Annotated in this window: 100 protein-coding genes and 3 tRNA genes (2 of these 103 running past the window's edge); 52 read left to right on the plus strand and 51 right to left on the minus strand. The window is 62.6% G+C overall.

What is annotated here, in order from left to right; genetic code table 11:
* The 3 genes from MAFF_RS26240 to MAFF_RS26250 form a co-directional block, all read right to left on the minus strand.
* Nucleotides 1–834, minus strand: the 5' portion of a protein-coding gene (locus MAFF_RS26240) for a PfkB family carbohydrate kinase (protein WP_010914040.1). It extends 369 nt beyond the left edge of the window; 834 of the gene's 1,203 nt are visible here — the first part of the coding sequence; its start codon is at nt 832–834; its stop codon lies off the left edge, out of view.
* Nucleotides 834–974: a hypothetical protein gene (locus MAFF_RS39365; RefSeq protein ID WP_157866085.1), complete on the minus strand. Its 141-nt coding sequence runs from the start codon at nt 972–974 to the stop codon at nt 834–836. The genes MAFF_RS26240 and MAFF_RS39365 overlap by 1 nt, the downstream gene beginning before the upstream one ends.
* A 161-nt stretch (nt 975–1,135) precedes the next feature.
* Nucleotides 1,136–1,960: a hypothetical protein gene (locus MAFF_RS26250; protein ID WP_044549243.1), complete on the minus strand. Its 825-nt coding sequence runs from the start codon at nt 1,958–1,960 to the stop codon at nt 1,136–1,138.
* Between the two features lie 18 nt (nt 1,961–1,978).
* Here MAFF_RS26250 and MAFF_RS26255 point away from each other — a divergent pair, with 18 nt between their 5' ends.
* From MAFF_RS26255 to MAFF_RS26265, 4 genes are all read left to right on the plus strand, one after another.
* Nucleotides 1,979–2,314 carry a hypothetical protein gene (locus MAFF_RS26255; RefSeq protein WP_044549245.1) on the plus strand — a complete coding sequence of 112 codons (336 nt, stop codon included), beginning with the start codon at nt 1,979–1,981 and terminating at the stop codon, nt 2,312–2,314.
* Between the two features lie 211 nt (nt 2,315–2,525).
* Entirely contained in the window at nt 2,526–3,932 is a 1,407-nt protein-coding gene (locus MAFF_RS26260) for a hypothetical protein (RefSeq protein ID WP_010914042.1), read from the plus strand.
* 77 nt (nt 3,933–4,009) lie between these two features.
* Nucleotides 4,010–4,177, plus strand: coding sequence for a hypothetical protein (locus MAFF_RS39370; RefSeq protein WP_155914955.1), 168 nt, complete (start codon nt 4,010–4,012; stop codon nt 4,175–4,177).
* A gap of 3 nt (nt 4,178–4,180) precedes the next feature.
* Entirely contained in the window at nt 4,181–5,611 is a 1,431-nt protein-coding gene (locus tag MAFF_RS26265; protein ID WP_010914043.1) for a deoxyguanosinetriphosphate triphosphohydrolase family protein, read from the plus strand.
* A 429-nt stretch (nt 5,612–6,040) separates the two neighbouring features.
* Here the strand turns inward: MAFF_RS26265 and MAFF_RS26270 are convergent, their stop codons facing one another.
* The 5 genes from MAFF_RS26270 to MAFF_RS26290 all read right to left on the minus strand — a co-directional run bounded on the left by MAFF_RS26270 (nt 6,041) and on the right by MAFF_RS26290 (nt 11,291).
* Nucleotides 6,041–7,234, minus strand: coding sequence for an IS91 family transposase (locus MAFF_RS26270; RefSeq protein ID WP_010914044.1), 1,194 nt, complete (start codon nt 7,232–7,234; stop codon nt 6,041–6,043).
* Nucleotides 7,235–7,236: 2 nt separating this feature from the next.
* On the minus strand, nt 7,237–8,145 hold the full coding sequence (locus MAFF_RS26275; protein ID WP_010914045.1) for a tyrosine-type recombinase/integrase: 909 nt from the start codon (nt 8,143–8,145) through the stop codon (nt 7,237–7,239).
* Nucleotides 8,146–8,502: 357 nt separating this feature from the next.
* A complete protein-coding gene (locus tag MAFF_RS26280; protein WP_044551361.1) occupies nt 8,503–9,813 on the minus strand; it encodes a tyrosine-type recombinase/integrase in 1,311 nt (436 codons plus the stop codon).
* A gap of 212 nt (nt 9,814–10,025) precedes the next feature.
* A tRNA-Phe gene (locus MAFF_RS26285) sits at nt 10,026–10,101 on the minus strand.
* Nucleotides 10,102–10,418: 317 nt separating this feature from the next.
* Nucleotides 10,419–11,291, minus strand: coding sequence for a helix-turn-helix domain-containing protein (locus MAFF_RS26290; RefSeq protein ID WP_010914047.1), 873 nt, complete (start codon nt 11,289–11,291; stop codon nt 10,419–10,421).
* 104 nt (nt 11,292–11,395) lie between these two features.
* Here MAFF_RS26290 and MAFF_RS26295 point away from each other — a divergent pair, with 104 nt between their 5' ends.
* The 5 genes from MAFF_RS26295 to MAFF_RS26315 all read left to right on the plus strand — a co-directional run bounded on the left by MAFF_RS26295 (nt 11,396) and on the right by MAFF_RS26315 (nt 17,604).
* A complete protein-coding gene (locus MAFF_RS26295) occupies nt 11,396–12,667 on the plus strand; it encodes an ABC transporter substrate-binding protein (RefSeq protein WP_010914048.1) in 1,272 nt (423 codons plus the stop codon).
* A 91-nt stretch (nt 12,668–12,758) separates the two neighbouring features.
* Entirely contained in the window at nt 12,759–13,619 is an 861-nt protein-coding gene (locus tag MAFF_RS26300; RefSeq protein WP_010914049.1) for a carbohydrate ABC transporter permease, read from the plus strand.
* The gene (locus tag MAFF_RS26305; RefSeq protein ID WP_010914050.1) at nt 13,616–14,452 is read left to right on the plus strand and encodes a carbohydrate ABC transporter permease; all 837 of its coding nucleotides are present in this window, start codon (nt 13,616–13,618) and stop codon (nt 14,450–14,452) included. The genes MAFF_RS26300 and MAFF_RS26305 overlap by 4 nt, the downstream gene beginning before the upstream one ends.
* A gap of 8 nt (nt 14,453–14,460) precedes the next feature.
* Nucleotides 14,461–15,540 carry an ABC transporter ATP-binding protein gene (locus MAFF_RS26310; RefSeq protein WP_010914051.1) on the plus strand — a complete coding sequence of 360 codons (1,080 nt, stop codon included), beginning with the start codon at nt 14,461–14,463 and terminating at the stop codon, nt 15,538–15,540.
* A 36-nt stretch (nt 15,541–15,576) separates the two neighbouring features.
* On the plus strand, nt 15,577–17,604 hold the full coding sequence (locus tag MAFF_RS26315) for an aldo/keto reductase (RefSeq protein WP_044549254.1): 2,028 nt from the start codon (nt 15,577–15,579) through the stop codon (nt 17,602–17,604).
* A gap of 17 nt (nt 17,605–17,621) precedes the next feature.
* On the opposite strand, the gene MAFF_RS26320 is transcribed toward MAFF_RS26315, so the two are convergent.
* A complete protein-coding gene (locus MAFF_RS26320; RefSeq protein WP_010914053.1) occupies nt 17,622–18,677 on the minus strand; it encodes an AraC family transcriptional regulator in 1,056 nt (351 codons plus the stop codon).
* A gap of 66 nt (nt 18,678–18,743) precedes the next feature.
* Here MAFF_RS26320 and MAFF_RS26325 point away from each other — a divergent pair, with 66 nt between their 5' ends.
* From MAFF_RS26325 to MAFF_RS26350, 6 genes are all read left to right on the plus strand, one after another.
* Nucleotides 18,744–20,210, plus strand: a complete 1,467-nt coding sequence (locus tag MAFF_RS26325) for an alpha-glucosidase/alpha-galactosidase (RefSeq protein ID WP_010914054.1) — start codon at nt 18,744–18,746, stop codon at nt 20,208–20,210.
* 102 nt (nt 20,211–20,312) lie between these two features.
* The gene (locus MAFF_RS26330) at nt 20,313–22,394 is read left to right on the plus strand and encodes an ABC transporter substrate-binding protein (protein ID WP_010914055.1); all 2,082 of its coding nucleotides are present in this window, start codon (nt 20,313–20,315) and stop codon (nt 22,392–22,394) included.
* Between the two features lie 116 nt (nt 22,395–22,510).
* Nucleotides 22,511–23,518: an ABC transporter permease gene (locus tag MAFF_RS26335; protein ID WP_010914056.1), complete on the plus strand. Its 1,008-nt coding sequence runs from the start codon at nt 22,511–22,513 to the stop codon at nt 23,516–23,518.
* The gene (locus tag MAFF_RS26340; RefSeq protein ID WP_010914057.1) at nt 23,519–24,658 is read left to right on the plus strand and encodes an ABC transporter permease; all 1,140 of its coding nucleotides are present in this window, start codon (nt 23,519–23,521) and stop codon (nt 24,656–24,658) included.
* A gap of 10 nt (nt 24,659–24,668) precedes the next feature.
* Nucleotides 24,669–26,336, plus strand: coding sequence for an ABC transporter ATP-binding protein (locus MAFF_RS26345; protein WP_010914058.1), 1,668 nt, complete (start codon nt 24,669–24,671; stop codon nt 26,334–26,336).
* Nucleotides 26,337–26,355: 19 nt separating this feature from the next.
* Nucleotides 26,356–27,726, plus strand: a complete 1,371-nt coding sequence (locus MAFF_RS26350) for an alpha-glucosidase/alpha-galactosidase (RefSeq protein WP_044549257.1) — start codon at nt 26,356–26,358, stop codon at nt 27,724–27,726.
* 15 nt (nt 27,727–27,741) lie between these two features.
* On the opposite strand, the gene yacG is transcribed toward MAFF_RS26350, so the two are convergent.
* The 9 genes from yacG to MAFF_RS26395 all read right to left on the minus strand — a co-directional run bounded on the left by yacG (nt 27,742) and on the right by MAFF_RS26395 (nt 33,517).
* Nucleotides 27,742–27,939: a DNA gyrase inhibitor YacG gene (gene yacG, locus MAFF_RS26355; protein WP_010914060.1), complete on the minus strand. Its 198-nt coding sequence runs from the start codon at nt 27,937–27,939 to the stop codon at nt 27,742–27,744.
* A complete protein-coding gene (locus MAFF_RS26360) occupies nt 27,936–28,562 on the minus strand; it encodes a Maf-like protein (protein WP_010914061.1) in 627 nt (208 codons plus the stop codon). The genes yacG and MAFF_RS26360 overlap by 4 nt, the downstream gene beginning before the upstream one ends.
* 23 nt (nt 28,563–28,585) lie before the next feature.
* Nucleotides 28,586–28,804, minus strand: a complete 219-nt coding sequence (infA, locus tag MAFF_RS26365) for a translation initiation factor IF-1 (RefSeq protein WP_006200926.1) — start codon at nt 28,802–28,804, stop codon at nt 28,586–28,588.
* 196 nt (nt 28,805–29,000) lie between these two features.
* Complete coding sequence (locus tag MAFF_RS26370) at nt 29,001–29,471, minus strand: low molecular weight phosphatase family protein (RefSeq protein WP_080512106.1); 471 nt, start codon at nt 29,469–29,471, stop codon at nt 29,001–29,003.
* Complete coding sequence (locus MAFF_RS26375) at nt 29,459–29,944, minus strand: UPF0262 family protein (RefSeq protein ID WP_010914063.1); 486 nt, start codon at nt 29,942–29,944, stop codon at nt 29,459–29,461. The genes MAFF_RS26370 and MAFF_RS26375 overlap by 13 nt, the downstream gene beginning before the upstream one ends.
* A gap of 6 nt (nt 29,945–29,950) precedes the next feature.
* Nucleotides 29,951–31,243: a histidinol dehydrogenase gene (hisD, locus tag MAFF_RS26380; RefSeq protein ID WP_010914064.1), complete on the minus strand. Its 1,293-nt coding sequence runs from the start codon at nt 31,241–31,243 to the stop codon at nt 29,951–29,953.
* 7 nt (nt 31,244–31,250) lie between these two features.
* Nucleotides 31,251–31,682, minus strand: a complete 432-nt coding sequence (locus MAFF_RS26385; RefSeq protein WP_019860404.1) for a DUF2948 family protein — start codon at nt 31,680–31,682, stop codon at nt 31,251–31,253.
* A gap of 168 nt (nt 31,683–31,850) precedes the next feature.
* Nucleotides 31,851–33,143 carry a UDP-N-acetylglucosamine 1-carboxyvinyltransferase gene (murA, locus tag MAFF_RS26390; protein ID WP_010914066.1) on the minus strand — a complete coding sequence of 431 codons (1,293 nt, stop codon included), beginning with the start codon at nt 33,141–33,143 and terminating at the stop codon, nt 31,851–31,853.
* A gap of 128 nt (nt 33,144–33,271) precedes the next feature.
* A complete protein-coding gene (locus MAFF_RS26395) occupies nt 33,272–33,517 on the minus strand; it encodes a hypothetical protein (RefSeq protein ID WP_010914067.1) in 246 nt (81 codons plus the stop codon).
* Nucleotides 33,518–33,612: 95 nt separating this feature from the next.
* On the opposite strand from MAFF_RS26395, the gene MAFF_RS26400 reads away from it, so the two are divergent.
* Nucleotides 33,613–33,687: transfer RNA gene (locus MAFF_RS26400), tRNA-Thr, on the plus strand.
* Between the two features lie 90 nt (nt 33,688–33,777).
* Here MAFF_RS26400 and MAFF_RS26405 read toward each other — a convergent pair.
* The 6 genes from MAFF_RS26405 to MAFF_RS40895 form a co-directional block, all read right to left on the minus strand.
* Nucleotides 33,778–35,223 (minus strand): adenylate/guanylate cyclase domain-containing protein, encoded by a 1,446-nt coding sequence (locus MAFF_RS26405; RefSeq protein ID WP_010914068.1) that lies wholly within the window; start codon nt 35,221–35,223, stop codon nt 33,778–33,780.
* A gap of 114 nt (nt 35,224–35,337) precedes the next feature.
* On the minus strand, nt 35,338–36,198 hold the full coding sequence (locus MAFF_RS26410; RefSeq protein WP_157866086.1) for a DUF2182 domain-containing protein: 861 nt from the start codon (nt 36,196–36,198) through the stop codon (nt 35,338–35,340).
* Nucleotides 36,199–36,207: 9 nt separating this feature from the next.
* Nucleotides 36,208–36,846 (minus strand): DUF1326 domain-containing protein, encoded by a 639-nt coding sequence (locus MAFF_RS26415; protein WP_010914070.1) that lies wholly within the window; start codon nt 36,844–36,846, stop codon nt 36,208–36,210.
* Between the two features lie 141 nt (nt 36,847–36,987).
* Nucleotides 36,988–37,278 (minus strand): hypothetical protein, encoded by a 291-nt coding sequence (locus tag MAFF_RS38340; protein ID WP_244420619.1) that lies wholly within the window; start codon nt 37,276–37,278, stop codon nt 36,988–36,990.
* Nucleotides 37,279–37,357: 79 nt separating this feature from the next.
* Nucleotides 37,358–37,999: a ribbon-helix-helix domain-containing protein gene (locus MAFF_RS26420; RefSeq protein ID WP_010914072.1), complete on the minus strand. Its 642-nt coding sequence runs from the start codon at nt 37,997–37,999 to the stop codon at nt 37,358–37,360.
* A complete protein-coding gene (locus tag MAFF_RS40895; RefSeq protein WP_010914073.1) occupies nt 37,989–38,294 on the minus strand; it encodes a hypothetical protein in 306 nt (101 codons plus the stop codon). Before MAFF_RS40895 ends, MAFF_RS26420 begins: the two co-directional genes overlap by 11 nt.
* Nucleotides 38,295–38,732: 438 nt before the next feature.
* On the opposite strand from MAFF_RS40895, the gene MAFF_RS26430 reads away from it, so the two are divergent.
* Nucleotides 38,733–39,269 carry a hypothetical protein gene (locus tag MAFF_RS26430; RefSeq protein ID WP_010914074.1) on the plus strand — a complete coding sequence of 179 codons (537 nt, stop codon included), beginning with the start codon at nt 38,733–38,735 and terminating at the stop codon, nt 39,267–39,269.
* 36 nt (nt 39,270–39,305) lie between these two features.
* Here the strand turns inward: MAFF_RS26430 and MAFF_RS26435 are convergent, their stop codons facing one another.
* The 10 genes from MAFF_RS26435 to MAFF_RS26485 form a co-directional block, all read right to left on the minus strand.
* Entirely contained in the window at nt 39,306–39,878 is a 573-nt protein-coding gene (locus MAFF_RS26435) for a hypothetical protein (RefSeq protein ID WP_010914075.1), read from the minus strand.
* Entirely contained in the window at nt 39,875–40,465 is a 591-nt protein-coding gene (locus MAFF_RS26440; protein WP_010914076.1) for a L,D-transpeptidase, read from the minus strand. The genes MAFF_RS26435 and MAFF_RS26440 overlap by 4 nt, the downstream gene beginning before the upstream one ends.
* Entirely contained in the window at nt 40,449–41,612 is a 1,164-nt protein-coding gene (locus MAFF_RS26445) for an AAA family ATPase (protein WP_010914077.1), read from the minus strand. Before MAFF_RS26445 ends, MAFF_RS26440 begins: the two co-directional genes overlap by 17 nt.
* Complete coding sequence (locus tag MAFF_RS26450) at nt 41,609–42,244, minus strand: TadE/TadG family type IV pilus assembly protein (RefSeq protein WP_010914078.1); 636 nt, start codon at nt 42,242–42,244, stop codon at nt 41,609–41,611. The genes MAFF_RS26445 and MAFF_RS26450 overlap by 4 nt, the downstream gene beginning before the upstream one ends.
* A gap of 2 nt (nt 42,245–42,246) precedes the next feature.
* Nucleotides 42,247–42,789 carry a TadE/TadG family type IV pilus assembly protein gene (locus tag MAFF_RS26455; RefSeq protein ID WP_244420620.1) on the minus strand — a complete coding sequence of 181 codons (543 nt, stop codon included), beginning with the start codon at nt 42,787–42,789 and terminating at the stop codon, nt 42,247–42,249.
* Nucleotides 42,790–42,794: 5 nt separating this feature from the next.
* On the minus strand, nt 42,795–44,297 hold the full coding sequence (locus MAFF_RS26460; RefSeq protein WP_010914080.1) for a TadE/TadG family type IV pilus assembly protein: 1,503 nt from the start codon (nt 44,295–44,297) through the stop codon (nt 42,795–42,797).
* 372 nt (nt 44,298–44,669) lie between these two features.
* Nucleotides 44,670–46,115 carry a type II and III secretion system protein family protein gene (locus MAFF_RS26470; RefSeq protein ID WP_010914081.1) on the minus strand — a complete coding sequence of 482 codons (1,446 nt, stop codon included), beginning with the start codon at nt 46,113–46,115 and terminating at the stop codon, nt 44,670–44,672.
* Between the two features lie 47 nt (nt 46,116–46,162).
* Nucleotides 46,163–47,227 (minus strand): Flp pilus assembly protein CpaB, encoded by a 1,065-nt coding sequence (gene cpaB / locus MAFF_RS26475; RefSeq protein ID WP_010914082.1) that lies wholly within the window; start codon nt 47,225–47,227, stop codon nt 46,163–46,165.
* 104 nt (nt 47,228–47,331) lie between these two features.
* Nucleotides 47,332–47,520 (minus strand): Flp family type IVb pilin, encoded by a 189-nt coding sequence (locus MAFF_RS26480; RefSeq protein WP_044549281.1) that lies wholly within the window; start codon nt 47,518–47,520, stop codon nt 47,332–47,334.
* Between the two features lie 232 nt (nt 47,521–47,752).
* Entirely contained in the window at nt 47,753–47,938 is a 186-nt protein-coding gene (locus MAFF_RS26485; RefSeq protein WP_044549283.1) for a Flp family type IVb pilin, read from the minus strand.
* Nucleotides 47,939–48,478: 540 nt separating this feature from the next.
* On the opposite strand from MAFF_RS26485, the gene MAFF_RS26490 reads away from it, so the two are divergent.
* Genes MAFF_RS26490 through MAFF_RS26510 form a run of 5 tightly spaced genes read left to right on the plus strand, consistent with a single transcriptional unit; the run spans nt 48,479 to nt 52,942 of the window.
* Nucleotides 48,479–49,864 carry a CpaF family protein gene (locus MAFF_RS26490; protein WP_010914084.1) on the plus strand — a complete coding sequence of 462 codons (1,386 nt, stop codon included), beginning with the start codon at nt 48,479–48,481 and terminating at the stop codon, nt 49,862–49,864.
* Nucleotides 49,864–50,835, plus strand: a complete 972-nt coding sequence (locus MAFF_RS26495) for a type II secretion system F family protein (protein WP_010914085.1) — start codon at nt 49,864–49,866, stop codon at nt 50,833–50,835. Before MAFF_RS26490 ends, MAFF_RS26495 begins: the two co-directional genes overlap by 1 nt.
* Before the next feature lie 14 nt (nt 50,836–50,849).
* Nucleotides 50,850–51,800: a type II secretion system F family protein gene (locus tag MAFF_RS26500; RefSeq protein WP_044551362.1), complete on the plus strand. Its 951-nt coding sequence runs from the start codon at nt 50,850–50,852 to the stop codon at nt 51,798–51,800.
* Nucleotides 51,801–51,852: 52 nt separating this feature from the next.
* Nucleotides 51,853–52,410 (plus strand): tetratricopeptide repeat protein, encoded by a 558-nt coding sequence (locus tag MAFF_RS26505; RefSeq protein ID WP_010914087.1) that lies wholly within the window; start codon nt 51,853–51,855, stop codon nt 52,408–52,410.
* Between the two features lies 1 nt (nt 52,411).
* On the plus strand, nt 52,412–52,942 hold the full coding sequence (locus MAFF_RS26510; RefSeq protein WP_010914088.1) for a prepilin peptidase: 531 nt from the start codon (nt 52,412–52,414) through the stop codon (nt 52,940–52,942).
* Nucleotides 52,943–52,961: 19 nt separating this feature from the next.
* Here the strand turns inward: MAFF_RS26510 and MAFF_RS26515 are convergent, their stop codons facing one another.
* Nucleotides 52,962–53,798 carry a sterol desaturase family protein gene (locus MAFF_RS26515; RefSeq protein WP_010914089.1) on the minus strand — a complete coding sequence of 279 codons (837 nt, stop codon included), beginning with the start codon at nt 53,796–53,798 and terminating at the stop codon, nt 52,962–52,964.
* A gap of 227 nt (nt 53,799–54,025) precedes the next feature.
* Between MAFF_RS26515 and MAFF_RS26520 the strand changes: the two genes are divergently transcribed.
* Nucleotides 54,026–54,694 (plus strand): methyltransferase family protein, encoded by a 669-nt coding sequence (locus MAFF_RS26520; RefSeq protein WP_032928723.1) that lies wholly within the window; start codon nt 54,026–54,028, stop codon nt 54,692–54,694.
* 54 nt (nt 54,695–54,748) lie between these two features.
* Here the strand turns inward: MAFF_RS26520 and MAFF_RS26525 are convergent, their stop codons facing one another.
* The gene (locus MAFF_RS26525; RefSeq protein ID WP_010914091.1) at nt 54,749–55,735 is read right to left on the minus strand and encodes a phosphatase PAP2 family protein; all 987 of its coding nucleotides are present in this window, start codon (nt 55,733–55,735) and stop codon (nt 54,749–54,751) included.
* A gap of 162 nt (nt 55,736–55,897) precedes the next feature.
* On the opposite strand from MAFF_RS26525, the gene MAFF_RS26530 reads away from it, so the two are divergent.
* The 4 genes from MAFF_RS26530 to MAFF_RS26545 all read left to right on the plus strand — a co-directional run bounded on the left by MAFF_RS26530 (nt 55,898) and on the right by MAFF_RS26545 (nt 61,822).
* A complete protein-coding gene (locus tag MAFF_RS26530; protein ID WP_010914092.1) occupies nt 55,898–57,040 on the plus strand; it encodes a hypothetical protein in 1,143 nt (380 codons plus the stop codon).
* A gap of 213 nt (nt 57,041–57,253) precedes the next feature.
* On the plus strand, nt 57,254–58,882 hold the full coding sequence (locus tag MAFF_RS26535) for a DUF882 domain-containing protein (RefSeq protein WP_044549286.1): 1,629 nt from the start codon (nt 57,254–57,256) through the stop codon (nt 58,880–58,882).
* Nucleotides 58,883–59,024: 142 nt separating this feature from the next.
* Nucleotides 59,025–60,419, plus strand: coding sequence for a multicopper oxidase family protein (locus MAFF_RS26540; protein ID WP_010914094.1), 1,395 nt, complete (start codon nt 59,025–59,027; stop codon nt 60,417–60,419).
* A gap of 86 nt (nt 60,420–60,505) precedes the next feature.
* Complete coding sequence (locus MAFF_RS26545; RefSeq protein ID WP_044551366.1) at nt 60,506–61,822, plus strand: NAD(P)H-dependent oxidoreductase; 1,317 nt, start codon at nt 60,506–60,508, stop codon at nt 61,820–61,822.
* Between the two features lie 3 nt (nt 61,823–61,825).
* Here the strand turns inward: MAFF_RS26545 and proC are convergent, their stop codons facing one another.
* Genes proC through MAFF_RS26560 form a run of 3 tightly spaced genes read right to left on the minus strand, consistent with a single transcriptional unit; the run spans nt 61,826 to nt 64,994 of the window.
* Complete coding sequence (gene proC, locus MAFF_RS26550) at nt 61,826–62,641, minus strand: pyrroline-5-carboxylate reductase (protein ID WP_010914096.1); 816 nt, start codon at nt 62,639–62,641, stop codon at nt 61,826–61,828.
* Nucleotides 62,642–62,701: 60 nt separating this feature from the next.
* Nucleotides 62,702–64,027, minus strand: a complete 1,326-nt coding sequence (locus MAFF_RS26555; protein ID WP_044549288.1) for an O-antigen ligase family protein — start codon at nt 64,025–64,027, stop codon at nt 62,702–62,704.
* Nucleotides 63,996–64,994, minus strand: a complete 999-nt coding sequence (locus tag MAFF_RS26560; RefSeq protein ID WP_044549290.1) for a glycosyltransferase family 2 protein — start codon at nt 64,992–64,994, stop codon at nt 63,996–63,998. Before MAFF_RS26560 ends, MAFF_RS26555 begins: the two co-directional genes overlap by 32 nt.
* A 171-nt stretch (nt 64,995–65,165) precedes the next feature.
* On the opposite strand from MAFF_RS26560, the gene MAFF_RS26565 reads away from it, so the two are divergent.
* From MAFF_RS26565 to MAFF_RS26575, 3 genes are read left to right on the plus strand one after another with little or no spacing between them, the layout of a single operon-like run.
* Entirely contained in the window at nt 65,166–66,338 is a 1,173-nt protein-coding gene (locus tag MAFF_RS26565) for a glycosyltransferase family 4 protein (protein ID WP_010914099.1), read from the plus strand.
* Nucleotides 66,335–67,129 (plus strand): WecB/TagA/CpsF family glycosyltransferase, encoded by a 795-nt coding sequence (locus tag MAFF_RS26570; RefSeq protein WP_032928739.1) that lies wholly within the window; start codon nt 66,335–66,337, stop codon nt 67,127–67,129. Before MAFF_RS26565 ends, MAFF_RS26570 begins: the two co-directional genes overlap by 4 nt.
* On the plus strand, nt 67,126–68,049 hold the full coding sequence (locus MAFF_RS26575) for a DUF6492 family protein (protein WP_032928741.1): 924 nt from the start codon (nt 67,126–67,128) through the stop codon (nt 68,047–68,049). The genes MAFF_RS26570 and MAFF_RS26575 overlap by 4 nt, the downstream gene beginning before the upstream one ends.
* A 128-nt stretch (nt 68,050–68,177) precedes the next feature.
* Here the strand turns inward: MAFF_RS26575 and MAFF_RS26580 are convergent, their stop codons facing one another.
* A complete protein-coding gene (locus MAFF_RS26580) occupies nt 68,178–69,473 on the minus strand; it encodes a lipopolysaccharide biosynthesis protein (protein WP_010914102.1) in 1,296 nt (431 codons plus the stop codon).
* A 199-nt stretch (nt 69,474–69,672) separates the two neighbouring features.
* On the opposite strand from MAFF_RS26580, the gene MAFF_RS26585 reads away from it, so the two are divergent.
* The 4 genes from MAFF_RS26585 to MAFF_RS26600 all read left to right on the plus strand — a co-directional run bounded on the left by MAFF_RS26585 (nt 69,673) and on the right by MAFF_RS26600 (nt 76,154).
* Nucleotides 69,673–72,213: a GumC family protein gene (locus MAFF_RS26585; protein WP_044549293.1), complete on the plus strand. Its 2,541-nt coding sequence runs from the start codon at nt 69,673–69,675 to the stop codon at nt 72,211–72,213.
* A 182-nt stretch (nt 72,214–72,395) separates the two neighbouring features.
* Entirely contained in the window at nt 72,396–73,295 is a 900-nt protein-coding gene (gene folD, locus MAFF_RS26590; protein ID WP_010914104.1) for a bifunctional methylenetetrahydrofolate dehydrogenase/methenyltetrahydrofolate cyclohydrolase FolD, read from the plus strand.
* 28 nt (nt 73,296–73,323) lie between these two features.
* Nucleotides 73,324–74,322 (plus strand): GlxA family transcriptional regulator, encoded by a 999-nt coding sequence (locus MAFF_RS26595; protein WP_032920700.1) that lies wholly within the window; start codon nt 73,324–73,326, stop codon nt 74,320–74,322.
* Between the two features lie 170 nt (nt 74,323–74,492).
* Nucleotides 74,493–76,154 (plus strand): vWA domain-containing protein, encoded by a 1,662-nt coding sequence (locus MAFF_RS26600; RefSeq protein ID WP_044549294.1) that lies wholly within the window; start codon nt 74,493–74,495, stop codon nt 76,152–76,154.
* Nucleotides 76,155–76,219: 65 nt separating this feature from the next.
* Here MAFF_RS26600 and edd read toward each other — a convergent pair whose 3' ends face one another.
* The 3 genes from edd to zwf form a co-directional block, all read right to left on the minus strand.
* The gene (gene edd, locus MAFF_RS26605) at nt 76,220–78,043 is read right to left on the minus strand and encodes a phosphogluconate dehydratase (RefSeq protein WP_010914107.1); all 1,824 of its coding nucleotides are present in this window, start codon (nt 78,041–78,043) and stop codon (nt 76,220–76,222) included.
* A 70-nt stretch (nt 78,044–78,113) separates the two neighbouring features.
* Nucleotides 78,114–78,830, minus strand: a complete 717-nt coding sequence (pgl, locus tag MAFF_RS26610) for a 6-phosphogluconolactonase (RefSeq protein WP_010914108.1) — start codon at nt 78,828–78,830, stop codon at nt 78,114–78,116.
* Nucleotides 78,812–80,281 carry a glucose-6-phosphate dehydrogenase gene (zwf, locus tag MAFF_RS26615; protein ID WP_010914109.1) on the minus strand — a complete coding sequence of 490 codons (1,470 nt, stop codon included), beginning with the start codon at nt 80,279–80,281 and terminating at the stop codon, nt 78,812–78,814. The genes pgl and zwf overlap by 19 nt, the downstream gene beginning before the upstream one ends.
* A 309-nt stretch (nt 80,282–80,590) precedes the next feature.
* Between zwf and MAFF_RS26620 the strand changes: the two genes are divergently transcribed.
* The gene (locus MAFF_RS26620) at nt 80,591–81,337 is read left to right on the plus strand and encodes an SDR family oxidoreductase (protein ID WP_044549298.1); all 747 of its coding nucleotides are present in this window, start codon (nt 80,591–80,593) and stop codon (nt 81,335–81,337) included.
* A gap of 115 nt (nt 81,338–81,452) precedes the next feature.
* Here MAFF_RS26620 and MAFF_RS26625 read toward each other — a convergent pair whose 3' ends face one another.
* The 3 genes from MAFF_RS26625 to MAFF_RS26635 all read right to left on the minus strand — a co-directional run bounded on the left by MAFF_RS26625 (nt 81,453) and on the right by MAFF_RS26635 (nt 85,540).
* Complete coding sequence (locus MAFF_RS26625; RefSeq protein WP_044551369.1) at nt 81,453–82,328, minus strand: SH3 domain-containing protein; 876 nt, start codon at nt 82,326–82,328, stop codon at nt 81,453–81,455.
* Nucleotides 82,329–82,686: 358 nt separating this feature from the next.
* Nucleotides 82,687–83,973, minus strand: coding sequence for an NAD(P)/FAD-dependent oxidoreductase (locus MAFF_RS26630; RefSeq protein WP_010914112.1), 1,287 nt, complete (start codon nt 83,971–83,973; stop codon nt 82,687–82,689).
* A 130-nt stretch (nt 83,974–84,103) separates the two neighbouring features.
* Complete coding sequence (locus tag MAFF_RS26635; RefSeq protein WP_010914113.1) at nt 84,104–85,540, minus strand: glutamine synthetase family protein; 1,437 nt, start codon at nt 85,538–85,540, stop codon at nt 84,104–84,106.
* Between the two features lie 142 nt (nt 85,541–85,682).
* Between MAFF_RS26635 and MAFF_RS26640 the strand changes: the two genes are divergently transcribed.
* Nucleotides 85,683–86,399 (plus strand): HAD family hydrolase, encoded by a 717-nt coding sequence (locus tag MAFF_RS26640; RefSeq protein WP_010914114.1) that lies wholly within the window; start codon nt 85,683–85,685, stop codon nt 86,397–86,399.
* A 7-nt stretch (nt 86,400–86,406) separates the two neighbouring features.
* Here MAFF_RS26640 and MAFF_RS26645 read toward each other — a convergent pair whose 3' ends face one another.
* The 3 genes from MAFF_RS26645 to aceA all read right to left on the minus strand — a co-directional run bounded on the left by MAFF_RS26645 (nt 86,407) and on the right by aceA (nt 88,681).
* Entirely contained in the window at nt 86,407–86,850 is a 444-nt protein-coding gene (locus tag MAFF_RS26645) for a response regulator (protein WP_032928754.1), read from the minus strand.
* Between the two features lie 241 nt (nt 86,851–87,091).
* Nucleotides 87,092–87,334: an SMc00767 family acetate metabolism repressor gene (locus MAFF_RS26655; RefSeq protein WP_006202762.1), complete on the minus strand. Its 243-nt coding sequence runs from the start codon at nt 87,332–87,334 to the stop codon at nt 87,092–87,094.
* Nucleotides 87,335–87,391: 57 nt separating this feature from the next.
* Nucleotides 87,392–88,681 (minus strand): isocitrate lyase, encoded by a 1,290-nt coding sequence (gene aceA, locus MAFF_RS26660; protein WP_010914116.1) that lies wholly within the window; start codon nt 88,679–88,681, stop codon nt 87,392–87,394.
* Nucleotides 88,682–88,920: 239 nt separating this feature from the next.
* Here aceA and MAFF_RS26665 point away from each other — a divergent pair, with 239 nt between their 5' ends.
* The 6 genes from MAFF_RS26665 to MAFF_RS26690 all read left to right on the plus strand — a co-directional run bounded on the left by MAFF_RS26665 (nt 88,921) and on the right by MAFF_RS26690 (nt 95,899).
* Nucleotides 88,921–90,369, plus strand: a complete 1,449-nt coding sequence (locus MAFF_RS26665; protein ID WP_032928756.1) for a helix-turn-helix domain-containing protein — start codon at nt 88,921–88,923, stop codon at nt 90,367–90,369.
* A 136-nt stretch (nt 90,370–90,505) separates the two neighbouring features.
* Nucleotides 90,506–91,459 carry a DMT family transporter gene (locus MAFF_RS26670; RefSeq protein ID WP_010914118.1) on the plus strand — a complete coding sequence of 318 codons (954 nt, stop codon included), beginning with the start codon at nt 90,506–90,508 and terminating at the stop codon, nt 91,457–91,459.
* A gap of 326 nt (nt 91,460–91,785) precedes the next feature.
* Complete coding sequence (locus tag MAFF_RS26675; RefSeq protein WP_010914119.1) at nt 91,786–92,883, plus strand: polyamine ABC transporter substrate-binding protein; 1,098 nt, start codon at nt 91,786–91,788, stop codon at nt 92,881–92,883.
* Nucleotides 92,884–92,963: 80 nt separating this feature from the next.
* Nucleotides 92,964–94,106, plus strand: coding sequence for an ABC transporter ATP-binding protein (locus MAFF_RS26680; protein WP_010914120.1), 1,143 nt, complete (start codon nt 92,964–92,966; stop codon nt 94,104–94,106).
* Between the two features lie 9 nt (nt 94,107–94,115).
* The gene (locus MAFF_RS26685) at nt 94,116–95,084 is read left to right on the plus strand and encodes an ABC transporter permease subunit (protein WP_010914121.1); all 969 of its coding nucleotides are present in this window, start codon (nt 94,116–94,118) and stop codon (nt 95,082–95,084) included.
* Nucleotides 95,081–95,899 (plus strand): ABC transporter permease, encoded by an 819-nt coding sequence (locus MAFF_RS26690; RefSeq protein WP_010914122.1) that lies wholly within the window; start codon nt 95,081–95,083, stop codon nt 95,897–95,899. Before MAFF_RS26685 ends, MAFF_RS26690 begins: the two co-directional genes overlap by 4 nt.
* A gap of 34 nt (nt 95,900–95,933) precedes the next feature.
* On the opposite strand, the gene MAFF_RS26695 is transcribed toward MAFF_RS26690, so the two are convergent.
* On the minus strand, nt 95,934–97,787 hold the full coding sequence (locus MAFF_RS26695; protein WP_010914123.1) for an AsmA family protein: 1,854 nt from the start codon (nt 97,785–97,787) through the stop codon (nt 95,934–95,936).
* Between the two features lie 197 nt (nt 97,788–97,984).
* Between MAFF_RS26695 and MAFF_RS26700 the strand changes: the two genes are divergently transcribed.
* Complete coding sequence (locus tag MAFF_RS26700; protein ID WP_010914124.1) at nt 97,985–99,943, plus strand: acetoacetate--CoA ligase; 1,959 nt, start codon at nt 97,985–97,987, stop codon at nt 99,941–99,943.
* A gap of 246 nt (nt 99,944–100,189) precedes the next feature.
* Here MAFF_RS26700 and MAFF_RS26705 read toward each other — a convergent pair whose 3' ends face one another.
* Complete coding sequence (locus tag MAFF_RS26705; protein ID WP_010914125.1) at nt 100,190–104,236, minus strand: PAS domain S-box protein; 4,047 nt, start codon at nt 104,234–104,236, stop codon at nt 100,190–100,192.
* Nucleotides 104,237–104,486: 250 nt separating this feature from the next.
* On the opposite strand from MAFF_RS26705, the gene MAFF_RS26710 reads away from it, so the two are divergent.
* From MAFF_RS26710 to MAFF_RS26750, 9 genes are all read left to right on the plus strand, one after another.
* On the plus strand, nt 104,487–104,945 hold the full coding sequence (locus tag MAFF_RS26710) for a phasin (protein WP_010914126.1): 459 nt from the start codon (nt 104,487–104,489) through the stop codon (nt 104,943–104,945).
* A 355-nt stretch (nt 104,946–105,300) separates the two neighbouring features.
* Nucleotides 105,301–105,377, plus strand: a tRNA-His gene (locus tag MAFF_RS26715).
* A 1,037-nt stretch (nt 105,378–106,414) separates the two neighbouring features.
* Nucleotides 106,415–107,086: a LuxR C-terminal-related transcriptional regulator gene (locus MAFF_RS26720; RefSeq protein WP_010914127.1), complete on the plus strand. Its 672-nt coding sequence runs from the start codon at nt 106,415–106,417 to the stop codon at nt 107,084–107,086.
* A 242-nt stretch (nt 107,087–107,328) separates the two neighbouring features.
* Nucleotides 107,329–109,854, plus strand: coding sequence for an ATP-binding protein (locus tag MAFF_RS36920; protein WP_052292102.1), 2,526 nt, complete (start codon nt 107,329–107,331; stop codon nt 109,852–109,854).
* Entirely contained in the window at nt 109,851–110,438 is a 588-nt protein-coding gene (locus MAFF_RS26730; protein WP_010914129.1) for a DUF4255 domain-containing protein, read from the plus strand. Before MAFF_RS36920 ends, MAFF_RS26730 begins: the two co-directional genes overlap by 4 nt.
* Nucleotides 110,431–111,084, plus strand: a complete 654-nt coding sequence (locus MAFF_RS26735; RefSeq protein WP_157866087.1) for a hypothetical protein — start codon at nt 110,431–110,433, stop codon at nt 111,082–111,084. Before MAFF_RS26730 ends, MAFF_RS26735 begins: the two co-directional genes overlap by 8 nt.
* Before the next feature lie 23 nt (nt 111,085–111,107).
* A complete protein-coding gene (locus tag MAFF_RS26740; RefSeq protein WP_010914131.1) occupies nt 111,108–112,268 on the plus strand; it encodes a hypothetical protein in 1,161 nt (386 codons plus the stop codon).
* A gap of 20 nt (nt 112,269–112,288) precedes the next feature.
* Nucleotides 112,289–113,875, plus strand: coding sequence for a phage tail sheath subtilisin-like domain-containing protein (locus MAFF_RS26745; RefSeq protein WP_010914132.1), 1,587 nt, complete (start codon nt 112,289–112,291; stop codon nt 113,873–113,875).
* Nucleotides 113,876–113,886: 11 nt separating this feature from the next.
* Nucleotides 113,887–114,305, plus strand: partial view of a phage tail protein gene (locus tag MAFF_RS26750; RefSeq protein WP_010914133.1) — the 5' portion only. 31 nt of this gene lie beyond the right edge of the window; only the first 419 of its 450 coding nucleotides appear in the window; the start codon lies at nt 113,887–113,889; its stop codon lies off the right edge, out of view.

Below are 114,305 nucleotides of genomic sequence, written 5' to 3' on the forward strand. Positions count from 1 at the left end.
TATGCGGCCCGTACCCGGGCGCACCTGCTCGAACGGCATCGTGGCAAGCGTGGCGGCGTCCGGGGTGGGAAGGGCGCGATGGCCGCAGTACCACGCGGTCGCCCGCGACGCGATGTCCGCCGCGTCATCGGGCGCCATGTCCTCCAGGGCCCACATTGCAGCGAACGTTGCGGAGAAGACGTCGCCGGATCCCAATTTCCAAACGCGCTCCGATCGATAGAGGGGGATTTCCCACGCCCCGACCGGCGTGATTACCCGTGCGCCCAAGGCCCCCATCTTCAGCACGACCACCTCGGCACCGTCGTTCCGGAACAGCCAGTCGGCACCGGCGCGAGGATCTTCCTCGCCGGTGATCGAGCGCAACTCGAGCCTGTTGAGCACCACTGCAAGCCTCTTGGCCGACGAGCCGTTGGCAGTGAACGCGGCAGCGCCGAAAGCGGATTGTGGATCGTAAACCGCGATGTTGGCGGCGACGACGGCATCGCCCTCGAGCATGCCGTAGCGGAGCACGACGTCGTCTTTGACGGCGAGCGGCAGTCGCTGGCCCATCAAGCCGATCGGCGGCGATATGACAGGGTCGCCAAGCGTATGTGCGTAGTCAAACAACACCAGGAAAGGCAGGTCCGTGGGTACCAACTCGAAGTCGGCGAGTTCGGCGAGGAGTTCGACTTCGCTCCGCGCCCGATCGCTCATGTAAGCGTGCAACCGCTTCCGCGAAGCCTTGACGGTGCCGAGTGCCTGGGCGGCACGACCGGCGGATCCGAGGACGGCATCCCAGGTCGGTTGCAGGCAGCGCTCGCGGTAGATCCCGCCTACCACCGAAAGGCTGCGCATCAGACGGGTACCACCTCGACGGTGTAGACGCCGCCCGCTATGGCCAGCACCGTCGCCGTGTAGGCCACGCCACGTTGGACGATGCAGTTGATGACCTGCCTATAGCCCAGGAAAGTCAGGGAGCCGCCGATTCGTCCCATCGCGTCACGGACGACAAGGGTGCTGGTAGTGCCTGTGGGAACGACGTCGACGGTGAGAACGGTCCCGATGGACACGGGCCCCAGCACGGAAGGCTTAGGGCTGTTGATGGGGGCGTTGTAGGTCTGGCCGCAGGTGTCCGGCCCCCCTCCGATTCCCGGACTCAGATCGTCCCTGCTCGAGCCACCTCCTCCGGACATGCTGTCTTCCCCTTGCTGCGTCCTCCAGTTGAACTCGGATTCGACGCTGGCCGCAAGCCCGCGAATGACGGGCCGATCGATCGCATGGTTCGCCACATCAGTGCATCGAGCAAGGAAGCGCGTAGGCCGGCAGCGCGGCAGAACCCGATGAAACGGGATTCGAGGCTCACGTAGTCACTCGCAGGCGTCGCACCGCCGCCGAATATTCCCATATGGACGCACGCCCGCACGATGTGGATATCGAGTATCGCGACCTCGTCGCTCGCCCTGCGGTTCCGGACAACCCAAGATGCCGTTTTGGGGCCGATCCCCGGCAGCCGCGTCAGTGCGTCCCTGAGCGAGATGTCGTCCAGCGCGGCCTCGTCGATATCGGCGATCCTCGCGAGGCACTCGCCCAGTTGTCGCGACCTTTGCCTGGCGAAGCGATACCGGACCAACCTATCGCCAACATTCAGAGGCATCGTCAGCATGGCCTCGATCGCACCGACGTCAACGACGGCAGTGCTGCGCATCGCTTGCCGCACCCTCCCATATGCCGCGAGACCGACTTCAGCGGGCGCACCGTACCCACCGAGCAGGCAGGCGGCCACTTCCTCCGCCAGGGTGTCGCCAAGGCCGAACGCCTCACCGCCCGCCAATTCCTGCATCCAGGCCTGTGCGGCCCAGAATGCAGGGGTCAACGCTTCTTCAAACCGGCCCCAAGCCACTCCCGGGACCACGGACTCCGCAGGATCGGGCAGGAAGAGGCTCACGGGTGTGCCGTTGTGGAGGGAGATGACGTGTTGCATAAATTGTTCCGAGGAAGTATGCATTACATTCATTTCGTGAAACACAGGTCAATGCAATCGACGGATATCATCGATACCGTGAACGCCGTCCTAAGGAGCACTCGCACTCGCCAGCGCGAGTTGGCTGAGTTCTGCCGCGTCACCCAAGGGCATGTGAGCAAGGTTCTTTCGCGCAAGGTGCCGCCTTCCGCCGGGCTCGAGGCCGACCTCGCCGACTGGCTCGTGAAGGCGGACAGCACCGCAACTGCGTCCGGCTCGGAGTTGGAGGAGGCCATGAGCCGCCTGCGCAACGCGCCGGAGGAGCATCGAATGCATATTCTGCATATTCTTAATAACCTTTCGGCTCTCATATGATAGAGAGGTCGCGAAAGGGATTCGGCAGCGAGAATCGTTGGGCACCCCATCCGTGGCCCGGTGCCTCAAGTCGCCAGGCTGTCGCAGTACCATCTTTTGCAGGTGCAAAAAGCTGCGGTCGATTTGTCTCTTGCCAACGGAGTGTTTACCGTCCCAAGTGTAAAACCAATGAGCAGCGAGACCTGATGACCATGTTGGATCCCAAGCGCCGATGATCCATTCCGGAAACCTGTCTCACCTCGCCCCGCCTGACTTCCGCAAGGACGCCACGCTGGACCGACTGGCCGAGAGGTTCAACGTCGCCCAGTTCGTGAGCTTCTCGCCGTCGCCCTCGGGACCCCGGCAGGAATACTGCCGGCTGGCCGGATTGCCGGCCAACCACCAATTCGCCACCGCCTCGGAAGCCGTGCAGGCGCTGTTCGAACGGAGCGGGGAAGGAACGGTCAACATTCGCACCTTCAGCGAAGCGTCTTCGCAGAGCCGCGAGTTCCTCTATGCGCTGCAGGACTCTGAGGCCGTTCTGACCGCCCTGGCCCGTTTCGCGGCGGAGGGAAGCTTCGCCATAGTTAATGAGACCATTGACGTGTCCGATGGCGGCGTCTCCGGCGTGATCCTCGATGATGTCGTGGAGTTCCGTCCCGACGCGACGCCCCGTGGCGTCGAGAGGGAAGGTTTTGCCTCCCTCCCCGCCCCGTGGGCCAACGCCGCCTTCCAAACCGTCTTTGGATTCGGGCCCGAGCTCGCCCATGGCGAGGCGGCCCGCCTCGAGTTCAGCCTCCACCCCGCACCGCGGGGTTACCGGCAGTCGCACGTTCTCTATTGGGAGTTTGGTCCCCACGAAACCCTGCCCGGCAATCGGGTGGACGTTCGGTGGCCCAACGATTTCTCCCGGATGATGGGCGACAAAGCGTTCGGCCTGCTCGTCGCGCACCTGGCTGGTTTTCCGGTTCCACGGAGCACGGTAATTGGCCGGCGCTTGGCCCCATTTGCTTTCGGCACGCGGACCGGGTCCAAGGAGATTTGGACCAGGACGTGTCCGGTGGAACAGGTACCGGGCAAGTTCACCACCTCGCGAGGATGGTTGGACCCCTTCTCCCTACTGTTGAGGGAAGATCCCGACGGCACCGCGATCGTATCCGTGCTGGCCCAGGAGGCCGTGCCGGCCGTATGGTCGGGCGCAGCGGTGCAGGGTGCGGACCGCATCCTCTATGTTGAAGGCGCCTGCGGCACCGGCGAGGACTTCATGCAAGGCACTACGCCGCCGATGGCCCTTCCGGATGTAGTGGTGGCGACCGTCCACGCCACGCACGCCCGCCTCGTCGCCGCGCTGGGCGACGTACGCTTCGAGTGGGCGTTCGACGGCGAGCAGGTCTGGGTGATGCAACTTCACCGCGGCGCTAGCCGTTCGGCCGGCTCGATCATCGTTCCGGGCGAGGCGGACGGATGGGTAGTATTCGACGTATCGGAGGGTCTCGAATCGTTGCGGCTGCGGGTACAGTCGCTTCCGACGGGGCACGGGCTCCTGCTGCGGGGGGAGGTCGGCCTGACGAGCCACATAGCCGACGTCGCACGAAAGGCCGAGGTACCTACGCGCATGATTCGGGCGGACGATGCATAGCCAAGGTCGCCGAAATAGAACATAATGAGAACATCCAGGGTCCAACCTTGGGTCGACAAACAAGCAGGAGAAATAGAATGGCAAACTTCCAGGCTGTCGTGCACGCAAGGCAGGAGGCGAAGCGGGAACTGAGCACTCTGCGGGAGACGGTACGGATCCTGGCCGAGCAGCGTGCGCAGGAGAAGAAGGCGCAGGATGATGCCAAAGATGGACAGCAACACGGCCACGTTAATCAGCCGGCCTAGACCATGTACACCGATGCGGACCGCAGCCGAGAAGTAGTCCCCGAGAAGGACGGCCACGACAAAAAGTGGCGCGACGAGTTCGGCCGAGATTACGGGCGGATAATCCATTCCGCAAGCTTCCGCCGGCAACAGGGCAAGACCCAGGTCTTCCCAAGCAGGGAGTCGGACTTCTTCCGCAACCGGCTCACCCACTCTCTGGAAGTGGCGCAGATCGCTCAGGGCATCGCCGAGCGCATCAACTACGACTACGACAAGGATCTCGGCGGCAAGATCGACCCAAGGCTTTGCGCGACCGCCGGGCTCGTGCACGACATCGGTCACCCGCCGTTCGGCCACAACGGCGAGAGCGCGCTCGATAAGGCAATGCAACGCTACGGCGGCTTCGAGGGGAACGCGCAGACCCTGCGAATCCTGACGCGCCTTGAGAAGAAGTTGCGTTACGCCGAACCTTTGGCGGGGGACGATAGGGCAGGGCTCAATCTCTGCCATCGGACCATCGCGGCCACTCTGAAGTACGACAACGAGATACCCGCCATCCGGAAGGCGGCGGACGGCTTTGTCAAAGGCTACTACGGCTCGGAGAAAATTATCGTCGACCGGGTCAAGGCATCGGTGCTCAACGGCTACGTCCTCGGTGCTGAGGAGAAGTTCTGCACGATCGAATGCAGCATCATGGATCTGGCGGACGACATCGCCTACTCGGTCTACGACCTCGAGGACTGCTTCAAAGTCGGGTTCCTGTCCCCTGCGGAGATGCTGGCGTCGGACGACGCCTTGCTCAGCGCGGTAGCGAAGCGGGCCTCGAAGCCGATGAAGCGGACGGTGACCATCAATGAGATACAGGCTGTCTTCATGGAGATATTCTCCGAGATAATAGAGCAGCCGGCGGAGGATGCGGATTCGCCGCTCGACGGCATCGTGATAGAAGACGACATCGCCCAACAAGCGAAACGCGACGAGAGCCTGCTGACATTCGCCGAGGCGTACCGCACCTCCAAGGTCATGAGCGAGGACGGCTACAAGAGGACAGAGTTCTCATCGGAGCTCGTACACCAGTTCATCTCGGGGGTCGAACTCAAAGCCCACAAAGAGTGCCCATCGCTCAGCCAGATATACCTTCCGGAGAAGCTCATGCTCCGCAAGGAGGTGTTGAAGCAGTACACATTTGTGGCTGCGATCTATGCGCCGCGCGTGAAGCTTGGTGAATACCGGGGCTACGACCTCGTCACCGACATCTTCAAGGCTCTGATGGGAGACCGGGGTGACTTGTTGATGCCCGCCGACGTCCGGGGCCGCATTCGGAAAGCGCCTAATGTAAGCGTCAAAGCACGTGAGGTCTGCGACTTCGTCGCCGGCATGACGGACAGGTACGCGATGGAGTTCTGGGCGCGCCTTAACTCCGATGCAGCTGAGAGCATGTTTAAACCGATATAACTTGTGCTCCCTCGGTCTGCGCTGAGCCTGGTTCCCGCCTCAGAGTCAGCGCCGGTCCGAAGCGGTAAAAGAGGTCCGCACCTCCGACAGCTATTCGATCCTCGACACCCAGAAGCAGTCGGTCGGGTATCGTGAAGAGTTTCGGGCGCCGGCAGGCGTACGAAAGTCCCCGAGGAAGGAACCCGCGGGCCACAGGCGATGGCTATGGGGATTTCGGATTTCGGCAGATGTCGGCGATGGCGCGACCGCCGTCGGGAAGCTCTGGGGTGAATGCGGACAGACCGCTTCGTTGCGCCTCCGCGCGGTATTGTCGGGACGGTGGGCGGCTCGGCGCGGTTCTGTCGGAGTCGATAATCACCATAGACGTGCGTTGCTCCGTTGCCGGAGGCTGAGTGCCTGCAGCTGAAGGCTGAACCATTCCATGCCGGGTCATGGCGTGCTGGTCCCGGTCGACGGGGAACCGTGTGGCGGCCCACGCGGCTGCCTCCATCGTTCGAACACCTCGATCACGATCATGCGGCCGCCACAGCAGGGGCATGGCGGGCGGAAGTCGTCCGGCTCGTTCGTGGTGTCGTCATCCGACGGCACGGCGACGTTCAGGAGTTCACGAGCAAGCGCGAGGCTGGCCTTGCGAGCGGAGCCGGCGAGCAGGCCGCAATGCCGGATGCGGTGGAATCCCTTTGGCAAGACATGGAGCAGGAAGCGGCGGATGAACTCGTCGGGGCCAAGCGTCATGAGCTGCTGCCGGTCGGCGCCGTCGCGACGATAGTCCTTGTAGCGGAAGGTGACGCCGCTTTCGTCGAGGCGAATGAGGCGGCTGTTCGAGATCGCGACCCGGTGCGTGTAGCGCGACAGATAGGCGAGCACCGCCTCCGGGCCGGCGAAGGGCGCCTTGGCGTAGACCACCCAGCGCTTCCTCCTGACGGGAGCGAGGTGGCGCAGGAAGGCCCGCCGGTCGGTGAGGTGCGCCATCGATCCGAAGAAGCTGACCCGGCCGGCGTCGTGCAGCGCGACCAGACGGGTGAGGAATAGGCGGCGGAACAGCTTGCCGAGCACGCGCACTGGCAGCAGGAAGGCCGGACGCGACGATATCCACCGGCTTCCGTCCGGCGAGATGCCGCCACCCGGCACGATCATGTGCACGTGGGGATGGTGCGTCATCGCCGAGCCCCAGGTGTGAAGGACGGCGGTGATGCCGATGCGCGCGCCGAGATGCTTCGGATCCGCCGCGATCGTCAGCATCGTCTCCGATGCCGCCTTGAACAGCAGGTCGTAGACGAGCGCCTTGTTATGGAAGGCGATGTCGGCGACTTCGGCCGGCAGCGTGAACACGACATGGAAGTAGCCGACCGGCAGCAGGTCGGCTTCCCGCTCGGCGAGCCATGTCCGTGCAGCCGCGCCCTGGCACTTGGGGCAGTGCCGGTTGCGGCAGGAATTGTAGGCGATGCGCCACCGGCCGCAGTCCTCGCAGGCCTCCACGTGCCCGCCAAGGGCTGCAGTGCGGCAGTGCTCGATCGCCGACATGACCTTGAGCTCGGCGAGGCTCAGATGCCCGGCATGAGCGGCCCGGTAGGCGGGCCCTGCTGCGCGGAAGATGTCGGCAACCTCGATCGAGGCGCGCACGCTCAGCCGTCGGGTGAGAGCTCTTCCGGCTTGAAGAGGCCAAGCTTGTCGAGCGGGCTCGTGACGGTGCGCACCGTGCGGGTTGCAACCTTGGTGTAGAAGGCGGTGCTGTTGAGCTTGGCGTGCCCGAGCAGGACCTGGATGATCCGGATGTCGGTGCCGTCCTCCAGCAGGTGGGTGGCGAAGCTGTGGCGCAGCGTGTGCGGCCCGACCCGCTTGGCGATGTCGGCGGCCTGCGCTGCCTCGACGACCACGCGATAGAGCTGGCGGGTGCTGATGGGCTTCATCGCATGCTGCCCCGGAAACAGCCAGCCGTCGCGATGCATCACCCCCTGCTGGCGTCCGACCTTCCACCACTGACGCAGCAACAAGAGCAGGTCTTGCGACAGCATGGCGTTGCGATACCGGCCGCCCTTGCCGCGCTCCACCCGGATCAGCATGCGCTCGCTGTCGATGTCGGCGACCTTCAGCGCCGAGACCTCGGCGACGCGCAAGCCCGCGCCATAGGCAACCGACAGTGCGGCCTGGTGCTTGAGGCAGGTGGTGGCGTTGAGGAGACGGGCAACCTCGTCGCGGCTGAGCACCACCGGCAGCTTGCGCGGGTGCGCCAGACGAACGAGCTTGCGCGCCAGATCGGGACGATCGACCGTATGCGTGAAGAAGAAGCGCAGCGCCGACACGATGCTGTTCATCGTCGGAACCGGCACGCCGTCGTCCTGCTGCTCGATCTGGAACCGGCGCAGGTCGTCGGTTGTCGCTGTGTGCGGCGACCGGCCGAGGAACGTCGCCAGGCGTCCGATGTCGCGCAGATAGTTGCGCTGCGTCTCCTGGCTGAAACGTCGCATGTTCATGTCGTCGATCAGCCGCTGACGCAGTGGACTGATAGGTGCATCAAGAACAGGATAGGGCATGGTCAGGCTCCTTGTTGAAGAAGCCCGTGATGCTCTGCTGCTGCCGAACCACCCTCAATGCGAGCGCCACGTTCGGCTCGTGATCTCTACCTCACCCCACGCGCCCATCCCGCGCAGCGGGTTCGTTCTGCGGCCCCAAACCAGCCACGTTCGTCACGGGTTAATCGACCCTTCTTGTGGACGACGGGACACCGCGGAGGGAATACTAGTCCTCCTCCTGGTCCGTAGGTTCGCCAGACCCTACGAGAGAATACGAAGGAAATGTGTGGCCAACATAACGTATTGATTTCCTGTGGAAAACGATGACCCTCCGGGCCTGCAACATTGGTCGCCCAGTTTCGGTGTTTTCGACGGGGTTCAGTGTGATTTTCGGAGGTTGGAGGTTCGACTCGTCGTTTGGCGAACCGTCGCTGTTGGCTTCCAAACTAGACCCTCGCGAGGATGTATGGACAGCAGGCTTGCCTCGCGTCCCCCGATTGAGACCACCCGCGAGTTTTTGCTCTCGAGTTCATCCAGATAATCGGCCCACCATTGCATCATCCTGACGCGCTCTTCCCAGTGCTCTGCCCGGGCATAGGCGCGCCGAACGTCGTTGTTCTCAATGTGGGCCAGCTGCCGCTCTACGGCGTCCGGGTGCCACTTGCCGCATTCGTTTAGCAGAGTTGATGCCGTTGCTCGAAAGCCGTGCGCGGTAGCTTCTTCTTTGCCATAGCCCATACGGCGAAGGGCGGCGTTAAGCGTGTTGTCGGAAATCGGACGCGAACCCGATCGAACACTAGGAAACAACAGCGATCCACCACCAGAGATTTCTCTAAGTGAGGTCAGGACGCTGACGGCCTGCGTGGAAAGAGGTACGCGGTGCGGCCGTCGCATCTTCATGCGTCCTTCAGGGATGCTCCACACCGAGCTTTCGAAATCGAACTCGTCCCATCCGGCCGCGCGCAGCTCGCCGGGGCGGGGAAATAGCAGGGCCATCAGCTTCAGAGCGGCTCGGGTTGTAGGCTGTCCGTCAAATGCATTAATCGCCCTCAGCAAGCCTCCCAAGGCCTTAGGATCGGTAACCGCGGCACGGGGCGTGACCGTCGGACCGACGAGTGCGCCCCTCAGGGCGATCGTCGGATCTACATCGGCGCGTGCGGTTGCGATTGCATATCGAAACACGCTGCCGATGGTGGAGCGCATTCGCCTGGCCGACTCGTATCGACCACGAACCTCCACGCTGCGGAGAGCGGCAAGAATTGTAGCCGGATCGATCTCCCGAACGCTTTTGTCCCCAAACGTTGGATAGGCAAAGTCGAGCAGCCATTTGACCTTGGTGATGGTCCGGTCGGCACGTCCCTCCTTCTTCAGCTTGTCGACATAGTCCTCCGCGATTGAGCGAAAGGTGTCCTCCGCCGAAGCCTTTTGCGACTTACGCTCCTGTGCGGGGTCGATGCCACGTAGGAGGAGACGTTTGGCGGTATCGCGCGCCTCGCGTGCCTCAGCGAGGGAGATGAGGGGATAGCTGCCCAACGCCAGAAGCTTCTGCTTGCCGCCAAAACGATAGGCGAGGCGCCATAGGCGAGATCCGGTAGGCTGCACCCAAAGCTGGAGCCCGCCACCGTCAGACAATTTCACGAGCTTGGAAGCGGGTCGGGCATTACGGCATTTTACGTCGGAAAGAGCCATTTTCGGGGCCTCCATTTGGCTGCATCGATACCATCAGGATCTCCAATACCAGCGAAAATACCAGCCCCCCGCCTCGTTGGACCAACTGCGCCGAAATTCCACGAACCCCGACCATCCGCGCTTTGCACGCCGAAATCAGTAAGGATTTCAGCTAGTTGCCGAGACAGAAGCGTAGAGGCTTCGGCGAAAGGGACTGTCGGGAGAAGAGGGGATGGTGCCCAGAGGCGGATTCGAACCACCGACACGCGGATTTTCAGTCCGCTGCTCTACCAACTGAGCTATCTGGGCCTGTTCCGGCAAACGAAACGCGTGAACCGGATTTCATGAAGGCGCCTTGGGGCGCCCCTTGAAAGCGCGTGGGTTATAGCACGGGAATTTTGCCTGTCCAGCGCCTAGGTGGCGATTTCCGGCAGGAAAAGACAGGCTGTGGAAAGGCCGGCTGTCTCAGGTGCTTTCATCGCCACAATGGCCTGCGGGCTGGCCTCCTTTGGCCCTTGGCTCGGTCCCGGCGCCGCCAAACCGCGCTGCGACCGCCGGGGTCCGTCCTTAGCCGACGATCGGGATGCCGCTGTGCATTCGCCTCAACGAGCAACCGACCGTCGCTTCTACCTGGCGCTGGCCACGCTCCTGCGAAAATCGGAGGGCGTCATGCCGGCCAGCTTGCGGAAGGACTTGTTGAAGGCACTGAGCGAGCCGAAACCGGAGTCCATGGCGACGCGCAGCACATTGGCGTCCTGATGCATCAAGAGCGCCTGCGCGTAGCTCAGCCGCAGAAGATTGACATATTCGTTGAGCGTCATACCGGTCGATTTCTTGAACAGGCTCATGGCGTATTTGGGATGGATGTCGGCGGCGGCCGCTATGTTCATACAATCGATGTCGTAGAGAAAATTCTCGGCGATGAAATCGCACATGCGCCCGACATTGCGCGAGGACTGCTGGTCGAAGGCACTGCCGGCTTCCTGCCCGGCCGCCGTCTCTGGCACCAGCCGGTAGGGTTCGAACCGCACCCGCTCCAACCGCAGCAACAATTCGTTGACGGCATGCTCGGCCTTGGCCGGATCGCCCGAGCGGGCATAGCGGTTCCAGCGGGCGAAATTGTCGTTGTCGGATTGATCGGTGGCGCTGGTCACCAGCGTCGCGCCCGTCATCAGCCGGTGGCGCACGTCCGCCGGCAGATGCAGCCGGAAGAAATGCACCAGTGGCAGATGCGCGCCGGCATAGATGGCGTCGTCGCTGAGATCGTCCATCTGGTGCGGCAGGCCACCCCAGAAGAAGCACATCTCGCCGGCCGACAGGGAGATTTCGTGCTCGTTCATGCGGTAGTGCACGCTGCCGCGGACGATGAAATTCACCTCGACCTGGGCATGCCAGTGCGGCTTGAGCATCACCAGCGGAGCGGTGTGAAACATCTGCAAGAGCAGCGGCAGGCCCTCCACGCTGCTGGCGCCCGGCTGGTAAAACGGCCGTTCCGGCATCTTACTTTCCGCCAATTCCGTATTCCCTTTGTCGGCGACAAGCCTTCCGCGCCGAATAGTGTAGCCACGCTCGCAGAGAGAGCAAATGAAATGGGAGGATTTCAATGCGCATCACACTGTCTTGCGCCGCGCTCGCGCTTGTCCTGGGCTCAGCCCCGGCCTTTGCGCAATCCGGCGAAATCACCATCTGGAGCTGGAATGTCGCCGCTTCGTCGCTGAAGGCGACGGTTGCCGGCTTCAACAAGCTGCATCCCGACATCAAGGTCACGGTCCAGGATCTCGGCAACCAGCCGACCTATGACAAGTCGATCGCCGGCTGTGCCGCCGGTGGCGTCGGCCTGCCTGACATCGTTACCATCGAGAATGGCGAGGCCGAGAATTACTGGAGCCAGTTCCCCGATTGCTTCGTCGACCTGCATACGCTGGGTTATACGTCGGAAGACCAGAAGAAATTCCCCGATTTCAAGCGCACCGAACTCGAGGTCGGCGACAAGGCCTATGCCATGCCGTGGGATTCCGGCCCGGTCGCCGCTTTCTATCGCCGCGACTTCTACGAGAAGGCCGGGGTAGATCCGGCTTCGATCAAGACCTGGGACGATTTCATCGCCGCCGGCAAGAAGATCCAGGCCGCCAATCCGGGCGTCTCGATGACCAACGCCGATTTCAACGGCGACACCGAATTCTTCCGCATGATCTCCAACGAGCAGGGCTGCGCCTACTTCGCCGAGGATGGCCAGTCGATCACGGTCAGCGAACCCAAATGCGTCGACGCCCTGACCAAGGTCAAGGAGATGAAGGACGCCGGCATCGTCTCGTCCGCCGACTGGGGCACCAAGATCACCAACAACACGGCAGGCACCGTCGCCACCCAGGTCTATGGCGGTTGGTATGAAGGCACCATCCGCACCGAATCGGCCGGCGAAAACGGCAAATGGGGCGTTTATCTGATGCCGAGCCTAACCGCCGACGGTCCCCGCGCCGCCAATCTCGGCGGCTCGTCGCTGGCCATCACCTCGGCTTCGAAGAACAAGGAAGCGGCATACGAATACCTGAAATACACGCTCGGAACCAATGAAGGCCAGATCACCATGCTGAAGGAGTTCGGCCTCGTCCCCTCGCTGGTCTCGGCGCTGAATGACCCCTATGTCAGCCAAGGCCTGCCCTACTGGGGTGGCCAGGCGGTGTGGAAGGATATTCTGGGCACCTTGCCCAAGGTCGTCCCCAGCCGCGGCACGCAGTTCCAGAGCGATGCCGAAATCATCGTCCGTGCGGTGCAGACCAAATATCTGGCCGGCGGCTATCCCGATGCTAAGGCCGCACTCGACGACGCCGCAAAACAGATCGCCGCGGCGACCGGACTGCCGGTCAAATCATAAACTCCCAAGGACGGGGTCCGGGACGGCTCTTGCCGCCCGGACCTCCCGCCTGCGAGCTTGTCTGAAACACCGGATATGAGGGAGGAGCAGGATGCGCAACCGCAATGCCACGGCCTATCGTTTCCTGGCGCCCTATCTGCTGATCTTCTCCGTCTTCTGGGTGTGGCCGATCATCTCGTCGTTCATGATCTCCTTCCAGGCGACACGCACCGTGCCCTGGCGTTTCGCACCGGGCTTCAACTGGGGCCGGCTGATTGGCGATCCGGCCTTCTTCAACGCGCTGAAGAACACGCTGCTCATCCTCGTCATCCAGGTGCCGGTGATGATCGCGCTGGCCATGGTGATGGCCGTGCTTTTGAATTCGCCGCTCCTGAAGGCGAGAGGCCTCTACCGCTTCGCCTTCTTTGCTCCCGTCGTCGTCGGCGAGGTCGCTTATTCGGCGGTATTCCGGCTGATGTTCAGCCTCGATTTCGGTATCGTCAACAAGCTCCTGAACAGCGTCGGGCTGCCCAAGATCGACTGGTTCTCCAATGTCACGCCGGCCATGGCGCTGATCATGATCGCGGTCACCTGGCGCTGGGCCGGCTACAACGCCATCATCCTTCTGGCCGGCATGCAATCCATCCCCGAGGATGTCTATGAGGCGGCGACGCTCGACCGCGTCAGCAAGCTCAAGCAGTTCTTCTACATCACCTTGCCGCTCTTGAAGCCGGTCATCGTGTTCTGCCTGGTTCTCTCGATCATCGGCACCATGCAATTGTTCACCGAGCCCTTCCTGATCACCGAGCGCGGCGGGCCGGGTGGCGGCACCGAGACACTCGGCCTGCTGCTCTACCGCCAGGGGTTCCGGTCGCTCAATTTCGGCTATGCCTCGGCCGTTGCCTACACCATGGCGGCGCTGGCGATCGCGATCACGCTGGTGCAGCTGTGGCTGACGAGGGAAAAGCAATGAGTTCGCTCTCCTCCGCCCGCCTGAGGCGCAGCATCGCGCTGCATCTTTTCCTCACCCCGCTGGCGCTGATCTGGCTGTTCCCGCTGTGGATGATGGTGGTGTTTTCGACCATGCCCGACAACGGCATATTCAGCCCCGGAATCGAGCTTTTGCCGCACGGCAATTTCGTCGACAATTTCAACAATCTGCAGCGTGACACCAATTTCGTCGGCGCCATCGGCATCTCCGTCTCGGTGGCGGTGACCTACACCTTCCTGTCGGTGATGTTGACGTCGATGGCCGGCTGGGCGCTGGCGCGCTACCAGTTCTTCGGCAAGGGCGTGGTGGTCGGCATCATCTTCGGCACCATCACGCTGCCCTATGCGGTGGTGCTGATCCCGCAATTCATCATGGTGGCGCGCGACTTCCAGCTCGCCAACACCTGGGTGGCGTTGATCGTGCCGCCGCTGTTCAATTCGCTGGGCGTGCTCTTCATGCGCCAGAGCTTCTCCATGATGCCGGACGACCTCTTCGACGCCGCCCGCGTCGAAGGCGTGAAGGAATGGCGCATTTTCCTCTTCGTCGCGCTGCCGCTGGCGCGGCCGATGCTCGCCGCACTCGCCATCATCCTGTTCCTCGCCTCCTGGAACAATTATCTCTGGCCGCTTTTGATCAACAGCCAGCCCGGTTCGATGACGGCGCCGGTGGCGCTCGGCACCCTGATCGGCCTCACCAAAGTGTCGTGGGGCGGTATCATGGCAGGGGCCGTGATGCTCACCGTGCCGATGCTGATCGTCTTCGTGCTCCTGCAGCGCCATTTCATCGCCGGCATCGCCGCCGGCGCAGTCAAGTAAGAGGCAGCATGGCAACCGTTACGCTGAGCAATGTGGTCAAGCGCTTCGGCGTCTTCGAAGTCGTCCATGGCGCCAACATCGACATCAAGCACGGCGAGTTCGTCGTCTTCGTCGGCCCGTCCGGCTGCGGCAAGTCGACCCTGCTCAGAATGATCGCCGGGCTCGAGGACATCAGCGGCGGCGAGATTGCCATCGGCGGCAAACTGGTCAACGATGTCGAGCCGGCCGATCGCGGCATCGCCATGGTCTTCCAGTCCTATGCGCTCTATCCGCATATGAGCGTCGAGCAGAACCTCTCCTTCGGGCTGCGCATGACCGGCAACCCCAAGGCCGACACCGACCGGCGGGTGAAGCGCGCGGCCGAGATTCTGCGCATCAGTGAATTGATGGACCGGCGCCCGAAGAAACTCTCCGGCGGCCAGCGCCAGCGCGTCGCCATCGGCCGCGCCATCGTGCGCGAGCCGCAAGTGTTCCTGTTCGACGAGCCGCTCTCCAATCTCGACGCCGAGCTGCGCGTCCAGATGCGCGTCGAGATCTCGCGCCTGCACAAGGAACTCGGCGCCACGATGATCTACGTCACGCACGACCAGACCGAGGCGATGACGCTCGCCGATCGGATCGTCGTGTTGCGCGCCGGCCATATCGAGCAGATCGGCCGGCCGCTCGATCTCTATGACGATCCCGACAATCTGTTCGTGGCCGGTTTTGTCGGCTCGCCGAAGATGAATTTCATCAAGGCGCAAATTGCCGGGCACGATGCGCGTGGGGTCGTGGTCGAGCTGGCGGGCCAGGAGAAAACCCGTATCATCCAGCCACTGGCCGGCGCCGCGCCCGAAGTGGGCAGCAAGGTCATCGTCGGCGTGCGGCCCGAACATTTCGGCGGTGCCGGGGAAGGCGACACCGACGTTGTCGTCGCCATCGACGTGGTCGAGCATCTCGGCGGCACGAGCTTCCTCTACGCCCGAACGGCCCATGGCGAAGACGTGGTGATCCAGCGCGATGCGGCAAAGGTTCCCACAACCTCCGAGGTCACCGTTTCCATCCGCAAATCCTACCTGTTCGACGAAAAAGGGCTGCGGCTGCGCTGACCGGCCGCCCCCTCCCAGCCTTCAAGGAGAATGACAATGACCGCAACCACGCCCATTCGCTGGGGCATTCTCGGCCCGGGCAGCATCGCTCAGGCCTTCGCCGGCGGCGTGGCCGCTTCGCGCACCGGAAAACTGGTCGCCATCGGCGCGCGCAATCCCGGCAAGCCAGGCCTCGCCGAAGCCTTTCCCGGCGCTCGCATCGTCGACGGCTATGAAGCGCTGCTTGCCGATCCCGACATCGATGCCGTCTACATCGCGATCCCGCATCCTGGCCACGCACAATGGGCGATCAGGGCGGCGGAAGCGGGCAAGCACGTGCTGTGCGAAAAGCCGCTGGCGCTGACCGCCTTCGAGGCCGACGCCATGTTCCATGCCGCGCGCAAGGCCGGCACTTTTCTGGGCGAAGCCTTCATGTACCGGCTGCATCCGCAGACGCTGAAGCTGGTGGAACTGATCCGGTCCGGCGTCATCGGCGAGGTCAGGATGATCAAGTCGAGCTTCGGCTTCGCCATGCCGGGCTTCATGCCGCAGCATAGGCTCTATGCCAATGATTCCGCCGGCGGCGGCATACTGGACGTCGGCGGCTATACCGTCTCGATGGCGCGGCTGATTGCCGGGGCGGCGGCGGGCCTCCCCTTTGCCGAGCCCGACAAGGTGGTTGGTACCGCCCATCTTGGCCAGTCCGGCGTCGACGAATGGGCCTCGGCGCTGCTGCATTTTCCCGACGGCATCGTCGCCGAGGTTTCCTGCAGCATCTCGCTGAACCAGGACAATGTGCTGCGCATTCTCGGCACCAAGGGTCGCATCGAAGTGCCGGACTTCTGGTTCGCCGGGGGAAATCGCGATGTCGGCCTCGGCCGGATCGACGTGATCGGTGCCGATGGCTCGCGCGAGACGATCAGCGTCGATGAAAAGCGCCATGTCTATTCCTTCGAGGTCGACGGCGCCGGCGAGGCCATCCTTGCCGGGCGGCAGGAGTTCGCTTGGCCGGGCATGGATTGGGCCGACAGTCTCGGCACCTTGCGCGTGCTCGACAGATGGCGCGCTGCCGTCGGACTGGAGTACGAGATCGAGAAGGCCCAGCTGCGCACCAACACCATCTCCGGCCGGCCTCTGCGGTCCAGCGGCACGGCGATCGGCAAGCGCGCCATTCCGGGCCTGGCGAAGTCGGCGTCGGTGGTGGCGCTCGGCTTTGAGGATTTCCGCACCTTCTCCTCGGGCTCGATCCTGCTGGATGCCTTCTTCGAGGCCGGCGGCAATCTGTTCGACACCGGTTTCGTCTACGGTGGCGGCTACACCGAGACGCTGCTTGGCCAGTGGTTGCGGAACCGCGGCGTGCGCGAGCAGTCGGTGATCATCGCCAAGGGCGCGCATTCGCCGCTCTGCTATCCCGACGTGATCGGCAAGCAGCTTGCCCAATCGCTCGACCGCCTGCAGACCGACCATGTCGACATCTATTTCATGCACCGCGACAATCCGGATGTGCCGGTCGGCGAGTTCGTCGATGCCATGGACCTTGAGGTGAAGGCCGGTCGCATCCGTGGCCCGTTCGGCGGTTCCAACTGGACGATGCAGCGCATGGACGAGGCGATTGCCTATGCCGAGCGCACCGGCAAGCAGAAGCCCGGCGCGCTTTCCAACAATTTCTCGCTGGCCGAAATGCTGGAGCCGATCTGGGCGGGTTGTGTGGCTTCGTCCACCGACGACTGGAAGGCCTGGCTGACATCCAGGCAGATGCCGAATTTCGCCTGGTCGAGCCAGGGCCGTGGCTTCTTCACCGAGCGCGCCGGGCGCGACAGGCGCGACAGCGAGGAACTGGTGCGGGTCTGGTATTCGGAGCGCAATTTCGGCCGCCGCGACCGCGCCATCGAGCTCGCCGCGCGACTGCGCAAGAGCCCGATCCACGTTGCGCTGGCCTATGTGCTCAACCAGCCTTTCCCGTCGGTCCCATTGATCGGGCCGCGCACGCTGGGCGAGTTGGAAGACAGTCTGCGGGCGCTGGACATCGCGCTTTCGCCTGCCGATCTCGAGTGGCTGGACGGCGGCAGCCTGCACGCGGCCTGATGGAACTCAAAGCGGCGTCAGGTCTCGTCGTCCGACACCCTGACGCCGCGCCTGGCCGGCGTTCGCAGATTGGCATACATGCCGGTGGTGCGGAATTGGCTGGGCGTGGTGCCGTAGAGACGGCGGAAGACCTTCGAAAAATAGTTCGCATCCTCGAAGCCGCACAGGATGGCGACTTCCTTCACCGGCAGAAAATCCGCCTTGGTCAACAGCTTCGCCGCCCGCTGCAGGCGCTGCTGCAACACGAATTCGGCGGGCGGCAGGCCTTCGCTCTCGGCGAAGCAGCGCGAGAAATGGGCGCGGCTGAGGCCACTGATCTGGACGAGGTCCGCCACCGGCAGCGGCCTGTCGAGATTGGCGTTGATATGGTCGATGACCGGCTGCATGGCGCTCAGTTTCTCGGCAAAGGCATGCGAGCCGAAGACATCGTCATAGAGCGCCATCGCCGCCTCGTAGGCGATAGCGGACGCGGCACCCGCCGAGGCCGCCCCGTTGATGAGGCGCAGGCTGCAATCAGCAAGGTGATCGATCGTCGCTGGCTTAAGCCGGAACACCGGACCGGAGATGCTGAGGATCGACTTGTGGATGCGCAGCGCCTCCTCGCCGTTCATCGAGATCCAGAAATATTCCCAGCGCTCGTCGCTGGCCAGCCAGTAGCGGTGGTTGTGCGGCACCAGCACCAGCAGCGTGTCGTTCTCTTGCAGGCGGTAGTTGCGGTTCTCGTAGCGTAGCCGGCCGGTGCCGCTGATCGTGTGCTGGAGCACGGTGAACGGCGTCTGGCCGCGTTTACGCCCGTCCCAGTCATAGATCTCGTCCTCGCGCACTTCATAGCCGGTGCTTGTCGGCATGGCATGCAGGCGCTGCCGGCCGCGCGGCAGCGAGATCGTGCGCATCGACTGTCCGTTGGCGATCAAATCTCGTAGCACAAAATTACCCTTGAAAGCATAATCCTTCTCTGGTCGCGCTCGTGAATAAGGGCATAATCCCCCTCGAAAAGCGAGAGAGATCCGCAGGTGAGGAGCGGACAGGGAGGTTGGCGGGCCGGAAACCGGCTTGTCCCGCACACATGCCATGGCATGCGGCTGCGACCTACCGCTGTCATTCCCGGCCTGCCATTGGAATAGGATGAGGTACGGCTGATGAGTTTCAAAATCGCTATCATCGGTGCCGGCAGCGTCGGATTCACCAAGAAACTGTTCACCGACATCCTGTGCGTGCCCGAATTCAGGGATATCGAATTCGCACTGACCGACCTCAGCGAACACAATCTCGGGATGATCAAGGCGATTCTCGACAAGGTCGTCGAGGCGAACGGGTTGCCAACCAGGGTGACGGCGACAACCGATCGCCGCAAGGCGCTCGAAGGCGCGCGCTATATCATCAGTTGTGTGCGGGTCGGCGGCCTCGAGGCCTATGCCGACGACATTCGCATTCCGCTGAAATATGGCATCGACCAGTGCGTCGGCGACACCATCTGCGCAGGCGGCATCCTCTATGGCCAGCGCAACATTCCCGTGATCCTCGACTTCTGCAAGGACATACGCGAGGTCGCCGCGACGGGCGCCAAATTCCTCAACTATGCCAACCCGATGGCCATGAACACTTGGGCGGCGATCGAATACGGCAAGGTAGACACGGTCGGCCTCTGCCACGGCGTCCAGCATGGCGCCGAGCAGATCGCCGAGGTGCTGGGAGCGAAGTCCAGGCACGAGCTCGACTATGTCTGTTCCGGCATCAATCACCAGACCTGGTTCATCGATTTGCGGCTGAATGGCCGCAAGATCGCCAAGGACGAACTGGTCGAAGCGTTCGAGGCGCATCCGATCTATTCGCAGCAGGAAAAGCTGCGCATCGATGTCTTGAAGCGCTTCGGTGTCTATTCGACCGAGAGCAACGGCCATCTCTCCGAATATCTGCCCTGGTACCGCAAGCGGCCCGACGAGATCACCCGCTGGATCGATATGTCGGACTGGATCCATGGCGAGACCGGCGGCTATCTCCGCTACTCCACCGAAACCCGCAACTGGTTCGAGACGGAGTATCCGCAATTCCTCGAAGCGGCGTCGAAGCCGATCGATCCGGCCAAGCGCTCCAACGAACACGCCAGCCACATATTGGAGGCGCTGGAGACCAATCGGGTCTATCGTGGCCACTTCAACGTCAGGAATGATGGCCTGATCACCAATCTGCCGCAGGATGCCATCGTCGAGTCGCCCGGCTTCGTCGACCGTTTCGGCATCAACATGGCCGCCGGCATCACATTGCCGGAAGCCTGTGCGGCCACCTGCATGTCTTCGATCAACGTCCAGCGCATGTCGGTGCATGCCGCGATATCAGGCGACATCGATCTCCTGAAGCTCGCCGTGCTGCACGACCCGCTGGTCGGCGCGGTGTCGACGCCGGAGGAAGTCTGGCAGATGGTGGACGAAATGGTCGTCGCCCAGGCTCAATGGCTGCCGCAATATGCGCATGCGGTTCCGGCCGCCAAGGAGCGGCTGTCGAAATCCGCGGTCAAGACCCGCGAATGGGCGGGTGCTGCGCGGCGAAACGTGCGCTCGATCGAGGAATTGCGCGCCGAAAAGGCCGCGCTCAAACAGGCCGGCTGAAACCCCGGGCGCAGCGACGGACCTTGGGAGGCAGGTCCATCGCATTGAGCCGTCCAGGCAGAGACGAGCAGCAGAAAACGTCTGAACATGAGGGAGGAGACTATGAGAAACCTACGCAGCATTGGCATTGCCGCCGGACTGGCGCTGAGCGTCTCGGTTCCGGCACTCAACGCTTTCGCATCAGAGCCGACAGTCCCGCCGGTGCCGGCGACCTTTCCGGCCGAGGGCAAGATCAAATACGTGGCGCGCGACTCCATCCTGGAGTTCAAGGCCCTGCCGGAATATCACGAGCCGGATTGGGTGACCGAAAAATACGTCAAGACCGGCAAGCTGCCGCCGGTGAAAGACAGGCTGCCGAAAGAACCGCTGGTCTTCAAGACGGGCAACATGCAAGACGGCATCGGCGTCTATGGCGATACGATGCGCCATGTCATCGGCGGCCGGCCGGAAGGCTGGAATTATGGCGCCGGCCAGACACAGGGCTGGGGCGGCATCGATATCGGCCTTTCCGAATGCCTGACGCGCACCGCGCCGCTGTTCCAGGTCGAGGCCAAGGACACCGAGCCGCTGCCGAACCTGGCCAGGAGCTGGGACTGGTCGAAGGACGGCCACAAGCTGACCATGCATCTTGTCGAAGGCGCAAAATGGTCGGATGGCGTTGCCTTCAACGCCGACGACGTCATGTTCTACTGGGACGACGAGGTCGTTGATCCCAACGTCTCGCCATTGAACGGCGCGACGCCGGAAACCTTCGGTGTCGGCACGACGCTGAAGAAGATCGACGACTACACCGTCGAATGGACCTTCAAGGAAGCCTTTCCGAAGCAGTACCTCTATGCGATGGCCTACGGCACCTTCTGTCCCGGCCCCGCGCACATCCTGAAGCCGCAGCATCCGAAATATTCGAAGAACACCTACGACCAGTTCAAGAATGCCTTCCCGCCGGAATTCATGAACATGCCGGTGATGGGCGCCTGGGTGCCGGTCGAATACCGGCCGGACGACATCATCGTCATGCGCCGCAACCCCTACTACTGGAAGGTCGACGAGAAGGGCAACCAGCTGCCCTACCTCAACGAACTGCACTACAAGCTGTCGACCTGGGCCGACCGCGACGTCCAGGCGGTCGCCGGCGCGGCCGACTTCTCCAATCTGGAGCAGCCGGAAAACTTTGTCGCCTCGCTGAAGCGCGCCGCTGAAGCCAACGCGCCGGCACGGCTCGCCTTCGGTCCACGCCTCATCGGCTACAATCTGCGCATGAACTATTCCGCCAATGGCTGGGGCAATCCTGACGAACGCAGCCAGGCGGTTCGCGAGCTGAACCGCAATGAGGACTTCCGCAAGGCTGTCACCATGGCGCTCGACCGCAAGGCGCTGGGCGACTCCCTGGTCAAGGGGCCGTTCACCGCCATCTATCCCGGCGGCTTCTCTTCGGGCACCAGCTTCTATGATCGCAAGTCCACCGTCTACTATCCGTTCGACCTCGCTGGCGCCAAGGCCGAACTCGCCAAGGCCGGCCTCAAGGATACCGACGGCGACGGTTTCGTGAACTTCCCGGCCGGCACCGCCGGCGGCAAGAACGTCGAGATCGTGATGCTGGTCAACAACGACTACGGCACAGACAAAAGCCTTGCCGAAGGTGTCGTCGCCCAGATGGAAAAGCTGGGCTTGAGGGTCGTTCTCAACGGCCTCAACGGCACCCAGCGCGATGCCTCGCAATACTCCGGCCGCTTCGACTGGCTGATCCGGCGCAACGACCAGGAACTGACCTCGGTCGTGCAGAACACCGAGCAGCTCGCGCCTGTCGGTCCGAAGACCAGTTGGAACCACCGCGCGCCGGAAAGTGGCGAGGTCGACCTGATGCCTTTCGAAAAAGACCTGGTCGATATCGTCAACAAGTTTGTCGCGTCGGAAGACAACGACAAGCGCGCCAGCCTGATGAAAGAGTTCCAGAAGATCTCGACCGAACATGTCTACAATGTCGGCCTGACGGAATATCCCGGCGCGCTGATCGTCAACAAGCGCTTCTCGAACATTCCGCAGGGCACGCCGATCTTCATGTTCAACTGGGCCGAGGATTCGATCGTCCGCGAACGCGTCTTCGTCGCGGCCGACAAGCAGGCGAAATACGAATTGTTCCCTCAGGAGCTCCCGGGCAAGCCCGGAGACAAGGGTCCGATGTAAGTTTACCTCCCCTGACCAAAAGAGACCCGGCCGCGCCGCTGGCGCGGCCGGGGCAAACCAACCCTCCGAACGACCCTCAATGGGAGCGTCCGGCGAAATGAGGAAGCCGACCGTCCATGCTGCGATTCCTGCTTATGCGCATAGCGTCGGCAATACCGGTCCTCGCAATCCTGAGCCTCGTCACCTTCGCCATCATCCAGGCGCCACCTGGTGACTATGCCGACTACATCCGTTCGCAGCTGATCAACCAGGGCGGTGCCTCCTTCGCCGAGGCCGATGCGCAGGCCCAGGCCTACCGCGTCGAACACGGCCTCGATAAGCCGCTGCCCGTCCAGTACCTCAACTGGATCGGCGGAATCATTACTCGCGGCGATTTCGGCTACAGCCTCTACTACAACAAGCCGGTCGCCGATGTGGTGGGCGAGCGCCTGCCGCGCACGCTGCTTCTGGCGCTGGTCTGCCATCTGCTCGCCTCGGTGCTGGGCATCACCTTCGGCATATGGGCGGCGACAAGGCAATATACCTGGATCGACTCGACGCTCTCGGCCATCGCCTTCCTCGGCATGACCGTGCCACGCTTCCTGATGGCGCTGATCATCGTCTACCTGCTGGTCTTCCAGTTCAACGTGTCGGAGATCGGCTCGTTCTTCTCGCCACAATTTGGCGGTGCGCCATGGTCGTGGGCGAAGTTCGTCGACCTGGTCAAGCATGTCTGGCCGGTGGTCGCGATCGCCACTTTCGGCGGCCTTGCCTACAATATGCGTGTCATGCGCGGCAATCTGCTCGATACGCTCAACGCACAATATGTCGAGACGGCGAGAGCAAAGGGCCTGACCGGCAGCGCCGTCGTCATGCGCCACGCGGTGCCCAATGCGCTGCATCCGCTCGTCATGTACCAGGGCGTGGTGCTGCCCTATATGCTCACCGGCGAGATCGAGACGGCAATCATCTTCGCTCTGCCGACCGTCGGCCCGGCGGTTGTCGGCTCGATGGCCGTCGGCGATGTCTATGTCACCGCCACTTTCATGATGGTGCTGGCGGCGACGCTGATCGTCGGCAACATCATCGCCGACATGCTGCTCGTCCTGCTCGACCCGCGCATCCGCCAATACGGAGAGAGCTAGATGCTGGCCCGCGATCCATCACCGCCGCCGCTGCCCGCCGAAGGGCCCATCGTCGCCAAGCCGGCCCGCGGCAATGAAAGCTACATCGCGCTCGTCTGGCGCCGGCTGAAGCGCTCCTGGACCGGCATGGCCGGGCTCTGGCTCGTCGTGCTGCTGCTGGTGATGGCCGTGTTCGCCGAATTCCTGGCGCCGATGGACCCGAAGGCGACCGATGTCGGCTTCGCGCCGCCGCAACTGCCCTCCTTCCACGATAGGGACGGCAATTTCGTCGCGAGGCCGCGGGTCTATGCGCTGGCCGATTCGGCCGACCTCGATCCTGTCACCTTCCAGCCCATTGTCGGCCCCGACTACGACCATCCAAGGCTGCTCGGCTTCTTTACCGAGGGCGCGCCCTACAAGCTCTTCGGGCTGATCCCGGCGAACCGGCATTTCTTCGCCTCGATGGACGGCCAGCCGGTGCATTTCCTAGGCACCGACAAATTCGGCCGTGATGTGCTGTCGCGCGCCATACATGGCTCACGGGTCTCGCTGATGATCGCGCTGACGGTCGTCTTCATCATCACCGTCATCGGCACCACCGTCGGCATGGTTTCCGGCTATTTCGGCGGCCGGTTCGATATCTGGACGCAGCGCTTCGTCGAACTGGTGCTCGCTTTTCCGCAGCTGCCGCTCTATCTGGCGCTGACGACGCTGATCCCCGTCACCGCGCCGACCAATGTCTTTCTCGCCTTCGTCATCATCGTCATGTCGGCGCTGGGCTGGGCGCAGATGTCGCGCGAGGTGCGCGGCAAGACGTTGGCGCTGGCGCGCATCGAATATGTGCGCGCCGCCATGGCGGTCGGCGCCACCGACCGGCGCATCATCCTGCAGCACATCTTGCCCAATGTGATGAGCCACGTGATCGTTGCCGTCACCTTGGCGATCCCGACGGTGGTGCTGCTCGAATGCTTCCTCGGGTTCCTCGGCTTCGCGGTCAAGCCGCCGCTGATCTCCTGGGGTCTGATGCTGCAGGACACCGCGACCTATTCCGTCATCGGCACCTATCCCTGGATACTGTCGCCAGTCGGTTTCGTGCTCGCCACCGTCTTTGCCTTCAACGCGCTGGGCGACGGCCTGCGCGATGCCGTCGATCCGTATTGAGGTGGCTGGGATGACCGTCGTACTCGCCGAGTCCTTCGCGCCCATCGTTCGTCATGACCATGACGGGCGCCAGGACCAGCCCATCATCGACGCCCGCAACATCGAGGTCGCCTTCAAGGTCGAGCACGGCGTTGTCGAAGCGGTCAAGGACATCTCGTTCCAGCTCTATCGCGGCGAGACGATCGCCATCGTCGGCGAATCCGGTTCCGGCAAGTCGGTGACGGCGCGCGCCGTCATGGGGCTGCTGTCGCGCCGGGCCACCGTGTCGCCGAAATCGAGCATCTGTTACGACGGCCAGAACATCCTGAAATTCCCCGAGAGCGAGCGGCGCAAGCTGCGCGGCAACCGCATCTCGATGATCTTCCAGGAGCCGATGAGCTCGCTCAACCCGATCTATACGGTCGGCAGCCAGATCGTCGAGGCAATCCGGGTGCATCGCAAGGTGAGCCGCAGGCAAGCCTGGGCGCGGGCGCTCGAGCTGCTGCGGCATGTCCAGATCCCCGAGCCGGAGGCGCGGCTCAAGCAGTATCCGCACCAGCTCTCGGGCGGTCAGCGGCAGCGCGTGATGATTGCCATGGCACTGGCCAATGATCCCGACGTGTTGATCGCCGATGAGCCGACCACCGCGCTCGACGTCACCGTCCAGGCGCAGATCCTGAACCTGATCCGCAATCTGCAGAAAGAGCTGCGGATGGCGGTGATCCTGATCACCCACGATCTCACCGTGGTGCGCAAATTCTCCGACTATGTCTATGTCATGCAGCATGGCGCGATGTGCGAGCACAACGTCACCGAACGGCTGTTTGCGGACCCACAGCACCCCTACACGCAGCGGCTGCTCGCCGCGGAGCCGCGCGGGCGTCCGCAGCCGCTTCCTGAGGGCAGCGGCGCCATCCTCGAGGCGAATGATGTGCGCGTCTGCTTCATGCTGCGCCATGGCGGTTTCCTGAAGCCCGACTGGCGCGAGCTGGTCGCCGTCGACGATCTCGGCCTCAGGCTTTGCCGCCACGAGACGCTGGGGCTGGTTGGCGAATCCGGTTCCGGCAAGACCACCTTCGGCCAGGCGCTGTTGAGATTGATCGACGCCAGGCGCGGCGAGATCCGTTTCGACGGTCAACCGATCCAAGGCCTGTCGCGCAACGAGATGCGGCCGCTGCGCTCGCGCATGCAGATCGTTTTCCAGGATCCGTTCTCCTCGCTCAACCCGCGCATGACGATCGGCCAGATCATCGAGGAGGGGCTGATCGTCAACAGCCTCGGCGCGACGCGGGCGGAGCGGGTGGACCGGGTGCGTGAGGCGCTGGTCAGCGCCGGCATGCCGGGTGATATCCTGTCGCGGTTCCCGCATGAATTCTCCGGTGGTCAGCGGCAGCGCATCGCGATCGCCCGCGCCATCGCGCTCGAGCCCGAACTCATCTTGCTCGACGAGCCGACATCGGCGCTCGACCTCTCCGTCCAGGCGCAGATCATCGACCTCTTGCGCAAGCTGCAGGACGAGCGCGGCCTCAGCTACCTCTTCATTTCGCACGACCTCAAGGTGGTGCGCGCGCTGTGCCATCGCGTCATCGTCATGCAGCATGGCAAGATCGTCGAGCAGGGACCCGTCGACGAGATCCTCACAAATCCCAAGACCGCCTACACCGAACGGCTCGTCCGAGCCGCTTTCGACGTGGCTTGAACATATGCCGGAGGTTAGCATGGCAAGACATCCCAGGATCACTTTCATCGGCGCCGGCTCGACCGTGTTCATGAAGAACATTGTCGGCGACGTGCTGCAGCGGCCGGCCCTCTCGGGCGCGACGATCGCGCTGATGGACATCAATCCGCAGCGGCTGGAAGAGAGCGCCATCGTCGTCAACAAGCTGATCGCGACGCTCGGCGTGAAGGCGAAGGCCGAGACCTATTCCGACCAGCGCAAGGCCCTTGCCGGGGCCGATTTCGTCGTCGTCGCCTTCCAGATCGGCGGCTACGAGCCCTGCACCATCACCGACTTCGAAGTGCCGAAGAAATACGGCCTGCGCCAGACGATCGCCGACACGCTCGGCGTCGGCGGCATCATGCGCGGCCTCAGAACCGTGCCGCATCTGTGGAAGATCTGCGAGGACATGCTCGCCGTCTGCCCCGAAGCGATCATGCTGCAATATGTCAACCCGATGGCGATCAACACCTGGGCGATCTCGGAGAAATACCCCACCATCAAGCAGGTCGGGCTCTGTCACTCGGTGCAGGGCACGGCGATGGAACTCGCTCACGACCTCTCGCTGCCGTATGACGAGATCCGCTATCGGTCGGCCGGCATCAACCACATGGCCTTCTACCTGAAATTCGAGCACCGCCAGCCCGACGGCTCCTACCGCGACCTCTATCCGGATCTCGTGCGCGCCTATCGCGAAGGCCGCGCGCCCAAGCCGGGCTGGAATCCACGCTGCCCCAACAAGGTACGCTACGAGATGCTGACCAGGCTCGGCTATTTCGTCACCGAAAGCTCGGAGCATTTCGCCGAGTACACGCCCTATTTCATCAAGGAGGGTCGCCCCGATCTGATCGAGAAATACGGCATTCCGCTCGACGAATACCCCAAGCGCTGCATCGAGCAGATCGAGCGCTGGAAAGACCAGGCGCAGGCCTACCGCTCGGCCCAGCGCATCGAGGTCGAGGAGTCCAGGGAGTATGCCTCCTCGATCATGAACTCGGTCTGGACCGGCGAACCGTCGGTGATCTACGGCAATGTCCGCAACAATGGCTGCATCACCTCGCTGCCCCGCGACTGCGCCGCCGAAGTGCCCTGCCTTGTCGATGCCTCCGGCATTCAGCCGACCTATATAGGCGATCTGCCGCCGCAGCTGACGGCGCTGATCCGCACCAACATCAATGTCCAGGAACTGACGGTGCGGGCTCTGATGAGCGAGAACCGCGAGCACATTTACCATGCGGCGATGATGGATCCGCACACGGCGGCCGAACTCGACCTCGACCAGATCTGCTCACTGGTCGATGATCTCCTGGCCGCTCACGGCGACTGGCTACCGGCCTGGGCGCGCGTGAGCCGCAAGACCGAGGCCGCCTGACGGGCGATCTCGGTCTTACTTGGGCTCGTCGGCGTCGGGTTCTTCCTCGTCGTCGCGGGCCTTGATGACATAGGCGCCCTTCAGCCAGCGGTTGAGGTCGATGTCCTTGCAGCGGGCCGAGCAGAACGGAAAGGTGTCGCGCGCCGACGGCTTGCCGCATTCGGGGCAGGGGCGCTTTGGCCGCAGCGGCGTGATTTTGGAGTCGGAATTCATGGCCGTGCGGTCAGCCAGCTCTGATGGATCTTGAAGCCTTCGCCCGATAGCAACGCCACCGTCTCGTAGAGCGGCAGGCCGACGATGTTGGTGTAGGAGCCGACCAGCTTGACGACGAACGAGCCGGCGAGACCCTGGACGGCATAGCCGCCTGCCTTGCCGCGCCATTCGCCCGAGGCGACATAGGCTTCGATCTCCTCGCGCGGCAGTCGCTTGAAACGCACCCGCGTCTCGACCAGTCGCTGGCGCAGCTTGCCGCCCGGCGTGATCAGGCAGATGCCGGAATAGACCCGGTGCGAGCGGCCGGACAACAGCCCGAGGCAGTTGGCGGCATCGTCCAGCGTTTCGGCCTTGGGCAGGATGCGCCGCCCGACCGCGACCACAGTATCGGCGGCCAGCACGAAGCTTGGCGCATAACCCGTCTCGGTCTTCAGCGACGCGAACGCCTTCTCGGCCTTTTCCGTCGATAGCCGCTTGGCCAGCGAGCGCGGATGCTCGGCACGCAGCGGCGTTTCGTCGATATCGGCTGGCAGGATACGGTCCGGCTCGATGCCGGCCTGCTGCAACAGTTCGATGCGGCGCGGCGAACCCGAGGCAAGCACCAGCTTCTGCAAAATGCTCATCGCGTTCCGGCCAAGCCTTGATCTTACTTGAAGCGGTAGGTGATGCGGCCCTTGGTCAGGTCGTATGGCGTCATCTCGACCAGAACCTTGTCGCCGGTCAGCACGCGGATGCGGTTCTTGCGCATGCGGCCGGCCGTATGGGCGATGATCTCATGTTCGTTTTCGAGCTTCACCCGGAACATCGCGTTCGGCAACAATTCCGTCACGACACCCGGAAACTCGAGGACTTCTTCCTTCGGCATTCGATACCTTTGCTTGGATTGCAGTTCCAGCGCTTAGAGCATGACGCCGAAAAGTGTGAAGCGGTTTTCGGACGACATCATGCTCTACTTCTTGGTTTAGAGTCGGATGATTTCAGGTCGAACAGACCTGAAATCATCCGACTCTAGCCGGAATTTCGGCGGAACCTATATGATAATCGTGCGCTTGTGAACACGCTTAATCCTTCGCGTTTTTTGCGTCTGAAGCCAAGAAACGTCGGCTTATGCGCAACTTCAGCCGCTCGCGCACGTCGCGGTAGGCCGCCATGATCTGTTCGCGCGTGCCGCTGGCGTTGGTCGGGTCCTGTGTCGGCCAGTATTCGACCTCGACGGCGAGCGAGCGGGTGAGTTCCAGCGCGGCATGGTGCGCCTCCGGTGCCAGCGTCACGATCAGGTCGAAATAGTCATCCTCGAGATCGTCCAGCGTCTTGGGATGACGCTCGCCCAGCGACAGGCCCTCCTCCGCCAGCACGGCGTCGACGAACGGGTCGCGCTCGCCGGCGCGCACGCCGGCCGAGGCAACGAAAATGGTGGCGGGCAGCATCCGGCGCGCCAATTGCTCGGCCATTGGCGAGCGCACGGCATTCATGCCGCACAGGAACAGGATCGAGCGGGGCGGGGCGCCGGGTACCAGGGCTAGCCCCGCCAGTGCAGCACGCAAACCAGCGTGAACAGCCGGCGCGCCGTGTCGAAATCGATGTCGATCTTGCCGGACAGCCGATCCATCAGCGTCTGCGAACCTTCGTTGTGCAAGCCGCGCCGGCCCATGTCGATCGCCTCGATATGGCTCGGCGTCGAGGAGCGGATGGCGTCGTAATAGCTCTCGCAGATCATGTAGTAATCCTTGACGATGCGCCTGAGCGGCGTCAGCGACAGGATGTGGGTGACCACCGCGGTGCCATCCTCGCGCGCCACGGCGAAGACCAGGCGCTGCTCGGCCAGCGACAGTTTCAGCCGGTAGGGGCCGGCGCCGCTGTCGTTGACGGGCTGAAAACTGTTCTCCTCGATCAGGTCGAAGATCGCCACCGCTCGCTCATGCTCGACATCGGGCGTCGAACGGCCGATCGATTCATCGAGTTCGATATCGATCAGCTTTGCGCGGGTTTGATCGGAGCCCGTCATCTCAGCCTACATGTTCAGCCGGATAGCGACGGAGCGGCCATGCGCGTCGAGCCCTTCCGCCTTGGCGAGCGCGATCGCCGCCGGCGCCAGCACGCGCAATTGCTCCGGCCCGAGCTTCAAGATCGAAGTCCGCTTGACGAAATCGAGCACGGACAGGCCTGACGAGAAGCGCGCCGAGCGTGCCGTAGGCAGCACATGGTTGGAGCCGCCGACATAGTCGCCGATGGCTTCCGGCGTGTGGCGCCCGAGAAAGACCGCGCCCGCATTGCGCATCCGCGACAGGAAACCTTCGGCATCGTCGATGGCCAGTTCGACATGTTCGGCGGCGATGCGGTCGACCAGCGGCAGCGCCGCCTCGATGGTCGCGACCTCGATCACCGCGCCGAAATCGCGCCAGCTCGCCGCTGCCGTTTCACCGCGTGGCAGGGTCTGCAATTGCCGTTCGACAGCCTGTTCGACCGCCTTGCCAAAGGCCGGATCATCGGTGATCAGGATCGATTGCGCCGACACATCGTGTTCGGCCTGGGCGAGCAGATCGGCGGCGATCCAGTCCGCATTGTTGCTGCCGTCGGCCACCACGAGCACTTCCGAGGGGCCGGCGATCATGTCGATGCCGACCGTGCCGAACACCTGGCGTTTGGCCGCCGCGACATAGGCGTTGCCCGGCCCGACAATCTTGGCAACCGGCTTTATGGTCTCTGTGCCATAGGCAAGGGCAGCGATCGCGTGTGCGCCGCCGACGCGGTAGATTTCGGTCACGCCTGATATGTCGGCCGCCACCAGCACCAGCGGATTGATGATGCCACCCGGGGCCGGCACAACCATGACGACGCGCTCGACGCCGGCCACCCGGGCCGGCACGGCGTTCATCAGCACCGAGCTTGGATAGCTCGCCGTGCCGCCCGGCACATAGAGCCCGACCGCCTCGATGGCTGTCCAGCGCCAGCCGAGCTCGACGCCGGTGGCATCTGTGTAGCGATCGTCCTTCGGTCGCTGCCGCTCGTGGTGGGAGCGGATGCGATCGCGCGCGAATTCGAGCGCTTCGATCGCCTTTGGATCGGCCGTCTCGTAAGCGGCCGCAATGTCTTGCTTCGACACGGCAATGCCGAGGCTTTTCAAATCGGCCCGATCGAATCGTTGCGTATAGTCGATCAGTGCCGCGTCACCTTCGGCGCGCACGCGTGCGATGATCTGGCGAACCCCTGCGTCGACGTCCTCGGACACTTCCCTCTTGGTCGTCAGGAAAGCGGCGAAGCGCTGCTCGAAATCGGCATCGGACTGGCGAAGCGTGATGGCCATGGGGCGCTCAAGCCTTGTGAATGGGGCGCGACGTGGCTTCCCACGCGCCGCCAATGTCGGCAAGGCGGGCCTCGATGCATTCGACATCGAGCATGATGGTGCCGCCGCCCGAAAAGATGAGTTCGACGATGCCGGCTGGCTTGCTGATCTCGATGAAGCTGATCGCCAGCAGGGACAGCACCTCGGCCGGCTTGTCGCGGGCAATGCCATTGGTTTTGGCGCCCAGCACCCGGTCGAAATGCAGCACGGCCTGCCGCCGCTCATTGTGCTGGCGGAACAGGCCCGACTTCGCCTCCCAGACGAAACGGTTCATGGTCAGCACGAAACGCTTGGCCGCAGGCAGGAATTCGAGGTCCGACACCTTCATCACGGCGTCCTGGACATGGGCCGAGACGATGCTCAGATCCTGGTCGTCGAGCGCGATAAGCTTGAGGGCCATGCGGAATTTGTACCTAAGGTTGGTTTCAGCCCTCTGTTAGGCGGTCTTTCCGGCCGGTGCAACCGCGACACGACTCCCGCCCGAGGCAATTGCCTCGGCTTTGCGGTGCTGGCAGGTGGATGAAGGCCGCACGGGCAGCCTCCGTTCGAAGCTGCCGCCGTTCGATCGTCAGGCGGAAATGCGCTCGATCACCGCGCCGCAGTTGGACAGTTTTTCCTCCAGCCGCTCGAAGCCGCGGTCGAGATGGTAGACGCGGTTGACCGTGGTCTCGCCTTCGGCAGCGAGGCCGGCGATGACCAGCGAGACGGAAGCGCGAAGGTCGGTGGCCATGACCGGCGCGCCTTTCAACTTCGCCACGCCGTCGACGATCGCCGTCTGGCCCGAAAGCGTGATGTGGGCGCCGAGCCGGGCCAGTTCCTGGACGTGCATGAAGCGGTTCTCGAAGATCGTCTCGGTGATGCGCGACTTACCCTTGGCCATGGTCATCAGGCCCATGAACTGCGCCTGCAGATCGGTCGGGAAGGCCGGGAAGGGCGCCGTGGTCACATCGACGGGCGAAATGCCGGCGCCGTTGCGCTTCACGCGAATACCGGAATTGGTCTGGGTGATCTCGGCACCCGTCTGCGAAATCACGTCCAGCGCGGTCTGCAGCAGCTCCGGCCGCGCGCCTTCGAGCACGACGTCGCCGCCCGTCATGGCGACCGCCATGGCATAGGTGCCGGTCTCGATGCGGTCGGGAATGACGCGCACGCGCGCGCCCGACAGCGATTCGACGCCATCGATGGTGATGGTCGGTGTACCGGCGCCGGAAATCCTGGCGCCCATGGCGTTGAGGCATTCGGCGAGGTTGACGATTTCAGGCTCGCAGGCGGCGTTTTCCAGCACTGTCTCGCCCTTGGCCAGCGAAGCCGCCATCATAAGCACATGGGTGGCGCCGACCGAGACCTTGGGGAAGACATAGCGGTTGCCGACCAGGCGACCATTCTTGGTCTTGGCGATGACATAGCCGGTGTCAACATCGAGATCGGCGCCAAGCGCCTGCAGGCCTTCGAGGAACAGGTCAACCGGGCGCGTGCCGATGGCGCAGCCGCCGGGCAGCGACACCTTGGCCTCGCCCATGCGGGCCAGCAGCGGGCCGATCACCCAGAACGACGCCCGCATCTTCGACACCAGCTCGTAAGGCGCCGTCGTGTCGACGATGTTGCGGGCGGAGAAGTTGATGGTGCGCGAATAGCCTTCATTCTGCTTCTCGCGGCGGCCATTGACCGAGTAATCGACGCCGTGATTGCCGAGGATGCGGATCAGCTGCTCGACATCGGCCAGATGCGGCACGTTTTCCAGCGTCAGCGTGTCGTCGGTCAAAAGCGAGGCGATCATCAGCGGCAAAGCGGCGTTTTTCGCGCCCGAGATCGGAATGCTTCCGGCAAGCTTGTTGCCGCCGACAATTCTGATGCGATCCATTGGAGAATATCCCTCTCGGCCAAAAAGGCCGGTTCAATCGTTTGAGTATCGGCCCGTCTAGACCATTGGCCGGTGTGGTTCAAGAAATAGGATTTCCACGCATCCGGGCCAAGAGTGGCTGATTTGAGTTAATCTTTCCGTATTTCCTTGGCCGAACCAAGTCCGTCCGGCCTTTGGTCGGCTTCACCTGTGCGGCGCGAGCGCGACTGCGCCTTGCGCTTCTGCAGATTGGCGCGCAACTGCTCGGCGAGCCGGTCCTTGCGGTCCGTGCCGCCCTTTTTTGCTGGAATTGTCTTGTCGCTCATCGTTCCGTCCCGGCCGGCGACCCGGCCAAACCTGCCGTTCAGGGATAGCCAACATTGTGGCGCTGCCATGTCATTAGAAAGCTATCCGGCAAAGGCTTTCACAGAAGCGTTGTTCTTGGCCTTGCGCTTACCGGTTCGATATGGCAGAAGCCCCGCCATCAGCGGCTGCGGTAGCTCAGTGGTAGAGCACTCCCTTGGTAAGGGAGAGGTCGAGAGTTCAATCCTCTCTCGCAGCACCAGTCTATCCCATCGAACTGCTCAAGACCTTGACGGAGGCCCTAAGTTCCGGTTCCTAGGCGGTGCGAAATGGCGTTGGCACGCAATGGTGTCTATTCGCGCATGATGCGATAGACGGTTGCGTCACCCTGCACACCCCGAAGAGGCGCGTCAAAAGCAACGACACGATGGCCGGCAAGCATTTCGCGAACCCCGGGCGCGGAATAGAGCGCCTCGGAAATGCAGATCTGTCCGGCTTCCGCCAAGGACTGCACGCGCGCGGCGACATTCACGGTCTGGCCGAAATAATCGAGGTTGTCGTTGAGGGTCACGGCGATCGACGGTCCACAGTGGGCGCCGATCTTGAGGATGATCCCCGGCCCGTCATGGTCGCCATTGAAGCGATCGATTTCTTCAAAGACGTGGAGTGCGGCCGAAATCGCATCCGACGGCTGCGAGAATACAGCCATCACCGCATCCCCAATCGTCTTGACCACCGCTCCGGAATGTTGCTGAACCGCCGCGTTGACCAGTGCGAAATGCTCGCGGACCAAAGCATAGGCGTTGAGGTCACCCAAGCGCTCATACATGGCGGTCGAACCCTTGAGGTCCGTGAACAGGAAGGTGATCTGCCGGATGCCGAGCCCCTCCTTCTCGTCGACACGTTCGGACCGGAAGAGCTGGCGGAAGGTTTGCCGTGCAAGCAGCGCTCCGCCGGAAACATAAGGGTCGAAATCGAGCGTCGGCTTGGTGGTCAGCGCAACAAGCTCGGGCGGCCAGTTGATGACAAGCAACGAACCCCGCACTGGCCCTCTATTCGCTACCTCGATGACAATCGGGCCAGGTGGCACAGCGGGCATCGCCGGCAAGAAGCGTTTGCCGTCATAATCGATCTTCAGAAGTGTCGGCGCCAACCCCCGATCGCCTGATATTGGCACAGCGAATGCGGCCTGGGTCTGGACGTTGACGCCAGAAAGGGCGCCCGGTCCCAGGTCGGCGCGGAGCACTGTGGTGGTGCCGGGCGGCAGAAACGTCATGCCCCGAACGAAGCCGCGCAGAACGTCTAGAAAGCGAACGTCTTGCCCCGGTAGCCGCCCGTCATGTCCGAAGTGGAGCTTCCAGTGAAAATCCTCAACAGGGAGTGTCTCGGGATCGTGGTAAGGCAGGCGCCGTAATTTCGGCGATACCGAGAAGGTGACCTCGATGAAGTCGTCGAGGTCGGTGTCGCCCGATACGTCGCACAGGCCACAGACGTAGTGGGTCTTCAGCGTGCGCAGGGCGCCGAAACTGTCGAGCACCATCCCGGACTGGGGACACAGCACATCCCAGCTCATGTCGAACAAGCCACAGCGGGCGGCATGAAGGAAGAGGTCGATTGCTTCAGCCTCGGCGATTGCGCGGTCGCGAGCAAAGGCCAGCGGATTAACGCGATAGAGTGAGTGGTCGTCGGCGCTCTTGATCAGCGTCTCGAATTTCGAGATCACGCGTGGGCTCCAGGCTCGCGCCTGCTCCACCTTGGTCATCTTGCTTTCGAGAAGACGATCGTCGACTAGCGTCACGCCGGATCCTCAAACCTTGCCTTGCGACAGCCTACTAAAAAACGGGCGCGATGCGAATGGATTGCCGTCGAAGGAGTCTGCCGTCACAGCAGAGATGCTTATGCTCCTGCTCGTCTAGCCGCCCATCCAAGGCATATCGATCGCCCCCAGCGATACAATGATCCCGAGGACCACTAAAGCGATGCCCAAAGCACCTTCGAAGCGTCGGCCACGCTGCATCAGCTTCTCGACGAAGACGATCAGTGTCAAAAGCAGCATCCAGGCGAGGCTCATGACGCCCGCTGCGACCAGCACGGCGAACAGCGCCCAGCAGCAACCGAAGCAATACAGCCCGTGGCGCAGCCCCATCTCGAGCGCGCCAACCCGCCCGTCGCGCCAGTGCTGGGCCACGAAAGCGAGCGGCGAACGGCAATGGCTGAGGCAAATGTGCTTGAGGGTAGTGAATTGGTAGAGTCCGGCGACGCCTAGCGTGACACCGAGCGCGAGCGGCGCCCATTTCGAACGCTGAGGCGGATCGAGGCTCGTCGCAAACTCGCTGCCGAACTGGACCAGGACATACACGAGAAGGCCCGCCGCCGCCCAGACGAGCATGTAGCCGGCGACGAAGATCCACGTCGGGACGGCCACCTGCTGTCCGCGCCTAGCCTGCGCCGCCGCGAACATAAAGATCATGGGTGCCGCGGCCGGCAGCATCATAGCCGCCATCATCACAGTCCATACAGCGAGAAAGGCGGCGATGCCGGCGAGTGACCAGCCGTCGGCCGCAATTCCGGCCATCGCCATGCCGGCCATGCCTTCCATTCCCTCCATTCCGCCGCGCACCGCAATGCCCATGGGCAAGTCCATGCTGAAGGTCTGGTAGAGGGTGAGCGCCCACGCCGCCGCTGTCAGCACGACGAGCGATGCGAGAAGGCCGAGCGGCATGCCGCGCAAATTCCGAAGCCGCCACGTTTTCCTGGGGAACGCGTCGGGCATCGGCACGCTCTAGCTCGGGCCGGTCCAGTCAAATGGAATGTGCTTGCTCGAGCGGGCCGTGCCGATCCAGTCTAGCCCGAAGCCCTTGGTGCTCACCTCGACAGAACGCCCCCAGGTGGCAACCTGGCCCGGGCCGACCTCCGAGCCCGGCGGATTGATTGTCTGCACCCGCTTGCCGGGCGGTGTTGTAGGACCGGAAAGCGCTTCCACGCGGCCGACGACGAGGCCAGGAATTTCGACCCGCCAGGTGGCGAGGTCGCCCGCCACCTCGAAAGTGATTGGCACGAACTCCATGCCACGCATCTCGCCGACATTGGCGGCAAAGCCCGCCGGCCAGCCGCCGGCGTGGCCGCCGAAGATCGCCTGCAGGGCTTCGCGCTGCGACTCATTCGCCTTCTCGTCGAGGTACATGCCCATCACGGCCTTTGCCTCGCCGGCCCATAGATTGCCTTCGAACTCGCCGAGCGCCACCAGCGTCAGGCCGTCGAGCTTCACGTCGCCATACTGGCCCTCGCGCACATGCCAGGCGAGCACGCCCTGGCAGTGATTGCCGGTCGGCCGCTGGGCGAACTCACAAGGGCAAGGGATGTCGCAGCTGCAGATGTCGAACCAGTCGCCTGCGAGCCGCCATTGAGGCACTGCATTCATGGCCCTTTCTCCCCGAAACCTAGGCCCGTTTATACGTCGAAGGCTCAGCGCACTCCAGTAATTCGTGCGTCGCTCGCTGATTTTGATGGACCGGTCCCCACATAAGTGGCCGCCCCAGCTGTCGTCAGCTGTGGAGATGCGTCAGTTCGAATCCGGCGTCATCCTGCGCGTCGGAGAGGTGTTGTTCGGCGGACCGGAACATGTCCGAGAACTCCATTTCGTTCTCCAGCCGACCTTGATGGCAAGGACATCCTCGGTGCCCTTTGGTGCGAAGCAGACTTGTGCGATACGCGTGCGGATCCGCTCGCCGATCTCCTTGGCCGCCGCTTCTCGCGCGACAGCGCCAGGGCCGGCGCGGCGTAAGTCGCCGATATCAAGGGTCGCCTTGCGACGGTCGCGCCCGGCGAGGGCCTGCAGCCGTAGCGTTTCCAAGACAGGGCGAAGCGCCCGGTTCGGGCTCCCTTCGTTCTGAAGCATGTCGCGTCGAAAGGTCACTTTTGGGCGCCATGCATTAGCCGCCGAAAACGAAGGCCATCAGCAACTCCGGCTCGAGCACCGGCGCCCGCACCGCGGTCAATTGCCCCCGGTAGCGGCGGTCGCCCGCGCCGATGACGAAACCGGTGGCGACCGGTGTTTCGCCGTTGGCGTCGAGCCGCGCGAATATGTCAGCGACATTGAGATCCAGGGCAAGCTTCAGGTCGTGGCGCGCATCTTCGCTTGGCGCCACCGGCAATTGCCGCCTGACCAGTTGCTGGAACGGCGCGTTGAAGGTCAGGATCCTCTTCGACGACGAGAGCGCAAAAGCCGGTGATGGGCAGGCGACCAGAATGGCGTTGATGGTCTTGATCGATGCAAGCCTTCGCAAGGTCTGGTTTTCGTCGGCCAATCCGCGCATGCAGGCCACCCGGATTGCCGATGTCAGGTTTCCTGAGTTGGCGTGGCTTTCGGCGATCTCGTCGATCAGCATGCCGATCGTGCATTTGCGGTTTTCGGCCATCTGCTTCAGCGAGGTCCAGAATGCCCGCTCCAGACGAATGCCGCGTCGCATGCCGCCGCGCGCCACAACCCGGAATTCCAGCCCGAAATCTTCTGTTTCTATGGGTGGAAGCAGCCGGTCGCTGTCGGCAAGAGGGGAGGTGGCGCTATCGTTCACTCATTGCCTCCTCACGTGCCTTGTTGATCGGGTTCGGTAGATAGGTGGGTCTGGTTGCGCGACCGGTGTTGATGTCGACCGAACAGATCATGCCGAATAGGTCTTGCCATTCCGGATCAGCGTCGATCTCTCGGTTGTGACCCCCATGGTCGCAGACCTCGAGATTCTTGGTGAGGCGATCGAGATTGGCGCTGGCTTCGTCCAGTTTCTTGGGCGAAGGTGCACTCGCGCTCCCGCAGGTCAACATCGTAGCCGCCATCAGGAGATCAAGGCGCCTGCCCACAGTCGTATTCATTCAATCCGCCCCAACCTTTCCCCCGCTGTCTCTTCGAGCGCGACACCAGGCCTGAGCTGGCCCGGATTATCCAACAGGTTCACGAAGATATGTGGGAGAATACTAAATTAGAAACATCTAAATGATGGATTTTGGCCACAAGATTGGGAAATGTAGCGAAAATGGTACAAAAACCTGAGCGCAGGGGGTGCGCGCAACTGCCGCCGAGTGCGGAAAAGCCGAAAGGCTCAATGCCAGCAGAATCGTATGAAACCGGCATGAGCCGAAAGACAGCGTGGAAAATTCATGACGTTGCGGCCAAGATCATTGCAGCCCGAAGGACCATGCCGAATTGCGGGCCGCCCGGATGAACTGCCAAGCACGGCCATAGTGGCGCCCTTGCGTTAAGCCTCGCGCAATCTCTGCAATCTATGCTGATGCCAGATTGTCGAGGTTAAAATGAAGCGCAGGCCACTACTACTCTTCGCTTTTCCGGCTTTCATCCTGGTGGTTTTGGCCTGCGAGCGAATGGCGACCATGCTGCTCGGGAGCTATCCCGCCAGCCCCGCAGTGTGGAGAATCTGGTTTGAACTGCGCCCCTTGTCGGCGATGTTCTGGCAACAGATCGACCCATATCTCTACGGTTCGATGGCCCTGGATGCCGTCATCCTGGTTGCGGCGGCATGGGTGTTCTGGAGCGCTTGCCGTGTGAGACCGGCGGCCGCCTTCTTCCTGGCCAACCACGTCGCCCTGCTCTTTGCCGGACTGATGATCGCTTCCAGCAGTCATTCGGAGACAGCGAGCACGGTCGCGGCTTTTCCGATGTCCAACGGTCTCCAATTCGCCCTGAAGATCGATTTTACTTGGCAGAACAGCCTGGTGCTCGTTCTGGGCTTCGCGGCCTGCGCGTACTGTCATGTCGCGTTCCTTCGCGAGACGCGACTGCGCACAGAGTCTCTGGCCCTGCGCCTCACGACTTTGGGACGGGATCTTTAGTCGGGCGCACCGGGCTTCACCGGAACGCGACATGCCTCAATTGATCTTGCGATAATAGACCTTGCCGTCCGGCGTCTCCGTTCGCTGGTAGGCCGGGTTCGGCCCAGGGGGCGCGGCACTCCTGCGCTTGATTGGCCGTGGCGTCTCTGCAGCCGCGGGTTCGGCCGCGACATCGCTGTTGCCGGAAGACGCGTCCGCCACGGTGCTGGTGACGACGACGGGTTCCGCCGCGCTGATGCCGCTGTCGTCGCGTGCCGAGGGGTTTTGCTCTAACCGGGCTATGCTGCCGTTGATTTCGTTGAACCTGCCCTGCAGTTGGCTGTCCAGCTTTTCAAACCGGCTTTGAAAACCGTTGTTGACGGTGTCGAGCCGGGCAACGATCCGCTGCTCGAACGCACCGAGTTCCTCAAGACGTCCCTCCACGGTGCGCAGGTCGTTGATGCCTCGATAAAGGTAGATGGCGGCGGTGGCGTTCAGCACCGCAAACAGCGTCAGCCCGACGCCGACGAAGACGGCCAGCCGCGACCGGCTCGCATCCCTGCCGAGCAGTTGCGGTTCAATCGGCTCGGCCGAGACAGTCGGTACATGCGGGTCGCTGATCGTCGTCATTGAACCACCACCTTGGTGCCAACTGGCACGCGCTTGAAAAGATCGATCACATCCGTGTTGGTAAGGCGAAAGCAGCCCGATGTGCCATCGAATCCCACGCCCGAGGGATCGTTGGTGCCATGGATACGGTAGAGCGTGTCGCGGCCGTCGCGCAGCAGATACAGCGCCCGTGCGCCGAGCGGATTATAAGGACCCGAGGGCACCAGTTCCGGCAGTTCCGGCTGGCGCGCGCGCATTTCCCGGGGCGGGCGCCACTGCGGCCATTCCGTCTTGGCGCCGACCTTCACCACCCCGGTCCAGCCAAATCCGTCACGCCCGACGCTGATCTGGTAGCGCAATGCCTGGCCCTGGCGGGTCACCAGGTAAAGCGCCTTCTCGCTCTTGCGGATGATGATCGTTCCCGGCTGTTCGGTGGTCGCGAAGGAAACCGCCTTGCGCAGGCTGGGTCCCATCGCCGGCAGAGGCGGCCGATCCGAAAGCCCCGACCGCGCCTCGGCGAAGCCCTGGGCGGACATCGCCAGCAGCAGGCCGAGCACGCAGGTGCCGGCCAGCCTGGGGACGAGGCCGTCTCTACCGGGCAGCGTCATCGAGCCGCTCTTTGAACATCTTCTTCAAATCCTTGTTGAAGCGCGCCCGGCCATCCACTTCGGAGGGCAGGATCGCCCGGTTCAAGGCATCGGTCAGAAGGGCGTTGTCCAGCGCCACCGATTTGATGTGCGGCGCCTTGAATATCTTCTCGAGCTCACTGCGCGAAAAATGGTTCCCGAACCATTTGCGCTTGTGCTTGTTGGCGACCAGCGTGATGCTGACCGCATTGCCGCGCAGCTCGCGGATCTTCTTGTAGAGCCGCTTGCCTTGCCGCAGCGAAGCGACGTTGAGTTCGAAGACGATGAAGATCTCGTCGCTGGTCGACAGCACCGAATTGTGCCAGGGCGTTTCGATATTGGGCAGGTCGATGACGATGTCGTCGAAGCGGTAGGCGACAAGGTCCAGAAGCCGGAAGACGAAGTCGCTGCCGTGCGGCTCGAAGGGCAGTTGCGGCCGCTCGAATGCGTAGAGGGTGAGGCCGGAAGGACGCGTAAGCTTGATGACATCCATCAGCTCGACATCCAGCCTTTCCGGCTGGCTGATGATGCCCGCGAGATCGAACTGGTTGAACAGATTGAGATAGGCGCCGCAATTGGCGCTCTGGAAGTCGAGGTCGACCAGACAGGTCGAAGCCGCGCGCTCAGTCGATTTCGAGGCGAGGAATTCGGCCGCCGACAGCGCCAGCGTCGTGGCGCCGGCGCCGCCGCTGGCGCTGATGAAGGTGATGATGCGGCTCTTGGCGCCCTGGTTGCCGGTATCGTGGAAGGTCACAGCATTGAGCAGTTCCTTGCCGTCGAGCGGCTTATGCAGCCAGTCCGAGGCGTTCATGCGCACCAGCACGCGCGTCTGTTCCGACGTCAGCTCATCGGAAACCGCGATCAGCGGCACCGTCGCCCACAGCGCGCGTGCCTCGACAATACCGGGCTTGCCCAGCAGGTCGCCACCGCCGAGATCGAGAATGACGATGCCCGGGCGCGTATCGGCGGGCGGCCCTTTGAGGAAGTCGTCCGTCTCCGAAACCCTGACGTCATAGATCGCCAGCGCATCGAGCCGCGTCGCCACATCGCGCTTGAAATTCGGATCCGACGAAAACAGCGCCACCTGCTTTCGCTTGGTCGGAGTAACCTTGGTGTTGATGGCGTTCATGGCCAGGTGCTCTTGATGTCTTCGCCCGTGACCGTGCTCAGCATGGAGGGCATGTTGATGTTGGCGAAACCCATCAGTCCCTGAAGGAAGAAGAACTGGAAGGTTCTGTTCTGCAGGCTGACCGTGATTGTCGGCACCGGACCGCTTAGCCGGGTCTGATAGCCAAGGCCGGTGGCCGAGTAAGTGACGACGACGTTGCTGCGCAGCAAGCCCGGGAAGAAGTGACACATGCCGGGCCGCTGGTTGGTGGCCAGATTGGGACAGGCGTCATCATTGGTGTTTGCGGTGTCGCCACGAAAGATGCGACTGAAATTGGCGGCGCTGAAGCCGCCGCCGTTGCTGCAGCCGCCCGTGCCGGCGGTGTAGGTGCAGACGAAGGGACCATAGGCGCCGGCGACAATCGGGGCGCCGGGAGACGAGATCGGACCCGCGGTCGCGAGGTTGGTTGCCACCGCATCCGATATCGCCGCCAGCCGGGCGCCGACCTGCACCGCCTTGGTGGCCGCGTTCCATTGGTAGAACGCATAGCCGAAATCGACGAAGCCCAGGACAAGCGAGAACAGCAGCGTCGATACGATGGTCATTTCCACCATCGCCGCGCCATCTTCTGATTTTGCGAAACGCTGGATCATGGTCAGAACCGGATCAACCGCTCGTCGTGGGAGCCCTGAAGCGTGATCGGCCCGATGCCGATGAACGACAGCATCCCGACGCCGGTGTATGGGTAGGTACCGGACGCGCGTACGGTGCAGACTTGTGCCGTGGTAGAGCGATATTGGGTAACGCCGCCCACCACGGTATCCTGGCAGGAGTTGTTGGTGGTCACGGTGACATTCGATGTCTGCCAGCCGCTGACGCGCGGAGTATCGGTTACTGCGCCGTTGACAACGGTTACAGATGGCTTGCCGTAGACGGCGATGTTCGCGGCAGTGGTGGTACAGTTGATCGCCGCCAGCCCGGAGTCGGTATACAACTGACTGTTGCAGCGCGCGGCATAGCGAGCGGCGTCTGTAAGCCCGGCCTCCATCAGCAGCTTGTCATGGATCAGATTGCCGAACTCGAACACCCCGGCAGACAAGACCAGCATCAGCGGGGTGATCAGTGTCATCTCGACCATCACCGCGCCGCGCTGGTCGTGTCGAAATCGACCGAGATATCGGGACAGCATCTTGAACATCGCGGTCACCGGTAGAGCTGCGCTTCGTCGCGCAGGTAGTTGTCGAGCGTCCCGTTGCCGCCTTTGCCGGTGATGTCGACCAGTTCGACGTAGATGTTCTTCCCGTCCTTGATAGGCTCGGTGATGAAGAAGCTACCGAACCTCCTGACCGGAATCCCCGTCTGGCGGCCGTTGAAATTCGTGCCCGAAGCCTGAAGCGCATTGCAGTCCAGGATTGCGCCGTAAAGCAACCGGCGGTCTGGGATCGAGATCGGAGTGCCTGCCGCAGCGGGTGGGATACCCGTTTCGCCACCGACCGCAGGATCCTGATAGATATTGTTGTCGATCTCGTAGCGATAGACTTCATAACGTGTCGGGAGATTGGTGCCGGTTCCTGATAGCGCCGCTGGCACGGCACGTGTGGGATGATTGGCGGCCCAGTAGCGCGCGAAATTCCAGTCACCGGCGCCCATGCGGCCGCCCATCAAGGTGCAGTTGCCGGCGATCTGGCACGAATCGCGCTCAAGCCCGACACCTTTCGTCGGGTCTGTTTCATAGTTGACCTTGTTGCTCTTGACGAACTGGCTGCCGTTTTTGGCGCCCTTGCGCACATTGACCGCGGGTCCATCCGAGTAGTTTGACGAATCGATGCCAAAGCGCGAGTTGATACCGTTCTCTACAGGCCCGGCATTCTGGCCCGGCTCGGTGTCGACGCCGTCACGCGAATAGCAATTCTGTGGCTTGGAGTCGGCGAGCATTTGTTCGAGTTTATTGGCGCCGTTGCCGAACGGAGAAGACAGGAAAGCGAAGTTGCCGGGAAAATAGGATCCGTCGCCGCGCAGCACGATCTGCCGGCGGCGGTATTGCCTGGTTTGTGCCGCCTGCTCCAGCGTGACGCCGCCGGTGATGCTTGTGTCCTCATACGGGTTGCACATGAAAACGGGTGTGTAATCGCAGACGCCCGATGTGAACCCGGCAGTCGCCTTGGCAGCGACGTTGAAGCTGTTACTGGCCGCATTGCCCGTCAGGAACGACGCCGGGAATATCGCGGCGAAACCGGTCGGCGCCACCGTCACTTCGACGAATACGGTTTCATCTTCGCCGATGGATTGCGTAGCATTGGCATAGTTTGCACTGCTGACCGGAGTTGCGTCCGACGCAGGTATGGTCTTCAGGAAGCACCACGAAATGTTGCCGGCGCTGTTGCAGCGTGCGGTGCCGCCTGGTTGCCCTGATGTCAAGGTGAACCGGCCATTGGTGCCAACGGTCGAGAATGCGGCCTGGTTGGTAACTAGTGTCGCCATGGCGCGTTCGGCTCTGGCCCATGAACCGGGCAAGCCATCGAGCTCGGCGGCTCCAGCCAATGCAAAGGCGTCCGCCGCCTTCTGCAAATCATTGTGCAAATTGTTGACCCGGCTCATGTCGATGGCCAACAGGGAAAAGCCGATAAGCGCCGGCAGCGTGACGCTGACGAGGATCAGCGCTATTCCCCTTTGATCGTGCCAGAACGCGCGAATGGTCCGCAGCATGGCCTTACTCTTTGCTCCCCTGACGCCAGGTTCCCTCGTTTGGCCTGGCGCACTGAAACCGCATCCTTCTGTTCAGTTTACGGCGTTGTGTTCGTCGTCACACCCGACCCCGCCCCGCCGACATTGACCGTGATGGCAGGCGGTGGCGGCGGCGGTGGTGGAAATCTGTAGTTGTTGGCAACAGCGGCTGCGCGCGCACCATCGCCTCCTATGTGTGTATTCCTGGAGGCCGGGTTGAACGGATCGACTGTCTGCAGAAGCGAATTGTGCCTCTGCGAGTCGCCCGCGGCCAAGGTCACTGAATCGTAGTGATTCAGATAGTCCGCGGCGCAGCCCGCCAGCAGGCCGGAGCAAAGAATGAGGATCAAGGCGCTATTTCTTGACATAGAGCATCTTGTCCTTCGATTTAAAGTTCAACATGTGGCCATAGGGGCCGGTGACGCCGTCGCCCGTTTCATATCTCCGGATCATGTCCTTGTTCACCTCGAGCTGACCGAGCACGAAGAATTCCGGGTCATTGGCGGGCCGTGTCTTGTCGAAGGGTGTCGCCAGCTGCTCGCCAGGCTTCACCGGCCGCACGATGTGCGGCGTGACGATGACGACCAGTTCCGTCTCTTCCTTCTGGTTGCTCGAATTGCGGAACAGCGTCCCGATCACCGGCACCTGGCCGAGCCATGGCACCTGGTTCTGCAACTTGGTGGTCCTGCTGGACAGGAGCCCGCCGACCGCGAAGCTCTGGCCGTCGCGCAATTCGACGACGGTGGACAGTTTGCGGTTGGTGAAAATCGGGTCGCCGGCGGTGGTGAAGCCGTTCAGGTCGCTGACTTCCGGCGCCAGGTTCATATGGATCTTGCCGTCGTCGAGTACGACCGGCGTGAACAGAAGATTGACGCCGAATTGCTTGTAGACAATGCTGATCTCGCCGTTCTTGTCGAGAGTTCGGATAGGAACTTCACCACCGGCGTTGAAGCTTGCCTGCTCGCCGGAGAGCGTGGTGAGATTGGGATTGGCAAGCGTGCGCACCGCGCCCTTGGCCTCGAGCGCCTCGATGTACAGATCGACCTTGATATTGTTGTCTATGACGCGGGTGAGCAGCGCGCCGAAGGGAGTCGAGGTGGACAGGAGGTCGCTGAGAAAACCGCCGGTGCCGAGCACCACGTTGTCCTTGTCGACGGCGGCAATCCCGGTTCCGACGATGGTCGTGCTCCTGCTGTTGTTGCTCCTGATCGACACGCCGAGATCGCGGCCAGCGTTGCGCTTGGCTTCGAGAATGCGGACTTCGAGATTGACTTGCTGGCTGTCGTCGATCGTGACGGAATTGATGATGTCGTCGGGACCGTATTGCTTGGCCACTTCCAGGATGGCCGCCATCGTGACGCCGTCCTTGACATGACCGCCAAGCCTGACCCTGCCATTGACCGAGGCGACTTCGATGCGCGACCTTGGCGCCACCTGGCGGATCGCCTGCGCCATGTCGCTGACGTCGACGCCGACCTCAATCTGGATGACGCCGAGCGAGCGCTTTTCAGGTGAGAACAGATTGACCGTGGTGGTGCCGGCACCCTTGCCGATGACATAGAGCGTGCGGTCGGTCATCGGCTGCGCGTCGGCGATTTTTTCGTCACCGACGACGATATCGCCAAGGGTGGCGTTCACCGCGATCGTCACCGACTGCGACATCGGCAGGAAAACGCGATGAACGCTGGGGTTCGACACATCGATGAAGCGGTCTGCGGCATCGGCCACGAGACTCCACGTTGGTAGCGTCGCGAAACAGGACAGCGCGACCGCAGCCATCCTCACCCAAAACCCCTGCATCCCCGTCTCCCCGATTGCAGCCTCATTTTTTTAGCTGCGCCTTTATATCATGGCTGTCGCGGCACGTCATATGTCTCGAGCTTCACCCCTCGAAAAACGCCCACGGTGGCACGCGACGGCGGCTCGGGTGTGACATATTTGACGACTTCCCGCACTTCCGGCGCGGAGGCCACCGCCGGAGCCGGCTTGACCTTGCCCAACTCGTCGAGCTTGCTACCCACTCGCTCCACGGCCTGTGCCAATCCTGCGATCTTCTCGTCGGCGCGCTTCTGCGCATCTTCCGCGCGCTGACGATCGGCCGCGGCAGCAGCATCGGCCGCAGCCTGCTTGGCGAGTTCGGCTTGCTTTTTGGCGACGTCGGCCGGCATTTCGCCGGTCAGGTCGGAAAGCGTCACCCGCTCCGTCGTTTCGCCCTTGCTGGCGGCGGCCTGGCGAAGCGCCAGCGACAATTGGCCGGCGCCTGCCGCCAGGGTCAGCTTCTGCGCGTCCTTGGTGCTGGCCTCGAGCGTCACCGATTTGACGACGGTCGGGCTGTCCTTGCTTTCGTCGGCCACCTGGTCGACCGCGAGCACCCTCATGCCTTGCAGCAGCACGTCGACAAAACTTTGATCCGCGCCATCGTCGCTTCGCACGGTCCGCGTCAGCAGCACGTCCACCCGGTCTCCCGGGAAGACGAAGCCGGCGACGCCAAGCACGTCGTTGACGCGGATGGACACGGCCTTCATGCCTTCGCCGAGCACCGCCGAAAGCGTGGCGCGCTGGCCCGGGCCGGTGATCTTGGTGGCGAGTACCGGTTCATTGACGCCGATCGCCTGCAATGCCTGCTTGGGGGCTGCGCCAGGGAGGACGTCTTTCGTCAGGAGTTCTTCCGTTGTCTTGAAGGCACCGGCCGGAACCGCGCCCGCCGGCCATGCGACTTCGCGCAACTTGTCGGCGGACAGCGTGTCGCCGAACTTCAGCGCCACCGCGGCCACCACGACCGTATCGCGCTGGATATCATTCGTCTGCGCAATCGCGCTGCGCTGATTGGCCAGCCAGATGTTGGCGAGCACCACTGCAAGCACGCCGAACACGCCGGCGAGGACGATCATGATGACGGTATTTGCGCGCATAACCCCAACCCACTCAATCGACTACGTGCCCCCCCAAGGGTCGCCTGTCTCCGGTTGAAAAGAGGCAGGCCCAAGCATTTTGCGCCAAGGCCTGCCGAGTGTCACTAAGCGGCAGTAGCGGTAGTAAGTGTCGAGTTAAGTGTCGTCCACTGCCCGCTCACCCATGTGCCGACCAAAATAACGGTCGCTATTACGGCTACCGTGATGATGCCGAGCAAGACTGTATATTCGACCATGGCAGCGCCGTTCTCATCATCGCGGAACTGCCTGGCCATAGTCATGAACTTACTCATGCCAATCACTCCCTTTGGAGATTTAAACCCGACGAGACGAGCCGAGGATGACGTCCATACTCAAGCATCCCCCCGCAACCCTCAAGTCGACAGGCAGCACGCCAACCACTATTTCAGTATTTGCGCGTATGCTGACTGCCAACTGCCAACCAACTGATATGCACGCAGACGGCGTCTACCTTCTGGTGAGAGCGGCGGGCCCAAGCCTTTTCAGTTCAGGCCCGCCAGAGAACTACGCCGTAGCAGTCGTAAGGGCGGAATTCAGCGCCGTCCATCTGCCGCTGACCCAGGTGCCGACCAGCACCACCGTGGCGATGACCGCAACCGTGATGATGCCTAGCAGCACCGTATATTCGACCATGGCAGCGCCGTTTTCGTCATCGCGGAACTGCCGGGTCATCGTCATGAGCTTCTTCATGTCAATTTCTCCCTTTGGAGGTTGAACCCGACGAGACAGAGCCAAGGATGTACCCCATACCCAAGCATCCCCCGTCATCTCGATCCTAGGTCCCGAGAAATTGCGGAGTCAAACGGGATTAATGGTTCCTTAACTTTCCAATACATGAACTCTCGAGTTCGGCGCGACGTTAAATTCCATCAAGAGCTTGATTCTTCTAATTTTTCAAGCGCCCTTAACCATTCGTTCATATTTATGGCGTCGGCCTAATAAAGGCATAGCTACTTTAGCAGCATTGCATATTCCTTTATATCTAAGGGGTTATAGCCAATTATGGAATGGATTCCCGTGTCGGAGCACGCAAGGGCCATAGGGCACTGCAAAGCTTAGTGCGCCACTCGCGTTTGGCGCCACGAAGGTCGGAAATAAAAACGATATTTTTTGGCGCCGCTTCTTAACTATGTTGAAAGTATTGCCTTGGCGTGAGGCGTCCCGGCGCTTGTGCGGCGCTTGGTTAACGTTTAGTTTCCGCTAATATGCGCTGGAGGGGTATAAGGGATTATGCTGGGGCGGTTCATCAAGGGTGGCGAGACGCGGATCGAGCCAAGAGTGGAGTCGATAGCGGTTGTCCCCGTTGCCAATGGGGCCTCGCCTGTCGCCGATCTCGAACCGCATGGCGACGAGTTCCTGGCGCTGAAAGTCGATCTGCATCGACATCTCATTGATCGCTTCAACCTCGCGTCGCTCGAAACTGCGTCGAAGGACGAGATCCTGAACGAAATCCGTCCGATCGTGCGCGAATTCGTGCGCGGTCGCAACGTTCCGCTGAACGCGCGCGAACTCGATCAGCTGACCAGCGACACGGCAGACGAAATGCTAGGCCTGGGGCCGATCGAGCCATTGCTGAAGGACGATTCGATTGCAGACATTCTGATCAATACCCACAAGCGTGTCTTCATCGAGCGATATGGCGTGATCGAGGAAACCGCGATCCGCTTCCGCGACGAGGCCCATCTCCTGCGCGTCATCAACAAGATCGTCTCGGCGATAGGCCGGCGTGTCGACGAATCGGTACCGATGGTCGATGCCCGGCTAGCAGACGGCTCACGCGTTAACATCGCGGTGCGGCCGATCTCAGTGGACGGTCCGCTGGTCTCCATCCGTAAATTTTCCAAGAACCCTTATTCTCTCGAACGTCTGATGGCGTTCAACTCGATCCGACAGCCGATGGTCGATCTGCTTCGCATCGCGGTACAGTCGCGCAAGTCGATCCTGGTTTCCGGCGGCACCGGCAGCGGCAAGACGACCTTGCTCAACGCGTTGTCCAGCTACATCCCGTCGAGGGAACGCCTGATCACCATCGAGGATGCGGCGGAACTGCAACTGCAGCAACCGCATGTCGGACGGCTGGAGACGCGCCCGCCCAATGTCGAGGGCAAAGGCGAGGTTCGCCAGCGCGAACTGCTCAAGAACGCACTGCGCATGCGACCGGACCGCATCATCGTCGGCGAGGTGCGCGGCGAGGAGGCCTTCGATATGCTGCAGGCCATGAACACCGGCCATGAAGGCTCGATGACAACCATCCACGCCAACACGCCCCGCGATGCGATCTCGCGGCTCGAGCAGATGGTCGGCATGGCCGGCATGCCGATGACCAACGATTCCATTCGCGCGCAGATCGCCTCGGCCATCGATATCATCGTACAGACACAACGGCTCTCGGACGGCGGCAGGCGCGTCACTTCCATATCGGAACTGACCGGCATGGAAGGCAACGTTGTCCAGCTTCAGGAAATCTATCACTTCGTTCGCCGCGATGTCCGCGCCGATGGCACGATTGTCGGCGAATTTCGCGCCACCGGTGTACGGCCGCGTTTTGCCACTGAAGCCGCGGCAATGGGGTATCATTTCGCAAAAGATGCGTTCAATCCGCAGGTTCCACTTTGATGCCGACCGGTCAGACCCTCCTCTACTTCATCTATGTGCTGGCGGCGGCATCCGTTATTCTCGCCGCCGAATCCTTCTTTCTCTCAATCGCCGGACGGCGAGCGCGGGCAGGCATCATAAATCGACGCTTGCAGCGCCTGGGAGAAGAGAAGCCGGCCGAGCAGAGTCTGCAGGGACTGCTGCAGGAACGCGGATTGACGGCATCGGGGGACTTCATTTTCGGCGCAATCACCCTCAACCGGCTCTATACGCAATCCGGCATCACCGGCAATCCACTGGCGTTCCTTGCTGTATTCCTGCTCGCCGGCCTCGTTTTGGCGCTCCTTTTGCCGTTGCTTCTGCACTTTTCCATCATTGTCGCCGTCATTGTCTTCCTGATTGTGGGATTTGTTCTACCGATTCTCGTTTTACGAAGCGCCCGGGACAAACGAATCAAGAAATTTGCGGTCCAGCTTCCCGATGCACTCGATATGATCGTGCGCTCTCTGCGCGCCGGTCACCCAACGACCGTCGCGATCGCGCTGGTTGCTCGTGAAATGCCCGATCCGCTCGGCACTGAATTCGGCATCGTTTCCGACGAAATAAGTTTCGGCCTCAGTCTGGAGCAGGCTGTTCGAAAATTGTCCGAGCGGGTCGGCTTCGAGGGTCTGCATCTGCTGTCGGTTTCGCTCTCCATCCAGGCCAAGACCGGCGGTAATCTCACCGAGATACTGTCGAACCTGTCGTCGGTGTTGCGTGAACGCCGGAAATTGCGGATGAAGATCAGGGCGCTGTCGGCCGAGGGTCGCATGTCGGCCTGGATAATCTCGCTGTTTCCACTTCTGATGCTTGGCGTTCTGTCGATCGCCGCTCCAAGCTTTTACGGTGACGTCTGGGGTAACCCTATCGTTGTACCGGTGTTTGTGATCTTTGGATCTTGGGCACTGTTGGGCGACTTCATAATGTACCGAATGGTCAACTTCGATTTCTAGTGGCGGACAGGGACGTGTTTACCAATCTAGGGAATTCAGCCACGCTGTTGTCGCTCGCTATCTTCCTAGCGGCAGTGGCGCTTTTTTTGCTGGCCGCCTTTGTCCTCATCCCGGTTTTCCAGACAAGGAAGCTGGTCACACAAACCCTTTTGGCCGAGGGGATCACCAATCGCCGCTCGCTCCATGCCCAGCAGGAGCTCAACAGGATTTCCGCGCAGCGGCCGGTCGATGCCTATTTCCGCGGCCTGGAAAAGGAACGCGGCGAGCCTAATGCCCTGGAAGCGAAACTGTTCCGGGCGGGGTTCTATCAAACAAGCGCACCGGTAATTTACACGCTCTCTCGCCTCGGCGCCGTCTGTATCGGCTTCCTGGCCTGTTACGCGGTTCTATCGCGGGTGTTGCCGCCGCAATTGCCGGGGTTCGTGGCGTTTGCAGGCTCAGCCTTGATCGGGCTTGGTTGCCTTGTCATTCCCAGCATTGCTCTGGACCGCTTCGAGAGCCGGCAAAAGCAGGTCTATCGGCGTGGCTTTCCCGATTTTATGGACATGATGATCACCTGTGCTGACGCAGGGATGAGCCTCGAGGCGGCCGTGGAGCGCGTCGGCGCCGAATTGGCCGGCACCCACAAATGGCTGGGCATTCAGCTGTCGATCGTGACCCTGCAGTTGCGTGCAGGCAAACCGTTGCGCGAGGCACTGCGCGAGCTTGCCGACCGGATCGGGCTTGACGAGGCGCGCGCCCTGGCCGTTCTGTTTCGCCAATCGGAAGAGCTGGGCACCAGTCTTACAGACGCCCTGCGCATTTACAGCGACGAAATGCGCACCCAGAGAATCATGAACGCCGAGGAACGTGCCAACGCGCTGCCGGTCAAGATGATGATCCCGCTGGGACTCTGCATCTTTCCGGTCGTGATGATGGTCGTCATGCTGCCTGTGCTCATCCGCATGAAGGGCATTTTCTTCTAAATGTTTATATGCTTTGGTTCTAAAACGGAGTCGGGGACTCTTGGGAGACAAAATGACAAGGCCAATGCGCCTCGCAGCCGTAGCCGCAGCCTGTCTGACGATGGCGCTTGCCGGTTGCCAAACGAATGGTGCGGGTAGCACCGATGGTGTCGTGCGCACAAACGAGCCGTCGAAAGGCGACGTCACGTCGTTTGGCGATGCCTTCGATGGACTGAAAACGGTCAGCGACGTTGAGTATTACGCCTCGGACCAGGCCGTGGCCGAAGCCACGAACCAGTTCCGCGCCGAAAATTACGGCAATGCCGGTGCCTTGTTCTTCAAGGCGACGCAGCTGGCCCCCAATGACGGTGGCGCCTGGATGGGGCTGGCCGCCTCGTGCGATCGCATCCGCCGCTTCGACCTCGCCGACCGGGCCTATGGCAAGGCTTTCAAGCTGGTTGGCGCATCAGCCGAATACTACAACAATGTCGGTTATTCCTACCTGCTGCGCGGCAAGCTGCAGGACGCCCGCACGAGTTTCCTGAAGGCCTATGAGCTGGCGCCCAACGATCCGACGGTAGCCAACAATCTGAAGCTGCTGTCGTCGAGCGTGCAGAACATCGAGCGCTAGCATGTTGCTCGTCGAAGTGCTGCTGCTGAAGGCGCTCGCCATACCCCTGCTCGCAAGGATTGCGTGGCTGGACTTCACGACCCAGAAGATAGCCAATCGCGACGCTCTGCTGCTGCTCTGCCTGGGGGCGGGATCGCTGCTGCTTTTGTCGCTTCAGTCCGGATCGTGGTGGGACATGGGGCTGAGCGCCATCGCCGCCCTTGTGTTGTTCGTGGGGCTCTTTCCGTTCTGGGTTCTGCGAAAGGTCGGCGCAGGCGATGTCAAGCTGATGGCAGTCGTGCCGTTTCTGGTCGGCGGAAATGATCTGGTCGGGTTTTCCATCTTGCTGCTGCTGTTCGCCCTGGCAACGGCCGTGGTTGTGAAGAATCCATTCTTGCTTCCACAAGGCGCCTTCCGCGTCTACGTGCAACACCTTGATCGCAAAGGTGTCGTCCCGTTTGGCGTGCCTATCTCTGTGGCGTCGATTTGCATGATCGCCTTGCAGGTCGGATACGGCTTTATGGTTCCCGGCTCTCTATCGATATCGATGTGAACAATTGACGGGCGCTGGGCTACCTGCGCGCTACTTCTTCGGGCGTCGGCTTGACGACGGCATCCCCTGTATTCCGGCCCTGTTGAGTGCCGCGCACGAACGGGTAGCCGTGCTGGCCGATATAATCCGTCGGGATCGGCTCATCGACTCCATATTTCTCGGGCATTCTGGAGCCTGGAATATGAAACGTCCCGAACAGCGCGTCGATGACGGCCAAGTGACTGGCGAAGTTCTTGTCATAGGCGTCGCGTTGATCGGCGTGATGCCAATGGTGGAATTGAGGGCTTGCGATCACCCATTTGAGCGGCCCGAAGTTCACCCTGACGTTGGAGTGCAGAAACAGCGCATGCCCGGTAGCGATGATGAAGTATACCGTTATGGCCTCTGACGAAAAACCCAGAAAGAATACAGGCAGAAGCGAGACAGCCTTGGTGATGATCTGGTCCACCGGATGCGCCCGGAAAGAAACCATCCAGTCCAATTCCTCGATGCCATGATGGATGGCGTGGAATCTCCAGAGCGCCGGGATTGCATGGAACGCCCGGTGGGAGGCATAGACGCCGAGATCGGCCACGATGATGATCTCTACGACCTGGAGCCAAGTCGCCTGACCGCTCACTGTCATCGTTACCTTCTCAGGTACCAAAGACGCCGAGACACCCATAGCCGCTGCCGCCATCAGGATAATGCAAATCTTGAGGAACGCACCATTGACGACGGCGTAGATCACATCGGTGCCGATGCCCTTGCGGAATATCTTTTGTTGCGTCCGCAGGGCGAGCATGTGCTCCAGCGGTACGAAGATCAGGGCGCAAATGAGCAGCGATTTCAGACCAAAGAGGTCCATCGGCTCCATCTCTCAATGTCATTTACCGGACGAGTGAACCACTTCATGGCCCCTCACACAAGGCAATGGTTTCCAAACAGTTAACCGGTCCGCTCTGACCTTCTGGCCGGGAGGCTTTGATGACCTGATAACACATCTCGATTGGTGGCCAGTTTGGCCGTTAACGCTTTGGAAAGCATTTACTTGTCGGCGCACGCAAGGAATGCTTCAGTGCCGCTTTGCGGGGAGTGGCAAAAATGTTGAATGAAGACTTTCTCGGCCGTATCGCGATCGTCTGCATCATGACGGTTCTGGCGGTTCTCAGCGCGATTCCTCTGTTCGCCTATTTCCATCAGAACGCATCGGTAAGTTCGCTGGCCGTCGTCAACCAGGTCTTGGCGACCGTTATATCCGCCCTGCAGGTTTTCCTGACGGTCGGCCGTCTCCCGCCAAAAGGAACCGCGCAGGGAATCGAACCAAGGGTCACTTCTGTCGCCGGAACTTTCCTGATCATCGTTGCAATGTTTGTGACCCCAGCACTGGAAAGCGAGGCAGCGCAAATGGTGGCGCTGTGCTTGATTTTCATCGGCATGGCGGGCTCCGTGTTTTGCCTGTACTGGCTCGGCCGCTCTTTCTCCATCATGGCTACGGCCCGGCAGTTGGTTACCTCTGGCCCATATTCCATTGTTCGCCATCCGCTTTACATCTGCGAGGCGACATTCGTTCTCGGAATGATCCTTTCGCACTTGTCGGTGTTGATGGTGGTGTTAGGCGCGGTCCAATTTCTCGTACAGTATCGACGTGCACGGAACGAGGAAGGCATCCTTCGACAGACATTCCCTGAATATGAAGGATACGCTCGGCGCGTCCCAATGCTTCTGCCGCGGTTCTTTCGTGCAGGGGCAGCGGTTTCCAGACGGTCATAGATCAACGACCTGATGCACTCGTCATGGTGGTCTTCTCGGTGGCAGCCGGAGCGATCAGCTTCTGGCCGCCATTCTCTGAGCCAAGTCTTGTTGATTTGCGCTAGCGAAGAAGGTGACGCCGACGATGGCTGTGACCGCCACGACACCTCCACCGATGACATCGACTAGGTAGTGGCCGCCTTCCGGCACCGTCGACACAATCATAACCGCATTAACCACGGCAATCGGGATCAGCAAGGGCGTCCTTCGCATGGCATAGGTGATGATGATCCCGAGAGTAGTGTGGAATGAGGGAAAGCACGTGATCCCAACCGTCTTGGAGATCAGGAAGTCGAAAGGCGCCCCGGAACGCAGCGCATCGACTGTCGCAGCATGGGACAGGCCGGCATTCGTGAAGTGGTCGAATAGGGAAGGCGCCGGGCGGAAATAGAGGTAGGGGCCGTCGACCGGGACGGCGGCCATGATGATCGCGGTCAACACCGACGATGCAAACAGGATCGCGACGAACTCAAGCAGCCGGAGCCGCTGATTTGTGACAGCATGCCAGAGCACCACCACCGGCAACTGATAGGTGAGTGCCTCGTAGCAGAACACCAGAACTGCTGCGATCTTCGGGTGGGAATTGGCGTAGCCGAGCGCCGAGGGCCAGTCGAAGCCAAGTGTCTTGTCTCCGGCGACGAGCAGCCAGTCGAGCCGAGGTCTGGTTGTCGATGCGGCAAGATACATGAACAGGCAGCTGGCAATCGACATCGGGATGAATACCGCCATGAAGATGGCGATGTTTTCGAAGGTAGCCCCGGCACCCTTCCATACTCGGGAAGGTCGAGACTGGCTTCGGGTTGCCATCAGGGCAGCAAATTTTCCGGCAACCCAATAAGCGCCGGCGATTGAACAAGCGATGATCAGTTCGACACCGTTGTAGGCATCGATCGTGACGTTGCTGACTGATAGGCAGAGAAAATCGGCCAGAACAAACGCGCAGATCGACAGGCCGATAATTTGGGCATATCGGCGTACCGCCAGAGCTTCGTAAGCCAGCATCCACTACCCCCTTGGGCAGACAATATTCGAAATTTCAGAGAACTGCAAAACCTGCTAACAAGCATAATTAGTTCTTAAGCAAATACGTCCTGCCGCTGGTCGGATGCAATCGACGGCCTATCTACCCGCGACGACGTTCTGATCACAGGGGGAGAAGGCACCATGGCACTTCACCTTTCGGCAGATACCCCGGCCTCAGTCGCGGCCGCTCCGCAAAAATATCTCTTTGGCCCGTTCATCGACTTCTTCATGCTTGGCGGAAGCGCGCTTCTCATCCTGCCGGTCCTGTATTTTCTGCCGCTCCGGTACGAAGCCACCGTGACGCTGACGATGTTCTTGCTCTCGCACCTCATAAACCAGCCGCATTTCGGTCATTCGTACCAGATCTTCTACCGCAATTTCGCGCGCAAGATGCGTGGCGACGGCTACAGCCGGAGCCTTCAGATCCGCTATATTCTCGCCGGCATTGTCGTCCCGCTGGCCATGTTTGCCTTCTTTGCCTATGGCTCGCTGACGAGCAACGCCCGGTTGCTCGGCAATGCGACCAACGCCATGGGCTTTTTCGTCGGCTGGCACTATGTCAAGCAGGGCTACGGCATGCTGATGGTGGATGCCGTGCTGAAGCGCAAATTCTTCAGCGATCAGGACAAGAAGGTGTTGTTGTTCAACGGCTACGCCGTCTGGCTGTTCGCCTGGCTCCAGACGAATGTGGTGATCACCCAAAGGCAGTTCTGGGGCCTGGACTATTACACCTTCGCGGTGCCGCCATGGCTCATCACCATCGCCATGGCGATAGCTGCCGCCTCGTCGGCGGCGACCGCCGTGATGTTCATCAACCGCTGGCGCAAACATGGTGGCGCGCTGCCCTATAACGGCGTCGTCGCCTACGTCGTGTCCCTCTATGCCTGGATCCTGTTCGTGACGCTGAACCCGCTCTGGCTGCTCGTGGTGCCGGCGATGCATTCGTTGCAGTACCTGGCCGTGGTCTGGCGCTACCAGACCAATGTCGAGCGCGACCGTGCGGATGCCGTCGAGAGGCCGGCATTGAAGGCCCTGTCCGTTCTTGGACCGCTATACAGGCTGCGCGTGCTGGCGTTCGTGGTCTTCGGCGGAATTCTTGGAGCGCTCGGTTTCTGGCTGGTGCCGATGGCGTTGACCGACCTGGTTCCCTACGACAAGGCGGAGTTCGGCTCGTCGCTTTTCCTCTTCATCGCCTGGATCTTCATCAACGTGCACCACTACTTCCTGGACAATGTGATGTGGCGGCGCGGCAATCCGGAAGTCTCGAAATATCTGTTCCGCTGAAGCGATCGGCTGAATTCACTCCAGGCAACCCGCCGCTGTCGGGGACGCCCATTCCGGCGCGAACACGATTCGTTAACCAAGATGCTGTTCATCGACGGGTCGCAGGACGGATGCCCGCCTGCCTGGTGAAACCTGCGTGTCCAGGGTTCGAAAAGAAGGCTCCGCTTCCGGCGACGACGTCAAATCGTCCGAAACAAGAACAATGTGCAAGGCATGACCGTGATTGAAAGCGAACAGAACGCGCCCGGCGCCTCCCATCGTTGGACATGGTTGCCGGCCATTGTCGTCGCGTTCCTTTGCCTGTGCGTCACCAGCGCGTTCGCCGAGACGCGTGCCTTGAAGATCCAGCATCTGCATACGGGCGAGAAGGCGGAGATCGTCTTCAAGCGCAACGGACGCTATGATCAGGCGGGATTGAAGAAGATCGATTTCATGCTGCGCGACTGGCGCCGCAACGAGCCGACCAGGATGGATCCGCGCCTGCTCGATCTCGTCTGGCAGGCCTATCGCGCCAGCGGCTCGAGCGCCTATATCCATGTCGTCAGCGCCTATCGCTCGCCGGCGACCAACGCCATGCTGCGCAGCCGCTCGAAGGGCGTGGCGCGGGAAAGCCAGCACATGGTCGGCCGGGCCATGGACTTCTTCCTGCCGGACGTGCCGCTGAAGAAGCTGCGCGACATCGGCCTCAAGATGCAGGGCGGTGGTGTTGGTTATTATCCGACCTCCGGCTCGCCTTTCATTCACATGGACGTCGGCAATGTGCGGCATTGGCCGGGCATCAGCCGCCAGGAACTCGCCAGGGTCTTCCCGAACGGCAACACGCTGCATGTGCCGAGCGACGGCAGGCCGCTGCCCGGCTATGACCAGGCGCTTGCCGCCTACAAATCGCGCAAGGCTGCCGGCACGCCCAACATCGAGCTGGCTAGCGCCGACGGTGGTCAGCGCAAGTCGCGCGGCCTGCTGGCGACGCTTCTGGGCGGGCGCGGCGCCAACGAGTCCGAGGACGTCGCGGAAGCAGCGCCCGCGCCACGCAAACCGGCCAAGTCCGTTGAACCCAAGAACGCCGGGCAGGGCATCGCCATCGTGCCGCCGGAGGCAGCCCAACGGGCGGAGATGGCTTCCGCCGGTGCCGCCGAAGAACCGCTCGCTGAGCAAAGCAGCAAGACGCCCGAAGCGGCCGTCATGGCCATGGCGCCCAGTGCGGTGCCATTGCCCGCCTTCGCCCCGCGCGCCGAGCGGACCGCCAGCATACCGACGCCGCAAACCGCACCGGTCGCGATGGCCAGCGCGTTCACGGCGCAGGCCGAACTCTCCGCGGCCAAGCCGGTTGTGGTCAATGCCGAAAGGCCCTTGGGCAAGACGGATGCCGCTGGCGCCAGCGTCGCGCCGGACGTGGTGGCGCTCAACATCCCGTTGCCGACATGGCGGCCGCAAAGCCAGACGAGCCCGGCGCGTCCGTCGGAAGCAGCCAAATCCGCCGATGCCGTCGCTGCCTTGCTGGCCATGCATCACCCCGATACCGTCCTTGATGGATCGACCGCTCAGCAGCTTGCCGTGCCGGCACCAAAACCCGAGGATCGCGTCAGGACCAGCCCCAAGGCCGATCGTGTCCAGCCACGTCTCGATCCCGAAGCCACCGCCGTAATTGTGCCCGTGGGGACAGGTCGCGGCATTGTTGGCGGAGCCGGCACGGCAGCGGCGCCCGTCATTGCGGCCAATTTCATCCGCACGGCGCCGGAGCAGGTCTATCTCGACGGATTCGAGCCACGAGGACAGACGTCCGATCACCGCCGCTTCACCGGCTCCGCAGTGAAATTCCTGCCCATCGCCAGCTTCAAATAAGGGGGCGAGCACTCCCGAGCGAATGCCATCCCGTCGCCATGGCATTGGCGGGACGCGGTGTGCCAATATCGGCATTTGCACTGGCGGCTCGCCTGTGATCCAAGGCGACGACAAATCCCAGGCTTTGCAGTTGGAGCGCTGAATGACCGGATGGACACGCCGTGGGCTCTTGAAAACGGCCGCCGTCGCTGGCGCAACCGGAGTAGGGCTTTCGGCCATCGGCAGGCTTGGCGGCCTCGCCGCCACCAGCCCCGAGCCGATGGTGCTGCAGACGGCCAAGATCCAGGCCAGGCTGATGGATATCGGCCCGACCAACAATGTGCTGACCTATGGCAATGCCGGAATGCCGCCAGTGCTGAGGATGAAGAAGGGCGAACCCTTCGCGGCGCGCCTGGTCAACGCCATCGATGATCCCACGACCATCCATTGGCACGGCATTCGCCTGCCCAACAAGATGGATGGCGTGCCCTTCCTGGTGCAGCCCTATGTCAACACCGGCGACCATTTCGACTACGCCTTCACGCCGCCCGACGCCGGCACCTTCTGGTACCACCCGCATTGCAACACGCTGGAGCAGATGGGCCACGGCCTGACCGGCGTGATCGTTGTCGAAAACCCGAATGATCCGAAATTCGACGCCGAATTCGTCCTCAATCTGCGCGACTGGCGTCTTGGCGACGACGGCCAGTTCATCGACCAATTCCGGCCGCGCGATGCCGCGAAAACCGGCACTTACGGCACGGTGCGCACCGCCAACTGGCTCGACCAGCCGCAATACGACGCGCCGGCCGGAGGTCTGGTGCGGCTGCGCGTCGCCATCACCGATGTCACCCGCATCTATGCCTTTCGCGTCGACGGTGCCGAGGCGATCGTGATGGCGCTTGACGGCAATCCGGTGCCTGAGCGCTTTTCACCCGATGCCTTGCTGCTTGGGCCGGGGCAGCGCATGGAACTTGCCATCCGCATGCCAGACCGGGAAGGCGCGGTGGTGAGCCTGCGGGATGTCAGGGGCACCAAGCCCAAGATCCTGGCGACCGTGCGGGCGACGGGCAGCTCGCTCAAACGGGATGTTCGCGATGTTGCGCCGCTGGAGGTCAATCCGGTGGCGGAAGTGGACCTCAGCGCCGCCCAGCACATTTCGCTGGCTCTCAGCGCTACGGCGGAAAACGTACCGAGCGATGGCATCTGCGGTTCGCTAGGCTACAGTTTCTGGGCCATCAACAAGGTGCCGTGGCCAGGCGATACATCCGATCCGACCGCGCCGCTGGCCGAATTGAAGCTCGGCAAGAGCTATGTCATCGACATGGAGAACCTGACGCCGCAATCGCATCCGATGCATCTGCACGGTATGGGCTTCAAGGTGCTGTCGTCCTCGACACGTCCGGTGCAGCCGCTGATTTCCGACACCTATCTTATCCAGCCCAACGAAAAGGTTCAGCTCGGCTTCGTCGCCGACAATCCCGGTGACTGGCTGCTGCACTGCCACATCATCGAGCACCAGAAATCGGGCATGACGAGCTACGTCCGGGTGGTTTGAGCCAGGTTTGAACGGTTTCGTTGGCAAAAGCGGGTGGTTCCCTGCTATTGCCGCATCCAAAACCAAGAACCATGGACATCTCACGCATGACCAATGTCGCCTTGACCGGGCTTGCCCGCGATCTCGCCAGCCGAGCCGCTGAGGGTCGTCCGGTGCGCATCGGTGTTATCGGTTCGGGCGAGATGGGCACAGACCTCGTCACGCAAGGCATGCTGATGCCGGGTATTTCCGTCTGCGCCGTCTCTACCCGCCGCCCACACACCGCGCGTGACGCCATCCGCATCGCCTATGGCGACGAGGCGATGGCGGTCGAGGCGGACGCGGCATCGAAAGTCACCGCGGCCATCGAGGCGGGAAAGATCGCCGTCACTTCGAATGAGATGCTGGTCACCAATCCGCTGATCGACGTCGTCATCGACGCCACGGGAAAACCGGGCGTCGCCGCCGATTTCGACCTGATGGCGATGGAGCATGGCAAGCATCTGGTGATGATGAATGTCGAGGCCGACGTCACCATCGGCTGCTATCTCAAGCAGCAGGCCGACCGGCTTGGCGTCGTCTATTCAGTCGGCGCCGGCGACGAGCCGTCGAGTTGCATGGAACTGATCGAATTCGCGTCCGCGCTCGGCCTGACCATCGTCTCGGCCGGCAAGGGCAAGAACAACCCGCTCAACCACGACGCCATGCCCGACGACTATCGCGAGGAAGCGATCCGCCGCAACATGAACCCGCGCATGCTGGTCGAGTTCGTCGACGGTTCGAAAACCATGGTCGAGATGTGCGCCATCGCCAACGCCACCGGGCTGGTGCCCGATGTGCCCGGCATGCATGGCCCGAAGGCCGACCGCGACGATCTCGTCAAGGTGCTGATCCCACGCGAGGATGGCGGGCTGTTGTTGAAAAAAGGCGTCGTCGACTACACCATCGGCAAGGGTGTGGCGCCCGGTGTCTTCGTCATCGTCGAGGCCACGCATCCGCGCATCATCGAGCGCATGGACGATCTGCATATCGGCCACGGTCCCTATTACAGCCTGTTCCGGCCCTATCATCTGACCTCGCTGGAAGTGCCGCTCACCGCTGCCCGCATCGTGCTTTTCGGCAAGCCCGACATGGTGCCGCTGCCAAGGCCCGTCGCCGAGGTCTGCGCGGTCGCCAAGCGGGACCTGGCTGCCGGCGAGACCTTCGATGCGATCGGTGAGACCTGCTATCGCTCCTGGACGATGACCGTCGGCGAAGCCCGCGCCCAGCACGCCGTGCCGGTCGGCCTGCTCGAGGGCGGCAAGGTGCTGAAACCGGTCCGGAAGGGCGAATTGCTCACCGCCGACAATGCCGCGCCCGACCAGACGACGAGACTGTTCGCCTTGCGCCGGCTGCAGGACGAGATGCTGTACGGGGCGAACTGAGTTTTACTTTCCCAACTCGATCGACCGCAGCCGAGCCGCCTCGACTGCCTGCGTCAGCAAATTGGTCAACCGGTCTTCGCCCATCAGCACGGCAAGCGCCGCAGCCGTCGTGCCGTTGGGGCTGGTCACCTGCTGGCGCAGCACGCCGGGTTCCTCCTGGCTTTCGGCAGCGAGCGAGGCAGCGCCATAGACGGTCTGCATCGCGAGCAGCCTGGCGGTTGCGCTAGGCAGCCCCGCCTTCTCGGCGGCCACGGTCAGCGCTTCGATGAAGTGGAAGATATAGGCCGGCCCGGATCCCGACACGGCGGTCACCGCATCCATCAGGCCTTCGTCGTCAATGGTGGCCACTTCGCCGCTGGCCGACAGCAGGTCGGCGACAAAGCGCTTGGTATCATCCGAGACCAGCGGGTTGGAAAACACCACCATCATGCCTTTGCCGATGGAGGCGGGCGTGTTGGGCATGCAGCGCACAACAGGCGCGCGGTTGCCGAGGATGTCTTCGAAGGTGGCGACCGGCGTGCCGGCGGCGATGCTGACGAAGGTGGTGCGGCCATCGCCGAAACGCTTGTAGGCGGCGGTGACGTCGCGGATCACCTGGGGTTTTACCGCGATGACGACGAGATCGGGCACCGCATCGGCTGGAATCTCACCGGCGTCCGCTGATGTGGCGCAGCCAAGCGTTGCAGCGCGCTGGCGCAGCTCCGCATTGGGCTCGATAACGAAAACCGCCGAGGGCGCGAGCTTGCCGGATTTCAGCCAGCCCGAAAGCATGGCGTAGCCCATATTGCCGCAGCCGGCGAGAACAAGCCTGTTCGTCATCGAAAGCCCTCCGAAGGAAGGCTTTGACATAGACGCTCACGCTTCAGGGGGGAAGCCCCGTCAGGCGGGACGCGAGCCACGCACCGCGATCGGCCGCAGCGACACTTGCCTCAGGCCAAGCACGCCGAGCACGAAGAACAGCCAGACCGGGTCGCCGCGATGGAAGAAGAAGCTTTCTAGGAAAGCGTTGAGCGCGGTGAACAGCACCACCATCATGAAGAAGTCGCCGAGATAGATGTTTTCCCTGCGCAGCGGAATGCGCATGTAGTCGCGCAGCGGCGCGAACAGGAAAGTGTAGACCGCCACGCAAAGGGCGGGGATGCCCATCAGCACGGCGATGTCGAGATAGCCGTCATGGCCATGCACGATGGTCCGGATGTCCCACGGCCTATCGAAAGGCTGGTCCTGGTTGAGCAGCAGCGGCGTGCCCCAGAAGCTTTCATAGCCGTAGCCGGTCCATGGCTTCTTCGCCAGCATCGAGCCGGCGAACTCCCACAGCGTGGTGCGGCCGGTATAGGTCATGTCGGGAAAATAGATCGCCGCCAGATGTTTCACCGGCGGCAGGAAGACGATGCCCAGCGTGCCGACCGCCGTGGCGATGATCGCCAGCGCGAACAGGATCGGCGTGCCGAGCCGCATGCCCATCAGGCTCGGCAGCACGACAATCAGGATCGAGAACGGTACCAGGCCGGCGGTGGTCTTGGAGCCGGTGTGCAGCATGAAGATCATCGCCGCGCAGAATATGCCTGCGCCCCACCAGCGTTGACCGCGCCGGTAGAGGTAAAGGCCGGCAAAACTGAAGCAGGCCATGATCGGACCGGCGATGTTCTTGTGGGTGAACACGCCGCGCCATAGGCCGGCGTGTTCGGGCTCCTGGGAGTCGGCTGTGTGCAGCGCCTCATGCGGAAAGACGATCAGGCCGACATAGGAAAGGCCCATCACCACCACGGCGGTGAAGATGATGATTTTCGAGAAGGATTCGGCATCGCGCGGCAGCGCCAGGATCGTTGCCATGGTCAGGATGCCGATCATGGTGAAGGAGGCGGCGCGCATCGCCGCGGGCGGGTCGGTCGCCAGCACCACCGACAGGAAGAAGAAGCCCAGCATCAGCACCCAGGACGGGCTGAGCAGCGAGCGCACGATGCGAGGATCGGCGAAGGCCATCAGCGAAAAGATCGAAATGGCGCCGAGCGAACCGAAGCCGAGCTGATTGACGATGTCGCCGCCGTCGCCGGTGAGTTCGGCGCCGGCCGGCTGGAACGGGCGAAAGGACACCATGATGACGCTGAACAGCAGTGCGGCGATGGCGGTCGCCACGCCGTCGCGCGTGAACGCGTCGCTGAGCGGTACGCGCTCAGTTTTTCTCGGGCTGGCGATACTGCTCATTGGCATATCCGAATTCGGCCAGCACGCGGCCGAGCGCCACATGGACGGGGTAGATGGCAATCGCCGGCGATCCTGTGCGCGCCAGCCGGATCAGGCCGCGAAACGGTGCGGCAGCCAGCAGCGCCAGGCTCTTCGCTAGCACCTCGGCGCCGGCCAGCGGCGTGCCGGCGCGCTTCTTCTTCTCGACCAGAGTCGAGATCACGCCGTTGCGCAAGCTGCGGGCCCGGATCCAGTCGGGCTCGACACGCCGCGCCGGGACGGTCTCGCGAACCTTGGCCTCGGCGCACCAGCCGAGCACAAAGCCATTCTGCACCGCCCGGCTGAGAAAGTCAGAATCGCCGCCGCCCATGAAGTTGAATTTCAGGTCGAGGAAGGGCGGCTCCATGGCGACCAGCACGTTGCGCCCGACCAGAAGATTGCCGGACGAATAGAGCGCCGGCACGCGCCCGGTTTCCCGGTAGGGCGGCGCGAACACCGGATGCTCGGCCCATCTCGCATGTGCAGCGTCTGCGAAGACAGGCACTTGCGGGCCGCCGACGATGTCGGCGCCGAGCGTCTCGGCAGCCATGCACATGCGTTCCAGCCAATGCGGATCGGCGATCTCGTCATCGTCGATGACCAGCAGATGCCTGAAGTTCGGAAAGTGCAGCATCGCCGTCTGCCAGCCCGCATTGTAGGCGCTGCAATTGCCGCGCTCCTGCGCGACGATGACCATGCCTGGCATCTCGCCGCGCTCGAACAGCGGCAGCACCGCCTTGGCGCCTTCCCGCACCTCGGCTTCGTTCTCCATGACGATGACGGCAAAGCGCCTGCCGGTCCGCTGTGCGCGCAGCGAAGCCAGCGTGTCGAGCACCTGTTCGGGGCGCTTGAAGGTCGGCAAGGTGACGACCGCTTCGACAGCCTCCACGTTAAGCCGGGGAGACCGTCCAGCGATCGATACCGAACCATCCGATGGCAAAGGGATCATCCGTGTCCAGCCACATGGTGAGTCGCGTTCTGGTAGCACCACGGTGATAAGGTTTCGTTAATCACCTTGCACGGAGAGGCCCGTCGGGCAGGGGCTTTCGGCCGTTGATTGTGCTCGCTTAATCAAGGGTTCACCGCGCTTTGCTACCGGCTACACCACAGGATAGGTGAGATGCATCTGCTGTTCGTCACATCGATCGTGCCCGACGGCGCTCTCGCCTCGGGCTACGAGATCGCCAATGCTGCGATCATCGCTGCGTTACGGCGGGCTGGTGCGCGCGTCACGGTCATCGGTTTCACCTGGCCCGGGAAGGTCACGGCCGACCCGGAAAACACCGTGGTGCTGGGTGAGATCGACGTGCGCACCGAAAGCGCCTCTGCGCTACGAAAGCTCGCCTGGGTCCGCAAGGCGATGCTGTCTGGCCTTACCTTCGCGTCGGTCAAGCTGCGTGCGGTGTCCGAGCACGAAGTGGAGGCCGCTCTCGAACAGGCCGGGCCGTTCGATGGCTATGTGCTGAATTCCGTGCAGTTCGCCGGCGCCTTCGAAAAGCTCTTCGAAGACAAGCCTTCGATCTTCGTCGCCCACAATGTCGAGCATCTCTCGGCGCGGGAAAACGAGGCTGCCGCCGGCGGCGTCTTCCAGCGCTTGCTGTTCCGCCGCGAGGCTAGGCTGCTCAAGGTCGTGGAAGAGCGCCTCTGCCGCCGCGCGCGCTTTGTCTTCACGCTGGCCGAGGAAGACCGCGCTGCTCTCGGCGTCGCCTCCAACGACCGCTCGGCGGTGCTGCCGCTGGTGACCGGCGCCAGGGCGCCAGTCCGGAACGGCCCGCGCCGGATCGACTGCGACGCCGCGTTGATCGGCACCTGGACCTGGCAGCCGAACCGCATCGGCCTCGACTGGTTCCTGGGCAAGGTGGTGCCGCATCTGCGGCCCGGTTTCCGCATCCGCATCGCCGGCCACATGCCTTCCGGCGTCACCTCGGCACATCCGGGCGTCGAGTTTGTCGGCCGTGTCGCGGATGCCAGGGCATTCGTATGCGGCGCGGCCGTCATCCCGCTGATCAGCACCGCGGGCAGCGGCGTGCAGCTGAAGACCATCGAGACCTTCGAGCTCGGCCTGCCTTCCGTCGCCACCAGCCGTTCGCTCCGCGGCATCGGCCATCGCCCCGACAACTGCGTCGTCACCGACGATCCGGCCGGTTTCGCCAGGGCCCTGGAGGCGGCGGCGGCCGACATCCGGGACGTCGATGGCGGCGCGTTCTATCGCCAGCAGGTCAAGGCGCTCGATGCCGCCATCCGGTATGGCCTCTCAAAACTCGGCGCGGTCAGGCAGGAGGTGTTGGCATGAATATGCACACCGCCCGCGCTGCCTTCGGGCTTGACAGCCTGAAGACGATCCTCGGCATCTCGGTGCTCGCCATCCGCTGGGACGATGCCGTCGCCCTGCTGAACCGCCTGATTGCCGAGCGGCGCTTCACCAAGGTCAGTTTCCTCAACGCCCACAACGCCAACATCGCCTGTTCAGACCCGGACTTCGCCGAGGCGCTCGACGATTTCCTCATCCTGCCGGACGGCATCGGCGTCGATCTCGCCGCAGCACTTCTCTACGGCGCGCCCTTTCCGGACAATCTCAACGGCACCGATTTCGTGCCGGCCTTCCTGCAGGCCTCGACGCGGTCGCTGACCGTCGGCCTGCTCGGCGCGACGCGTGTCAATGCCGAGGCGGCGTCGGTCAAGCTGGCCGCCCTTGCCGTGCACCACAACTTCGTGGTCATTCATGACGGCTACTTCTCCGCCGCGCAGGAACCGGAGATCATCAGCAGGATCGCGGCGCTGCGGCCGGATATGCTGCTGGTCGCCATGGGCGTGCCGCGCCAGGAACTGTGGATTGCGCGCCACATCGACGAACGCCACTGCACCATGCCGGTGGCGGTTGGCGCGCTGCTTGATTTCCTGAGCGGCTCGGTGCCGCGCGCGCCGCTCTGGATGCGCCGCCTGCGCCTGGAATGGCTGTTCCGGCTGGCGGTCGAGCCGGGCCGGCTCTGGCGCCGCTACGTCGTCGGCAACCCGGTGTTCCTGTGGCGGGTCGTCAAGCAGAGATGGTCGCGCGGCGCCGAAACGGCCGGAGAGCGCCGTTGAACAAAAGGTTTGTTCCAGATGCCCTGGCCGGCCCGGGCCTGTTGCCGAAGACGCCGACGGCGGCGGTGGTGACGGCGAGCTACGCGCCGGATCTCGAGCGCTGCCGCCTGTTGTGCGAGACGCTTGACCGCCATGTTTCCGGCGCCGCGCACCACTACATCCTGGTCGAGCACCGCGACGTCGCTCTTTTCCGCCAGCTGGAGACCAGCCGGCGCACAGTTGTCGACGAGCGTGACCTGCTGCCGCGCTGGCTGCGCGCTTTCGACGATCCGCTCAGCCTGTTTCGCCGGCGTGTCTGGCTCAGCCTGAAGACGCAGCCGCTGCGCGGCTGGCACGTGCAGCAGCTACGCCGCATCGCCATTGCGGCGCATGCCAGAGAAGATGTTCTAGTCTTCTGCGATTCCGACGTCGCTTTCCTGAAAGCGTTCGACTGCGCCACCTTCTGGCGTGATGGCAAGGCACGGCTGTTCCGCCGCGACGGCGTGCTTGCGGATGACGGTCATGACGAGCATCGCATTTGGTCGAGCAACGCGGGTTCCGCACTCGGCATCGACCCGTCGCGCGTGTCGACCCACGACTACATTTCGACGCTGATTGCCTGGCGCCGCGACACCGTGCTTGCCATGTGCGGCCAGATCGAGAAGTTGCATGGCCTCGACTGGGTCGAAGTCGTCGGCTCGGCGCGCAGATTCTCCGAATGCATGATCTATGGCCGCTATGTCGACGATCTGCTGGACGGAGCCGGCCACTTCCACGGTTCGGAGGAATTCTGCCGCGTCCACTGGACGGGCGAAGCACTGTCGGACGATGAGTTCCGCCGCTTCGTTGCCGGCATGGCGCCGGAGCAGGTGGCGATCGGCATGCAATCCTTCATCGGCACCGATATCGGACGCATCCGCCGCCTGATCGGGCTGGGTTAGCCTGAGCAGGAATTCAGGTCAGGACGAGCCGAAAACAGTGGCTTCCGAGAACCGGAGCGGAGCGTACTACGGTACGTGAGCACCGGAAGCGCAGGGAGCCGCTGTTTGCAGGCCGGCGTCACCTGAATTCAGATTGCTTTCGCCGGCCTGCGCAGCGCCGAATAAGTCAGCAGCATCGAGGCGAGATAGAGCAGCAGGAAGACGATGTTGAGCGACAGCACCAGCTCCGAGGTGTCGGAGATGGTGGTCAGCACATAGGTCAAAAGCAGCGCCTTCAGGGCGGCGAGCAGGCCGAGATTGAGCGCCCGTACCGCCGTCTGGCCGCGGGCGAACAGAAGCTCGGCCTGGTATTCGACCAGATTGCGCAATCCCGGAACGCAGATTGCCAGCGCCACCAGCGGCGCGGCCTCGGAGACGTTTCTGCCGAGAGCGTTGGGGAAGAAGTGCAGCACGATGCCGAGCGCCAGCAGCGCCAGCGTCGAAACGGCGAACACGCCGCCCTCGATGCCGCTCTTGACCGCCAGCCGCGACAACAGGTCCGGCGCGCGCATCATGCGTTGCACCAGCATCATCGAGAAGGTGCGGATCGGGATCGCGGTCAGGTCGACCAGCCGCATGATGATGGCGTAGATGCCGGCCAGATGCGGGCCGCCGATCGCCAGCACCAGCAGCTTGTCGAATTCCGATTGCAGGTAGAACAACACTTCCGCGCCGGCGACGTAAATGGAATCGGCCAGCCGCCTGAGATAGAGCTCGATGCGCAGCCGCAGTCTTTGGCGTGGATAGAACCAGCCAAAAGCCAGAACCAGCGAGGCAGCGTTGGCGCCGATATAGAACCAAGACCACACCCAGATGCTGTGCTGCGCCGAAACCATGAACAGCACCGCGCCAAGCGCCCGCAGTGCCGTCGCCAGGATCGCCAGGATCGCGGCGCGCCCGAATTTGCCCAGCCCGTTATTGACGATCAGCGCCACCTCGACCGGGCGCCACAAAAGCGCTTCGGCAAATACGATCGCCGAAAACACCGACAGCGGCACGGTGCCGGCAAAGAAGATCAGGTAGACCCCGAACGAGGCCAACGCCAGGAGCGGCAGCGAAACGATGCCGAGCAGCAGGAAGCCGGCTGTGAAGGTGCCGATCAGATTGGGGCGGATGGTGGCGGTGCGGTAGAGCGCCGAGATGAAACCGAAGGCCAGGATCCGCGACAGCATCACACCGGCCGCCGAGGCGGTGGCGAACATGCCGAATTCGGAGATCGACAAAGTGTTGGCGAGGGCGATGAAATAGGCCAGCGAAAACACCAGCCGCCCGCCGGCGCCGCTGATCGCCGAAAAATAGTCGCGCACCAGCCCCCGTCGCTCGGCCACGAAAGTGCCGATCCGGGCGAAACTACGCCTTTGCGGTATGCCGCGAGCTTCGGTCATGTGCCGGGAAGCCATAGGCGGGAAAGCTTAACGTGCCGTTCTGAGGCCCGGATGCGCTGAAGTTCCGGCACTTGAGGTTATGGAAGGCTTACACGCCGGCCTGCCGAAATTAACCTTTTGTTTCCTATGCTTGTTTAGCGTGGCTTAACGAATAGCCGACCGCCGCTGCCCAGCGGCCAAAGAGTGAAGCTCCAAGACAATGGTCGACAGGGAAAACCGTGAAGACTGGAGGCGCGAGCGTTCATTGCTGGCGCTCGGCCAGCCCATGCGCGGTGAGGATGACGCATCCCTGGTCTCTATAGGCGATCGCGCAGATTCTGGCTGGCGCGAGGATGCCGCCACGCGCCATCGCCTTGCCCGTTCACGGCGCGAGGCGCGGACGAACCCAACGCCGTCTGCCGCCGCCGGAACAGAGCGCCTCCGGCCGGATGAGCAGCCGGAAGCGGCGGCTCGGGACGACGCCTGGCGCTCGCAAGAGGACGCCGACGATCTGCCGCCGGCCATGCCGTATTCAAGGCAGTCCGCTGAAGAACCTTCCGGCAGCGCTCGCTCGCATGACAGGTCCGGATCCAGCCAGGCAGGCGAAGCCAATGCATCCTTTGACGATCGCAGGGACGATCAACAGTGGAAGCCGCTGATCGATCCGATGCAGGTGGTGCGCGGCATTGCCAGGTCGAAACTGCTGATCATCACCACCACCCTGATCGGTGCCGGGCTCGGCATCGCGATCGCGCTGTCGACGCCGAAGAAGTATGAAGCCACCGCTGAACTGATCGTTGACCCGCGCGACCTCAAGCTCACCGACCGGGACCTTACCCAGAATGTGGTCGCTTCCGACGCCACGCTCGCCATCGTTGAAAACCAGGTCCGGGTGCTGACCTCGGGCACGGTCTTGAACAAGGTCGTCGACAAGCTCAACCTGGCCAACGATCCGGAGTTCAATGGCCAGGGTGCCGGCGGCCTCGGCATCAGGTCTCTCATTCGCTCGATTCTTCCGCACCAGGACGGCCCGAGCGGCGCGGACGAGGTTCGCCGGCGTGCGCTCGCCGTTGGCAATCTGGCCGAAAGCCTGTCTGTCGAGCGTGGCGGCAAGACCTTCGTCATCACCGTCAGCGCGATCACGCAGAACGGCGAGAAATCGGCGCTCATCGCCAACACGATGACGGATGTGTTCCTGCAGACCTTCGGTCAGATCCAGTCCGCTACGGCCGGCCGTGCGACCGACGAACTGACGGCAAGGCTCGATGAACTACGCAAGGGCGTCGAGGCAGCCGAACGCAAGGTCGAGGAGTTCAGAGCTTCGCATGACCTCGTCGACGCACAGGGTCATCTGATCAGCGACGATGAGATGCTGAAGCTCAACGAGCAGCTCTCGGTCGCCCGCGCCCGCACACTGGAGCTCAATGCAAGGGCGGCTTCGGCGCGCTCGATCGACGTCAATTCGGTTCTGGCCGGCACCTTACCGGAAGAGATCAATTCCAACACGATGAGCGATCTGCGTTCGCAATATGCAACGCTCAAGCAGGAGGCGGACCGTGCTGCCATCCGGCTGGGCCCGCGCCATCCTGAACTCCAGGCGCTGAACGCACAGATTGCCGGTGCGCGCGACCGCATCGCCGGCGAGTTGCGCCGCATCGCTTCCTCGCTGCAGGTCGATCTGAAACGCGCCGTCCAGCTGGAACAGGATCTCTCCTCCCGCCTTGCCCAGCTCAAAGTGCGCAGCGGCGACGTCAACAACGATTTGGTGTCGATGCGCGAACTGGAGCGCGAGGCCGCCGCCAAGCGCTCCGTCTACGAACAATATCTGCTGCGCGCCAAGGAGACCGGCGAGCAGAAGGACATCAACACCGCCAACATGAATGTGATCTCCAAGGCCTTCGCACCGCTCGAGGCCAAAGGTCCGTCGCGGGCCGTGATGGCCCTTGCCGGTCTGCTCCTGGGGTTTGCCACTGGAATTGGTCTCGGTGCCATGCGCGGCGCCTATGAAAGCCTGCGCGAGACCGCCACATCGCGCTCGCGCCGCGACCGCAAGGCGCCTGTCGAAGACCAGGCATTCCGGGCGGCGCCGCCACCCCCGCCGCCAATGCCGGCACCGCCCGTGCCGCCGGTGCCACCCCCGCCGCCAGCACCGCCACCGCCCTTGGCACAGGCCGAAGCCGCTCCCGCCGAACGGCCCGGGCGTGTCGCCGCGCTCATGGCGAAATTGCGCAACGTCATATCCCGCAAGCCATCCGCCGAAGTGGACGATAACAGCGAATTCGCCGCCTTTGGCGCGCGGCCGGCGGATGCTGCCATGCCCTCCGGTTTCCCGAACCCGGATCCCGCCTTCATGCCGCGGTCGTCGGACTATTCGCGGCCGCCTTTCCCGCCAGGCTTCGATGCCACTTATTCGCAGCCGATGGGGCCGCCGTCGCGGTCGCCTCTGATGCCGCCACTGCCGATCTATCCGGCTCCGCCGCCCTATACCCCTGCATCACAGGCCGGCTCGATGCAGTCCTGGCCGGCGCCGTCGCCTGCAGGTTACCCCTATACCCAGGCCATGGCGCCGGATGCCGGGAACATGCCGTATCCGCCGCAGCCTGCGCCACCGCGGCCACCGGCCTACCCACCCCAGGAGCCGTCGCCGGTTGAGGAAGGCGCCGAACAGGCGCCGATCGAGGAAATTCGTGCCAGCCTGCGCGAATTCCGCGAGGCGGTCCGCGAACTCACCGAGAGCCGCGCCCGCCGCCGCTACTTCTGAGCCACAAGATACGTTGCCGAGGCCGAACAAAACCATCCCGGTTTTCGCGTAAACGGCATGGGACGGCGCTTTGACGGGATTGCGTGCCGGAATTTTCGTGACAATGCCGCGCTGCATGTTGCCGGCGCCGGGACATTGCGTCTCGAAAGCGGCGTTGCGCGAAACAGGGTTGAGGATGGTTCATGGCCGAAGTGATTGACGGAAAGAGCGTTGCCGAGGATGTGGTGCGAACGGTCAAGGCGTTGACCGCCGAGCTGGTCGCCAAGGGCAAAGCCAAGCCTGGTCTGGCCGTGGTCATCGTCGGCGAGGATCCGGCGAGCCAGGTCTATGTCGCTTCCAAGTCGCGCACCGCCAAGGAATGCGGCTTTCATTCGCTCCAGCACACTCTGCCGGCCGAGACCTCCGAGGAGGCGCTGCTCAAGATCATCGCCGATCTCAACGCCGATCCGGCCGTCAACGGCATCCTGGTGCAGCTGCCGCTGCCCGCCCACATCGACGCCGGCAAGATCATCCAGGCGATCGCGCCTCAGAAGGATGTCGACGGCTTCCATTTCATCAATGTCGGCAAGCTCGGCACAGGCGAGCTGGATACGGCCTTTGTTCCTTGCACGCCGGCCGGCTCGATGCTTCTGATCCAGCGCGTGCGCGGCAAAGACCTGTCCGGCCTCAACGCCGTCGTTGTCGGCCGCTCCAACATCGTCGGCAAGCCGATGGCCAATCTGCTGCTTGCCGCCAACTGCACCGTCACCATTGCCCACAGCCGCACCAAGGATCTGCCGGCGCTCGCCCGCACGGCCGACATCCTGGTCGCCGCCGTCGGCCGGCCGGAAATGATCAAGGGGGATTGGGTTAAGCCGGGCGCCACCGTCATCGATGTCGGCATCAACCGCATTCCCGCACCCGAGAAGGGCGAGGGCAAGTCGCGCCTCGTCGGCGATGTCGCCTATGCCGAGGCGGCCAGGCAGGCCGGCGCCATCACGCCGGTGCCCGGTGGTGTCGGGCCGATGACCATTGCCATGCTGATGGCCAATACGTTAGCTTCTGCCTACCTTGCGGCCGGATTGAAGCGGCCCACCTTCTGAGCCCGGGTTGACCCTGAAAGCGCCAGTTTTGCCGAACCCCACCATTTCCCCGGAACGGCCGGTCACGACTGATCCCGTTCAAGGTGGCCGGCAGTTCGCCTTCCTGCTGGTCGACAAGTTTTCCATGTTCTCGCTGGCCGCGGCGATCGACACGTTCCGGTCGGCGAACCGTCTGCTCGGCCGGGATTTCTATGGCTGGACCACGGTGTCGGCCGATGGCGATCCGGTGATGGCGTCCAACGGCCTGCCGCTCAAGATCGACTATGCCGTCGCCGACCTGCCGCCGGTTGACATCCTCTTCGTCTCGGTCGGCCTGACGACGGAATTTCCCGGCAAGAGCAAGGTCCTGGCCGCGTTGCGCAGCTGGGGCCGGCGCGGCAACGCGCTTGGCGCGCTGTCGGTCGGGTCCTACCTGCTGGCCGAGGCCGGCCAGCTCGACGGTTACCGCTGCACCATCCATTGGGAAAACCGCGCCGGCTTCATGGAGCGTTTCCCCGACATCAACTGCACCGGCAATGTCTTCGAGATCGACCGCAAGCGCTACACCTGCGCCGGCGGCACCACCTCGATCGACCTGATGCTGGAGATCGTGCGCGGCGATTTCGGCTCGAACCTCGCCAATGGCGTCGCCAACCAGTTCCAGCACGAGCGCATCCGCTCGGCCGGGGACCGCCAGCGCGTCGGGCCGGAACGCGATCTGACCGGCAAGTCGGAGAAGCTCAGGCGCATCGTCGAACTGATGGCCGACCATCTCGACGAACCGCTGTCGGCGGTGCAACTCGCAAAATCGGCCGGTCTTTCCGTGCGTCAGGTGGAGCGTCTGTTCCTGCGCCACCTCAACGTGACGCCCGGCCGCTACTACATGCGGCTGCGGCTGGAGCGGGCGCGCGAATTGCTGCGCCAGACCAACATGCCGATCCTCGACGTGGCGATCGCGACCGGCTTCACCTCGCATTCCTATTTCGCCCAGAGCTACCGGCTGCAGTTCGGCAGGCCACCCTCGGAAGAGCGTCGCACCACTTACTGAGCCGGGGCTTCGGTCTGCCCCAGGACGCCTGCCGCTGGGGCGATCCTGCTGCACGAACGCTTTTTTCCCCGCCCAGAGGCCCGAGCGAGACGGCCGCGCCGGGCTTGTGTCCTGACGCCGCCTCAAATAGCTTCCCTGTGCGGATTAGGGGGCTAACTCAGGAGATTTCGATGGCGGTATTTGCGCGGAGCGTCGCTGCGGCGATCCTCCTTTTGTCGATGACGACGTTCGGCTTTGCCGCAAACAAGGTCATCATCATTCTCGACGCTTCCGGCTCGATGTGGGCACAGATCGACGGCAAGCCCAAGCTCGAAATCGCCAGGGAATCTCTAAGGACCGTGCTTCAATCGGTTCCCGCCGACGATGAGATCGGCTTCATGGCCTATGGCCATCGCGAAAAAGGCAGCTGCGACGACATCCAGCTGATCGTGCCGCCTCAGCCAGGCTCGGCAAGCGCCATCACGGATGCCGCCGACAGTCTGAAGTTCCTTGGCAAGACGCCGTTGACGGCAGCCGTCAAGCAGGCGGCCGAAGCGCTGAAATACACCGAGGACAAGGCAACCGTCGTCCTCATTACCGACGGGCTTGAGACCTGCGGCGGCGATCCCTGTGCGTTGGGTAAGGAACTCAAGGCATCCGGCGTCGATTTCACGGCCGACGTCGTCGGCTTCGGATTGACGGCCGACGAGGGCAAGCAGATCGCCTGCCTGGCCGAAAACACCGGCGGCAAGTACATCCAGGCCTCCGATGAGAAGGCGCTGCAGGAAGCCCTGGTCGAGACCGTCGCTGCCCCGGCGCCGGCACCCGCGCCTGAACCGGCTCCCGCACCGGCGCCTGCGCCGAAAGCAGCCGAGGTCGACTACAACTTCATCCCGCAAGCGTTCTTGAAAGAGGGCGGCGAGGTGCCGAAGATCGATGTCTACTATGAAATCTTCAAGGATGATGCCAAGGGGGCCAGCGGCGAGCACGTCGATTCCGGCTATAACGTCGTCAAGTTCCATCTTGCTGCCGGCAACTACATCGTCGTCGCTACCAGCGGTGCCGCCAGGGCCGAGCAGAAGGTTTCGTTGACGGCGGACAAGGCAACGGACCTAGCGCTCAATCTGAACGCCGCGGAGCTCTCGATTCACGCGCGGCCGGCGCCGGGAGCCGATGTCGACCGCAATGCGCAGATCAGCATCGCCTATTCCGGCGGCACGTCGGACAGCAATTACGGCGAGGTCAAATACGTCGTTCCGGCCGGCGAGACCAAGGTCACCGTGAAGCTGGGAGCCGGTGAGGCGAGCGAGACCATGCAACTTGCCGCCGGCCAGGTCGTCGACAAGGACATCATCGTCGGCGTCGGCAAGGCCAAGGCCAACGCCTTCTACACCCAGGGCGGCGAGAAGGCCGAAACCGATGTGGGTTGGAAGGTGTACAAGGCGGCCAAGAAGCTTGATGGCAGCCGCGATCAGGTGACTTACGCCTACGGCCCCGACAGCCAGTTTGATCTGCCTCCGGGCGACTATGTGATCGGCGTCGACGTGCAGGCCGTGTCCACGGAACAGCCTTTCAGCGTCACGGTCGGTCAGGTGACCGATGTCAACGTGACGCTGAATGCGGGCGTCCTGGCTGTCGACGCACCAGGCGCGGATGGCTTCAAGATCTTTGAGGCCAAGAAGAACATCCAGGGCGAGCGCAAGCAGGTGACCTACGCCTATGGCGAAAAGATGCAGACCACGCTGGCGGCGGGCGACTACGTGCTGGTGACCAACTTCACCACCGACAAGGCCGACAAGGAGACGCCCTTCACGGTCAAGGCCGGCGAGCGGAGCGAGCTCAAAGTCGAGTAGCATCCGGCAGGACAAACAAAGAAGGGCGGCTCAAGGCCGCCCTTTTCGTTTGAAAGTCAGGAATATCAGGCCGTTCCGAATGCGCTGGCGCCATGGTCGGCACGGCCCACCAACTGCCGGAAGCCGGCGAAAAGCTCGCGGCCGAAGCCGAACTCGTTGCCGATGAGATCGGCTTCGGCGGTGCGGCGCAGCGCGAATTCGGTTCCCGGCACCAGCACCTCCAGCGTTCCGGCATCGGCGTCGAGGCGGATGATGTCGCCGTCGTGAAGCCGGGCGATCGGCCCGTCCTCGACCGCTTCCGGTGTCACGTGGATCGCCGCCGGCACCTTGCCGGAAGCGCCAGACATGCGCCCATCGGTGACCAGCGCGACGCGTTGGCCGCGATCCTGCAGGATGCCGAGCACGGTGGTCAGCTTGTGCAGTTCCGGCATGCCGTTGGCCTTCGGGCCCTGGAAGCGGATGACGGCGATGAAATCGCCGGTGAGCGTGCCCGCCTTGAACGCATCGTTCAGGCCCTGCTGGCTGTCGAACACCTTGGCCGGCGCCTCTATGATGCGCCGTTCCGGCTTGACGGCGGAGGTCTTGATGACGGCGTGGCCGAGATTGCCCGCCAGCACCTTCAGGCCGCCCGTCGGCTGGAACGCCTTGTGGAACGGCGCCAGCACCTTTTCGTCGCCGCTGGCCTGCGGCGAGGCCTCGCGCACGACGGAGCCATCGGCGCCGAGTTTTGCCTCGACAGCGTAGGGTCGCAGGCCTTCGCCCCACACCGTCTGCACATCCTCGTGCAGCACGCCTTCGTCGAGCAGTTCGCGGATCAGGAAGCCGAGCCCGCCGGCGGCATGGAAATGGTTCACGTCGGCAAGGCCATTCGGATAGACGCGAGCCAGAAGCGGCACCGCTTCCGAAAGGTCGGAAATATCCTGCCAGGTCAGTGCGATGCCGGCCGCTGCCGCCATGGCAATGAGGTGGATGGTATGATTGGTCGAGCCGCCGGTGGCATGCAGGCCGACGACGCCGTTGACGATCGACCGCTCGTCGATCATCCGCCCGACCGGCGTATAGGCATTGCCGAGCGCGGTGATCGCCAGCGCCCGCTTCGTCGCCTCGCGGGTCAGCGCTTCACGCAACGGCGTGCCGGGATTGACGAAGGAGGCGCCGGGCGTATGCAGGCCCATGATCTCCATCAACATCTGGTTGGAGTTCGCCGTGCCGTAGAAGGTGCAGGTGCCCGGCCCGTGGTAGGATTTGGATTCGGCTTCCAGCAGTTCGGCGCGCCCCGCCTTGCCCTCGGCATAGAGCTGGCGGACCTTGGCCTTCTCGTCGTTGGGCAACCCGGTCGTCATCGGTCCGGCCGGAATGAACACCGCCGGCAGATGGCCGAAAGTCAGCGCCGCGATCACCAGTCCCGGTACGATCTTGTCGCAGACCCCGAGAAAGACGGCGGCGTCGAACATGTTGTGCGACAGGCCGACCGCCGCCGACATGGCGATTACGTCGCGCGAAAACAGCGACAATTCCATGCCGGGCTGGCCCTGCGTGACGCCATCGCACATCGCCGGCACGCCGCCGGCCACCTGGGCGATGCCGCCGGCCTCGCGCGCCGCGTCCTTGATCAGGGCCGGATAGGTCTCGAAGGGCTGATGCGCCGACAGCATGTCGTTGTAGGAGGTGATGATGCCGAGATTGGGCACCTTGTCGGCACCGAGCGCCAGCTTTTCCGAGGGGCTGCACACCGCAAAGCCGTGAGCGAGGTTGCCGCAGGACAATACCGACCGGTTGGCGGTCTGGTTCGACGCTTCGGCGATACGGCCGAGATAGCGCTCGCGGCCCGCCTTCGAACGTTGGCGAATGCGCTCGGTGATGGCTTCGATATCGCGTCTTGCGGTCATGGCGGTCGGTCCTTTCAGGCGAGGTCCCGGAAACATCCTCCCGCCGTTGCCGGGACCACTAAATCCAAAATCAGGGCGCCCAGAAAACCTCTACGGGTCTGGGTGCGGCGTCGAGCACGGCGCGGATAGGCTTTCGCGGCCCGGGCGCGACCGCGCCGTCGAAGGCGGTGCGCTTGTCCTCGCCCTCTATGTGCAGCGCGATGAAGCCGGCATCGATGATGCGCGCCAGCGTCAGGGTCAGCCGCGGCTCGCCCGCGCTGGCCGCATGAACCGGCAGGATGATCCGGTCCGAGGCCGGGTCGAGCAGCTCTGCCAGATCGTCGGCGTCGGGAAAGAAGGAGGCGGTGTGGCCGTCCGGCCCCATGCCGAGCACCACGACATCGAGCGGCCAGGGCAGGGAGCGCAGTGCTGCATCGTCGGATGCCGCTGCATCCTCGATGCCCGATGCCTCATGGTAGAGCGGTACGAAGCGCGCGGCTTTGGCGGCGTTCTGCAAGAGATTGGCGGCCACCAGCCCGGCGTTGGAGCGCGGCGAGGAGGCGGGCACGAAACGCTCGTCGACCAGCGTCACGATCACCTTGTCCCAGGCGATCGGCATCGCCGAGAGGGCGGCGAAGAATTTTGTCGGCGTCGTGCCGCCGGAGACGGCCAGCACTGCCGTACCGCGCTCCGCAATCGCCCTGGTCAGCCGATCGGCCACGCGGCCGGCCAGCGCCACGGCCAGTTGCGGCCGGTCGGGGAAAGCGTTCCAGTTGTAGCTGGCGCCGTTCAATTGCTCTCGTGCCATGTCCGCCCGTCACGTTCGATCAGCGCTATCGAGGCAGATGGCCCCCATGTGCCTGCCGTATAGCCCTGCGCTTCCTGCTTGGCGCCTTCCCAGGCATTCTGGATCGGGTCGATCCATTTCCACGCCGCCTCGACCTCGTCACGGCGCATGAACAGCGTCTGGTTGCCACGGATGACGTCCATGATCAGCCGTTCATAGGCATCGGGCGCGCGGCCGTCGAAGGATTGCGCGAAGCTCATGTCGAGCGAGATCTGGCGCAGCCGCATGCCGCCCGGGCCCGGATCCTTGATCATGATGAACTGCTTGACGCCCTCGTCCGGCTGCAGCCGGATGACCAGCTGGTTGGCGAAGATCGGCCCGGCGCTGTCGCCGAAGATCGAATGCGGGATCGGCTTGAACTCGATGACGATTTCCGAAACCCGGGTCGCCAAGCGCTTGCCGGTCCTGAGGTAGAACGGAACGCCGGCCCAGCGCCAGGTGCCGATCTCGGCCTTGATGGCGACGAAGGTCTCGGTGTTGCTGTCCTTGCCGAGCTCCTCGACATAGCCCTTCACCGGCCCGCCGGCCGATGCACCGGCGCGATACTGGCCGCGCACCGTGTGCTTCGGCGCCTCGTTGCCGTTGATGCGCTTCAGCGCCCGCAGCACCTTGAGCTTCTCGTCGCGCACGGCGTCGGCGTCCATCGACGACGGCGCCTCCATGGCCACGAGGCAGAGCAACTGCAGCATGTGGTTCTGCACCATGTCGCGCAGCGCGCCGGCCTTGTCGTAGTAGGTGACGCGGTCTTCCAAGCCGACGGTCTCGGCCACCGTGATCTGTACGTGGTCGATATGGGCGGAGTTCCACAGCGGCTCATAGAGCGCGTTGGCAAAGCGCAGCGCCATCAGGTTCTGCACCGTCTCCTTGCCGAGATAGTGGTCGATGCGGAAAATCTGGCTTTCGTGGAAGTCGTCGCCGACCAAATCGTTGAGTGCCCGCGCCGAGGCAAGGTCGCGGCCGATCGGCTTCTCCAGCACGATGCGCGAGTTCGGCGTGATCAGCTTGTTCTCTTTCAGCTTGTGCGAGATATCGCCGAACAGCGCCGGCGCCACCGCCAGATAGAAGGCGCGGATGCTCTCGCTCTCGCCGATCGCCTTCTTAAGCTTGTCGAAGCCAGCGCCGCTCGTCGCATCGGCCGAGATATAGGAGAGCCGCGCCAGGAAGGTCTTCAATTCCTTGGCGTCGATATCGGCCGGCTTGACGTGATCGGAGATCGCCTGGCTGGCGAAGGCCCGGAATTCCTCGTCGCTCATTTTCGAGCGCGATGTGCCGATGATGCGCGTCGGCTCGGAGAATTGATGGTCGCGCTGGCGATAATAGAGCGACGGCAGAAGCTTGCGTTCCGACAGGTCGCCGGTGCCGCCGAAAATGATGAAGTCGAAAGGATCGACGGGAATGATCTGGCTGGTCATGGTCTGTCCGCTTTGACGCCGGTCGCGAGTACGCGGCTGATATATTCTAATCGATTTAAATTTTCCAGTGCCATGGTGTCACATCGAGGACCAATCGCTGGACATTGATTGGATCCACATGTGCGCTTGACACTGGCGCTTGCCGGAGGCTTGTCGGTGAACGAAGACTCCGGAAGCTTTCGCAGTTGCAGCATAGAACGTGAATGTGACGAAAGCTAAGGGAGAAATGGCGCCTTGTCTGTCGCGGCATGGGCCGCGCCGGTCAACCGCCTTATTGGTTCCGGGAAGACATCGATGAGCGGACAAGGCATGCGTCTGGAAAACAAGGTCGCCATCATCACCGGCGCGGCATCAGGCTTCGGCGAAGGCATGGCCAAGCGCTTCGCGCAGGAGGGGGCCAGGGTCGTTGTCGCCGATCTCAACGCCAAGGGGGCGGAGCGCGTCGCCAGCGAGATCGGCGAGGCGGCGATCTGGACGCAGACCGATGTTTCGCTGCGCTCCGAGTTCGACGAGATGGTCTATGCCGCCAAAAGCGCCTTCGGCCGCATCGACATCATGGTCAACAATGCCGGTTACACCCACCGCAACGGCGACATGCTGAAGGTCGACGAAGAAACCTTCGACCTGATCACCGCTGTCAACATGAAGGCGATCTATCACGCGGCCCTTGCCGTGGTGCCGATCATGGAGCGGCAAGGTGGCGGCGTCATCCTGACCACGGCCTCCACCGCTGGCCTCAGGCCACGGCCCGGCCTCACCTGGTACAATGCCTCGAAAGGTTGGGCGATCACCGCCACCAAATCGATGGCGGTGGAACTCGCGCCGAAGAACATCCGCGTCAACTGCCTCTGCCCGGTGGCCGGCGAGACCGGCATGCTGGAGAAATTCATGGGCGCCGACACGCCGCAGATTCGCGAGACTTTCCGCGCCTCGATCCCACTCGGCCGGCTTTCGACGCCCCTCGATATCGCCAATGCCGCACTCTGGCTGGCATCGGATGAAGCCGCCTTCATCACCGGCGTGGCGCTGGAGGTCGATGGCGGACGCTGCATCTGAAGCGCATCGTCATTGTGGCGCAGGTCGGTTTCGACCGAGCCTGTGACTTCGATTTTGACTTGTACCGGCAACGGGCGGCGGCGAGCCCGGCCTCAGCCGCAAATGCGCCGGTACATCAGCCGCCGGTCTTGATGTAGCTCTTGTAGACCCAGCCGGTCTTGCCGTTGTAGACGATCTGGCACCATTGCTTGCAGATCATCACCTGCACCGAGGTTCTTGCCGGTACAGTGCCGATGGCGGCTGCGTTCTTCTTCGGGCCGCTGCGCATGGTCACCGGCCTTAGGATACGCCCGTTGCCGGCCGCCGCCACTTTGGGTGGCTTGGCCCTGGCCTTGCTGCCATCATCACTCGCCGTCGGCTGCTGTTCGGGCGCTTGTGGCTGCACTTCAGGGATGGCGGCGGTCTTCGCTCCATCCGGATTGCTGCCTGCCGCAGGTGCTGGGGCGGCAACCTTGGCAAGTTCGCTGGCGGCATCGGTATCGGTCGCCGATGGCGCGAATGCCGCCGTGACAGCCGGCTTGTTCGGCGCCGGCTCAGCCTGATTGGCCGCCTGGCTGGGGGCAGCCGCTTGATCGGGTGCCGCCGAAGCGGTTTTCGGCTGTGCCTCGGTCCAGCGGGGATCATTGGCCGCTAGCGCTTGTATGTTTGCTTTCGCCACCGCCACCGTCGGTGAGACCTGGTCGGACTTGCGGGCCGGCTGCGGCACCGTCGCCGCGGCCACCGTGGTTCCGGCCGGAACGATCTTCATCGTTTTCACCGGAATGCTCGGAATGCTCTGCTCCTGGCTGGCGGCAGCTTGCCGCTCGCTCGTCGGCAATGCCAGCCAGAGCGCCACCGCGGCCACGCCGAGCAGCGCGGCGGTGCCGACCGCGGCAATCACCAGATGCGAGTTCGAACGGACTTCCTGCCAGAAGGACGGCCGCATGTCGTATCCAAACTGCATGGCAAAGCGCCGACGTTCCGGAACACCGAAACTGAAGGGCTCTCTCACTCTCGCCACCTCCATACGCGGGCCGATGTTCTTTCGATCGTTGCCGGAAGTCCGGCGTCTGATCGGCATCGGTCCCAAAAATCAACACGGGCAAGCCCGCAGCAATCCCCGAATAGTCGCCCAGAAGCGCGAACCTTTCGCCCCCGATTGTGGCATCAGTACGCCATTATAGCGGATTCTGCGCCTTTGCCGGCATTTCCGCAACGTGTCGCAAGGGCAATGAATATTACAATATTACATGAGGTCGTGATGGCGATCGGATCCAGCACGAGGCGCGTCACCTCGAAACGGGTCCATGCGACGCACTTCAGGCCTATGTCGCTTCCCCTGACCGAAGGTCACTTTTGGACGACATGCACTAGATCCTATCGCGCAGCGCGAACCAGTTGAGCGCCAGGAAAAGCAGCGGCGTACGGAAACGGCGGCCGCCGGGAAATGGCGGAATTTTCAAATCCTCGATCAGTTTCAGCCGGTCGCGATTGCCGGCAACGGTCTCGGCATAGAGCTTGCCGAAGAAGTTCGACAGCATGACGCCGTGGCCGGAATAGCCGCCCGCCGCGATCACATTCGGCATCACTTCGCGCACGAACGGTTTCCTCGGCACGGTGATGCCGACATAGCCGCCCCAGCCATGGGTGATCTCGATACCTTTCAGCGCCGGATAGAGCTCCGCGATCTGGCGGCGAATGTGGATGTGGATGTCTTTCGGGTCGTTGACGCCATAGACCTCTCGTCCGCCGAACAACAGCCGGCCATCCCTCGATTTGCGGAAATAGCGCACCACGAAGCGGGAATCATCGACGGACTCGCCGCCGGGCAGCACTTTCGAATCCGCCCCCAAAGGCACGGTCGCACCGATGAAGGAGCCGATCGGCATGATGTGTGCGGCACTCACCGGTTCGAGCGTGCCGCCATAGGCGTTGACCGCGATCAGGCATTTCTGTGCCGTCACGGTACCTCTTGGCGTGGAAACCCTGACCTTGCCGCCAGCGGCAACGATGCCGGTCGATGGCGTTTTTTCAAACAGCTGCGCACCGGCCTGCGCCGCCACACGCGCCGTGCCGATCACCAGCTTCATCGGATGGATATGGCCGGTGCCGGTGTCGCGCGTGCCGCCGAAATAGGCGGTCGAGCCGAGCCGCTCCGCCGTCTCCTTCGCATCCATGAAGGAGATGTGCGGATAGGAGAAACGGCTGCCCATGATCTCGGCATGCGCCTTGTAGTCGTCGACATAGCGCGGCTTGTGCGCGACCGAGAGCTGGCCCGGCATGTAGTCGATATCGATCTGGTTGGAGGCGGCGAATTCGATGAGATGCGTCTTCGCCTCCTCGGCGAGATCGAACAGTGCCTTGGCGCGGGACAGCCCGTATTCGGCCTCCAGATCTTCTGCCCAGGCGCGCTGGCCGGTGCCAAGCTGGCCGCCATTGCGGCCCGATGCGCCGTCACCGAAACGGTAGGCTTCGACCAGGACGACATCGGTCCCCGCCTTGGCTAGATGGGCGGCCGCCGACAGCCCAGTAAAGCCGCCGCCGATGATGACGACATCGCAACTCCGGTCGCCGTCGAGTGCCGGATACTCTGGTCTAGGTCCCGCCGTGTCTTCATACCAAGAGCGGCCGGGAGAAATCGGAGATTGATAGGGCATGGGAACGCCAATGAATGGTGAATGGTGTGGATGGTGAATGGCCGCGAGAAAGCGCGCCGTCTGCGCTCATCCATCCAGTATGAAGCTACTCACCATTCAATGTTCACCATTCACGCGCCGAAGCCGCCGCTCACACGTTGAGCAGAAGGTACTCCCGCTCCCACGGGCTGATCACTTCCATGAAGGTCTCGAATTCCGCCCGCTTGATCGCCGCATAGGTGGCGGCGAAGGATTTGCCCAGCAGCGCGCAGAGTTCCTCGTCGCCTTCGAACAGGTCGACGGCTTCGAGCAGGCTGCGCGGCAGGTCGATCTCGTCCGCATTGGCGGTCGTCAGGACCGGCGGTTCGGCCTTGATCTTCCTGGTGATGCCGATCAGCCCGCAGGCAAGCGAAGCCGCCAGCGCCAGGTAGGGATTGGCATCGGAGGACGGGATGCGGTTTTCGACACGCCGCGCCGCCGGATCCGAACGCGGCACACGGAACGCCGTGGTGCGGTTGTCATAGCCCCATTTGTTGTTGACCGGAGCCGAGGCCGCCTGCGTCAGCCGCCGGTAGGAATTGACATAGGGCGCGAACATCACCAGCGCGTTAGGCACGTGTTTCTGCATGCCGCCGATGAAATGGAAGAACGCCTCGGTCTCCGAGCCGTCCTCGGCCGAGAAGATATTCTTGCCGGTCTTCTTGTCGATGATCGACTGGTGGATATGCATGGCCGAACCCGGCTGGCCCTGGATCGGCTTGGCCATGAAGGTGGCGTAGATTTCGTGCTTGAGCGCGGCTTCACGGATGGTGCGCTTGAACATGAACACCTGGTCGGCGAGCTCGATCGGGTCGCCGTGGCGCAGATTGATCTCGAGCTGGCCGGCGCCCTCTTCATGGATGAGCGTGTCGATTTCCAGGCCCTGGCTTTCGGAGAAGTGGTAGATGTCGTCGATCAGTTCGTCGAACTCGTTGACGCCGGCGATCGAATAGCCGGCGCCGCCGCCGATCGCACGGCCCGAGCGACCGACGGGCGGGGTGAGCGGATAGTCCGGGTCCGGATTCTTGCGCACCAGGTAGAACTCGATCTCGGGCGCCACCACCGGCCTCAGCCCGAGCTTGTCATAGGCGGCAAGCACGCGCTTCAACACATTGCGCGGCGTGAATTCTACCGAGCGGCCGTCCTGGTGGACGAGGTCGCAGATGACGGCGGCCGTCGGGTCTTCTTCCCAGGGCACCACTGTCAGCGTCGACAGGTCCGGCATCAGCTTGAGGTCGCCGTCGTCCTCGGGATAGTGGAAGCCGTTGCCGTCTTCGGGATAGCCGCCGGAAATCGTCGTCATGAAAACGGCCGAAGGCAGCGCCAGCGAGGTGTTGGAGGTGAATTTTTTCGACGGCATCATCTTGCCGCGGGCCACGCCCGCCTGATCAGGCGTGATGCATTCGATGTCCTCGATGCCGCGCCATTCCAGCCACTCGCTGACTTCCTTCCAGTTCTTCACACCACGCAGGTTCTTCACGAAGGCAGGCGTACGCGCCCGTCCTCCGCGGCTCGACGGACGGACTTCCTTTTTTGCAGGCGGCATCATTCACCAGATTGGGTTGCGGATTTCGGAGTATAGCCGTGCGCCACTGTGTAAGGGAAGGGAGGTGCTGCCGGCATTCCTCGTTCCGGTTGAAAATCACGTCGGCCGGCTTAGGTTCGTGTGGCTCGCAACCCGGAAGGCATCGATGCGAAACAACAGCGAACTGACGACCATCGGCTTCGACGCCGACGACACGCTTTGGCAGAACGAGCAGTTCTTCCGCATGACGGAGAAGCGTTTCGCCGCCATGCTTGCCGACCATGGCGAGGAGAACCAGATTTCGGCGCGATTGCTCGAGGCCGAGCGGCGCAACCTTGCCGTCTATGGCTTCGGCATCAAGGGGTTCACCCTGTCGATGATCGAAACGGCGATCGAGGTCACCGACGGGCGCGTACCGGCTTCGGTCATAGCGCAGATCCTCGAGGCCGGCCGAGAGATGCTGAGCCACCCGATCGAGGTCTTGCCGCATGTGCGCGAGACGGTGGGGAAACTTGCCGGCGCCTACCGCCTCGTGCTGATCACCAAGGGCGACCTCTTCGACCAGGAGCGCAAGCTGGCCGGGTCCGGCCTCGGCGACCTGTTCGACGCGGTCGAGATCGTCAGCGACAAGAATGCCGCGACCTATTCCCGCCTTTTCAGCCGCCACGGCGACGGTCCGGCAAAGAGCATGATGGTCGGCAATTCGCTGAAGTCGGACGTGGTGCCGGCCATCAAGGCCGGCGGCTGGGGTGTCCATGTGCCGCACGAACTCACCTGGGTGCTCGAGCATGTCCAGGCGCCGCTCGCCGAGCCGCGGTTTCGCCAGATATCGGACCTCGGGCAATTGCCCGAACTGGTGCAAACCATCACGAGGAGAAATTGATCGCGCTTTAGCGGCTTATCAGGCGATCGATTACCGGTTGCAGCCGCTCGGGCGTGATTGGCTTGGCGACGACGGCGTCAATCACGTTCGACAGGCCCAGGCTCTCCGGCGTACCGGTCTTGGTTGAAAGCAGGATCACGGGAGGAAAGGATTTTCCCGAAGCCCGTCGCAACGTTTCGATGCCGGACATCAGGGTGTCGCAGTCCTTGTTGTCCGTGCCGCCATCCAGCACGATCACGCCTGGCACCAGTGTTCGCAACGTCTTCGCCGCCATGTCGGGCGATTCCGAGATTGGCTTGAGCCCGGATCGCTCGACGATCTTCGACACCACCACACGATTGATCGGCGATTTCCCGACAACAAGCACTTGTGAGGGACTGCGCATCGTCTCGGTGCTTGAATCCTGGGTCACCAGATTCGGATATTTTGCGGTCTCGCCCTTGTTACTCACTGGGCACCCAAGTCGGCCAAGAAGCTCGCCCCTATTTCAATGCAGAGTTGAATCTGGCCGACAATTGGCGTGAGATCGCACCCCATGTCAAGTTGAAATAAAAGGCTTCCGAAAACGCCTCCCGCGATAGTGGAGTCAAGCAACAGTACTGTACTGCCCTGTCCACGGATTGGTTGCGTAAAAATAAAATTCACCTGCGCATACACTGCGCAGGTGAAGGGCCGGTTGCAACGATTTCCAGTCAGCCATGGCTCTGCTGTGTGACGATCACCGGGATCAGCAGATCGCCCCAATTGCCGTCGCCGCCATGGTGCCTCGCCGAGCGCACCAGCTCCACCGAGACGCCGGCCTCGACCGCCTTCATCACCGACTGGTTGAGCCTGTGCAGATCGTTGGCCAGCATGCGGATCGTCGCCTGCTGGTCGACGCTCATCGTGGTCGATTGTTCTTCTGCCCGTTCCTTGACGCGGCTTATCGATGCCATTGGTCTTCTCCTGTGTCTGAAGGCCCTGTTGGGCGTTTCCTCGGTGTTTCTGAACCGCTATTCCGCGGCTGGTCTGAACTGTGCGTGCTCGGTCGATTCATGCATGGCGGTGGTCGACGACTTGCCGCCGGTGATTGCCATCGACACGGCGTCGAAATAGCCGGTGCCGACCTCGCGCTGGTGCTTGGTCGCGGTGTAGCCATTGGCCTCCGCCGCGAATTCGGCTTCCTGCAACTCGGAATAGGCGGCCATCTGCCGTTCCTTGTAGCCACGCGCCAGTTCGAACATGCCGTAGTTGAGCTGGTGGAAGCCGGCGAGCGTGATGAACTGGAACTTGTAGCCCATGGCGCCGAGTTCCCTCTGGAATTTGGCGATCGTCGCGTCGTCGAGATTCTTCTTCCAGTTGAACGAGGGCGAGCAATTATAGGCGAGCAGCTTGCCCGGATGGTGCCTGCGCACGCCCTCGGCGAATTTTTTGGCCTGTGCCAGGTCCGGCTTCGAGGTCTCGCACCAGATCAGGTCCGCGTGAGGTGCATAGGCGACGGCCCGCGCGATGCAGGGCTCGATGCCGTTCCTGACCTGGTAGAAGCCTTCCACCGTGCGCCCGGCATCGTAGTCGACGAAGGGCTGGTCGCGCTCGTCGATGTCGGATGTCAGAAGCTTCGCGGCTTCGGCGTCGGTGCGTGCCACGACCAGCGTCGGCGTGCCCATCACATCCGCTGCCAGGCGCGCGGCGTTGAGGTTGCGGATATGCGCGGCGGTCGGGATCAGCACCTTGCCGCCGAGATGGCCGCACTTCTTTTCCGACGCCAGCTGATCCTCGTAGTGAACGCCGGCGGCGCCCGCTTCGATGAACGCCTTCATGATCTCGAAGGCGTTGAGCGGCCCGCCGAAGCCGGCTTCGGCATCGGCAACGATTGGCGCGAACCAGGTCTCGACCGAAAGCCCATTGCCCTCGGAGGTCTCGATCTGGTCGGCACGCTGCAGCGTCCGGTTGATGCGCTTGACCAGCTCCGGCGCGGCATTGGCCGGATAAAGCGACTGGTCGGGATACATCGCCGAGGCAGTGTTGGCGTCGGCGGCGACCTGCCAGCCCGACAAATAGATCGCCTTCAGTCCGGCGCGCACCTGCTGCATCGCCTGGTTGCCGGACATGGCGCCGAGCGCGTTGACGAAATCCTCCTCGTGGATGAGCTTCCACAGCCGGTTGGCACCCATTTCGGCGAGACTCTGGCGGATCTGCACCGAGCCGCGCAGCCGTTTCACATCCTCTGGCGAATAGGGACGTTCGATACCGTCGAAGCGACCTTCCGGCGCCGAGGGAACGAGATTGTAAAAATCAGTCATGAGTCACTCCGAAGGATTGATGGACTTTGTCTGCGCGCCAATCTTCTGGCACATCGGGATGTGACTGAATTTACATTACGGCGCGAAATCAGCCAGAAAAATCAGGCTATGTGGCCGAGGATAAGGGAAAACCTGTGTTGTGTTTGACAGAGGGTTGCTGTAAATCTGTCACAACTGTAAAAATCACCGGTAGTGGGATCTGCCGCGAATGTCGTGTAAATTCCTGTCAAGAAAAGTCGATGGCTGAGCAGAAGATTTTCGCCGGGCCGCGCATCCGCCGCATCCGCAACGCCAAGGGCCTGACGCAGACGGCGATGGCCGAGGGGCTCGGCATTTCGCCATCCTATCTCAATCTGATCGAGCGCAACCAGCGGCCGCTGACGGTGCAGCTGATCCTCAAACTGGCGTCGGTCTACAAGGTCGACCCGCATGAGCTGCAGGGCGAGGCGAGAGGGTCGGTCGCCGCCTTGAAGGAAGTGTTCACCGATCCGCTGCTGGTCGGCGAATTGCCGGGAGACCAGGAGTTGATCGAACTTGCCGAGGCGGCGCCCAATGCGTCCGCGGCGGTGATAAAACTGTTTCGCGCCTACCGCGAGCAGGCCGAGCGACTGTCCGACCTCAACGAGCTCCTGGCGCGCGAGGGGCGGGCGACCGCACTGTCTGGCGCCCGCCTGCCGATCGACGAGGTGCATGAGACCTTCGAACGGCGGCCAAACCATTTTACGGCACTTGAGGAGGAGGCCGAGGCGTTCACCGCGGTGCTCGATCCCGGCGACGATCTGTTCGGTGCTTTGAAGGCCTGGCTGAAGCGTGAATACGGCATCGCGGTCAAGGTGCTGCCGGTCGCCACCATGCCGAACTGGCGCCGCCGCTATGACCGCCATTCGCAGCGCCTGTTCCTGTCCGAGCGCCTGTCGCCGTTCGACCAGCTGCGCGAGGTGGCGATGGAGGCTTGCCTGATCCGCATGACGGTCACGGTCGCCGGCGAGATCCAGGCGCTCAAGCTGACCACGGACGAGGCTCGCCGCCTCGCCCGCTTCGAGCTCGGCCGCTATGCCGCGCATGCGCTGATGATGCCCTACCAGGCCTTTCACGCCGCCGCCGTCCGCGCCCGCTACGACATCGACGTGCTACGCTCACGCTTCGGCGTCTCCTTCGAGCAGGCGGCGAACCGGCTGACCATGCTGCAGCGGCAGGGCGCACTCGGCGTGCCCTTCTTCATGCTGGAGGTCGACAATGCTGGAAACCGCTTTCGCAGGGCCGGCAGCCAGGGCTTTCCGCACAGCCGCTTTGGCGGCGGCTGTCCCAAGCTGCCCGTGCATGCCGCCTTCACCCAGCCGGGTCAGGTTTTCGTCGAAGCGGTGGAAATGCCTGACGGCGCCGAGTTCCTGTGCATCGCCCGCACGCTGGAAGGGCCGCAGGGCGCGTTCGCGGAGCGCCCGCGCCGCACGGCGCTGCTGCTTGGTTGCGACATCGGCTTTCGCGACGACATCGTCTATGGCGCGGCGCTGCCCGGCGCCGTGGTCGGCGCAAGGGCTGGACAAGGCGCCGTCGCGGCGACGCCGGTCGGACCCGCCTGCCGGCTTTGCGAGCGCGTCGGCTGCCTGGCGCGCGCCGAACCGCCGGTGACGCGTCCGCTTGGCCTCGACGAGATGGTGACCGGCCTGAGCGCTTTCGACTTCCAGTAATGCGAGAGCAAAGGTGCCACAATCGTCGCCGGTGTCTGGATCACCCGCGGCGTAACTCTTTGCGTTACGCGAACAGAGCAGTTTTTTGTCGTCCCTTACGCATCGTCCCGTCCACAAAAGCTCGACAGTCGCGCCCATGACAGACGCAGCATCATCGCCGGGCCTTGTTGCATCGACTTTCTCGCCGCGCGAGGAACGTGTCGGCATGCTTCTGGTCTTCCTGTCGGCGCTGATGTGGAGTTTCGGCGGCACCATCGCCCGCTTCATCACCGTCGGTGACAGCTGGACGATCATCTTCTGGCGCTCCGTCTGGGCCGCCGCATTCCTGGTCTTATTCATGACCTGGCGTGACGGCTGGCGCGGCATGCTGAGATCATTTCGCGACATGGGCTTGCCTGGCCTTGGTGTGGGGTTCTGTTTCGCCATCGCGTCGACCGCCTTCGTCGTGGCGCTCGCCTACACCACCGTCGCCAACATCCTCTTGATGCAGGCCGGCGTGCCGCTTCTGGCGGCGCTGTTGGCCTGGGCCTTGTTTCGCGAACGGGTAGGTGTCGTGACCTGGGTGGCGATCGCCGCCGTCATTGCCGGCGTTGCCATCATGGTATCGGAATCGCTCGATGGCGCCGTCTCGCCCATAGGCGATGGGCTGGCGCTGCTGATCGCGTTCATGTTCTCGATTGCCACCGTCATCACAAGGCGGTTCGCCAGCGTGCGGATGACGCCGGCGACCTGTCTCGGCACGCTCCTGGCCGCGGGCTTTGCCGCCTCGCAGGCAGCGGCCTTCACGGTGTCGGCCGCCGATATGGGCTTTCTCTTTGCCTTCGGCGTGGTCAATCTCGGCATTGGTCTTGCGTTCTTCGCTACCGGCGCGCGGCTGATCCCGGCGGCCATCGCGGCACTGCTCGGCACCTTCGAGCCGATCCTTGGGCCGATATGGGTCTGGCTCATCCATTCCGAGGTGCCTTCCGGGCGCACCATCGTCGGCGGCGCGGTGGTGGTCACCGCGCTGCTCGTCCATATCGGGTTCGAGTTCAAGCGCCAGGCACGGCCGCGGCGAGCAGGGATCACCGGAGTGCCGTCGCCGAATTGATGCGGGCCGCTGAAGCTTTGCCATTGACAATGTTGCTGCCGCCCGGGCAGGCTGGGTCCACGGCAACAACAAGACAGGCGTATCTTGCCAAGTCTCCCCGGCGGCCCGATCGAGACCGCTCCATATTTCTGTATTTCTGTCCGCGCGGCGGCGAAAGCTTCTGACGGCGCCGCGATTCCTTCCAGCCTCGGACGATTGCGCGGCCGCGACCGGCGTGCCAATCGGCGCTTGTTGTCCCCTGGTAAGCTCAATAGTCTGAAACAAATGCCCGGTCGCGCGTATGTCGCGACGAGCCGGCGATGGAACACTGACCAAAGGAGAATAGCATGATCCGCAAAGCGCTCTGGCTTTCGGCTACCTCGGTATTTCTGACATTGTTCACACCTGCCGGCCACGCCGAGGACCGTGTTGTCAACGTCTTCAACTGGTCGGATTACATCGACAGCTCCGTCATCGAGGGCTTCACCAAGCAGACCGGCATCAAGGTCGTCTACGACACCTTCGATTCCAACGAGATCCTGGAAACGAAGCTGCTTGCCGGTGGTAGCGGCTACGACGTCGTCGTACCCAGCGGCAATTTCCTTGCCCGCCAGATCCAGGCCGGCGTCTTCCAGAAGCTCGACAAGTCGAAGCTACCGAACATTTCCAACATGTGGGACGTCATTTCGGAACGCACCGCCAAGTACGATCCCGGTAACGAATATTCGGTCAACTACATGTGGGGCACCGTCGGCATCGGCTATAACGTCAAGAAGGTGAAAGCGGCGCTCGGCACCGACAAGATCGACAGTTGGGATGTGTTCTTCAACCCCGAAAGTCTCGCCAAGCTGAAGGATTGCGGCGTCTATGTGCTGGATTCGCCGGCCGACATCATTCCGGCGGCGCTGAAATATGTCGGCCTCGACCCGAACAGCACCTCGCCTGACGATATCGCCAAGGCCGAGGAAGCCCTGATGAAGGTCCGCCCCTTTATCAGGAAATTCCACTCGTCCGAATATATCAACGCCTTGGCCAACGGTGACATCTGCCTGGCTATCGGCTTCTCCGGGGACGTCTTCCAGGCCCGCAACCGCGCCCAGGAGGCCAAGCAGGGTGTCGAGATCGGCTATTCCGTGCCGAAGGAAGGCGCCCAGATATGGTTCGACCAGATGGCGATCCCCGCTGATGCGCCGCATGTCGCCGAGGCGCATGAATTCATCAACTACATGATGAAGCCGGAAGTCATCGCTAAGTCTTCAAACTTCGTGCTCTACGCCAACGGCAACAAGGCTTCGCAGCAGTTCGTCGACAAGGCGATCTTGGACGATCCGTCAATCTATCCGGACGAAGCGACGGTGCAGAAGCTCTATACGGTCCAGCCGTACGATCCCAAGGCCCAGCGCGTCATCACGCGCACCTGGACCAAGATCGTCACCGGTCAATAAGCATCTGAAGCGACCTCGGCGGACAGCTGCCGGGGTCGCGTTTTTGGGGCACAAAGCAAGAAACAGCACGGAGTGGGGATATGAAATCGCTTGGCAGCATCCGTAGGGATTTCGCGCCATGGAACGACCCGAACGCCAAGCCATACATCCAGTTCGACAACGTCACCAAGAAGTTCGGTGACTTCACCGCCGTCAACAATCTGTCGCTGACCATCTTCGAGCGCGAGTTCTTCGCCTTGCTCGGCGCCTCGGGTTGCGGCAAGTCGACGCTGCTGCGGATGCTTGCCGGCTTCGAGGAACCGACGGCCGGCCGTATCCTGCTCGATGGCCAGGATCTGCGTGGCATCCCGCCCTATCGCCGGCCGGTCAACATGATGTTCCAGTCCTATGCGCTGTTCCCGCATATGACGGTGGAGAACAACATCGCCTTCGGCCTCAAGCAGGAAGGCATGCCTAAGCCCGATATCGAAAAGCGCGTCGCCGAGATGCTGAAGCTGGTCAAGTTGGAGCAGTTCGCCAAGCGCAAGCCGCACCAGCTCTCCGGTGGCCAGCGCCAGCGCGTCGCTCTCGCCCGCTCGGTCGCCAAGCGGCCGAAAGTGCTGCTGCTCGACGAGCCGCTCGGCGCGCTCGACAAAAAGCTGCGCGAGGAAACCCAGTTCGAACTGATGGATTTGCAGCAGGAGCTCGGTCTCACCTTCGTCGTCGTCACCCACGACCAGGAAGAAGCGATGACCATGGCCGATCGCATCGCCATCATGGACAAGGGCGAGGTCATGCAGGTGGCGACGCCGGCGGAAGTCTATGAAGCCCCGGCCTCGCGCTTCGTCGCCCATTTCGTCGGCAATGTGAACATGTTCGAGGGCAAGGTCTCCGAGCGGTCGGCCAACACCACCCGCATCACCGGAGCGAGCGGAGCCCAGATCGTGGTCGAGAATGGTGGTGCCGCGGCCGCGGCCAATGCCGATATCGTCTTCGCCATCAGGCCGGAGAAGATCAAGGTGTCGTCGAAGAAGCCGGCAGATGCCGTCAACGCGCTGGAAGGCGAGGTCTATGACGTCGCCTATCTCGGCGACATGACCGTCTACCACATCAGGCTCGACGATGGGCAGATCGTGCGGGCAAGCGCCTTGAACGCGGCGCGCGTGACCGAGGATCCACTGACCTGGAACGACCGCGCCTGGGTGTCCTTCCGGCCTGATGCCGGCGTCGTGCTGGCGCGGTAGGGGGCTGATATGTCCAACATCGCCGTCGCCGATGCCGCCGCGCCACCGACCGCCGCCAAGCCGTTGCTGACGCGGCTGGGTGCCGGCTTCGTCAACCGGCTCGTCATCATCGTCCCCTACCTCTGGCTGCTGTTCTTCTTCCTCATCCCCTTCGTCATCGTCTTCAAGATTTCATTGTCGCAGACGGCGATCGCCATGCCGCCCTACACGCCGGTGCTCGACTTCAGCGACGGCATCTCCGGTTTCTTCGCCGGGTTCCGCGACCTCAACTTCGACAATTATGTCTGGCTGACGCAGGACGCGCTCTATTTCAAGGCCTATGTGACGAGCGTCATCATTGCCGCGATCTCGACCGTGCTGACGCTGATCGTCGGCTACCCCATCGCCTATGGCATGTCACGCGCGCCGGCTACTATCCGCCCGACCTTGCTGATGCTGGTCATTCTGCCGTTCTGGACGTCGTTCCTGATCCGCGTCTATGCCTGGATCGGCATTCTGAAGCCCGAGGGCCTGCTCAACCAGCTGCTCTTGTCGCTGCATATCATCAACCAGCCGCTGGTCATCCTCAACACCTATACGGCGATCTTCATCGGCATCGTCTATTCCTACCTGCCGTTCATGGTGCTGCCGCTCTATTCGTCACTGGAAAAGATGGATTACTCGCTGATCGAGGCGGCCAAGGATCTGGGCTGCCCGCCGACCGCGGCTTTCTGGAAAATCACCTTCCCGCTGTCGCTGCCGGGCGTCATTGCCGGCTGCCTGCTGGTGTTCATCCCGGCCGTCGGCGAGTTCGTCATTCCCGACCTGCTCGGCGGCTCGCAGACGCTGATGATCGGCAAGACGCTGTGGAACGAGTTCTTCGCCAACCGCGACTGGCCGGTCTCGTCGGCCGTCGCCGTCATCCTGCTTTTGCTGCTCACCGTGCCGATCATGCTTTTCCAGCAGGCACAGGCGCGTGCCCAGGAGCAGGGCAAATGAACACCACCTGGAGCCGCTTCAACGTCACCTCGATCGTGCTTGGCTTTGCCTTCCTGTACCTGCCGATCGTGCTGCTCATCGTCTTCTCCTTCAACGAATCCAAGCTCGTCACCGTCTGGGGCGGCTTCTCGACCAAATGGTACGTTTCGCTGTTCCACAACCAGGGCCTGATGGACGCCACCTGGGTCACGGCGCGTGTCGGCGTCATTTCGGCCACCGTGGCGACCGTGCTGGGCACGCTGGCGGCGCTCACCCTGACGCGCTACACGCGGTTCCGGGGCAGGGTGCTGTTTTCCGGCATGGTCTTCGCGCCGCTCGTCATGCCGGAAGTCATTACCGGCCTGTCGCTGCTGCTGCTCTTCGTTGCCATCGGTCTCGACCGCGGCTTCTTCACGGTGACGCTCGCCCACATCACGCTGACAATGTGCTTCGTGGCTGTTGTCGTGCAGTCGCGCCTGGTCTCCTTCGACCGGTCGCTGGAGGAGGCGGCGATGGATCTCGGCGCAACGCCGGCCAAGACCTTCTTCCAGATCACGCTGCCGGTGATCCTGCCGGCGATCGTGTCCGGCTGGATGCTGGCCTTCACGCTGTCGCTCGACGATCTGGTCATCGCCAGCTTCACCTCGGGACCGGGCGCCACGACGCTGCCGATGAAGATCTACAGCCAGGTCCGTCTCGGCGTGACGCCGGAGATCAATGCCGCCTGCACCATCCTGATCGCCGTCGTCGCGGTCGGCGTCATCATCGCTTCGATCGCCAACAAGCGGCGTGAGGTGCAGCGCCAGCTCGACGAACAGGCCGCGCAACGCGGTTGAGCATGATCGTGCTCAAAGGAACGAAAGCGCCCCTCTACTCGCCCGAGACGCCGCGGCTTATCGGCGAAATGAACGGCGTGCTCCAGGTTCCGCCGACGAAGAAGGACGACTGGTTGGGGCCTTGCTGGCCGGTCTTCTGCGCCGCCGCCTGGTCCGGCTGGATGACGCCGCCGGACAGCGCCAGCCCACGCCCGGCATAGGAGGCGATGCCGGAAAGCCAGATCTTGTACTTCGCCGAATTGGCTTCGGCCTTGTCCAACCTCGCCACGCCTCGCGAAATGGTCGCCTTCACTTCGGCGCCGTCGATCGGCAGAGTGCCGTCCGAGACGTCGTCGAGCGCGAAGAAGCCGCCTTGTTCGGTATGCTTGAGAAAGGCCGGCAGGTTGAACTTGCTCAGCGCGCCGGGGCCGAAGGTTGCCGAAACCGAGCCGTCGGCGTTTTCAAAGATCGAATCCCAGGTCCTGCCCGGTCCCTTGAGGATGACCGAAACGGTGCCCGTGCCGACCGGCACCAGCCGGGTCATGCCCGCCGCCGTGCCGAACGCGCCGCCATCGATATCGGAAGCAAGCAGCCGGATCTCGACCTGGGTGCCCTCGGGCTTGCGGTCGAAACGAAGGCTGGTCTGGATGTTGCCGCCAAAGGCCGAGGCGTCGGAGATATCGAAGACGGAAAGACCGTCCTTGACCTGGGCGGTGGCGGCGACATCCGCAAGCTGGATTGTGCCGGCCGTGGCATGCGCCGCGGACAGCCTGAGATCGAGATTGAACCGGTCGGCGAAACTGGCCTCAACGTCACCCGGCGCGGTCCCGCTTGCCGGCCCCAGCGGCGTAAAGGCGGACAGAAACGATCTGAGGTCGAGCGTGTCGAAGGCGAGTGTGCCTGAGATCACGGGTTGGGCGTCGCCAAGCGACAGGTCGAGCGCGCCCATGCCCGGATTGTTGTCCAGCGCCAGCGCGGTGTTTTCGAATTTGATGCGTCCGGCCGACGCCGTGACCTTGCTCGAAATGCTGACCGAGCCGATCGCAGCGCTCGGCGCGATGCCGGCCTGCGACCATTCCAGCACGCGGCGTAATGAGGGTGCCGCGAATTTCACCTGGCCGTCGAAATAGGCGTTGTCGGACATGCTGGCCGTGCCGTCGAAGGAGAAGGTGCCGGGTGCTGCCTTGAAAGACAGAGTGAGCGGCGCCATGCCGCCGGCAAACAGCACCAGAGGTTTCTGCGAGGCGGCGTCGACGGTCACGCTTTCGCCGCGCCAGATCCCGGTTGCCGACAGTGTCGCATTGCTGTTCATCGCCGCCCAGGTCGCCTGGCCGCTGAGGCTGCTCAGGATTTCCACGTCTTTGCCGTTGACGGAAGCCACCATGCGGCCGTCCCTGAACTCAACCGTGCCGAAGGCATCTGTCGGCAGCTTGTCGAGGTTGGGCTTGGCGGGATCGGCACTGACCACGCCGCGCGCCGTGTCGATGGAACGTGCGATGCGCCCGCCGGTCGGCGCGGTGGGCAGGAACAGGCCGTCCGCAGTACGCTGGACCCGGATCGTCGGCCGCACCAGCCGCGCCGTGGAAAACACGACATCGCCCTGCAACGCCGCCATGGCCGATAGGTCGATTTCGACGCGTTCGGCTTCGACGACCGGCGGCGCATCGGTATCCGTCCATTTCGACAGCGTCACATCGGTCAGGATCGCCCGGAATTTCGGCCAGACCTCTATGCGCGGCGAGCCTTCGATGGCGACCCGGAAGCCGCTCCAGGCGCTCATTTCCCAGGCGATGCGGTCGCGCACGATGCGCGTCGAGGCGATCAGCGGCAGCGTGGCGACCACCAGAGCGATGACGATCACGGCAGCGCCGATCGCCCATACTCCGCGGCGGATCAAGGATGATGGCATCTCGCCCTATATGCTCGCGTTCCGATTAATCGCCCAGGGTGTAACCCCAGTCGTCACTACGACTTAGGACTGAGGCATTTCAAGTCTTTATGGCCCGGCGATGGCATTTGCGCACACCTGGCCGCTTCGGCCCAACAAAATCTTGCTCTGCTGCGCTGCGATATGCATAAGCGATGACGACCGTGGGAGGATCGATAATGGCTGCCGAAGTACCGCTCTGGACCCCGACGCAAGACCGGATCGACGCTTCGCCATTGACGGCTTTCCTGAAGGCCGCGGAGGCGAAAGCCGGCGCCACATTCGCCTCTTATGCCGATCTTCACCGCTGGTCGGTCGAGGATCGCGAGGGGTTCTGGAGCCTGGTCTGGGATTTCTGCGGCATCGCCGGCGAAAAGGGCGAGCGCCTGCTCGCCGATGGCGACAAGATGCCGGGTGCCTCCTTCTTTCCCGACGCGACGTTGAATTTCGCCGAGAACCTGTTGAAGAAGACCGGCGCGGGCGAGGCGATCGTCTTCCGCGGCGAGGACAAGGTCGAGCGGCGGCTGTCCTGGAACCAACTGCATGGCCTGGTTTCGCGCCTGCAGCAGCTTTTCCTGTCGCTCAAGGTCAAGAAGGGCGACCGCATTGCCGCGATGATGCCCAACATGCCCGAGACAGTCGCTGCCATGCTGGCCGCCGCCTCCATCGGCGCGGTGTGGTCATCCTGCTCGCCCGACTTCGGCGAGCAGGGCGTGCTCGACCGGTTCGGCCAGATCGAGCCCGTCATCTTCATCGGGCCTGACGGCTATTGGTACAATGGCAAGGCGATCGAGGTCGCTGACAAGGTCGCCGCGGTCGCGGCCAAGCTCGGCAGTGTCCGCAAGGTGCTGCTTGTCGATTATCTCGGTACTTCGGCCGATGTGGCGGCAACCATCGACAAGGCGGTGGCGATGGAAGAGGCGCTGTCGCCCTTCGCCGCCAAGCCAGTCAGCTTCGAGCCTCTGCCGTTTTCGCATCCGCTCTACATCCTGTTTTCATCAGGAACCACCGGCATCCCCAAATGCATCGTCCATTCGGCCGGCGGGACGCTGATCCAGCATGTCAAGGAACACCGGCTGCATGCCGGCCTCGTCGACGGCGACCGCTTCTTCTACTTCACCACGTGCGGCTGGATGATGTGGAACTGGCTGGTGTCGGGCCTGGCTTCCGGGGCGACGCTGCTGCTCTACGACGGCTCGCCCTTCTACCCCGACGGCAATGTGCTGTTCGACTTCGTCGATGCCGAGAAGATGACCTTCTTCGGCACCTCGGCCAAGTTCATCGATTCCGTGCGCAAGGCCGGCCTCAAGCCGATCCGCAGCCATGACCTGTCGACCGTGCGGGCGATCTCCTCCACCGGTTCGCCCCTGTCGCCCGAGGATTTCCGCTTCGTCTACGAAGGCATCAAGAAGGATGTGCATCTCGCCTCGGTTTCCGGCGGCACCGACATCGTCTCCTGCTTCGTGCTCGGCGTGCCCAACCAGCCGGTGTGGACCGGCGAGATCCAGGGACCAGGCCTCGGCCTGGCCGTCGATGTCTGGGACGATGACGGCAAGCCGATCCGGCAGGAAAAGGGCGAACTGGTCTGCACCAAGGCGTTTCCGTCGATGCCGATCGGCTTCTGGAACGATCCCGAAGGCAAGAAATACCAGGCGGCCTATTTCGAGCGTTTCGACAATGTCTGGTGCCATGGCGATTTCGCTGAGTGGACGGCGCATGGCGGCATGATCATCCATGGCCGCTCGGACGCCACCCTCAATCCGGGCGGGGTGCGCATCGGCACGGCGGAGATCTACAACCAGGTCGAACAGATGCCGGAAATCCTGGAGGCGCTGTGCATCGGCCAGGATTTCGACAATGACGTGCGTGTCGTGCTGTTCGTGCGGCTGGCCGCGGGCGTCGAACTGGACGAGGATCTGGAAAAACGCATCCGCGCCAAGATCCGCAGCGGTGCCAGCCCCCGCCATGTCCCGGCCAGGATCGTCGCGGTCACGGATATTCCGCGCACCAAGTCGGGCAAGATCACCGAACTCGCCGTGCGCGACGTCGTGCATGGCCGCGCCATCAAGAACAAGGAAGCGCTCGCCAACCCGGAAGCGCTGGAGCTGTTCAGGAACCTGCCGCAGCTTGCCGAATGACCCCGATCGGCATGGTTAACGAACTATGTTGCGGGAATTTACCTAGATTTCACGAGTGGTACACATTCGTAAATTTTTCGGCGGTCCGGTAAGGACTTGTTAAGGCCCGGCCCCGATAGTCGCATGTAACTTGAGGGAGAAATCCCGTTCCTCAGCCCCCCGAGGATCTGAATTCGCTCAAGCCCCGTTGTGACAGCAATCCCATCTCTTAAGGCGTCCTCCAGGGCGCCTTTTCTTTTGGACCTGCTATTCGGCCAGCACCCGGGTCGAGGGGAAGGCAACTTCCACCAGCGTACCTTCGCCCGGCGTCGAATTGATGGTGAAGCGGGCGCGGTTTGCTTCCACCATCGCCTTGGTCAGCGGCAGGCCAAGACCGGTGCCGTCGCCACGACCGCGCTTCAGCGCGTTGATCTGCTTGAACGGCTTCAGCGCCTGTTCGATCTCGGCCTGGCTCATGCCGATGCCGGTGTCGCGCACCCGCATGACGACGTCGCCCGAAGTCTCATAGGCGGTTGAAACGATCACCTGGCCACCGGCCTGGGTGTAGCGAATGGCATTGGACAGGATGTTGAGCGCGATCTGGCGCACGCTGCGCAGGTCGGCCACCACTTCCGGCAGCCGCGAGGCGAAGCTGGAGCGGATGATGACGCGTTCGCGGTTGGCCTGCGGCTGCATCATCGCCACGGTCTCGGCCAGCGTGTCGTTGAGCGAGACGGCCTCATAGGCCATTTCCTGCTGGCCGGCCTCGATCTTCGAGATGTCGAGCAAGTCGTTGACCAGGTCGAGAACATGGTTGCCCGAGCGGTTGATGTCGCGCAGATAGTCGCGGTAGCGGTCATTGGCGACCGGTCCGAATTTCTCGTCGACCATCAATTCGGAAAAGCCGATGATGGCGTTGAGCGGCGTGCGGATCTCGTGGCTGATGCGGGCCAGGAAATCGGTCTTCAGTGAGGACGCCCGTTCGGCCACCGCGCGCGCCTGGGTGAGATCTTCCTCGGCTCGCTTCCACTGCGTGATGTCGCGCACGACAGCACAGAAGCCGCTGTCATTGGGCAGCCGGCCGATGGTCATGAACAGCGGGATGAAGCGCCCCTGCGCCTCGCGCCCGATCACCTCGCGGCCGTCATTCATAACGCTTGCCACGCCGGGTTCGGAAAGGCCGGTGAGATAGTCGCGCGCCGCGCGCTGGCTTTCGATGGCAAACAGCGAGGCGAAGGGCTTGCCGGTCACCTCGTCGCTGTCGAAACCGAACAGCGCTTCGGCCGGGCGGCTGATCGAGCGGATGGTGCCGTCGCTGCCGATCAGCACGACGCCGTCGGTGGCGGTGTCGATGATGGTGCGCATCTCGGCAATGCGCGCCTTGAGCTCGGAAATGTCGGGCTGTGTCGGCTCTTCGCCGACCGCGTGCAGGGCCACGGGCGCGTCATCATCGCCGGAACGGCGCACGACCAGCATCAGCGCCTTGCCGTCGCGCCAGGGAACGGAGCGCAGGATGGCGTCGATCGGGAATTCCTGGCCATCGCGGGTCTTCAGCCGCAACGCCCGGTCGCTGCCGTCGGAGGTGCCGTCATCGGCATAGGGATCGGCAAACAGTGCACCGAGGCCGCCGGCGTCCTCGAGGTCCTCGAGCGTGTCGTAACCGGTCAGGTCGAGGAATTCGTCATTGGCATAGTGCAACTGGTCGCCCGAATGGATGAGCAGCGGCACCGGCAGCTTGCCGAGCAGCGAGGTGTCCGGAGCCTTGCTTTCGTTGCCGACGGAAAAGGCCGACGGCACGATCCCTTCGGTCCTCAGCGGCGGCACTTTCAGGCGTGGCTGTCCAGCCGGGCTCTCGACGACGTCGCTTGCACCGGCGCCAAATGTCGCGGCCTGCTCGTCAGCGGCTGCCGCCTTCTCGCCGTCGCCCCAGTCCTCATTGTCCTCGGCATCGCGAAAATCGGCCGATGTCATGCTGTCGTCATCGTCGACGGCATCATGCGTGGCGTCTTTGGCATCGCCTCCGTCACCGGTCGCGACGGGTTCCGTAACCTCCGGTTCCGCCGCTACGGCTTCTGAAACCGGGGGCTCGTCATTGTCGGCGACAGGGCCGGGTTCATCATTGCGGTCGGCGTAGTTGAGCAACGATCCGCCCGCGCCAGGCAAGGTGTCGGCGGGTTCGGCATCAGCCACGTCGTCCGGGTGACCGCCATCAAGCCGTGCGAGATCCGCCTCGTCCTCGGCATCGGTCTCGGATGGTTCGGCCAGCGCCGCGTCGCTCTCAGATTCCGCTGTGATTTCGCCGGCCTCTGATGGCTTTTGATCCGGCACGGTATCAGGCGTCGCCACAACCTCGTCGGCGGGCAAGATCGGAGTTTCCGTCTTCGCGACTGGGGCCTCGGCCGCTGTTTCAGCCGTGGGCTCAGCCGGTGTGTTGATCACCGGTTCTGGCGGGCGTTCGGTGCCGGGCTTGTCGGCTTCCGGCGGCTCGGCCGGCGCACTGTCCTTCTTCAGCCGCTCGCCGATCTCACGGAAGGCGCTGCGTTCCAGGGTCGACAGTCCCTTGTCGTTGGCCGGCTGCCGGTGTTCGGCTAGGCGGATGACCTTGTCAGCAAAGCGCCGCTCCTGTTTCGGCACGATGGTCAGCGCCGGCACCTCGCCCTTGAACGGGTCCGCTGCATTTGGTTCCTTGGCCTTCGGCTCTTCCGTCTTCGGTTCTTCAGCGGGATGCTCGACGGCTTGCGGTACGGACACCGCCGGCGCCTTGCCATTGGGCACCAGCGCCATGCCGATCGCTTCCGGGTCGACGGTCGCGTCACTGGCGCGGGCCACACCGAAGCCGCGAAAACCTTCGAAGGCGCGGCTGCGGCCATAAACAGGCAAAGCCGCGAGATCAACGGGGATCTTCAGGTCGGTGCCGACGACAGGCCACAGCACAGAGCGGCCGGACCAGGTATCGCGCCGCTCCAGAAGGCCGGCGATCTCGCCGGACGCGTCAAGGCCGAAGGCCGCCGCGACATCCCTGAAGCGCCGGCCGATCACGTCGGCCGCCGGCTTGCCGACAATGTCGGCGAATTCCGGCGACAGCGCGCTGAACTTGCCTTCGGCGTCGGTGCGCCAGACGAAGCGTAGCGGCGCTGCCGAGCGGTCTATTGTCCGGGCTGGGGGCGTCTGGGCTGCCGGGGAGGCGGGCTTGCTCTCCTTCGCGCTGTCCACCGAAGCCTCGGCGCCGGTCGCTTGGGCCACGTTTTTCGCTTCCGGCGTAGCAGGCGCGGGTGGCGCGCCGTCCTCGCCGGCATGGAAGTACCAATGATCGTGCTGTGCCGGCGTGCTGCCCGCAGCCGGCTGATCGTTGTCGGCGGCAACCGGTGTCGGCTCGGTCGGCCCCGCAATCTCTTGCGTTGCCCGTTCCGGCCTATCTTCAGCCACGGGCTGGCCAGCGGCGGGCTCCGGCTCGATCTCTGCGGTGCCAGGCGACCGTTCGACGGCCTGCGTCAGCGGAACATCCGCCGTCGGCTGATTGTCCTGATGAGGATCGGATTGCGCGGCAGCGCCTTCCGCCGCTGTTGCTCGGCCAATCTCGGTGGCGGGGCTTTCCGTTGCTGCCGAGGGGCCGTCTGCCGAAGCCCCTGCAACTGCAGCAGCGGCGTTGTCCTCGAGCTGATCCTCATCGATCACAACCAGGAGATGCCGCTCCGGCGTCAGCCGCGCGAGCCCGGCCGGGTAGGAAGTGTTGCCGCCCGGAACGAGACGCTTGACGATGCGCTCACCCTCGGCGGCCACATCGGCGACCAGGGCGGCCAGAGTCGCGGGCTGGATGCCGAGCTTCGAAAACCCGTCCGACGCGGCCTCGACATTGCCCCCGGCATCGATGAAGGCGATGAAATGGCCGTCTTCGGTGAAGCCGCTGATCGCCCGGCTGGCGACTTCGGCGGCACCGCGCGAGCCTGTCTGCGCCGCCGGCACCGCCAGCATGATCGCCTTCTCGGCGTCGGGCATCGTCACGGCACTTGCCTGGAAGCCGATGGTGCGGCTGGTCATGCCGGTTGCCAGCCTGACGGTGATGCCGCGATCGCTGCCGATCTCGGGGAAGCCGCTGGTCGCCATGATCTGGCGGCGGGCGATCAGCGGCAACTGTGCCGATGCGCCGATGATCGCTTCGATGTCGGGATAGCCGAACACGGCGGCGCCCGGCCCATTGGCCCAGATCACCTGTTCCAGGTCCACCGACAGGATCGCGATCGCGTCGCCGGCGGCAAAGCGCTGGCGCACAGCGTCGAGCACGGCGACGTCGAGGAAGGAATATTCGGACGGCATGCGCTTGGCGAACCCTCACGGAGCGGCGAAATTTGCAGTTAACGCTTTGTTAATAAAAGCCGGCGGCGCGAAGGTCCACAAGCCAGAACGTGCAAAGGCTGGTTTCTGGGCTTTTGGTTAACGGCCCGAAAGAAATTTATGGTGCACTGCAACAAAGATATTGCAATGCACAAAATTTGCCTTTATATTGCCATCATAACTGAACGAGACGGCTTTCCGTCAAAGCCGCTGCCGCTGAAAAGGATGGAAAATGTCCAAGACCAAGACCGCCGACACGATCGAAAACGTTGAATTCCCGAGCTTCGACGCTTCCAAGGCCACTGACCAGATTCGCGCTTTCGCCGAAAAGGGCGTTGAGCAGTCGAAAGAGGCCTATGCCAAGCTCAAGACCGGCGCCGAGGAGACCCAGAAGGCTCTGGAGTCGACCTACGAGACCGCCAAGACTGTTTCCAGCGACCTGTCGCTCAAGACCATCGCGGCGCTGCGCGCCAATGCCGAAGCCGGCTTCTCGCATCTCGAAGCCCTGATCGGCGCCAAGTCGCTGTCGGAAGTCGTCGAGCTGCAGACCGCTTTCCTGCGCAAGCGCGTCGAGTTGACCGTCGAGCAGGCCAAGGACTTCCAGGCTGTTGCCTCCAAGGCGGCTGAAGAAGTCTCCAAGCCGATCAAGACCGCCTTCGAGAAGGCGATCAAGGACATCAAGGCTGCCTAACATTTGCGCATGATCTGAGGATGCAACAAAAGGTCGCATTTTCTTAAAAACCGTCAGGCGTATGATGGCAGCCATCAAGGAATACCCGGCGAGTGGAACCTCCTCCCTCTGCTCCCCGGGGTGACCAGCCAGCTCCTCCTCCCGCTGGCTCGTAACAGGAAAAGGCCGGCACCTCCTCCCGCCGGCCTTTTTCTTTGCCCGATGGATCCCGCTCGATGCGGCGAGATGTGGGGAACTGGCCTTTGCTTCGCAAAAGCCTTGAATTAAAATCCATAAGCCCGTATGGACGCATCGCCGAACGACAGAGCGGATCAAGTGGAACGAATTTCCACGCCGATCCCGCTCAGGCAAATGTGCCGTTGTAGCTCAGCTGGTTAGAGCGCCGGATTGTGGATCCGGAGGTCGCTGGTTCGATCCCAGCCAACGGTACCATTAAAAATTCTATGTAACCTACTGAATTTGCTGAAGAATTTCAGAAATTCGATTGTCGGTTTAGCCTAGTTTCGCTCATTTGTGTTACCTATTGTGCTACTTATCGGGCAAGTCCAAGGAGCTTTGACCGTAATGTTTGGGTCTGTTGTCAATTTCTCCGCGCATTGATGGCACCGTCAGACGTACCTCAAGCCTCCCGGTTTCGAAATACCTTCAGTGACGAGTGCGGTAATTGGCGGCAACGACGTGCAATTAGGCGGGTTCTAATTTCGGCCGCAGCGCATATGCGGGTCATCGATGCGCATCTCTAATAACCAAACGGCCCTTTGCGGTCGCAAGCAGTCCGACAGCTTTGAGGTCAAAACGTCAGAATCTGCTTCAACACACCCGACTTGCTCGGCCGTTGCGAAGAGGCCAGCACTTTCTACGTCAATGGGCGACGGATTGGCCGTTGAATCAGGCACAGCCGTAGACTTGCCTGACTTGTCGGGGCCACGAACTTTCTCCAGCACCGAACTGATTTGGCCCCACCAGCGGACATTTCCGAGCTTCAGCCTTGTGCGCCCTCGGGTTTAGTCGGCACGAGGTGGCCGGCTCACCGTCTTGGCAAGCCGCTACAGATCACGGTCATCAGGATGAGGACTGGGAATTGTAGTCCTGAGCTTTGCGAGCTTCGGACACGAGAGCGCGCAAAGTATTAACCCTTTCTTATGACTTTATCGTCCTTTAGTTTCGGCGGTCCGTTGTACCCCATTTCTGAGCAATAGTTCAGGTTGGTGCGCCCGTTGGCGTGTCAGAATTAGCCCTGAGTCTTCAATGCCTTCGTCCGTTTCGCGGCTAACAAAGCCCCTTAATGTGTCCGGACCTAAGCGCAGTTCGAGTACTGGAGTGATGGGGTAATTGCTCGCCTTCTGTTGCTGGAGGGGGAAAGTTTATGTACATTAGAAGTTCTTAATGCCTACTGCCGTTCAGACGTAAGTCCATTCCGGGCTGCCTCGCAGGTGTTGATCACTGCATAAGGGAGCCGTGGGGGTTTTATGCGGCTTGTTGTTGTTACTCCGATCCGTTTGTTTGGGGACGCGTTGACCGCGTGCTTTCTTCCTCGAACCGAAGTCTCGCTGCAAGCAACCGTTTCCGACCTGACACATCTGCGTATCCTCCTTCGTGATGTGCATGCCGAAATTGTGCTGATCGATGTGACGCAGGGCATAGCGCTTGACGAAGTTCGCTCGATTGCATCGCAGTTCCCGGGGATTGCACTAGTCGCGCTCGGCCTCCAAGAGCAGCGACAGGACGTCATTCGTTGCGGGCGGGCCGGGTTCAGTGGCTATGTCGGCCGAGACGCGTCCGTGGAGGATTTGTGCTGCGCGCTTGCGAACGCGCGCTGCGGGAAGCTCTCGTGCAGCGCCGAGATTTCCGGCGGACTGTTGCGCGCACTGTTTGAAATGGAGCGGAACACGCGGCCGGCGGAATCGACCAAGGCGCTTACGCAACGCGAGGGAGAGGTGCTGCAATTGATCGGCAATGGTCTATCCAACAAGGAGATTGCGCTCGACCTCAGCGTCAGCGTCGCCACTGTCAAGCACCATGTCCATAACATTCTCCAGAAGCTAAAGCTGCCTCGGCGCACGCAAGCGATGCGCCGCGTGCGCGAGGCGCCATGGATAGCTGCTTCGCCGCCGCTGGATCGGTACGACGAAGCCGACTGACTCGCCCCCTGCTCCTCCTTTTCGCACGCATGCGCATGTTTAGCCGGTCGACGTCCGGCCGCATGTCCTCGTCCGTGAAGGATGGATCCTTGGATTGATAGCCGTCATCGCGGCACCCTGGATCCTTCGAGCTAATCTGGCTGATGGCCCATCCATCCATCTTTTGTGAGCCGACAAGCTGAATAGGACTGGCGGCTGGGTTCTGCGACAACGCACGATCCGAACTGTCGAGGGTCATCGCCGTGTCGCGGATCAACGTTCTCGTTGCAGCGACTTCACCGGACATCCAGGCCGAAGGCATAGCCGGGGCGGTCAGAGAACGTTCGGACATGAACCTGGTTGAGCGTCGCGTCGTTGAACCCGAGGAGGTGGCTATCCTGCTCGACGCGATGCCGCCGACGGCGCGTTGCGCGGTCGTATTGGTCGGTCATCAAAAGGATACCGACGAGATCGCTTCGCGCTGGCTGACCAGTCGCAGACGATTGGTTGTGCAATGCGTGGCGATCAACGAGAATCTGGTGCGTATCGCGGTACGCGATGCCGGCCTCGACTCGCTGCTGGCAGCGCTACGCCAATTGGTCGACCGCGGTGGTTCTTCCCCCGATGAACGGCTATCCCAATTCCAGCTGCGACTCCTGCCTTCCGACAATGCGCTCAAGTCGCGTCGCCTTGGCAATGAAGATCAGCAATATCCGGTAATGAATGCAGCGACAGGATGGGTGCATGCGATACTACGGGCGGCAGTAGCCAGGCTGGTCGATACTGGTTCCGGCTCGGCCGGCGCTTCGCTCACCAGCGCGCCCGTCGCCGACTATCTCGATGATCGGCCCGCACTGACAGCATTGCCGCCCAGCGCAGAGGTCGAGGCAGCCAGCGATACGCTCGCCGAGGCCCTTGCTGAGGCCGCGACCAGCAATGAGCCACTGGCAGTTTCTGCCCGATCGCTTGCGCTGACAACGCTTGAGTTTCGCGTGATGGTGCTCGCGCTGGGACCGGAGCTTGACCCCCGCCACCAGCGTTGGATCTCGCTGCTAATGGAGGAAGTGGGCCGGCGCGTAGGCAGCCTCGGCCTTTACGCCGAACTGCTCGGCGAGCCATCGCATGTCAGTCGCGAGCTTGCGCAGACGGGCAACCTCGCGCGCTGGCGGCTGTTCGAGGATCATGCAAAAGGCACGCCGGCCGCGGACGCGCCATTGCGTCTCGATCCACCGTTCCGTGACTGGTTGGTCGGTGCTGACGACCTGATGGAGCATGATCCGATGCTGCGCCGCATCGTTCGTGCCACGCAATGGCCGGGCGGCGGCCTGATCGACAGCGAACGCGCCACACGTCTCATCAGACAACTGCAGGATCGCGCCGGCCGCCACTGGATCGTGGTCGACACCGACAATCCCAGAACACTCGCTGCATTGGTCGAGGCTGGCGCCGACGATCGTGACCTTGAGATCATCCGCATCGAAGTAACCAGCCTACATAACCTCGATTGCAACGAGAGTCGCGACTGTGGCGTTCGCGTAGCTAGGCTCTCCCGCCTGCACGGTAAGCCGATCGTCATCGACGCCAGTGGCCTCGACAATGTGCGCGAACATATCGAAGCCACGCGAACGTTCCTGCTGGCGATCGGAAGCGTGGGATGCCAAGGCACAATCATTACCGCCGGCCCGGCCCATATAGTCGAATTGCTTGGATCTGCCGCCTATGTCGTCGACGAGCAGACCATACCTCCGGCCATGCGCGTCTCGGCTCTTCATACTGCCGCTGCAGGTGCGGATACTTCGTTCAGTGACGAAGCCGCGGAGGCGATCGCCAATCTATACCCACTGCGCATCGACGGGTTCGAGCACGCTATGCGGCTCGCCCGGTCACAGTCTCTTCAGCTCACCACCGAGGAGGCGCGCCGCAATCGTTTCATCGCTGCGTGCAAGGCCATCGCAGCTGCTGGCGCCTCTGGCCTCGCCCAGCGCATAGAGCCGGTGTTCCAACTCGACGAAGTGGTGCTGCCGGCGGATAGAAAGAGCCAGCTCGAAGAGATCGTGGACAACGTGCGCTTCGCATCCAGGGTGCTGGACGCGTGGAAGTTTGGTGACCAGTTGCCCTACGGCCGCGGCGTCACCGCGCTCTTCCACGGACCAAGTGGGACCGGCAAGACCATGGCTGCCTTGGCAGTCGCACGGCAGCTGAACATCCAGATCCTGAAGATCGATCTCTCCCGTATCGTCAGCAAATACATCGGCGATACCGAGAAGAACATCGACCGCGTTTTCATGGAGGCCCAGCTATCAGGAGCCGCAGTTCTGGTTGACGAGGCCGAAGGCCTGATGGCGAGGCGCAGTGAGATCAACGACGCGCATGATCGCTACGCCAACATCGAGGTCGCCTATCTCTTGCAACGCATGGAGGCGCATGAAGGATTGGTGATCCTAACCACCAATATGCGACAAAACCTCGACACCGCATTCCTCCGTCGACTACGCTTCGTAATCGACTTTCCGAGGCCCGACGCCACCGCACGCGAGGCGATCTGGCGCTATTGCCTGCCGGATGGCTCGCATATGCTCGATGATGCGACTTTCCGCATCCTCGCCCGCAAGATCGAGCTGACCGGCGGCAATGTGCGTCAGATCACGCTGCGCGCGGCCTTCCTCGCAGCGGCCGCTGGCGTGCTGATCGGGCCTGAGCAGGTACTCCATGCCTCGAAAGCCGAGCTCGCGAAACTCGGCCTGCCGACCATCGAGATCGATCTCGCGGAACGGCGGAGGGCGGCATGAGCGCCGATTCCGTTTACAACGTGACCCAGGCCGTGCGCGACAGACTGGTGGCGGCGCTCGCAACCATCGGCGAAATGGGTAACGTGTTTGTCGGCCCACTCGACGACCCGGACGCCCGCGGCGCGACACTCATACTTTTCCTCTACCGCATGGCCCCGAACGCCAGCCTGCGCAATCGCGAGCATCGCGTCATTTCCAGAAATCCGCCGCAGGCCGTCGACGTCTATACCAACTCGCTGCCACTCGAACTGCACTACTTGATCACCGTTGGTACGCGGGATGCGACGGTCGATGATCCACTGCTCAAGTATCTTGGGGCGGCGATCCAGGCATTGAACAACGAGCCTGAGCTGAACGGACAGCGGGTCGGCCATGAGCCTGTGCACCTCTCTTTCGAGCCGCTGTCGACCGAGGAGATGAGCCGCATCTGGACGCTGTTCCCGACGGCCAACTATCGGACCTCGGTCGGGTATATGGCGACACCGGTCTGGATTGACCCGCCCAGGCCCGAGCCCGAGAGCGCGCGTGTGGTTGAAGACGAGTTGGTTGCAGGTCACCAAGCACGGGAGGTCGAGGATGCCTAGTGCCTTCTCTGTGAACCTGCCACGCGAGACGGCGTTCACCCGCCGCGTACTGTTCGCTGCCGAGATCATCGACGCGGTGACGCTCGAACCGGTTACGAAAGACATCAAGGTGAGGGCCACCGGTCTGCGAAACAAGCCGGTGATCAATGCGAGTGGAATTTTTGTCTGGCTAGAGGAGGGTGCCGCTCGGCCGCTCGACGTCGTCGTCGACGCATCGGCAACGCAATACATTGGCGCGACGGTGGCTGCGCCGGTGCCGCCCAAGAAAAGCGTGCGCATCGAACTCGCGCCCAGATACGGCTACCCATTCCAGACCGGTGTGTCGGCCCTGCGTGGAAGTTTGCGCGAAAGTCGTTTCGGCACGCCAGAACGGGTGCAGGACGCCGAAGTGTGGCTACAGTGGTCGGACGACGCCGGCTGGATGGATGCGCCGACCCGCTCGACAACCGCGGCCAATGGCGACTTTGCCGTACTGCTGCGGCTCGCGCCCGACCAAGACCCCAACCCTCATCCGAGCGGTGGGTGGAATGTCCGGCTGAAGGTGCGCCGCGACGGCATGACCAGAACGTCCGCAGATATCCCGTTCCAGCAGGGCCGAATCAACAGTGCGAAAGAGCCCTTCGCCTGGGACGAACTCACGCCTTAGCTGCCAACGAAGGAGGCCGCGCGATGACTGAAGATGCAAACCAGGATCATTGCTCACCCAAGGACCAGGGCAATCCTGGAAAGCCGGGGAAGAAGTGCGAGCCGCTGGATCCGGGGCCCAAGGCGCCATCGTTACCTGAACTGCCCAAATGGCCGGAAGCCTGCTGCTGCCCGAGCAAACCGCCGGCGACCGGCACCTGCCTCGATGATCTGATCGATGAACAGGCGAAGCTGGTTAGCGAGGCCGAACAGGCCAAGGCGTTCAAGGCTGAACTCGAAGACCTGTTGAAGAAGGCGAAGGCGGCGAAGCTCGAATATACCAATGAGAAGTTCAAGGACTTCAGCGAGCGGTGGGAGAAGGAAGACGCGCTGATCGTCGACCTCATCCACAAGCTGGTTTGCGCCGTGCCGTGCTGGTGGTGCCTTATCGAGTGTGAGGTCTGCCCGCTGCTCTATGCCATCCGCGACACCGAACTAAGGCTCGATGGCGACGGGGCGCTGACCGATAAGGTCTATTCGCTGCGCGACCTGCGCTACTGGCAGGAACGCAACCGCGATGCCAAGGCTGCGGTGTTCGATCGCATCAAGAAAGTGCTTGCCGCTTGGGAAAAACCGGCGACGACTATCGACAAGAATCTCGCCGACAATTGGAAGCAGATCGAGGAAGTGCGCAAGATCATCGCCACGGAATCGGCGCGCGCGGTTTTGCTGGTCTTCCTGAAGCTGGTGCCGATGCATCTTGCGATCGCGCCGCGTGGAGCCACATCCAAGATCGAGTCCGAATATCTGAGCTTCTGCGGCTGCGACAAAGGCACCCCTGACGACTGCTGTGGGCCGGATGTCGGCGTGCTCAGCATGCGTGACCGGCTGATCGGACCGCAACCCTATATCGTCCCCCCTGACAAGTTTTTCGACATCATCTGCTGCCTGGCCACCGAACGCTATCTACCTGCCAAGAACCAGCTGGCTGCAGCGACGTCCGATCTCGCTGCCACAGAAGCGGCGATCAAGCGGGCAACCACTGATCTCGAGCAGAAGAAGAGCTCGGTGGAGGCCGACTACAAGGCCAATGTCTCCAACCCTGTCGACTGCGACAAATACAAGCGCAGGGACGGCGGCGACTGCGGCTGCGGTCCCAAAACCTCAAGCAGCCAGTCGTCGTCCGGCGACTTGGCCGTCCGCTGACCTGATTCCGGAGAATTGCCATGCCCGAATATCTGCATCCCGGCGTATATATCGAAGAGATCGAACGCGGTCCTCGTCCCATTGAGGGGGTACCCACCAGCACTGCGGCGTTCCTTGGAGAGACGGAGCGCGGCCCGATTAAGCCGCGCCTTGTGACCAGCTACAAGGAGTATCAGCGCTGGTTCGGCGGCGTCTTCGGGCAAGACAAGTACCTGCCATATGCCATCAACGGCTTCTTTGAGAACGGCGGCAAGCGCGTCTTCGTCTCGCGCCTGGTCGGCGAGGCGGCGACCACCGCGCAGCTGCAGATCGGAAGCTACGCTATCCGCGCCTCCGCTCCCGGAAGCTGGGGCAAGCGCGTATGGGTCAAGATCACTCCAAGTTCGACGAAAGACCAACACGGCTCCCCAATCGGTTTCCGTATCCAACTGGCGTATTGGACGGGCAACCCGCCAGCGCTGTTCGACCCGTTCACCGCAGAGGGCCGGCGCACGATCCCGCAGCCTTCGCTCACCGAGGATTTCAACGACCTCGTGCTCGACGAAAACTCGCCTGACTATGTCGGCAAGCGGTTCCCCTTTATCGACCTCGGCAAGGGAGTGACCAACCAGGGCCCGGACAGTTCGGCGCTCGGGCTTCTGGTACGCAATGTCGGCACCGATCCGTTCGAACTGCCGCAGACGTCGACGAGCGCCGCACTGGCTGAGGGTGGCGACGACGACCCCGCCGCGTTGGGTACGCCGGACTATGTCGGCCTGCCGGGCGGAAGTCGCGTCGACCTCCAAGGCCTGAGCGCACTCGAGCTTGACCCGTATCGGGACGTCGCGCTCGTCTACGCGCCCGCGGTATCGACCGATATCGCGAACCAGATCATCATCCATTGTGAGAACATGCGGTTTCGCTTCGCGGTGATCGACAGCGACAAGGGAATGAACGATCCCTCGGCTCTCAACCCCCGGAATATCCTGAATACCGATACCAACTACGCCGGCTACTACTATCCATGGATATGGATATCCGATCCGGCCACCGGCGCCCGCAAGCTGGTGCCACCGGGCGGCCACAGCCTCGGCGTTTTCGCCCGAACCGACTCCGAGAGAGGCGTGTTCAAGGCGCCCGCTAACGAACTGCTGCGCGGCGCGCTCGATCTCGAAATCGACATCAATGACCAAACACAGGACGTGCTCAATCCTCAGAGCGTCAACGTCATCCGCCAATTCCCGGGCCGCGGCATCCGCATCTGGGGCGCGCGCACCATCACCTCGAACGCCCTCTGGAAATATGTCAGCGTGCGGCGCCTCTTCATTTTCCTGGAGCGATCGATTTACGAAGGAACTCAATGGGTTGTCTTTGAACCGAACGATCCGCGCCTGTGGGCGCGCGTCACCGACACCATCCGCCTGTTCCTGCGTACGCAATGGCGGCTGGGCGCGCTCTACGGGCGCACCGAGGAACAGGCCTTCTTCATCACCTGCAACGAGACTGTGATGTCCCAGGACGACATCCTGAACGGACGACTGATCTGCGAGATCGGCATCGCGCCGGTCCGCCCGGCCGAGTTCGTCATCTTCCGCATCTTCCAGAACACCGCTGAAGCACAGCGTTAGGAGAGCAGGTCATGGCACCGCGCATCGATCCAATCCGAAATTTCCGCTTCCTGTTGGAGATCGACAATGTCACCAGGGCGGGGTTCAGCGAAGTCGCGATCGCCGAAACGACGATTGAGGCTGTGGACTATCGCGAGGGCACCGATCCGCCGCATATGCGCAAGCTTTCCGGGCTGACCAAGTACGGAAGCATCACGCTCAAGGCCGGAATGACGACGGATGCCAATTCGCTCGAACTGTTCAAATGGCACAATGACGTTTCGGTCGGCCTTATCAGCGAACGCCGTCGCAACATCGCAATCAGCGTGCGCGACGAGAGCGGCAAGACGGAGCAGGCGCGCTTCGTGATCTCCGAAGCCTGGCCGATCAAATACGACCCAAGTGACCTCAGCGGCAAGGGCAACGAGGTGATGATCGAACTGCTCGAACT

The organism is Mesorhizobium japonicum MAFF 303099 (genome assembly GCF_000009625.1).
Classification (GTDB): Bacteria; Pseudomonadota; Alphaproteobacteria; order Rhizobiales; family Rhizobiaceae; genus Mesorhizobium; species Mesorhizobium japonicum.

Excerpts from the sequence above, each read along its gene's own strand:
- MAFF_RS39365 (WP_157866085.1), bottom strand. The coding sequence starts at position 974 with ATGGGACGAATCGGCGGCTCCCTGACTTTCCTGGGCTATAGGCAGGTC.
- MAFF_RS26250 (WP_044549243.1), bottom strand. The coding sequence starts at position 1,960 with ATGCAACACGTCATCTCCCTCCACAACGGCACACCCGTGAGCCTCTTC.
- MAFF_RS26255 (WP_044549245.1), top strand. The coding sequence starts at position 1,979 with ATGCATTACATTCATTTCGTGAAACACAGGTCAATGCAATCGACGGAT.
- MAFF_RS26260 (WP_010914042.1), top strand. The coding sequence starts at position 2,526 with ATGATCCATTCCGGAAACCTGTCTCACCTCGCCCCGCCTGACTTCCGC.
- MAFF_RS39370 (WP_155914955.1), top strand. The coding sequence starts at position 4,010 with ATGGCAAACTTCCAGGCTGTCGTGCACGCAAGGCAGGAGGCGAAGCGG.
- MAFF_RS26265 (WP_010914043.1), top strand. The coding sequence starts at position 4,181 with ATGTACACCGATGCGGACCGCAGCCGAGAAGTAGTCCCCGAGAAGGAC.
- MAFF_RS26275 (WP_010914045.1), bottom strand. The coding sequence starts at position 8,145 with ATGCCCTATCCTGTTCTTGATGCACCTATCAGTCCACTGCGTCAGCGG.
- MAFF_RS26280 (WP_044551361.1), bottom strand. The coding sequence starts at position 9,813 with ATGGCTCTTTCCGACGTAAAATGCCGTAATGCCCGACCCGCTTCCAAG.
- MAFF_RS26290 (WP_010914047.1), bottom strand. The coding sequence starts at position 11,291 with ATGCCGGAACGGCCGTTTTACCAGCCGGGCGCCAGCAGCGTGGAGGGC.
- MAFF_RS26295 (WP_010914048.1), top strand. The coding sequence starts at position 11,396 with ATGCGCATCACACTGTCTTGCGCCGCGCTCGCGCTTGTCCTGGGCTCA.
- MAFF_RS26300 (WP_010914049.1), top strand. The coding sequence starts at position 12,759 with ATGCGCAACCGCAATGCCACGGCCTATCGTTTCCTGGCGCCCTATCTG.
- MAFF_RS26305 (WP_010914050.1), top strand. The coding sequence starts at position 13,616 with ATGAGTTCGCTCTCCTCCGCCCGCCTGAGGCGCAGCATCGCGCTGCAT.
- MAFF_RS26310 (WP_010914051.1), top strand. The coding sequence starts at position 14,461 with ATGGCAACCGTTACGCTGAGCAATGTGGTCAAGCGCTTCGGCGTCTTC.
- MAFF_RS26315 (WP_044549254.1), top strand. The coding sequence starts at position 15,577 with ATGACCGCAACCACGCCCATTCGCTGGGGCATTCTCGGCCCGGGCAGC.
- MAFF_RS26320 (WP_010914053.1), bottom strand. The coding sequence starts at position 18,677 with ATGGCATGTGTGCGGGACAAGCCGGTTTCCGGCCCGCCAACCTCCCTG.
- MAFF_RS26325 (WP_010914054.1), top strand. The coding sequence starts at position 18,744 with ATGAGTTTCAAAATCGCTATCATCGGTGCCGGCAGCGTCGGATTCACC.
- MAFF_RS26330 (WP_010914055.1), top strand. The coding sequence starts at position 20,313 with ATGAGAAACCTACGCAGCATTGGCATTGCCGCCGGACTGGCGCTGAGC.
- MAFF_RS26335 (WP_010914056.1), top strand. The coding sequence starts at position 22,511 with ATGCTGCGATTCCTGCTTATGCGCATAGCGTCGGCAATACCGGTCCTC.
- MAFF_RS26340 (WP_010914057.1), top strand. The coding sequence starts at position 23,519 with ATGCTGGCCCGCGATCCATCACCGCCGCCGCTGCCCGCCGAAGGGCCC.
- MAFF_RS26345 (WP_010914058.1), top strand. The coding sequence starts at position 24,669 with ATGACCGTCGTACTCGCCGAGTCCTTCGCGCCCATCGTTCGTCATGAC.
- MAFF_RS26350 (WP_044549257.1), top strand. The coding sequence starts at position 26,356 with ATGGCAAGACATCCCAGGATCACTTTCATCGGCGCCGGCTCGACCGTG.
- yacG (WP_010914060.1), bottom strand. The coding sequence starts at position 27,939 with ATGAATTCCGACTCCAAAATCACGCCGCTGCGGCCAAAGCGCCCCTGC.
- MAFF_RS26360 (WP_010914061.1), bottom strand. The coding sequence starts at position 28,562 with ATGAGCATTTTGCAGAAGCTGGTGCTTGCCTCGGGTTCGCCGCGCCGC.
- infA (WP_006200926.1), bottom strand. The coding sequence starts at position 28,804 with ATGCCGAAGGAAGAAGTCCTCGAGTTTCCGGGTGTCGTGACGGAATTG.
- MAFF_RS26375 (WP_010914063.1), bottom strand. The coding sequence starts at position 29,944 with ATGACGGGCTCCGATCAAACCCGCGCAAAGCTGATCGATATCGAACTC.
- hisD (WP_010914064.1), bottom strand. The coding sequence starts at position 31,243 with ATGGCCATCACGCTTCGCCAGTCCGATGCCGATTTCGAGCAGCGCTTC.
- MAFF_RS26385 (WP_019860404.1), bottom strand. The coding sequence starts at position 31,682 with ATGGCCCTCAAGCTTATCGCGCTCGACGACCAGGATCTGAGCATCGTC.
- murA (WP_010914066.1), bottom strand. The coding sequence starts at position 33,143 with ATGGATCGCATCAGAATTGTCGGCGGCAACAAGCTTGCCGGAAGCATT.
- MAFF_RS26395 (WP_010914067.1), bottom strand. The coding sequence starts at position 33,517 with ATGGCAGCGCCACAATGTTGGCTATCCCTGAACGGCAGGTTTGGCCGG.
- MAFF_RS26410 (WP_157866086.1), bottom strand. The coding sequence starts at position 36,198 with ATGCCCGACGCGTTCCCCAGGAAAACGTGGCGGCTTCGGAATTTGCGC.
- MAFF_RS26415 (WP_010914070.1), bottom strand. The coding sequence starts at position 36,846 with ATGAATGCAGTGCCTCAATGGCGGCTCGCAGGCGACTGGTTCGACATC.
- MAFF_RS40895 (WP_010914073.1), bottom strand. The coding sequence starts at position 38,294 with ATGAATACGACTGTGGGCAGGCGCCTTGATCTCCTGATGGCGGCTACG.
- MAFF_RS26430 (WP_010914074.1), top strand. The coding sequence starts at position 38,733 with ATGAAGCGCAGGCCACTACTACTCTTCGCTTTTCCGGCTTTCATCCTG.
- MAFF_RS26435 (WP_010914075.1), bottom strand. The coding sequence starts at position 39,878 with ATGACGACGATCAGCGACCCGCATGTACCGACTGTCTCGGCCGAGCCG.
- MAFF_RS26440 (WP_010914076.1), bottom strand. The coding sequence starts at position 40,465 with ATGACGCTGCCCGGTAGAGACGGCCTCGTCCCCAGGCTGGCCGGCACC.
- MAFF_RS26445 (WP_010914077.1), bottom strand. The coding sequence starts at position 41,612 with ATGAACGCCATCAACACCAAGGTTACTCCGACCAAGCGAAAGCAGGTG.
- MAFF_RS26450 (WP_010914078.1), bottom strand. The coding sequence starts at position 42,244 with ATGATCCAGCGTTTCGCAAAATCAGAAGATGGCGCGGCGATGGTGGAA.
- MAFF_RS26455 (WP_244420620.1), bottom strand. The coding sequence starts at position 42,789 with ATGTTCAAGATGCTGTCCCGATATCTCGGTCGATTTCGACACGACCAG.
- MAFF_RS26460 (WP_010914080.1), bottom strand. The coding sequence starts at position 44,297 with ATGCTGCGGACCATTCGCGCGTTCTGGCACGATCAAAGGGGAATAGCG.
- MAFF_RS26470 (WP_010914081.1), bottom strand. The coding sequence starts at position 46,115 with ATGCAGGGGTTTTGGGTGAGGATGGCTGCGGTCGCGCTGTCCTGTTTC.
- cpaB (WP_010914082.1), bottom strand. The coding sequence starts at position 47,227 with ATGCGCGCAAATACCGTCATCATGATCGTCCTCGCCGGCGTGTTCGGC.
- MAFF_RS26480 (WP_044549281.1), bottom strand. The coding sequence starts at position 47,520 with ATGAGTAAGTTCATGACTATGGCCAGGCAGTTCCGCGATGATGAGAAC.
- MAFF_RS26485 (WP_044549283.1), bottom strand. The coding sequence starts at position 47,938 with ATGAAGAAGCTCATGACGATGACCCGGCAGTTCCGCGATGACGAAAAC.
- MAFF_RS26490 (WP_010914084.1), top strand. The coding sequence starts at position 48,479 with ATGCTGGGGCGGTTCATCAAGGGTGGCGAGACGCGGATCGAGCCAAGA.
- MAFF_RS26495 (WP_010914085.1), top strand. The coding sequence starts at position 49,864 with ATGCCGACCGGTCAGACCCTCCTCTACTTCATCTATGTGCTGGCGGCG.
- MAFF_RS26505 (WP_010914087.1), top strand. The coding sequence starts at position 51,853 with ATGACAAGGCCAATGCGCCTCGCAGCCGTAGCCGCAGCCTGTCTGACG.
- MAFF_RS26510 (WP_010914088.1), top strand. The coding sequence starts at position 52,412 with ATGTTGCTCGTCGAAGTGCTGCTGCTGAAGGCGCTCGCCATACCCCTG.
- MAFF_RS26515 (WP_010914089.1), bottom strand. The coding sequence starts at position 53,798 with ATGGAGCCGATGGACCTCTTTGGTCTGAAATCGCTGCTCATTTGCGCC.
- MAFF_RS26520 (WP_032928723.1), top strand. The coding sequence starts at position 54,026 with ATGTTGAATGAAGACTTTCTCGGCCGTATCGCGATCGTCTGCATCATG.
- MAFF_RS26525 (WP_010914091.1), bottom strand. The coding sequence starts at position 55,735 with ATGCTGGCTTACGAAGCTCTGGCGGTACGCCGATATGCCCAAATTATC.
- MAFF_RS26530 (WP_010914092.1), top strand. The coding sequence starts at position 55,898 with ATGGCACTTCACCTTTCGGCAGATACCCCGGCCTCAGTCGCGGCCGCT.
- MAFF_RS26535 (WP_044549286.1), top strand. The coding sequence starts at position 57,254 with ATGACCGTGATTGAAAGCGAACAGAACGCGCCCGGCGCCTCCCATCGT.
- MAFF_RS26540 (WP_010914094.1), top strand. The coding sequence starts at position 59,025 with ATGACCGGATGGACACGCCGTGGGCTCTTGAAAACGGCCGCCGTCGCT.
- MAFF_RS26545 (WP_044551366.1), top strand. The coding sequence starts at position 60,506 with ATGACCAATGTCGCCTTGACCGGGCTTGCCCGCGATCTCGCCAGCCGA.
- proC (WP_010914096.1), bottom strand. The coding sequence starts at position 62,641 with ATGACGAACAGGCTTGTTCTCGCCGGCTGCGGCAATATGGGCTACGCC.
- MAFF_RS26555 (WP_044549288.1), bottom strand. The coding sequence starts at position 64,027 with ATGAGCAGTATCGCCAGCCCGAGAAAAACTGAGCGCGTACCGCTCAGC.
- MAFF_RS26560 (WP_044549290.1), bottom strand. The coding sequence starts at position 64,994 with ATGATCCCTTTGCCATCGGATGGTTCGGTATCGATCGCTGGACGGTCT.
- MAFF_RS26565 (WP_010914099.1), top strand. The coding sequence starts at position 65,166 with ATGCATCTGCTGTTCGTCACATCGATCGTGCCCGACGGCGCTCTCGCC.
- MAFF_RS26570 (WP_032928739.1), top strand. The coding sequence starts at position 66,335 with ATGAATATGCACACCGCCCGCGCTGCCTTCGGGCTTGACAGCCTGAAG.
- MAFF_RS26580 (WP_010914102.1), bottom strand. The coding sequence starts at position 69,473 with ATGACCGAAGCTCGCGGCATACCGCAAAGGCGTAGTTTCGCCCGGATC.
- MAFF_RS26585 (WP_044549293.1), top strand. The coding sequence starts at position 69,673 with ATGGTCGACAGGGAAAACCGTGAAGACTGGAGGCGCGAGCGTTCATTG.
- folD (WP_010914104.1), top strand. The coding sequence starts at position 72,396 with ATGGCCGAAGTGATTGACGGAAAGAGCGTTGCCGAGGATGTGGTGCGA.
- MAFF_RS26600 (WP_044549294.1), top strand. The coding sequence starts at position 74,493 with ATGGCGGTATTTGCGCGGAGCGTCGCTGCGGCGATCCTCCTTTTGTCG.
- edd (WP_010914107.1), bottom strand. The coding sequence starts at position 78,043 with ATGACCGCAAGACGCGATATCGAAGCCATCACCGAGCGCATTCGCCAA.
- pgl (WP_010914108.1), bottom strand. The coding sequence starts at position 78,830 with ATGGCACGAGAGCAATTGAACGGCGCCAGCTACAACTGGAACGCTTTC.
- zwf (WP_010914109.1), bottom strand. The coding sequence starts at position 80,281 with ATGACCAGCCAGATCATTCCCGTCGATCCTTTCGACTTCATCATTTTC.
- MAFF_RS26620 (WP_044549298.1), top strand. The coding sequence starts at position 80,591 with ATGCGTCTGGAAAACAAGGTCGCCATCATCACCGGCGCGGCATCAGGC.
- MAFF_RS26630 (WP_010914112.1), bottom strand. The coding sequence starts at position 83,973 with ATGCCCTATCAATCTCCGATTTCTCCCGGCCGCTCTTGGTATGAAGAC.
- MAFF_RS26635 (WP_010914113.1), bottom strand. The coding sequence starts at position 85,540 with ATGATGCCGCCTGCAAAAAAGGAAGTCCGTCCGTCGAGCCGCGGAGGA.
- MAFF_RS26640 (WP_010914114.1), top strand. The coding sequence starts at position 85,683 with ATGCGAAACAACAGCGAACTGACGACCATCGGCTTCGACGCCGACGAC.
- MAFF_RS26655 (WP_006202762.1), bottom strand. The coding sequence starts at position 87,334 with ATGGCATCGATAAGCCGCGTCAAGGAACGGGCAGAAGAACAATCGACC.
- aceA (WP_010914116.1), bottom strand. The coding sequence starts at position 88,681 with ATGACTGATTTTTACAATCTCGTTCCCTCGGCGCCGGAAGGTCGCTTC.
- MAFF_RS26665 (WP_032928756.1), top strand. The coding sequence starts at position 88,921 with ATGGCTGAGCAGAAGATTTTCGCCGGGCCGCGCATCCGCCGCATCCGC.
- MAFF_RS26670 (WP_010914118.1), top strand. The coding sequence starts at position 90,506 with ATGACAGACGCAGCATCATCGCCGGGCCTTGTTGCATCGACTTTCTCG.
- MAFF_RS26675 (WP_010914119.1), top strand. The coding sequence starts at position 91,786 with ATGATCCGCAAAGCGCTCTGGCTTTCGGCTACCTCGGTATTTCTGACA.
- MAFF_RS26680 (WP_010914120.1), top strand. The coding sequence starts at position 92,964 with ATGAAATCGCTTGGCAGCATCCGTAGGGATTTCGCGCCATGGAACGAC.
- MAFF_RS26685 (WP_010914121.1), top strand. The coding sequence starts at position 94,116 with ATGTCCAACATCGCCGTCGCCGATGCCGCCGCGCCACCGACCGCCGCC.
- MAFF_RS26690 (WP_010914122.1), top strand. The coding sequence starts at position 95,081 with ATGAACACCACCTGGAGCCGCTTCAACGTCACCTCGATCGTGCTTGGC.
- MAFF_RS26695 (WP_010914123.1), bottom strand. The coding sequence starts at position 97,787 with ATGCCATCATCCTTGATCCGCCGCGGAGTATGGGCGATCGGCGCTGCC.
- MAFF_RS26700 (WP_010914124.1), top strand. The coding sequence starts at position 97,985 with ATGGCTGCCGAAGTACCGCTCTGGACCCCGACGCAAGACCGGATCGAC.
- MAFF_RS26705 (WP_010914125.1), bottom strand. The coding sequence starts at position 104,236 with ATGCCGTCCGAATATTCCTTCCTCGACGTCGCCGTGCTCGACGCTGTG.
- MAFF_RS26710 (WP_010914126.1), top strand. The coding sequence starts at position 104,487 with ATGTCCAAGACCAAGACCGCCGACACGATCGAAAACGTTGAATTCCCG.
- MAFF_RS26720 (WP_010914127.1), top strand. The coding sequence starts at position 106,415 with ATGCGGCTTGTTGTTGTTACTCCGATCCGTTTGTTTGGGGACGCGTTG.
- MAFF_RS26730 (WP_010914129.1), top strand. The coding sequence starts at position 109,851 with ATGAGCGCCGATTCCGTTTACAACGTGACCCAGGCCGTGCGCGACAGA.
- MAFF_RS26735 (WP_157866087.1), top strand. The coding sequence starts at position 110,431 with ATGCCTAGTGCCTTCTCTGTGAACCTGCCACGCGAGACGGCGTTCACC.
- MAFF_RS26740 (WP_010914131.1), top strand. The coding sequence starts at position 111,108 with ATGACTGAAGATGCAAACCAGGATCATTGCTCACCCAAGGACCAGGGC.
- MAFF_RS26745 (WP_010914132.1), top strand. The coding sequence starts at position 112,289 with ATGCCCGAATATCTGCATCCCGGCGTATATATCGAAGAGATCGAACGC.